This window comes from Citrobacter sp. B72, from assembly GCF_016894305.1.
GTDB lineage: Bacteria > Pseudomonadota > Gammaproteobacteria > Enterobacterales > Enterobacteriaceae > Citrobacter > Citrobacter portucalensis.
Genome location: NZ_CP069801.1, coordinates 4,371,072 through 4,484,858 on the forward strand (window position 1 = coordinate 4,371,072; position 113,787 = coordinate 4,484,858).

The 113,787-nt window shown below is 50.8% G+C and carries 111 protein-coding genes, 4 tRNA genes, 4 pseudogenes and 1 other annotated feature (1 of these 120 cut by a window edge); of the genes and pseudogenes, 48 read left to right on the forward strand and 71 right to left on the reverse strand.

Translation table 11 applies throughout. The features are described 5' to 3' along the window. Positions 1 to 9 precede the first annotated feature (9 nt). Complete coding sequence (locus tag JQN59_RS20890; RefSeq protein WP_048215073.1) at positions 10 to 567, forward strand: YtfJ family protein; 558 nt, start codon at positions 10 to 12, stop codon at positions 565 to 567. Here the strand turns inward: JQN59_RS20890 and cysQ are convergent. Further along, positions 557 to 1,297 (reverse strand): 3'(2'),5'-bisphosphate nucleotidase CysQ, encoded by a 741-nt coding sequence (gene cysQ / locus JQN59_RS20895; RefSeq protein ID WP_008786026.1) that lies wholly within the window; start codon positions 1,295 to 1,297, stop codon positions 557 to 559. The two genes, JQN59_RS20890 and cysQ, sit on opposite strands and share 11 nt — an antisense overlap. Before the next feature lie 188 nt (positions 1,298 to 1,485). On the opposite strand from cysQ, the gene cpdB reads away from it, so the two are divergent. Further along, positions 1,486 to 3,429, forward strand: coding sequence for a 2',3'-cyclic-nucleotide 2'-phosphodiesterase (gene cpdB / locus JQN59_RS20900; RefSeq protein WP_122973767.1), 1,944 nt, complete (start codon positions 1,486 to 1,488; stop codon positions 3,427 to 3,429). Between the two features lie 47 nt (positions 3,430 to 3,476). Here the strand turns inward: cpdB and JQN59_RS20905 are convergent, their stop codons facing one another. Beyond that, positions 3,477 to 3,857, reverse strand: a complete 381-nt coding sequence (locus tag JQN59_RS20905; RefSeq protein ID WP_032934267.1) for a winged helix-turn-helix transcriptional regulator — start codon at positions 3,855 to 3,857, stop codon at positions 3,477 to 3,479. A 90-nt stretch (positions 3,858 to 3,947) separates the two neighbouring features. Between JQN59_RS20905 and JQN59_RS20910 the strand changes: the two genes are divergently transcribed. From JQN59_RS20910 to JQN59_RS20920, 3 genes are all read left to right on the forward strand, one after another. Further along, the gene (locus tag JQN59_RS20910) at positions 3,948 to 4,796 is read left to right on the forward strand and encodes an SDR family oxidoreductase (RefSeq protein ID WP_149607491.1); all 849 of its coding nucleotides are present in this window, start codon (positions 3,948 to 3,950) and stop codon (positions 4,794 to 4,796) included. A gap of 81 nt (positions 4,797 to 4,877) precedes the next feature. Continuing rightward, complete coding sequence (locus JQN59_RS20915) at positions 4,878 to 5,702, forward strand: AraC family transcriptional regulator (protein ID WP_032944272.1); 825 nt, start codon at positions 4,878 to 4,880, stop codon at positions 5,700 to 5,702. 76 nt (positions 5,703 to 5,778) lie between these two features. Then, positions 5,779 to 6,744, forward strand: coding sequence for a DMT family transporter (locus tag JQN59_RS20920; RefSeq protein WP_003830433.1), 966 nt, complete (start codon positions 5,779 to 5,781; stop codon positions 6,742 to 6,744). A 68-nt stretch (positions 6,745 to 6,812) separates the two neighbouring features. Here JQN59_RS20920 and JQN59_RS20925 read toward each other — a convergent pair whose 3' ends face one another. Beyond that, entirely contained in the window at positions 6,813 to 8,384 is a 1,572-nt protein-coding gene (locus JQN59_RS20925) for a methyl-accepting chemotaxis protein (RefSeq protein ID WP_149607490.1), read from the reverse strand. Positions 8,385 to 8,628: 244 nt separating this feature from the next. Between JQN59_RS20925 and ytfE the strand changes: the two genes are divergently transcribed. Beyond that, the gene (ytfE, locus tag JQN59_RS20930) at positions 8,629 to 9,291 is read left to right on the forward strand and encodes an iron-sulfur cluster repair protein YtfE (protein ID WP_103768626.1); all 663 of its coding nucleotides are present in this window, start codon (positions 8,629 to 8,631) and stop codon (positions 9,289 to 9,291) included. A gap of 147 nt (positions 9,292 to 9,438) precedes the next feature. Here ytfE and cycA read toward each other — a convergent pair whose 3' ends face one another. Continuing rightward, positions 9,439 to 10,848 (reverse strand): D-serine/D-alanine/glycine transporter, encoded by a 1,410-nt coding sequence (gene cycA, locus JQN59_RS20935; protein WP_048227199.1) that lies wholly within the window; start codon positions 10,846 to 10,848, stop codon positions 9,439 to 9,441. A 308-nt stretch (positions 10,849 to 11,156) separates the two neighbouring features. Next, complete coding sequence (gene fklB / locus JQN59_RS20940) at positions 11,157 to 11,777, reverse strand: FKBP-type peptidyl-prolyl cis-trans isomerase (protein WP_032934269.1); 621 nt, start codon at positions 11,775 to 11,777, stop codon at positions 11,157 to 11,159. A gap of 219 nt (positions 11,778 to 11,996) precedes the next feature. Here fklB and JQN59_RS20945 point away from each other — a divergent pair, with 219 nt between their 5' ends. After that, a complete protein-coding gene (locus JQN59_RS20945; RefSeq protein WP_008786018.1) occupies positions 11,997 to 12,647 on the forward strand; it encodes a LysM-like peptidoglycan-binding domain-containing protein in 651 nt (216 codons plus the stop codon). Between the two features lie 64 nt (positions 12,648 to 12,711). On the opposite strand, the gene JQN59_RS20950 is transcribed toward JQN59_RS20945, so the two are convergent. The 6 genes from JQN59_RS20950 to JQN59_RS20975 form a co-directional block, all read right to left on the reverse strand. Beyond that, positions 12,712 to 13,635 carry a DMT family transporter gene (locus JQN59_RS20950; protein ID WP_048215078.1) on the reverse strand — a complete coding sequence of 308 codons (924 nt, stop codon included), beginning with the start codon at positions 13,633 to 13,635 and terminating at the stop codon, positions 12,712 to 12,714. A gap of 142 nt (positions 13,636 to 13,777) precedes the next feature. After that, positions 13,778 to 14,227 carry a 50S ribosomal protein L9 gene (gene rplI / locus JQN59_RS20955; RefSeq protein ID WP_003025676.1) on the reverse strand — a complete coding sequence of 150 codons (450 nt, stop codon included), beginning with the start codon at positions 14,225 to 14,227 and terminating at the stop codon, positions 13,778 to 13,780. A gap of 41 nt (positions 14,228 to 14,268) precedes the next feature. Continuing rightward, positions 14,269 to 14,496, reverse strand: a complete 228-nt coding sequence (gene rpsR / locus JQN59_RS20960; protein WP_000135199.1) for a 30S ribosomal protein S18 — start codon at positions 14,494 to 14,496, stop codon at positions 14,269 to 14,271. 4 nt (positions 14,497 to 14,500) lie between these two features. Continuing rightward, a complete protein-coding gene (gene priB / locus JQN59_RS20965; RefSeq protein WP_003025674.1) occupies positions 14,501 to 14,815 on the reverse strand; it encodes a primosomal replication protein N in 315 nt (104 codons plus the stop codon). 6 nt (positions 14,816 to 14,821) lie between these two features. After that, positions 14,822 to 15,217: a 30S ribosomal protein S6 gene (gene rpsF / locus JQN59_RS20970; RefSeq protein ID WP_003025672.1), complete on the reverse strand. Its 396-nt coding sequence runs from the start codon at positions 15,215 to 15,217 to the stop codon at positions 14,822 to 14,824. 158 nt (positions 15,218 to 15,375) lie between these two features. Then, the gene (locus JQN59_RS20975; protein ID WP_003830447.1) at positions 15,376 to 16,140 is read right to left on the reverse strand and encodes a TSUP family transporter; all 765 of its coding nucleotides are present in this window, start codon (positions 16,138 to 16,140) and stop codon (positions 15,376 to 15,378) included. A gap of 299 nt (positions 16,141 to 16,439) precedes the next feature. Here JQN59_RS20975 and yjfY point away from each other — a divergent pair, with 299 nt between their 5' ends. Then, on the forward strand, positions 16,440 to 16,715 hold the full coding sequence (gene yjfY, locus JQN59_RS20980; RefSeq protein WP_003025668.1) for a DUF1471 family protein YjfY: 276 nt from the start codon (positions 16,440 to 16,442) through the stop codon (positions 16,713 to 16,715). Between the two features lie 131 nt (positions 16,716 to 16,846). Here yjfY and JQN59_RS20985 read toward each other — a convergent pair whose 3' ends face one another. The 6 genes from JQN59_RS20985 to ulaA are packed head-to-tail and all read right to left on the reverse strand — an operon-like array spanning position 16,847 to position 21,256. Further along, positions 16,847 to 17,533, reverse strand: a complete 687-nt coding sequence (locus JQN59_RS20985; protein WP_020996261.1) for an L-ribulose-5-phosphate 4-epimerase — start codon at positions 17,531 to 17,533, stop codon at positions 16,847 to 16,849. Further along, positions 17,533 to 18,387 carry an L-ribulose-5-phosphate 3-epimerase gene (locus JQN59_RS20990; protein ID WP_008786014.1) on the reverse strand — a complete coding sequence of 285 codons (855 nt, stop codon included), beginning with the start codon at positions 18,385 to 18,387 and terminating at the stop codon, positions 17,533 to 17,535. The genes JQN59_RS20985 and JQN59_RS20990 overlap by 1 nt, the downstream gene beginning before the upstream one ends. A gap of 9 nt (positions 18,388 to 18,396) precedes the next feature. Then, on the reverse strand, positions 18,397 to 19,047 hold the full coding sequence (gene ulaD / locus JQN59_RS20995) for a 3-keto-L-gulonate-6-phosphate decarboxylase UlaD (protein WP_003025660.1): 651 nt from the start codon (positions 19,045 to 19,047) through the stop codon (positions 18,397 to 18,399). Between the two features lie 12 nt (positions 19,048 to 19,059). Continuing rightward, positions 19,060 to 19,527, reverse strand: coding sequence for a PTS ascorbate transporter subunit IIA (gene ulaC, locus JQN59_RS21000; RefSeq protein ID WP_006686330.1), 468 nt, complete (start codon positions 19,525 to 19,527; stop codon positions 19,060 to 19,062). 10 nt (positions 19,528 to 19,537) lie between these two features. Further along, a complete protein-coding gene (gene ulaB / locus JQN59_RS21005) occupies positions 19,538 to 19,843 on the reverse strand; it encodes a PTS ascorbate transporter subunit IIB (protein ID WP_001577590.1) in 306 nt (101 codons plus the stop codon). A gap of 15 nt (positions 19,844 to 19,858) precedes the next feature. Beyond that, positions 19,859 to 21,256, reverse strand: coding sequence for a PTS ascorbate transporter subunit IIC (ulaA, locus tag JQN59_RS21010; protein ID WP_003830456.1), 1,398 nt, complete (start codon positions 21,254 to 21,256; stop codon positions 19,859 to 19,861). Positions 21,257 to 21,623: 367 nt separating this feature from the next. On the opposite strand from ulaA, the gene ulaG reads away from it, so the two are divergent. Together ulaG and ulaR are read left to right on the forward strand one after the other, a co-directional pair. Beyond that, positions 21,624 to 22,688, forward strand: coding sequence for an L-ascorbate 6-phosphate lactonase (ulaG, locus tag JQN59_RS21015; RefSeq protein WP_003025649.1), 1,065 nt, complete (start codon positions 21,624 to 21,626; stop codon positions 22,686 to 22,688). 106 nt (positions 22,689 to 22,794) lie between these two features. Beyond that, entirely contained in the window at positions 22,795 to 23,550 is a 756-nt protein-coding gene (gene ulaR, locus JQN59_RS21020) for an HTH-type transcriptional regulator UlaR (protein WP_003025646.1), read from the forward strand. Here the strand turns inward: ulaR and yjfP are convergent. Beyond that, positions 23,547 to 24,296, reverse strand: coding sequence for an esterase (yjfP, locus tag JQN59_RS21025; protein WP_048227203.1), 750 nt, complete (start codon positions 24,294 to 24,296; stop codon positions 23,547 to 23,549). The genes ulaR and yjfP overlap by 4 nt on opposite strands. A gap of 181 nt (positions 24,297 to 24,477) precedes the next feature. On the opposite strand from yjfP, the gene bsmA reads away from it, so the two are divergent. Both bsmA and yjfN read left to right on the forward strand, forming a co-directional pair. Next, the gene (bsmA, locus tag JQN59_RS21030; RefSeq protein WP_057066585.1) at positions 24,478 to 24,807 is read left to right on the forward strand and encodes a biofilm peroxide resistance protein BsmA; all 330 of its coding nucleotides are present in this window, start codon (positions 24,478 to 24,480) and stop codon (positions 24,805 to 24,807) included. 147 nt (positions 24,808 to 24,954) lie between these two features. Continuing rightward, positions 24,955 to 25,230, forward strand: a complete 276-nt coding sequence (yjfN, locus tag JQN59_RS21035; RefSeq protein WP_003830465.1) for a DUF1471 family protease activator YjfN — start codon at positions 24,955 to 24,957, stop codon at positions 25,228 to 25,230. Positions 25,231 to 25,316: 86 nt separating this feature from the next. On the opposite strand, the gene JQN59_RS21040 is transcribed toward yjfN, so the two are convergent. The 22 genes from JQN59_RS21040 to nnr form a co-directional block, all read right to left on the reverse strand. After that, positions 25,317 to 26,939 carry an isovaleryl-CoA dehydrogenase gene (locus tag JQN59_RS21040; protein WP_149607489.1) on the reverse strand — a complete coding sequence of 541 codons (1,623 nt, stop codon included), beginning with the start codon at positions 26,937 to 26,939 and terminating at the stop codon, positions 25,317 to 25,319. 84 nt (positions 26,940 to 27,023) lie between these two features. Then, positions 27,024 to 28,190: a glutathionylspermidine synthase family protein gene (locus tag JQN59_RS21045; protein ID WP_149607488.1), complete on the reverse strand. Its 1,167-nt coding sequence runs from the start codon at positions 28,188 to 28,190 to the stop codon at positions 27,024 to 27,026. A gap of 2 nt (positions 28,191 to 28,192) precedes the next feature. Then, complete coding sequence (locus JQN59_RS21050) at positions 28,193 to 28,834, reverse strand: DUF1190 domain-containing protein (RefSeq protein WP_048215084.1); 642 nt, start codon at positions 28,832 to 28,834, stop codon at positions 28,193 to 28,195. 9 nt (positions 28,835 to 28,843) lie between these two features. Then, positions 28,844 to 29,242 carry a DUF350 domain-containing protein gene (locus JQN59_RS21055; RefSeq protein WP_003830474.1) on the reverse strand — a complete coding sequence of 133 codons (399 nt, stop codon included), beginning with the start codon at positions 29,240 to 29,242 and terminating at the stop codon, positions 28,844 to 28,846. 19 nt (positions 29,243 to 29,261) lie between these two features. Beyond that, a complete protein-coding gene (locus JQN59_RS21060) occupies positions 29,262 to 29,945 on the reverse strand; it encodes a DUF2491 family protein (RefSeq protein ID WP_149607487.1) in 684 nt (227 codons plus the stop codon). Further along, positions 29,921 to 30,988, reverse strand: a complete 1,068-nt coding sequence (locus tag JQN59_RS21065) for a potassium channel family protein (RefSeq protein WP_149607486.1) — start codon at positions 30,986 to 30,988, stop codon at positions 29,921 to 29,923. The genes JQN59_RS21060 and JQN59_RS21065 overlap by 25 nt, the downstream gene beginning before the upstream one ends. After that, on the reverse strand, positions 30,988 to 31,686 hold the full coding sequence (locus tag JQN59_RS21070) for a PspA/IM30 family protein (RefSeq protein WP_126957062.1): 699 nt from the start codon (positions 31,684 to 31,686) through the stop codon (positions 30,988 to 30,990). Before JQN59_RS21070 ends, JQN59_RS21065 begins: the two co-directional genes overlap by 1 nt. 15 nt (positions 31,687 to 31,701) lie before the next feature. Further along, on the reverse strand, positions 31,702 to 32,106 hold the full coding sequence (locus tag JQN59_RS21075) for a YjfI family protein (RefSeq protein ID WP_048215087.1): 405 nt from the start codon (positions 32,104 to 32,106) through the stop codon (positions 31,702 to 31,704). Positions 32,107 to 32,230: 124 nt separating this feature from the next. After that, positions 32,231 to 32,962 carry a 23S rRNA (guanosine(2251)-2'-O)-methyltransferase RlmB gene (gene rlmB, locus JQN59_RS21080; protein WP_003830482.1) on the reverse strand — a complete coding sequence of 244 codons (732 nt, stop codon included), beginning with the start codon at positions 32,960 to 32,962 and terminating at the stop codon, positions 32,231 to 32,233. A gap of 72 nt (positions 32,963 to 33,034) precedes the next feature. Then, positions 33,035 to 35,497: a ribonuclease R gene (gene rnr / locus JQN59_RS21085; protein ID WP_048215088.1), complete on the reverse strand. Its 2,463-nt coding sequence runs from the start codon at positions 35,495 to 35,497 to the stop codon at positions 33,035 to 33,037. A 38-nt stretch (positions 35,498 to 35,535) separates the two neighbouring features. Then, positions 35,536 to 35,961, reverse strand: coding sequence for a nitric oxide-sensing transcriptional repressor NsrR (gene nsrR / locus JQN59_RS21090; RefSeq protein ID WP_003830485.1), 426 nt, complete (start codon positions 35,959 to 35,961; stop codon positions 35,536 to 35,538). 216 nt (positions 35,962 to 36,177) lie between these two features. Further along, positions 36,178 to 37,476: an adenylosuccinate synthase gene (gene purA, locus JQN59_RS21095; protein ID WP_003025606.1), complete on the reverse strand. Its 1,299-nt coding sequence runs from the start codon at positions 37,474 to 37,476 to the stop codon at positions 36,178 to 36,180. A 102-nt stretch (positions 37,477 to 37,578) separates the two neighbouring features. Further along, a complete protein-coding gene (locus JQN59_RS21100) occupies positions 37,579 to 37,776 on the reverse strand; it encodes a DUF2065 domain-containing protein (protein WP_003025602.1) in 198 nt (65 codons plus the stop codon). 82 nt (positions 37,777 to 37,858) lie between these two features. Then, positions 37,859 to 38,863: a protease modulator HflC gene (gene hflC, locus JQN59_RS21105; RefSeq protein ID WP_003830491.1), complete on the reverse strand. Its 1,005-nt coding sequence runs from the start codon at positions 38,861 to 38,863 to the stop codon at positions 37,859 to 37,861. Positions 38,864 to 38,865: 2 nt separating this feature from the next. Further along, the gene (gene hflK / locus JQN59_RS21110) at positions 38,866 to 40,119 is read right to left on the reverse strand and encodes an FtsH protease activity modulator HflK (RefSeq protein ID WP_149607485.1); all 1,254 of its coding nucleotides are present in this window, start codon (positions 40,117 to 40,119) and stop codon (positions 38,866 to 38,868) included. 189 nt (positions 40,120 to 40,308) lie between these two features. Beyond that, positions 40,309 to 41,589 (reverse strand): ribosome rescue GTPase HflX, encoded by a 1,281-nt coding sequence (gene hflX, locus JQN59_RS21115; protein WP_003830495.1) that lies wholly within the window; start codon positions 41,587 to 41,589, stop codon positions 40,309 to 40,311. Positions 41,590 to 41,663: 74 nt separating this feature from the next. Continuing rightward, positions 41,664 to 41,972, reverse strand: a complete 309-nt coding sequence (hfq, locus tag JQN59_RS21120) for an RNA chaperone Hfq (RefSeq protein ID WP_003025584.1) — start codon at positions 41,970 to 41,972, stop codon at positions 41,664 to 41,666. An 84-nt stretch (positions 41,973 to 42,056) separates the two neighbouring features. Beyond that, positions 42,057 to 43,007 carry a tRNA (adenosine(37)-N6)-dimethylallyltransferase MiaA gene (gene miaA, locus JQN59_RS21125; protein WP_008786004.1) on the reverse strand — a complete coding sequence of 317 codons (951 nt, stop codon included), beginning with the start codon at positions 43,005 to 43,007 and terminating at the stop codon, positions 42,057 to 42,059. After that, positions 43,000 to 44,874, reverse strand: coding sequence for a DNA mismatch repair endonuclease MutL (mutL, locus tag JQN59_RS21130; protein ID WP_149607484.1), 1,875 nt, complete (start codon positions 44,872 to 44,874; stop codon positions 43,000 to 43,002). Before mutL ends, miaA begins: the two co-directional genes overlap by 8 nt. A 9-nt stretch (positions 44,875 to 44,883) precedes the next feature. After that, positions 44,884 to 46,209 carry an N-acetylmuramoyl-L-alanine amidase AmiB gene (amiB, locus tag JQN59_RS21135; protein ID WP_032942167.1) on the reverse strand — a complete coding sequence of 442 codons (1,326 nt, stop codon included), beginning with the start codon at positions 46,207 to 46,209 and terminating at the stop codon, positions 44,884 to 44,886. A 16-nt stretch (positions 46,210 to 46,225) separates the two neighbouring features. Next, on the reverse strand, positions 46,226 to 46,687 hold the full coding sequence (gene tsaE / locus JQN59_RS21140) for a tRNA (adenosine(37)-N6)-threonylcarbamoyltransferase complex ATPase subunit type 1 TsaE (RefSeq protein ID WP_008786002.1): 462 nt from the start codon (positions 46,685 to 46,687) through the stop codon (positions 46,226 to 46,228). Continuing rightward, positions 46,659 to 48,206, reverse strand: a complete 1,548-nt coding sequence (gene nnr / locus JQN59_RS21145; RefSeq protein ID WP_048215091.1) for a bifunctional ADP-dependent NAD(P)H-hydrate dehydratase/NAD(P)H-hydrate epimerase — start codon at positions 48,204 to 48,206, stop codon at positions 46,659 to 46,661. The genes tsaE and nnr overlap by 29 nt, the downstream gene beginning before the upstream one ends. Here nnr and queG point away from each other — a divergent pair. Then, positions 48,205 to 49,344 (forward strand): tRNA epoxyqueuosine(34) reductase QueG, encoded by a 1,140-nt coding sequence (gene queG, locus JQN59_RS21150; protein ID WP_048215092.1) that lies wholly within the window; start codon positions 48,205 to 48,207, stop codon positions 49,342 to 49,344. The genes nnr and queG overlap by 2 nt on opposite strands. A gap of 269 nt (positions 49,345 to 49,613) precedes the next feature. On the opposite strand, the gene JQN59_RS21155 is transcribed toward queG, so the two are convergent. The 4 genes from JQN59_RS21155 to orn all read right to left on the reverse strand — a co-directional run bounded on the left by JQN59_RS21155 (position 49,614) and on the right by orn (position 50,657). Further along, positions 49,614 to 49,689, reverse strand: a tRNA-Gly gene (locus tag JQN59_RS21155). 37 nt (positions 49,690 to 49,726) lie between these two features. Beyond that, positions 49,727 to 49,802: transfer RNA gene (locus JQN59_RS21160), tRNA-Gly, on the reverse strand. Between the two features lie 37 nt (positions 49,803 to 49,839). Then, a tRNA-Gly gene (locus tag JQN59_RS21165) sits at positions 49,840 to 49,915 on the reverse strand. Between the two features lie 196 nt (positions 49,916 to 50,111). Next, entirely contained in the window at positions 50,112 to 50,657 is a 546-nt protein-coding gene (orn, locus tag JQN59_RS21170) for an oligoribonuclease (RefSeq protein ID WP_020996267.1), read from the reverse strand. 105 nt (positions 50,658 to 50,762) lie between these two features. On the opposite strand from orn, the gene rsgA reads away from it, so the two are divergent. The 3 genes from rsgA (at position 50,763) to mscM (ending at position 56,208) form a co-directional block, all read left to right on the forward strand. After that, positions 50,763 to 51,815: a small ribosomal subunit biogenesis GTPase RsgA gene (rsgA, locus tag JQN59_RS21175; RefSeq protein WP_170974257.1), complete on the forward strand. Its 1,053-nt coding sequence runs from the start codon at positions 50,763 to 50,765 to the stop codon at positions 51,813 to 51,815. A 92-nt stretch (positions 51,816 to 51,907) separates the two neighbouring features. Then, positions 51,908 to 52,876 (forward strand): archaetidylserine decarboxylase, encoded by a 969-nt coding sequence (asd, locus tag JQN59_RS21180; protein WP_008785997.1) that lies wholly within the window; start codon positions 51,908 to 51,910, stop codon positions 52,874 to 52,876. 17 nt (positions 52,877 to 52,893) lie between these two features. Further along, positions 52,894 to 56,208: a miniconductance mechanosensitive channel MscM gene (mscM, locus tag JQN59_RS21185; protein WP_149607483.1), complete on the forward strand. Its 3,315-nt coding sequence runs from the start codon at positions 52,894 to 52,896 to the stop codon at positions 56,206 to 56,208. Positions 56,209 to 56,389: 181 nt separating this feature from the next. On the opposite strand, the gene yjeM is transcribed toward mscM, so the two are convergent. Together yjeM and epmA are read right to left on the reverse strand one after the other, a co-directional pair. After that, positions 56,390 to 57,892 (reverse strand): glutamate/gamma-aminobutyrate family transporter YjeM, encoded by a 1,503-nt coding sequence (yjeM, locus tag JQN59_RS21190; protein WP_008785995.1) that lies wholly within the window; start codon positions 57,890 to 57,892, stop codon positions 56,390 to 56,392. 214 nt (positions 57,893 to 58,106) lie between these two features. After that, positions 58,107 to 59,084: an elongation factor P--(R)-beta-lysine ligase gene (gene epmA / locus JQN59_RS21195; protein WP_048215093.1), complete on the reverse strand. Its 978-nt coding sequence runs from the start codon at positions 59,082 to 59,084 to the stop codon at positions 58,107 to 58,109. Positions 59,085 to 59,408: 324 nt separating this feature from the next. On the opposite strand from epmA, the gene frdA reads away from it, so the two are divergent. From frdA to frdD, 4 genes are read left to right on the forward strand one after another with little or no spacing between them, the layout of a single operon-like run. Next, entirely contained in the window at positions 59,409 to 61,199 is a 1,791-nt protein-coding gene (gene frdA / locus JQN59_RS21200; protein WP_003830519.1) for a fumarate reductase (quinol) flavoprotein subunit, read from the forward strand. Beyond that, on the forward strand, positions 61,192 to 61,926 hold the full coding sequence (frdB, locus tag JQN59_RS21205) for a fumarate reductase iron-sulfur protein (protein WP_042321379.1): 735 nt from the start codon (positions 61,192 to 61,194) through the stop codon (positions 61,924 to 61,926). Before frdA ends, frdB begins: the two co-directional genes overlap by 8 nt. 10 nt (positions 61,927 to 61,936) lie before the next feature. Beyond that, positions 61,937 to 62,332 (forward strand): fumarate reductase subunit FrdC, encoded by a 396-nt coding sequence (frdC, locus tag JQN59_RS21210; protein WP_003025537.1) that lies wholly within the window; start codon positions 61,937 to 61,939, stop codon positions 62,330 to 62,332. 10 nt (positions 62,333 to 62,342) lie between these two features. Beyond that, positions 62,343 to 62,699 carry a fumarate reductase subunit FrdD gene (frdD, locus tag JQN59_RS21215; protein WP_003025535.1) on the forward strand — a complete coding sequence of 119 codons (357 nt, stop codon included), beginning with the start codon at positions 62,343 to 62,345 and terminating at the stop codon, positions 62,697 to 62,699. 41 nt (positions 62,700 to 62,740) lie between these two features. Here the strand turns inward: frdD and ampR are convergent, their stop codons facing one another. Next, on the reverse strand, positions 62,741 to 63,616 hold the full coding sequence (gene ampR / locus JQN59_RS21220; RefSeq protein WP_149607482.1) for a LysR family transcriptional regulator AmpR: 876 nt from the start codon (positions 63,614 to 63,616) through the stop codon (positions 62,741 to 62,743). 131 nt (positions 63,617 to 63,747) lie between these two features. On the opposite strand from ampR, the gene blaCMY reads away from it, so the two are divergent. Together blaCMY and JQN59_RS21230 are read left to right on the forward strand one after the other, a co-directional pair. After that, positions 63,748 to 64,893 carry a CMY-2 family class C beta-lactamase gene (gene blaCMY, locus JQN59_RS21225; protein ID WP_149607481.1) on the forward strand — a complete coding sequence of 382 codons (1,146 nt, stop codon included), beginning with the start codon at positions 63,748 to 63,750 and terminating at the stop codon, positions 64,891 to 64,893. Between the two features lie 93 nt (positions 64,894 to 64,986). Beyond that, positions 64,987 to 65,520, forward strand: a complete 534-nt coding sequence (locus JQN59_RS21230; RefSeq protein ID WP_001221666.1) for a lipocalin family protein — start codon at positions 64,987 to 64,989, stop codon at positions 65,518 to 65,520. Here JQN59_RS21230 and sugE read toward each other — a convergent pair. Further along, positions 65,517 to 65,834: a quaternary ammonium compound efflux SMR transporter SugE gene (gene sugE, locus JQN59_RS21235; RefSeq protein ID WP_000118520.1), complete on the reverse strand. Its 318-nt coding sequence runs from the start codon at positions 65,832 to 65,834 to the stop codon at positions 65,517 to 65,519. The two genes, JQN59_RS21230 and sugE, sit on opposite strands and share 4 nt — an antisense overlap. Before the next feature lie 256 nt (positions 65,835 to 66,090). Between sugE and JQN59_RS21240 the strand changes: the two genes are divergently transcribed. Continuing rightward, positions 66,091 to 66,690 carry a LuxR C-terminal-related transcriptional regulator gene (locus JQN59_RS21240; RefSeq protein WP_048215095.1) on the forward strand — a complete coding sequence of 200 codons (600 nt, stop codon included), beginning with the start codon at positions 66,091 to 66,093 and terminating at the stop codon, positions 66,688 to 66,690. Positions 66,691 to 66,726: 36 nt separating this feature from the next. Here the strand turns inward: JQN59_RS21240 and ecnB are convergent, their stop codons facing one another. The 3 genes from ecnB to efp all read right to left on the reverse strand — a co-directional run bounded on the left by ecnB (position 66,727) and on the right by efp (position 67,739). Continuing rightward, on the reverse strand, positions 66,727 to 66,873 hold the full coding sequence (gene ecnB, locus JQN59_RS21245; protein WP_003025482.1) for a lipoprotein toxin entericidin B: 147 nt from the start codon (positions 66,871 to 66,873) through the stop codon (positions 66,727 to 66,729). A gap of 107 nt (positions 66,874 to 66,980) precedes the next feature. Next, entirely contained in the window at positions 66,981 to 67,115 is a 135-nt protein-coding gene (gene ecnA, locus JQN59_RS21250) for a lipoprotein antitoxin entericidin A (RefSeq protein ID WP_003830568.1), read from the reverse strand. Between the two features lie 57 nt (positions 67,116 to 67,172). Next, a complete protein-coding gene (efp, locus tag JQN59_RS21255; protein ID WP_003025478.1) occupies positions 67,173 to 67,739 on the reverse strand; it encodes an elongation factor P in 567 nt (188 codons plus the stop codon). Between the two features lie 41 nt (positions 67,740 to 67,780). Here efp and epmB point away from each other — a divergent pair, with 41 nt between their 5' ends. Further along, complete coding sequence (epmB, locus tag JQN59_RS21260; RefSeq protein ID WP_149607480.1) at positions 67,781 to 68,809, forward strand: EF-P beta-lysylation protein EpmB; 1,029 nt, start codon at positions 67,781 to 67,783, stop codon at positions 68,807 to 68,809. Between the two features lie 183 nt (positions 68,810 to 68,992). Continuing rightward, on the forward strand, positions 68,993 to 69,856 hold the full coding sequence (gene yjeJ, locus JQN59_RS21265) for a YjeJ family protein (RefSeq protein ID WP_149607479.1): 864 nt from the start codon (positions 68,993 to 68,995) through the stop codon (positions 69,854 to 69,856). Positions 69,857 to 69,944: 88 nt separating this feature from the next. Here the strand turns inward: yjeJ and JQN59_RS21270 are convergent, their stop codons facing one another. The 3 genes from JQN59_RS21270 to JQN59_RS21280 all read right to left on the reverse strand — a co-directional run bounded on the left by JQN59_RS21270 (position 69,945) and on the right by JQN59_RS21280 (position 72,531). Continuing rightward, the gene (locus tag JQN59_RS21270) at positions 69,945 to 70,298 is read right to left on the reverse strand and encodes a DUF4156 domain-containing protein (RefSeq protein ID WP_003025468.1); all 354 of its coding nucleotides are present in this window, start codon (positions 70,296 to 70,298) and stop codon (positions 69,945 to 69,947) included. Between the two features lie 252 nt (positions 70,299 to 70,550). Further along, positions 70,551 to 72,194 (reverse strand): chaperonin GroEL, encoded by a 1,644-nt coding sequence (gene groL / locus JQN59_RS21275; protein WP_003830576.1) that lies wholly within the window; start codon positions 72,192 to 72,194, stop codon positions 70,551 to 70,553. Between the two features lie 43 nt (positions 72,195 to 72,237). Continuing rightward, complete coding sequence (locus tag JQN59_RS21280; RefSeq protein ID WP_000027827.1) at positions 72,238 to 72,531, reverse strand: co-chaperone GroES; 294 nt, start codon at positions 72,529 to 72,531, stop codon at positions 72,238 to 72,240. Between the two features lie 275 nt (positions 72,532 to 72,806). Here JQN59_RS21280 and yjeH point away from each other — a divergent pair, with 275 nt between their 5' ends. Beyond that, positions 72,807 to 74,072 carry an L-methionine/branched-chain amino acid transporter gene (gene yjeH, locus JQN59_RS21285; RefSeq protein WP_008785985.1) on the forward strand — a complete coding sequence of 422 codons (1,266 nt, stop codon included), beginning with the start codon at positions 72,807 to 72,809 and terminating at the stop codon, positions 74,070 to 74,072. Between the two features lie 49 nt (positions 74,073 to 74,121). Here the strand turns inward: yjeH and JQN59_RS21290 are convergent, their stop codons facing one another. Continuing rightward, the gene (locus JQN59_RS21290; RefSeq protein WP_003025457.1) at positions 74,122 to 74,598 is read right to left on the reverse strand and encodes an FxsA family protein; all 477 of its coding nucleotides are present in this window, start codon (positions 74,596 to 74,598) and stop codon (positions 74,122 to 74,124) included. A 338-nt stretch (positions 74,599 to 74,936) separates the two neighbouring features. Between JQN59_RS21290 and aspA the strand changes: the two genes are divergently transcribed. The 7 genes from aspA (at position 74,937) to JQN59_RS21325 (ending at position 82,157) form a co-directional block, all read left to right on the forward strand. Beyond that, on the forward strand, positions 74,937 to 76,373 hold the full coding sequence (gene aspA, locus JQN59_RS21295) for an aspartate ammonia-lyase (RefSeq protein ID WP_048215096.1): 1,437 nt from the start codon (positions 74,937 to 74,939) through the stop codon (positions 76,371 to 76,373). Between the two features lie 115 nt (positions 76,374 to 76,488). Next, positions 76,489 to 77,790 (forward strand): anaerobic C4-dicarboxylate transporter DcuA, encoded by a 1,302-nt coding sequence (gene dcuA / locus JQN59_RS21300; protein ID WP_003830670.1) that lies wholly within the window; start codon positions 76,489 to 76,491, stop codon positions 77,788 to 77,790. 128 nt (positions 77,791 to 77,918) lie between these two features. Beyond that, a complete protein-coding gene (cutA, locus tag JQN59_RS21305; protein WP_003025447.1) occupies positions 77,919 to 78,266 on the forward strand; it encodes a divalent cation tolerance protein CutA in 348 nt (115 codons plus the stop codon). Further along, positions 78,242 to 79,951 (forward strand): protein-disulfide reductase DsbD, encoded by a 1,710-nt coding sequence (locus tag JQN59_RS21310; protein ID WP_149607478.1) that lies wholly within the window; start codon positions 78,242 to 78,244, stop codon positions 79,949 to 79,951. The genes cutA and JQN59_RS21310 overlap by 25 nt, the downstream gene beginning before the upstream one ends. A 36-nt stretch (positions 79,952 to 79,987) precedes the next feature. After that, complete coding sequence (locus tag JQN59_RS21315; protein WP_008785982.1) at positions 79,988 to 80,563, forward strand: transcriptional regulator; 576 nt, start codon at positions 79,988 to 79,990, stop codon at positions 80,561 to 80,563. A 152-nt stretch (positions 80,564 to 80,715) separates the two neighbouring features. Next, a tRNA-Phe gene (locus tag JQN59_RS21320) sits at positions 80,716 to 80,791 on the forward strand. A gap of 175 nt (positions 80,792 to 80,966) precedes the next feature. Next, complete coding sequence (locus JQN59_RS21325) at positions 80,967 to 82,157, forward strand: tyrosine-type recombinase/integrase (RefSeq protein ID WP_016154414.1); 1,191 nt, start codon at positions 80,967 to 80,969, stop codon at positions 82,155 to 82,157. A 43-nt stretch (positions 82,158 to 82,200) separates the two neighbouring features. Here JQN59_RS21325 and JQN59_RS27030 read toward each other — a convergent pair whose 3' ends face one another. Continuing rightward, a complete protein-coding gene (locus tag JQN59_RS27030; protein WP_223822565.1) occupies positions 82,201 to 82,416 on the reverse strand; it encodes a DeoR family transcriptional regulator in 216 nt (71 codons plus the stop codon). 142 nt (positions 82,417 to 82,558) lie between these two features. Here JQN59_RS27030 and JQN59_RS21335 point away from each other — a divergent pair, with 142 nt between their 5' ends. From JQN59_RS21335 to JQN59_RS27040, 5 genes are all read left to right on the forward strand, one after another. Next, on the forward strand, positions 82,559 to 83,581 hold the full coding sequence (locus JQN59_RS21335; protein WP_016154415.1) for an IS110 family transposase: 1,023 nt from the start codon (positions 82,559 to 82,561) through the stop codon (positions 83,579 to 83,581). Positions 83,582 to 84,148: 567 nt separating this feature from the next. Next, on the forward strand, positions 84,149 to 85,372 hold the full coding sequence (locus JQN59_RS21340) for an ABC-three component system protein (protein WP_016154416.1): 1,224 nt from the start codon (positions 84,149 to 84,151) through the stop codon (positions 85,370 to 85,372). Further along, entirely contained in the window at positions 85,369 to 85,857 is a 489-nt protein-coding gene (locus JQN59_RS21345; protein WP_016154417.1) for a three component ABC system middle component, read from the forward strand. The genes JQN59_RS21340 and JQN59_RS21345 overlap by 4 nt, the downstream gene beginning before the upstream one ends. Next, the gene (locus JQN59_RS27035) at positions 85,854 to 86,873 is read left to right on the forward strand and encodes a hypothetical protein (protein WP_239484206.1); all 1,020 of its coding nucleotides are present in this window, start codon (positions 85,854 to 85,856) and stop codon (positions 86,871 to 86,873) included. Before JQN59_RS21345 ends, JQN59_RS27035 begins: the two co-directional genes overlap by 4 nt. An 87-nt stretch (positions 86,874 to 86,960) precedes the next feature. Further along, positions 86,961 to 87,815: a DUF3732 domain-containing protein gene (locus JQN59_RS27040; protein ID WP_227393015.1), complete on the forward strand. Its 855-nt coding sequence runs from the start codon at positions 86,961 to 86,963 to the stop codon at positions 87,813 to 87,815. Positions 87,816 to 87,992: 177 nt separating this feature from the next. Here JQN59_RS27040 and JQN59_RS21355 read toward each other — a convergent pair. Further along, positions 87,993 to 88,220, reverse strand: a pseudogene (locus JQN59_RS21355) (transposase domain-containing protein); the annotation flags it as partial. A 46-nt stretch (positions 88,221 to 88,266) separates the two neighbouring features. After that, positions 88,267 to 89,507, reverse strand: a protein-coding gene (locus tag JQN59_RS21360; protein ID WP_162838707.1) for an IS3 family transposase whose coding sequence is annotated in 2 segments (ribosomal slippage) — positions 88,267 to 89,192 and positions 89,192 to 89,507 — 1,242 coding nt in all. Because the reading frame shifts where the segments join, the coding sequence is not laid out codon by codon here. After that, positions 89,083 to 89,199: a sequence feature (AL1L pseudoknot), on the reverse strand. Its footprint overlaps the gene before it by 117 nt. 50 nt (positions 89,508 to 89,557) lie before the next feature. Between JQN59_RS21360 and JQN59_RS21365 the strand changes: the two are divergent. The 5 genes and pseudogenes from JQN59_RS21365 to JQN59_RS21385 form a co-directional block, all read left to right on the forward strand. Continuing rightward, positions 89,558 to 90,013, forward strand: a pseudogene (locus tag JQN59_RS21365) (IS66 family transposase); the annotation flags it as partial. A gap of 267 nt (positions 90,014 to 90,280) precedes the next feature. Then, positions 90,281 to 91,824 (forward strand): annotated as a pseudogene (gene istA, locus JQN59_RS21370) (IS21 family transposase). Positions 91,825 to 91,837: 13 nt separating this feature from the next. After that, positions 91,838 to 92,578, forward strand: a complete 741-nt coding sequence (istB, locus tag JQN59_RS21375; RefSeq protein ID WP_269150626.1) for an IS21-like element helper ATPase IstB — start codon at positions 91,838 to 91,840, stop codon at positions 92,576 to 92,578. Between the two features lie 426 nt (positions 92,579 to 93,004). Then, on the forward strand, positions 93,005 to 93,217 hold the full coding sequence (locus JQN59_RS21380; protein ID WP_016154425.1) for a DUF1471 domain-containing protein: 213 nt from the start codon (positions 93,005 to 93,007) through the stop codon (positions 93,215 to 93,217). A gap of 307 nt (positions 93,218 to 93,524) precedes the next feature. Then, complete coding sequence (locus tag JQN59_RS21385; protein ID WP_045890344.1) at positions 93,525 to 93,716, forward strand: hypothetical protein; 192 nt, start codon at positions 93,525 to 93,527, stop codon at positions 93,714 to 93,716. A gap of 172 nt (positions 93,717 to 93,888) precedes the next feature. Here JQN59_RS21385 and JQN59_RS21390 read toward each other — a convergent pair whose 3' ends face one another. Next, the gene (locus tag JQN59_RS21390) at positions 93,889 to 94,245 is read right to left on the reverse strand and encodes an IS4/Tn5 family transposase DNA-binding protein (RefSeq protein ID WP_016154428.1); all 357 of its coding nucleotides are present in this window, start codon (positions 94,243 to 94,245) and stop codon (positions 93,889 to 93,891) included. A 381-nt stretch (positions 94,246 to 94,626) separates the two neighbouring features. Here JQN59_RS21390 and JQN59_RS21395 point away from each other — a divergent pair, with 381 nt between their 5' ends. Both JQN59_RS21395 and def read left to right on the forward strand, forming a co-directional pair. Then, positions 94,627 to 95,994 carry an OprD family outer membrane porin gene (locus tag JQN59_RS21395; protein WP_016154429.1) on the forward strand — a complete coding sequence of 456 codons (1,368 nt, stop codon included), beginning with the start codon at positions 94,627 to 94,629 and terminating at the stop codon, positions 95,992 to 95,994. Between the two features lie 176 nt (positions 95,995 to 96,170). Then, on the forward strand, positions 96,171 to 96,623 hold the full coding sequence (def, locus tag JQN59_RS21400) for a peptide deformylase (RefSeq protein WP_016154430.1): 453 nt from the start codon (positions 96,171 to 96,173) through the stop codon (positions 96,621 to 96,623). On the opposite strand, the pseudogene JQN59_RS21405 reads toward def, so the two are convergent. The 8 genes and pseudogenes from JQN59_RS21405 to JQN59_RS21435 all read right to left on the reverse strand — a co-directional run bounded on the left by JQN59_RS21405 (position 96,612) and on the right by JQN59_RS21435 (position 106,418). Next, a pseudogene (locus JQN59_RS21405) lies at positions 96,612 to 97,346 on the reverse strand (IS5 family transposase). The gene def and the pseudogene JQN59_RS21405 sit on opposite strands and share 12 nt — an antisense overlap. 322 nt (positions 97,347 to 97,668) lie before the next feature. After that, on the reverse strand, positions 97,669 to 101,109 hold the full coding sequence (locus JQN59_RS21410; RefSeq protein ID WP_023302365.1) for a molybdopterin-dependent oxidoreductase: 3,441 nt from the start codon (positions 101,107 to 101,109) through the stop codon (positions 97,669 to 97,671). Positions 101,110 to 101,258: 149 nt separating this feature from the next. Beyond that, positions 101,259 to 101,456, reverse strand: coding sequence for a hypothetical protein (locus JQN59_RS27270; RefSeq protein WP_442781398.1), 198 nt, complete (start codon positions 101,454 to 101,456; stop codon positions 101,259 to 101,261). Positions 101,457 to 101,465: 9 nt separating this feature from the next. Further along, entirely contained in the window at positions 101,466 to 101,693 is a 228-nt protein-coding gene (locus JQN59_RS27275; protein WP_442781399.1) for a MerR family transcriptional regulator, read from the reverse strand. A gap of 219 nt (positions 101,694 to 101,912) precedes the next feature. Beyond that, positions 101,913 to 102,860, reverse strand: coding sequence for a UDP-3-O-acyl-N-acetylglucosamine deacetylase (lpxC, locus tag JQN59_RS21420; RefSeq protein WP_023302364.1), 948 nt, complete (start codon positions 102,858 to 102,860; stop codon positions 101,913 to 101,915). Between the two features lie 312 nt (positions 102,861 to 103,172). Next, positions 103,173 to 103,442: a hypothetical protein gene (locus tag JQN59_RS21425; RefSeq protein ID WP_223175622.1), complete on the reverse strand. Its 270-nt coding sequence runs from the start codon at positions 103,440 to 103,442 to the stop codon at positions 103,173 to 103,175. Beyond that, a complete protein-coding gene (locus tag JQN59_RS21430; protein WP_071532327.1) occupies positions 103,426 to 103,830 on the reverse strand; it encodes a helix-turn-helix domain-containing protein in 405 nt (134 codons plus the stop codon). The genes JQN59_RS21425 and JQN59_RS21430 overlap by 17 nt, the downstream gene beginning before the upstream one ends. Positions 103,831 to 103,922: 92 nt before the next feature. Continuing rightward, positions 103,923 to 106,418, reverse strand: coding sequence for a heavy metal translocating P-type ATPase (locus JQN59_RS21435; RefSeq protein ID WP_016154432.1), 2,496 nt, complete (start codon positions 106,416 to 106,418; stop codon positions 103,923 to 103,925). Positions 106,419 to 106,499: 81 nt separating this feature from the next. Between JQN59_RS21435 and JQN59_RS21440 the strand changes: the two genes are divergently transcribed. Continuing rightward, a complete protein-coding gene (locus JQN59_RS21440) occupies positions 106,500 to 106,952 on the forward strand; it encodes a Cd(II)/Pb(II)-responsive transcriptional regulator (RefSeq protein WP_009654812.1) in 453 nt (150 codons plus the stop codon). An 89-nt stretch (positions 106,953 to 107,041) separates the two neighbouring features. Here the strand turns inward: JQN59_RS21440 and cueR are convergent, their stop codons facing one another. Further along, positions 107,042 to 107,506 carry a Cu(I)-responsive transcriptional regulator gene (gene cueR, locus JQN59_RS21445; protein ID WP_016154433.1) on the reverse strand — a complete coding sequence of 155 codons (465 nt, stop codon included), beginning with the start codon at positions 107,504 to 107,506 and terminating at the stop codon, positions 107,042 to 107,044. Between the two features lie 13 nt (positions 107,507 to 107,519). After that, positions 107,520 to 110,015 carry a heavy metal translocating P-type ATPase gene (locus JQN59_RS21450; protein ID WP_009654818.1) on the reverse strand — a complete coding sequence of 832 codons (2,496 nt, stop codon included), beginning with the start codon at positions 110,013 to 110,015 and terminating at the stop codon, positions 107,520 to 107,522. Between the two features lie 185 nt (positions 110,016 to 110,200). On the opposite strand from JQN59_RS21450, the gene JQN59_RS21455 reads away from it, so the two are divergent. Beyond that, positions 110,201 to 111,205 (forward strand): cation diffusion facilitator family transporter, encoded by a 1,005-nt coding sequence (locus tag JQN59_RS21455; RefSeq protein WP_009654826.1) that lies wholly within the window; start codon positions 110,201 to 110,203, stop codon positions 111,203 to 111,205. 207 nt (positions 111,206 to 111,412) lie between these two features. Next, a complete protein-coding gene (locus JQN59_RS21460; protein WP_425267832.1) occupies positions 111,413 to 111,613 on the forward strand; it encodes an ArsR/SmtB family transcription factor in 201 nt (66 codons plus the stop codon). Positions 111,614 to 111,997: 384 nt separating this feature from the next. Here JQN59_RS21460 and JQN59_RS21465 read toward each other — a convergent pair whose 3' ends face one another. After that, the gene (locus JQN59_RS21465; protein ID WP_016154436.1) at positions 111,998 to 112,246 is read right to left on the reverse strand and encodes a hypothetical protein; all 249 of its coding nucleotides are present in this window, start codon (positions 112,244 to 112,246) and stop codon (positions 111,998 to 112,000) included. 280 nt (positions 112,247 to 112,526) lie between these two features. Beyond that, on the reverse strand, positions 112,527 to 113,787 hold the 3' portion of the coding sequence (locus JQN59_RS21470; RefSeq protein WP_009654821.1) for an AAA family ATPase. It continues 878 nt past the right edge of the window; only the last 1,261 of its 2,139 coding nucleotides appear in the window; its start codon lies beyond the right edge, outside the window — the gene reads right to left on this strand; its stop codon occupies positions 112,527 to 112,529.

Genomic DNA, 113,787 nt, shown 5'->3' on the forward strand with positions numbered 1-113,787 from the left:
GGAAAACCTATGACCTTACGAAAACTGCTGGCGCTGTCGTGCCTGCTACTGCCGATGATTGCCTCCGCACATAAGTTTGAGACTGACCAGCGCGTACCGCCGGTGGGGATCGCCGATCGTGGCGAACTGATTCTCGATAACGATAAGTTTAGCTACAAAAGCTGGAATAGCGCGCAGTTGCCAGGCAAAGTGCGAATTGTGCAACACATTGCCGGACGCACCTCCGCCAAAGAGAAAAATGCGACGCTGATCGAGGCAATTAAAGCCGCCAACCTGCCGCACGACAAATACCAGACCACCACTATCGTCAACACGGATGACGCCATTCCCGGTTCCGGTATGTTTGTGCGCAGCAGTCTGGAGAGCAATAAGAAGCTCTACCCGTGGTCGCAATTCATTGTCGACAGCAATGGCATTGCGCGTAAAGCCTGGCAACTGGATGAAGAGAGCTCCGCTATCGCCGTACTCGACAAGGACGGACGCGTGCAGTGGGCAAAAGATGGCGCATTAACGCAGGAAGAGGTGCAGCAGGTAATTGCCCTGCTGCACAAATTACTCAGTAAATAGAGACGCGGAAGCCGGGGTTGAGGAACGATTCACGTGGGGTGTAATCCAGAGGTTTCCCCTGCCAGTCGTGAACGTGCGCTCCGGCTGCGGCTGCAACGGCATGGCCAGCGGCGGTGTCCCACACGTTGGTTGGCCCAAAACGCGGATACAGCTGTGCGTGCCCTTCCGCCACCAGGCAGAACTTCAGCGATGAGCCAATCGACGTGGTCTGGTGCTCACCCAACTGTTGCAGATATTCTTTTAACTCATTGTCGGCATGCGAGCGGCTAATGACCACCAGCGGCGGACGCGCGTCACGAACCTGAATTTGTTTGCGTACGCCGCACTCTTCTTTCCACGCTTTACCTTCTGCTGCGCTGTACATCACTTTCATTACCGGCGCGTAAACCACGCCCAGAACCGGCTTTCCTTTCTCGATCAGCGCAATATTGACGGTAAATTCACCGTTACGCTTAATGAACTCTTTGGTCCCGTCCAGCGGGTCCACCAGCCAGTAGCGCTGCCAATGCTGGCGAACATCCCAGCCAGGAGGCGCCTCTTCAGACAGAACCGGAATATCCGGCGTCAGCGCCAGTAATCCTTCGAGGATCACCGTATGTGCGGCGATATCTGCCGCCGTGACCGGAGAATCATCCTGCTTGCTGGTAATCTCCATCGGTTTGATTCCATCGTAGACCTGCATAATGGCATCGCCCGCGTTCCGTGCAAGCTGGCATACATGTTCTAGCATTCTCCACCTCGTTTCTGTCAGTGGTGTTAACTCGTTGTTTTACTTATACCCGATCGTCAGGGGATCCGCCAACTGTGATAGCGTCTGCGGTTTTAAACGCTATATTCATGTCATGATTCACAGTTCTGTAAGCAAGAAGATTTATATACATTTTCTTTTGTGGCTTAGATCTTAAAAGGATGCCCCTGATGATTAAGTTTAGTGCAACGCTTCTGGCAACGCTGATTGCAGCCAGCGTCAATGCCGCGACCGTCGATCTGCGTATAATGGAAACCACTGATTTGCATAGCAATATGATGGATTTCGATTATTACAAAGATACACCGACTGAAAAATTCGGTCTGGTACGTACGGCAAGTTTGATCAACGCTGCGCGTGGTGAAGTCAAAAACAGCGTGCTGGTTGATAATGGCGATCTGATTCAGGGTAGCCCGCTCGGGGATTACATGGCGGCCAAGGGGCTGAAAGCGGGCGAAACTCACCCGGTATATAAGGCGCTGAATACCCTGGATTACGCGGTGGGTAACCTCGGCAACCATGAATTCAACTACGGTCTGGAGTATCTGCACAACGCGCTAGCCGGAGCGAAGTTCCCTTACGTTAACGCCAATATCATCGACGTGAAGACCAAAAAGCCGCTGTTTACGCCTTACTTGATCAAAGACACTGAAGTGGTCGACAAGGAAGGGAACAAGCAGACGCTGAAGATTGGCTATATCGGCTTTGTTCCACCGCAGATTATGACCTGGGATAAAGCCAACCTCAGCGGCAAAGTCACGGTGAACGACATTACGGAAACGGCACGCAAATACGTTCCGGAAATGAGAGAAAAAGGCGCCGATGTCGTGGTGGTGGTTGCTCACTCCGGGCTTTCTGCCGACCCATATCAAACGATGGCGGAAAACTCCGTTTATTACCTCAGCGAAGTACCGGGCGTGGATGCCATTATGTTTGGTCACGCTCACGCCGTCTTCCCGGGTAAAGACTTTGCCAATATTAAAGGCGCAGATATCACAAAAGGTACGCTGAATGGGGTTCCTGCGGTGATGCCGGGTATGTGGGGCGATCACCTGGGCGTGGTGGATTTAGTGTTGAATAACGACAGCGGTAAATGGCAGGTCACTCAGGCGAAAGCCGAGGCTCGCCCGATCTATGACGCAGCAGCCAAAAAATCACTGGCAGCAGAAGACAAAAAAATCGTTGAGATCCTGAAAGCCGATCACGACGCCACGCGTGAGTTTGTCAGCAAACCGATCGGTAAATCCGCCGACAACATGTACAGCTATCTGGCGCTGGTACAGGATGACCCGACCGTACAGGTGGTGAACAACGCGCAGAAAGCCTATGTGGAACACTTTATTCAGGGCGATCCGGATCTGGCAAAACTGCCGGTACTTTCCGCCGCCGCGCCGTTTAAGGTCGGTGGACGCAAGAACGATCCGGCAAGCTTCGTAGAAGTCGAAAAAGGCCAGTTAACCTTCCGTAACGCCGCTGATTTGTATCTCTATCCCAACACTCTGGTGGTGGTGAAAGCCAGCGGTAAAGAGGTGAAAGAGTGGCTGGAATGTTCCGCCGGGCAGTTCAATCAGATTGATATCCACAGCAGCAAACCACAGTCGTTGATTAACTGGGATGGCTTCCGTACCTATAATTTCGACGTGATTGACGGCGTGAATTATCAGATTGATGTTTCACAACCCGCCCGCTACGACGGTGAATGTCAGACCATTAACCCGAAAGCGGAACGTATTAAAAATCTGACCTTTAACGGCAAACCAATCGATCCGAATGCCACCTTCCTCGTCGCGACCAACAACTACCGCGCCTACGGCGGTAAGTTTGCCGGAACCGGCGACAGCCACATCGCGTTTGCGTCACCAGATGAAAACCGCTCGGTGCTGGCCGCATGGATTGGTGCTGAGACGAAGCGTGGCGGTGAAATTCACCCGGCGGCAGATAACAACTGGCGTCTGGCGCCAATTCATAGCGACACACCACTGGATATTCGCTTTGAAACATCACCGTCTGATAAAGCCGCGGCATTTATTAAAGAGAAAGGCCAGTATCCGCTGAAGAAAGTCGCGACCGATGACATCGGTTTCGCTATTTATCAGCTGGATTTAAGTAAGTAATTTTCGTGCCGGATGCGGCGCAATAGCGTCTTATCCGGCCTACAAAACTACGCAGCCCGTTCGTCCCGCTGCGCTAAAACCTGCGGCAAATTCAGTTCTATCCAGTCCGCCAGCGCGGCGACTTTATCGCTCACCTGCTCACCCAACGGCGTCAGGCTATACTCCACGTGCGGCGGTACCACCGGATACGACACCCGATTGATAAACCCGTCATGTTCTAACGCTTGCAGGGATTGCGCCAGCATCTTTTCACTGACCCCGCCCATCTTACGGCGCAAATCACTGAAACGGTGCGTACCGTCGCGCAGCGCCACCAGAATCAACACGCCCCAGCGGCTGGTGACGTGTTTTAACACCTCACGGGAGGGACACTGTTCGGCAAACAAGTTGCCATCGCGTAACTGCTGGGAGAGCGTCGAAGCTGTCATTTTCATACTAACCTTTTTGTGCGTACTTACTAAAAGTAAGTTTAGGTGTTAGCGTGATTAAACACAAGACCAATACCAAGGAGTCACCCCATGATCGCAATTACCGGCGCCACCGGCCAACTGGGCCAACACGTTATTGAATCTCTGCTGAAAACCGTTCCTGCCAGCCAGATTGTGGCAATTGTGCGTAATCCCGCTAAAGCGACGGCGCTTAGCCAGCAGGGCATTACCGTTCGTCAGGCGGATTACAGCGATGAAGCCGCCTTGACGGCTGCCTTACAGGGTATCGACAAGCTACTGCTGATCTCCTCCAGCGAAGTGGGACAACGCGCCCCGCAGCATCGCAACGTGGTTAACGCAGCGAAAGCCGCGCACGTGAAATTCATCGCCTACACCAGTCTACTGCACGCCGACACCTCCCCGCTGGGGCTGGCTGATGAGCATGTGGCAACCGAGAAGATGCTGGCTGAATCCGGTATCGCCTACGCGCTGCTGCGTAACGGCTGGTACACCGAAAACTATCTCGCCAGCGCACCGGCTGCACTGGAACATGGCGTGTTTATCGGGGCTGCAGGTGAAGGCAAAATTGCCTCAGCGACCCGCGCCGACTATGCCGCTGCCGCCGCGCGCGTCATCAGTGAAGACGGTCATTCCGGTAAAACCTATGAGCTGGCGGGCGACGCAGGCTGGACCCTGAGCCAGTTGGCTGCCGAGCTGGCAAAACAGAGTGGTAAAAAAGTGGTGTATCAGAACCTGAGCGAAGCAGATTTTGCCGCCGCGCTAAAAGGTGTAGGCCTGCCTGCCGGGCTGGCGGACATGCTGGCTGACTCAGACACTGGCGCCTCCAAAGGTGGTCTGTTCGACGACAGCCATACGCTGAGCAAACTGATTGGTCGCCCGACAACCTCGTTGGCTGACAGCGTCAAAGGCATCGTGTAAGTGTTAAAAATTAGTTAATTGTGGTGGCATCCCCGCGCATCCTCTCTGATAATGACAGGATGATGCGTGGGGAGAGAAAACGTGCAAGGTGTACCTGAGCAGTTTATTGATGAGAAAGACAGCGCCCGCTTTCGCCATCTGGCGCAGGTGCCGGGCGTTGAGCTGTATCATGCACACATCTCGCGTTACGCTTTCGAGCCGCACACCCATGAAGCGTTTGGCATTGGCGCGATAGAAGCCGGAGCCGAACGTTTTCGTTATCGCGGCACGCAGTATGTTGCCCCCGCCCATTCCGTCGTCACCATGAATCCCGATGAGCTGCATACCGGCGAAGCCGAAACCGCCGACGGCTGGCGCTATCGGATGATTTACCTTGAACCCGACCTTCTGGAAGAGGTCACCGGGATCCGCCACTGGTGGTTTCATGACGTAACGCGTCACGATCCGCTGCGCTCGCGCCAGATCTGCTCGCTGATCCACGGCCTGTGGAACACGGAGGATCCGCTGGCGCAAAAAGGACTCCTACTCGATCTGATCGACACGTTCCAGCCGCTGGCCCGCCATGCGCCGGTATTGCCGGAGGGGGCGCATCGCTTTGAACGGGTACGCGAGTATCTGCATGATAATTATATGCATCCGGTCACGCTCGACGAGCTGGCGCGGGTTGCATCGCTGAGTCCCTGGCATTTTCAGCGCCAATTTAAGTCTCATTTCCACGTCACGCCGCACCAGATGCTGATGGCGATCCGGCTGTGGCGAGCCAAAGGTTTTCTCACTTACGGTATGCCCGCCGCAGAGGTCGCCGCCGCAACCGGCCTCACCGACCAGTCGCATCTCACCCGCGCGTTTACCCATCGCTACGGCATTACGCCGGTACGTTATCAGAAACAAGTCGTCCGGCGTTGATCAGCAATCTCATACAATACGGCGGCATTTTTCCTGCCTACACTCGACTTATTGTTAAACGATGTGGATGTCCAAAATGATTAGCGGTGTGTTGTATGCCCTGTTGGCCGGGCTGATGTGGGGATTAATTTTTGTTGGACCGCTGATCGTACCGGAATACCCGGCGGTATTGCAGTCGATGGGGCGTTATCTGGCGCTGGGGCTGATCGCATTGCCGATTGCCTGGCTGGGACGTGCGCGCCTGCGTCAACTCGTGCGGAAAGACTGGGTAACTGCGCTGACGCTAACAATGATGGGGAATCTGATTTATTACGTTTGCCTGGCAAGCGCCATCCAGCGCACCGGCGCACCGGTCTCCACAATGATTATTGGTACATTACCGGTGGTGATCCCAGTCTTCGCTAACCTACTCTACAGCCAGCGTGACGGCAAATTATCATGGTGGCGTCTGTCGCCTGCGCTGGTATTGATTGGTATAGGACTGCTGTGCGTGAATATCTCGGAGCTGAATCAGGGGTTACCAGACTTTAGTGGCTGGCGTTATGGTTCCGGCATCGCGCTGGCGCTTGTCTCGGTGGTGTGTTGGGCATGGTATGCGCTGCGTAATGCCCGCTGGCTGCGCGAGAATCCGGATAAGCACCCGATGATGTGGGCGACGGCCCAGGCTTTGGTAACGTTGCCCGTTTCTCTGCTCGGTTATATTGCCGCCTGCCTGTGGCTGAACGGGCAAACGCCGGACTTCGCTCTGCCCTTCGGTCCGCGTCCGGGTGTGTTTATCGGCCTGATGATAGCCATTGCGGTATTGTGTTCGTGGGTTGGCGCACTGTGCTGGAACGTCGCCAGCCAAAAATTACCGACGGTGATCCTCGGCCCGCTGATTGTCTTCGAAACGCTGGCTGGCCTGTTGTACACCTTTATTCTGCGCGAGGAATTTCCACCTCTGCTGACGGTAAGCGGAATAGCACTGCTGATGGTTGGGGTGGTGATAGCCGTCAGAGCCAAGCCGCAGAAACCGAGCGTCGTGGTGGTTTCACAATCATAATATGCCGGATGGCGCTGCTTATCCGGCCTACAAGGACTGTACGATCTCATGTAGGCCGGATCAGGTGTTTACGCCGCCATCCGGCGCGACACTTTAAACACCGCTACCGTCTGGTTCAACCGCGCGGCCTGCTCTTCAAGCGCGGCAGCGGCGGAAGCGGACTCTTCTACCAGCGAGGCGTTTTGCTGCGTGACGCGATCCATTTCGGCAACCGCCAGGCCTACCTGATCGATACCCCGACTTTGTTCATCAGAAGCTGAGGCAATCTCCCCCATGATGTCGGTCACGCGGGTCACGGCGCTAACTATTTCCGCCATCGTTTCTCCCGCTTCATGCACCAGCGCCGTACCGGCATTGACCCGATTCCCTGAGTCATCAATCAGCGCTTTGATCTCCTTCGCCGCCTGAGCGCTACGCTGCGCCAGCGTACGAACCTCGCCGGCGACCACGGCAAACCCGCGCCCCTGCTCGCCCGCACGCGCCGCTTCCACCGCCGCGTTTAGCGCAAGGATATTGGTCTGGAAGGCAATACTGTCGATAACATTGGTAATTTGCGCGATTTTGCTGGAACTGGTGGCGATTTCATCCATCGTACGCACCACGCCATCGACAACGGTTCCGCCTTTTTGCGCCGTCTGTGAAGCATTTTTTGCCAGACTTGTCGCCTGACGCGCGTTATCTGCGTTCTGTCTCACGGTTGCGGTAAGTTGTTCCATGCTGGCTGCGGTCTCTTCCAGAGAGGCAGCCTGCTGCTCGGTACGTGAAGAGAGATCGTTACTGCCTGCGGCGATTTCACCCGCGCCGGTATAGATGGTATCAGCCCCGTCACGCACCACGCTGACCGTATTCGCCAGCGCCTGCTGCATGTCACGGACGTTGCTTGCCAGCAGCGCCATTTCATTACTGCCGTCGGCGCTGATGGGGTGCGTCAAATCGCCTGCGGCAATGTGGCGAATATGTCCCATCACCTCGTGGAGCGGCTTGAGCAGCACTCGCTGCATCGCCAGCCAACTGGCGATAATCACGGTGACGACAATCAGCATCACCGCGGACAGCAGCCAGATTATCTTCTGATAATCACTCTCATTGTCCTGCACTCCGGCAGTGGCCAGCGCCGTTTGCGCGCTACGCCATTGCCGATAAACTTCCTGCATGGCCGTTTGCTTTTGCTCGGCATTCTGCTTAAACATCTCTTCCAGCTTTCCTTCAGCCAGCAGCGCGTTCATTTTTGCCAGCGTCGCAGAATAGATGCCGTACTGCTCTTCCAGTCGATCGGCCAGATGCTCATCCAGCCCCGGCGTTTCCGGCAGAGCGTAGTATTTATCGTAATGCTCTTTCGATTCGGCCAACAGGCGATTTGCCGTGTTCACCAGCTCCTGCAGCTGACCGCCGTTAATATCGCTGGCCATCGTTCCCTGTAAACGCAGCATGCCCCGGTTGAGCGTGACGCGAGCCTGGTTCAGGCTAATCCACGCATCGGTAAACTCGGCCACGTTCTGGCTGGAAAGTTGAGACACGTTAAAGTTCTGTTTATCGTTATTGAGTGCACCAATAAAGACGCCCGCGGAGATGAGCTGCATTGCGCCCAGCGCGAGTAGCACGGTGATAAGTAAGGTTATCACTTTGATTCGTTTGAACATCTGTAGCCTTTTATTATGCAGGTATTGTCTGAGGTCTAACTATCGGCAGCGGCGTGCGCTTATTTAATCCTGTCGTGCGGCTTTTTTCTCCGTACCTCTCCTTTCCAATAAGATTCAGCATCTTAACGAGATAAGAAATTTTCGTGACGTCCATCACAAAATACCCCACCCCGAAAGGGTTATATCCTTCGCAATAAGTTGCATTTAAAATGCACCTTATATTATTGAGAATGAGGTAACGGCAATGTCTTATCGCGATCAACCTTTAGGTGAACTGGCGCTCTCTATTCCTCGCGCTTCGGCCCTGTTTCGTAAATACGATATGGATTACTGCTGCGGTGGTAAGCAAACGCTGGCACGCGCTGCCGCGCGTAAAGAGCTGGATTTAGACGTTATTGAGGCGCAGCTCGCGCAGCTGGCTGAACAGCCACTGGAGAAAGACTGGCGTACCGTGGCTCTGGCTGAAATCATCGACCATATCATCGTGCGTTTTCACGACAGACACCGCGAACAGTTGCCGGAGCTGATCCTGCAGGCCACTAAAGTTGAACGCGTTCACGCAGACAAACCGAACGTACCGCGCGGTCTGGCGAAAAACCTGACCATGCTGCATGAAGAGCTGTCCAGCCACATGATGAAAGAAGAACAGATCCTGTTCCCGATGATCAAACAGGGCATGGGTAGCCAGGCGATGGGGCCAATCAGCGTGATGGAAAGCGAACATGACGATGCGGGTGAACTGGTGGAAGTGATCAAACACATCACCCATAACGTAACGCCGCCACCAGAGGCCTGCACCACCTGGAAAGCCATGTATAACGGCATTAACGAGATGATCGACGACCTGATGGAACACATCAGCTTGGAAAACAATGTGTTGTTCCCGCGTGCCCTCGCAGGTGAATAAAAAAGCCCGGTGGCGCTAGCGCTTACCGGGCCTACAACGACCTCGAACGTAGGCCTGATAAGGCGAAGCCGCATCAGGCAATCCCGCCAGCATATTGCCGGATGCGGCGTAAACGCCTTATCCGGCCTACATCTCACGTCTTAGCGATTAACGCACGCCTGCCATACGTTTCTTACCGATAAACAACCAGCCCAGACCCAGCGCGATGAACCACAACGGCGTGACGATCAGCGCCTGGCGGGTATCTTCTTCCAGCGTCAGCAGTACCAGTACGAAGACGAAAAACGCCATACATACCCAGCACATCAGCTTGCCTAACGGCATCTTGTAGATTGATTTTTCATGCAGGTGAGGACGTTGCTTGCGGTACACCAGGTACGAGCAAAGAATGATGGTCCAGACGAACATGAACAGAATCGCCGATACAGTGGTGATCATGGTGAAGGCGCCAATCACGCTCGGATTCACGTACAGCATCACCACGCCGCCCAGCAGACAGATACAGGAGAAGGTTAAACCCTTCGCCGGAACTGCGCGTTTTGAGAGTTTGGCAAACGCTTTAGGCGCAACGCCTTCCTGCGCCAGACCGAACAGCATACGGCTGGTAGAGAACACGCCGCTGTTTGCAGAAGAGGCAGCTGAAGTCAGTACAACAAAGTTGATCAGGCTCGCCGCAGCAGGCAGACCAACCAGCACAAACAGTTCAACGAATGGGCTCTTGGTTGGCACTACCGAGCTCCACGGCGTAACGGACATAATCACGATCAGCGCGAACACGTAGAACATGATGATACGGATTGGAATCGAGTTAATGGCGCGCGGCAGAGATTTCTCCGGGTCCTTGGTTTCCGCTGCGGTCGTACCCACCAGCTCAATACCCACAAATGCGAACACCGCTATCTGGAAGCCGGCAAAGAAGCCGCTCAGACCTTTCGGGAACCAGCCACCGTCATTCCACAAGTGCGTGAACGATGCCTGAACGCCGGTTGGCGACTGGAAGTGCGTCAGCACCATCACCAGACCGACGACAATCAGGCCGATAATGGCAACGATTTTGATCATCGCGAACCAAAACTCCATCTCACCGAACATTTTTACGGTGGCGAGGTTAAGGCTCAGCAGTAGCACGATCACCGCCAGCGAGGCGACCCAGTCTGAGAGTTCGGGGAACCAGAATTGCGCATACGCGGTAATGGCGACAACGTCTGCCATCCCGGTAACGACCCAGCAAAACCAGTAGGTCCAACCGGTAAAATACCCGGCCCATGGCCCGAGCAGGTCAGAGGCAAAATCACTAAACGATTTGTACTCCAGATTCGAGAGCAGCAATTCACCCATTGCACGCATCACGAAAAACAGCATAAAACCGATGATCATATACACAAAGATGATCGACGGTCCGGCGAGACTGATGGTTTTACCGGAGCCCATAAACAGGCCAGTACCGATAGCGCCACCAATAGCAATAAGTTGAATATGACGGTTTGTGAGATTGCGCCGTAGCGACTGTTCAGACGACGCCTCTTCAGCGGTGTCGACTTTTACCTGATCTACCATGTTTTTTCTTCCTGTACCTGTCTGTGTTGTTCAGGCTCTACGGCCTTTAGTGTGTCTATGATACGACGATCCTGTTATCAGGACTCATCGATATTAGGTAAGAATTGGCGGGATGAATACTAAGATTTAGATATAATGTTAATTTAATGTTTAAAGTGAGTGTCATATCACTCTGATAGCGCGAATCAGCTCACAAAAATACACGCTGATGGGGCATTTGCAAGATAAAATATCGACAACGACGTAACTATAGCTTTTCACGCTATTTTTTTGCTCCCCCCGGCCTCGGGGGGAACAGAAGTCACTGCTTACAGGATCTCAAGCAGCTCAACTTCGAACACCAGCGTGCTGAACGGAGGAATGGACGCGCCAGCGCCACGCTCGCCGTAAGCCAGTTCCTGAGGAATAGTCAGTTCCCATTTGGAACCTACCGGCATCAGGGTCAGCGCTTCAATCCAGCCTGGAATTACGCCGTTAACCGGGAATTCAGCCGGTTCGCCACGTGCGACAGAGCTGTCAAACACGGTACCGTCGATCAGCTTACCGGTGTAGTGCACGCGAACGCGGTCAGTACGTGCCGGAATAGCACCTTCACCCTGGGTCAGAACACGGAACTGCAAACCGGATTCAGTGCTGTTCACACCGTCTTTCTCACGGTTTTCTTCCAGATATTTGACGCCATCAGCCGCCATAGCCTGGAAACGCTCGCGACGAACTGCATCAGCACGTTCGTGGATTTCACGCAGTGCGCGATGCACAACATCAACCGGCACTGCCGGGTGCTTACCTTCCAGCGCGTCAGCGATACCCGCTACCAGCGCTTCAGGCAACAGTCCTTCCAGTCCGGATTCGCTCAGCTGTTGTCCTACCTGCAAACCAATGCCGTAGCTTGCTTGCGCTTCGATAGTGTCAAAAGTCGGGTTAGCCATCATATTTCCTTTCATCGGATGTAAAGTAGCGGGCAGCATATCAGCCATGCCGCATCCGGTAAAACTTTGTCTCGGGAACAGATGACAAATCGCGAGGAAACATAAACAATAGGAATATCCCGCGTTGACGTCACGAAAGCGGGTAATATGACGAACATCATAGCGTTAGCCATCTATACTCTATGATCGAGGAACGAGACGCGGAGCAGGAGGAAAGCCATGCCCGGGCGCTTTGAATTAAAACCAACCCTGGCGAAAATCTGGCATGCACCGGACAATTTTCGCATTATGGACCCGCTACCGCCTATGCACCGCCGCGGCATTATTATTGCTGCTATTGTGTTGGTGATAGGTTTCCTGCTCCCTTCCAGTGACACCAGCGATACCCCTGTGGTGACGCGTACTGCCCAACTGGATTTACAGTCACAGTCGCAGCCACCGACCGAGGCTCAGCTGCAGGCACAGCTTGTCCCGCCGCAAAATGATCCCGGCCAGGTCGCTCCGGTTGCGCCAGAGCCAATCCAGGAAGGCGAACCTGATGCGCAGCCTCAGGTCCAGCAATCTCAGCCGCAGACACAACCTTTCCAACAGGATAGCGGAATTGACCAGCAGTGGCGCTCCTACCGCGTAGACTCAGGTAAAACGCTGGCGCAGGTATTCCGTGACCATAACCTCCCGCCAACCGATGTGTATGCGATGGCACAGGTTGAAGGCGCCGGAAAACCGCTGAGCAATCTGAAAGACGGACAGATGGTGCAGATCAGGCAGAATGCCAATGGCGTAGTGACAGGATTAACCATTGATACCGGAAATGGCCAGCAGGTCCTGTTTACCCGCCAACCTAACGGCAGTTTTATCCGCGCCCGTTAAGCGCTGTGCCCCCGCGATTCCAGGCCTGATAAGCGATAGCGCCATCAGGCATCAAGGTGAAACGTCAGCGTTTCACCTTGTTCACCCACCAGATCCCCGAACACACCAGCACCAGCGCTACCGCATATTTCCATTCGAGAATGTTTTCACCGAGGAATATTGCCGACAGCACTGCACCCGAAACCGGGATCAGGAAGTTAAACGGCGCAATCATCCCCACGCGATTATGTTTGAGCAGAATACTCCACAAGGCGAAAGCGACCGAAGAGAGTAACGTCAGGTAGCCGAGAATCGCCACCGAAGACGCACCGTGTACGGTTAGCGTACCGCCAAAAGCGTAGCCGCCGATAACCAACGCCAGGCCGCCACCGCCCAACTGGTACCCTGTCATTACCGTCGGGTCCACCGTCTGAGAAATACGTTTTCCATATAGCGTGGCAGCAGAGAGAATAAAGGCTGCCATCACTACTGAGCCGTCGCCTAACAGGCTGAAGCTAAAATCCATTCCACTGCTAAAGTTCACCACCATTACGCCGGTAAAGCCCAGAATACAGCCCAGCGCTTTGTTGTAGCTCAGTTTGTCGTTATGGTAGATAAAATGGGCCAGCAGCACGCTGAAGAAGGTCCCGGTCGCATTCATGATGGACCCTTTCACTCCCGTCGTGAACGCCAGGCCAATGTAGAAGAAGATGTATTGCAGCGAGGTTTGCGTTAGCCCCAACAGCGTGAGTTGGCCGTACTGACGCGGGCTTAACCGGCCAATCGGTTTACGCTGCGCTACCGCCAGCAGTAGCAGCAATAATCCCGCAAACAGAAAGCGATATCCGGCAAAGACAATCTTTGAGGGAATGTCATCCGTGGCAATCTGGAAGATCTCATATCCGCTTTTGATCGCCGGATAGGCGCTCCCCCACAGCAGGCAGCAGAACGCCGCGCTCAGGTAGACAATATTTTTACGCGCAAACAGAGGTTGGTGCGTTGGTTCCATTCCATCACCACTTTGAAATAATGTTTTATTTTTGTGATTATCCCGAAAAGGATAAAGAATAGCCAGAGAGAAAAGCGGGGGAACAGAAAAGCAAAACGCCGGCACAGGGCCGGCGCTTTTACGCGGTCATCAGAATAAAAACTTATTCTGCAACTACGTTTACAGTCAGCTTAGCAAACACTTCGCTGTGAACCTGGAAGCTCACTTCGTGCTCGCCAGTGGTACGTAGAACGCCGTTCGGCAGACGAACTTCGCTCTTAGCTACTTCAACGCCAGCTGCAGTTACAGCGTCAGCGATGTCGCGAGTACCGATGGAACCGAACAGTTTACCTTCGTCGCCAGCTTTAGACGCGATGGTTACGGTTTCCAGTGCGTTGATTTTCTCAGCACGAGCTTCAGCAGCGGACAGAACGTCAGCCAGTTTAGCTTCCAGCTCAGCGCGACGCGCTTCGAAAAATTCAACGTTTTTCTTGGTAGCAGGAACAGCTTTACCCTGTGGTACCAGGAAGTTACGAGCATAGCCCGCTTTAACGTTAACCTGATCACCCAGGCTACCCAGGTTTGCTACTTTATCAAGCAGAATAACTTGCATTACCTTATCCTCTCAAAGTCGTATTAATGGACCGTGACCGATTACTGATGACGATCAGTGTACGGCAGCAGGGACAGGTAGCGAGCGCGTTTGATAGCGCGAGCCAGCTGACGCTGGTATTTTGCACGGGTACCGGTGATACGGCTTGGGACAATCTTACCGCTTTCGGTGATGTAGTTTTTCAGCGTAGCGATATCTTTATAGTCGATCTCTTGAACGCCTTCCGCGGTGAAACGGCAGAACTTGCGACGACGGAAATAACGTGCCATATGGCTAGTCTCCAGAATCTATCAATTCAATCTGCTCGGCATGCAGAACCATTTTGCTCAGGCCGTTCTTTGCCTTGTGGCAAGATATGAACCCCTGAACGGTCACTGCGCTACCGACCGTTATACTGTGAGTAATGGCCTGGTTTTCGTGTCCGCTAATAATAACGGGCATTTGGCACCACGCCTGCCGGTGAAACCCGGCTTCCTCCTGCACAGAACGATGCTCAAGCACGAACTGGCAATGAGGAATTCCTGATGGACTGACCTTTCGAAGGGGGGCCCTGCACACAGTGCCGGACAACGCCAGACGGTTGGTCATCAGAAATTACTCTTCAGAATCCCCAGCTTCAGCATCATCTGCGGTTTCGTTAGCGAAATCATCGCGACGTTCACGACGCTCGTCTTTCGCTTTAACCATCGGAGATGCTTCGGTAACAGCGTGTTTAGTACGCATAACCATGCTGCGGATAACGGCATCGTTGAAGCGGAAGGTAGTTTCCAGCTCATCGATCACTTCCTGCGGCGCTTCAACGTTCATCAGAACGTAGTGAGCTTTGTGCAGTTTGTTGATCGGGTAAGCCAGCTGACGGCGGCCCCAGTCTTCCAGACGGTGGATCGTGCCTTCTGCACCAGTGATGGCAGCAGTGTAGCGTTCGATCATACCCGGAACCTGTTCGCTCTGGTCAGGATGGACCATAAAAACGATTTCGTAATGACGCATCGAATTGCTCCTTACGGATTATTCAGCCTCCTGTCTGGGTCAGCCGAGGCCCATGGAGGCAAGGAACGTGTTAAAGGTCGGCTGAAAAATGACGCGTCATAATACTGGGGTCAGCAGGTAAACTCAAGGTGCTTGTACGATTATTTATCATGTTGCCATTAATACATATCCAGCAGCATTTTGATGCTGATACAAATGGAGACAATGACAATCATGGGTCGGATGACTTTCTTACCGCGCGTCAGTACGACTGTCGCACCAAGACGTGCGCCAAGGGATTGCCCTGCAAACATCACCAAACCCAGCGACCAGATCATTTTACCGCCGAAAATGAAGAACAAAATCGAGGCGATGTTCGACGCCAGGTTAATAAAATTCGAGTGGATTTGCGCTTTATCAATACTGTATCCCCACAGCAGAATATAGCTGAGGGTATAAAAGGAACCTGCCCCAGCCCCGAGAAAGCCATCATAAAAACCAATACATCCCCCACCGATCAACGAGAAGAGAAACAGGGATACCTGCTGCTTTCTTTTCGGTTCGCTAAGGTTTGGCGCAAAAATAAAGTAAATGGCGACTGCGATAATCAGGATTGGGAGCAGTTTCTTCAGCAGTTCCGGTTCAATGAACTGGATAAGCGTCGTTCCCAGCGCAGAACCGATAAAGGCAGATAAAAACACATACTTGTGCTCCTGCACGTTGATATGTCCTCGGCGTAAAAAGTAAATTCCGGAGGTCAGCGAGCTACCCAGAGCCTGAATTTTATTGGTTGCCAGCGCATTAGCCGGGGGTAAACCAGAAATTAAGAGTGCGCCAATAGAGAGAAATCCACCACCACCCGACACCACGTTAATAAAGCCAGCCACCAGCGCGACCATAAACATAACCACGAAATAGCTGAAATCCATGAATGAAGTATCCATAAGTTTTTGCCTTATTATCATAAAGTTATATTAATTATCCGGCTCACTATAAACGGCGTACTCAACCGATTAAATTGACTATTTGGTAAGAGCTTATGCGCGAAAGGCAGGTATTTTTTCACCGCAGCGGTATACACCAGCAGACTGTTAATTAAAGAAAAGATGGCTATGCGGTAATTTTTTGAACAACTGCATCAGAAATGGTCGCTATCGACTGCGCTGGTAGCGGTTAAAATTACATCAGAAGTTAATCACTCACAGGAGAGAGGCAACCAGAGACCGCAGTCGAGGAGGTACATATGCGAGCCCGTGTTTTGACCCTTCTGGCTGTGCTTTTGCTCAGTGCAAATGCAACGGCAGCCATCAAAATTGATAACCATCAGGCCAGGAACATGGATGATGTGCAGAGCTTAGGCGTCATTTACATAAATCATAACTTCGCCACTGAAAGTGAAGCCACTCAGGCCCTGAATGAAGAGACCGATGCGCAAGGCGCAACCTACTACCACGTGATCCTCACCAGGGAACCCGGTAGTAACGGAAATATGCACGCCAGTGCAGATATTTATCGTTAACACCAGAAATAACCAACGAGAACATTGCCACAGTTTGACTTGCCCCCTTCACTGGGGGCTTTTTTTGCAAAACAATCCCGAAGCCAGACCGATCTCATCCCCATGAAGAGTTGGCTCCGGAACGTTTTTTCCTACTTCTGCCCGTAATAGGCATTTGGGCCGTGCTTACGCATGAAGTGCTTATTCATCAGATAACTGTCGATAGCGCTGAGTGCCGGATTAATGCCACGCGCAATCCATGCCATTTTTGCCACCTCTTCCATCACCACCGCGTTATGTACCGCGTCATGAGCGTCTTTGCCCCAGGCAAACGGGCCATGTTGGTACACCACTACGCCTGGCGTATGCAAAGGTTCCACCTCCCCCAGCGTTTCAACAATCACCCTGCCGGTATTCAGCTCATACTCATCCTGAACTTCCGCTTCAGTTAACGCCCGGGTGCAGGGGATATCGCCAAAGAAGTAGTCCGCATGCGTCGTGCCTAGCGCAGGAATTGCCAGACCTGCCTGCGCCCATGCCGTCGCGTGGGTTGAGTGGGTATGCACCACGCCGCCAAGAGAGGAATAGCGACGATACAGCGCCAGATGGGTGGCGGTATCGGAAGAAGGACGATAGCGTCCTTCCACCACGTTGCCGTGCAGATCCACAACTACCATGTCGTCCACTGTCATTGTCTGGTAGTCGACGCCGCTGGGCTTAATCACCACCATCCCGCGTTCGCGGTCGATGGCGCTGACATTACCCCAGGTAAACGTCACCAGCCCGTAGCGCGGCAGATCCATATTAGCCTCAAAAACCTGCTGTTTGAGTTTTTGCATTACACCGCCTCCACCAGACCGGCGCTGGCCATACGCGCTTTCACCCAGTCGCGCGCCTTCGCCACTTCACGAGCCGGATCGTCCGACGTTTCACTCCACATCTCAATCAGGTATGGCCCGCAATACCCACTCTGTTTGAGCGTCGCAAAACAACGTTCGAAATCGACAACCCCTTCACCAAACGGCACATTCTTGAATACACCGGGTTTGGTATCTTTCACGTGTACGGCAACGATATGGCCCATTCCCGCCTGCAGCTCCATCTGCACATCGTTGTCCCACGCCGACAAATTGCCGATATCGGGATACAACTGGAACCACGGATTGTTGAGATAGTGAGCGTATCCCAGCGCCTTACTGATCGAATTCATCAGTGGATAATCCATGATTTCCATCGCCAGCGTCACCTGTGCACGGCTCGCCATCTCTACGCTTTCTTTCAGCCCATCGCGAAACCGACGACGCGTTTCGTTATTGGCCTGCTGGTAATAAACGTCGTAACCCGCCAGTTGAATAACGCGAATACCGATATCCTGCGCAAACTGAATCGCTTTACGCATGATCTCCAGCCCCTGTTCGCGCACCGCATCATCTTCACTGCCAAGCGGGAAACGACGATGAGCGCTCAGGCACATGGACGGCACCCGTATCCCTGTCTCGGCGATAGCGGCCACCAGCGCCAGTCGCTGCTCGCGGTTCCAGTCAAGACGCGCCAGGCGAGCGTCGGTTTCATCAACCGACATTTCGACAAAGTCAAAGCCCAGTTCCTTCGCCAGCTGCAAACGCTCCAGCCAGCACTCCCCGCCGGGGAGTGCTTTTTCATAAATACCGAGCGGGACCTGTTTCGACAACATAGTCGCTCCTTATCCCCACAGCTGGGCGATAGAACGTTTGAACTGACGGGCCGCTTCCACCGGAGAGGCGGCATCGCGAATGCTGCGACCGGCAATAAAGACGTGAATCGGAATTCCCTGGAACAGCGGCAGATCTTCCAACGCCAGACCGCCGGTGACGGTGACTTTAAAGCCCATCTCGGACAGGCGTTTGATCGCGCTGATATCCGCCTCTCCCCATGCCACACCCGCTGCCTGCGCATCACGGCTGCGGTGATACACAACTTGCCCAATGCCCGCGTCACGCCACTCTTGCGCCTGCTCCCAGGTCCAGTAACCCGTCAGTTCAATCTGTACATCACCGTTAAATTCTTTCGCCACCTCCAGTGCCCCCTTGGTGGTGTTGATATCCGCACAGCAGATGACGGTGACCCAGTCAGCGTTGGCTTCGAAACACATGCGGGAGAGGATTTTTCCCGCATCGGCAATTTTGGCGTCCGCCAGCACAATTTTATGCGGGTAAAGCGCCTTCAGATCGCGTACGGCGCGCACGCCCTCTGCCACGCAAAGAATAGTGCCCACCTCAATGATATCGACCTCTTCGGCAATCAAACGCGTCGTTTCATACGCGGAAGACATTGATTGGTTATCCAGCGCAACCTGCAACATAGGTAATGACATTTTGGTATCCTTTTAAACAGCCGCCGCAGTGGCGTTATCAATTAAATCCAACACTTCCTGCGCGGTGCGGCAGGCGCGTAAACGGTCAAAATTGGCTTCGTCATCAAAGAGATTCACGATCTGCATGATGCCCACTTCCTGATGCGTGTTGGCGTCAACTGCCGCCATCGTTATCAGAATATCGACCGGGTCGTTATCTTCGTGGTTAAACACCAGCGGCGTTTTCAGCGTCACCAGCGCAAAACCGGTTTTCTTAACCCCTTCCTCCGGACGGCCGTGCGGCATTGCCAGGCCTGGCGCAATCACAAAGTACGGGCCAAACTGCTCAACGCCATCAAGGATGGCCTGGTAGTAGCGTGGTTCAACCACATCAGCCTTAACCAACAGATCCACACCAAGCTTTACCGCTTCCTGCCAGGTACTGGCCTCGGCTTGCAAAAGGATGGAATTATTGTCTGCCAGCGAGTCACGTAATTTCATATGCCGCTCCTTACTTCACGTCCTGCGGGAAATGCGCTTTGATCACTTCCAGCAGTTTTGGTCCAAAATCGGCAGGGGACAGCATGTTGCGTACGCCAACAACATATTTATTGCCAGTTACGGTAATTTCACCGGCAATATGGGTAGAGGCGATGATGATATCCGCGCCGTTCAGTTCACTTTTGTACTCACCCACTGCGCAGCTGTTCACCGTATGGTCAATATTTGACTGGGTTAAAAACTGGTCCACTTTCATTTTCATGATCATGGAACTGCCCTGCCCATTGCCACACACAGCCAGAATACGTACGGTCATAATCGGAACTCCTTATTAAGCAGAGTGTTCTGCCAGTTGTTTTTCTGCGTCTTCCTCAGCGCGCAACGTGCGTCCTGCGAAAAACATATAAGCCAGTGCAATCAGAATAATGACGGCCATAAACACGATGCCGATGGAGGCAAAGCCTTGCATCATCGGCGGTGCCAGAATTGACCAGTCCGCCATGCCCATCCAGGCGCTCATACCGGTGAGCTTAACCGCCCAGACGCAGCCGAAGATTTCGATCATCCCCATCACCAGGCAAATCTTGAGCGCCGCGCGCCAGCCGCCAAAGTGGTTAGCAAATACGCCGATAGTGGCGTTCGAGAAGAACATCGGGATAAAGCCTGGGATAATCAGGATGGAAGAGCCGCAAGCAACCAGAATACCTACCGCAATCAGTTGACCGATGGTGCCCCACATAAAACCCCAGACCACCGCGTTGGGGGCAAAGCTGTAAATCGCTGCGCAGTCGATAGCCAACACCGCCCCGGGGATCAGACGTTGAGAGATACCGTTGAACGCTTCTGAAAGTTCAGCAACGAACATACGTACGCCCTGGGTGATGATGAAGATAGCGACAGCAAACGAAAAACCGGTTTGCAGGATATAGACCGTCCAGTGGGTTTTACCCGCCATCGCCTGAACCACATCTATGCCGAAAGAAAGCAGGATCGCCCCGAAAAAGATGGTCATCACAATCGCGGTGGAAACGATGTTGTCATGGAAGATATTCAGCCAGCCTGGCAGCTTGAGATCTTCTACGCTCTCCTCTTTCTTACCCAGATACGGCGCGACTTTGTAAGCAATCCATGAGGCGAACTGCTGCTGGTGACCGATGGAAAAACCGCAGCCGTCGGTCACTTCCTGCGTCGGTTTGTACATCATATTGGAGGTAATCCCCCAGTAGAGCGACACCAGCACCGCGGTACAGATGATGGTGGTCCACATCGGGTAACCAAAGATGTAGAAAGAGACAGCAATCAGCCCCGCCTGCTGGAACATGATGTGCCCAGTCAGCATGATGGTTCGAATACCGGTAATACGCCTTAGCAGTACGTAACAAATGTTCAGCGCCAGCGCTAACAGTACGGCGTACCCTACCCAACTGTAGGCATCACCCATTCGTTCGATGGTTGCCATCATGGAGGCATAGGTATCGGAGATCGCGCCATTGATACCGTAAACCTCAGACATCTTCGCCACCACCGGTTTAAACGTGCTGGTCAGAATGCCCGACCCTGCCTGCAATAACATAAAACCGATAATCGTTTTGATCGTACCTTTGATAATGACGCTGACACTTTTACGCAACAGGATATAGCCGAGGCAGGTCACAATACCCAACAGCAACGGTGCATTGGTCATGACCTGATTAAAAAAGACGGTAAAGATGTTGTAGAGGATCTCCATAACGATCTCCAGTAGACGAAGTTGCTGAACATTCATTACAGATGCCCAGGATGTTGTGCCCTCACTCTAATTTTCAAAAGTAATCACAACAAGATTGAATTTGATTAAATGTGATGAAGTACGCAAATAATTCTCTTACTTGCAGAGTGGATTTACTTCAAATTCATACACGTCAAAATAAATTCATTTAAAACAATAAAATACAAAAATACATTTCATATAAACCATCTTGTCACGTTGTAATTTGTTCACATTTTCCCATTCAACACCAAAAATCAGCGCATTGCCTTCTTGAGAAAATGATGTCAGTATCAATCAAAACAAATCATAACTTGATTCAACTTGAACAAACATGAAGGTAATTGCGATGAGTAAAGTAAAAAGCATCACGCGTGAATCATGGATTCTGAGCACATTCCCGGAGTGGGGAAGCTGGCTCAATGAAGAGATCGAGCAGGAACAGGTCGCACCTGGCACTTTCGCTATGTGGTGGCTTGGCTGTACCGGAATTTGGCTAAAGTCTGAAGGCGGAACTAACGTCTGCGTCGATTTCTGGTGCGGTACGGGTAAACAGAGTCACGGTAACCCGCTGATGAAAACCGGTCACCAGATGCAACGCATGGCGGGCGTGAAGAAACTGCAGCCAAACCTGCGCACCACACCGTTTGTTCTTGATCCGTTTGCCATTCGTCAGATCGATGCGGTGCTGGCCACGCACGATCATAACGATCACATCGACGTAAATGTTGCGGCAGCCGTCATGCAGAACTGTGCCGACGACGTGCCGTTTATTGGACCGCAGACTTGTGTGGATCTGTGGATCGGTTGGGGTGTACCAAAAGAGCGCTGCATCGTGGTAAAACCTGGCGATGTGGTGAAAGTGAAAGATATTGAAATTCACGCGCTTGATGCGTTTGATCGTACGGCATTGATCACGCTTCCTGCCGATCAAAAAGCGGCAGGTGTGCTGCCGGATGGTATGGATGCCCGTGCCGTAAACTATCTGTTCAAAACGCCGGGCGGTACGCTTTATCACAGCGGTGATTCACACTACTCCAACTACTATGCAAAGCATGGCAATGAGCACCAGATCGACGTCGCGCTCGGATCCTACGGCGAGAACCCACGGGGTATTACGGACAAAATGACCAGTTCCGACATGCTGCGTATGGCGGAGGCCCTGAATACAAAAGTGGTGATCCCTTTCCATCACGATATCTGGTCAAACTTCCAGGCCGATCCTCAGGAGATCCGCGTACTGTGGGAGATGAAAAAGGATCGGCTGAAGTATGGCTTTAAGCCTTTTATCTGGCAGGTGGGTGGCAAGTTTACCTGGCCGCTGGACAAAGATAACTTTGAATATCACTATCCGCGCGGCTTTGACGACTGCTTCACGATTGAACCGGATTTACCGTTTAAATCGTTCTTGTGATCCACACAAAATGCCGGGCCATCCCGGCATTTTTTCCCATTTACTTTAGTATTTCCAGGCTATTTCAAATATCATCTTTTCAAATCAATTTGTATCGGAATAGCTCATGACTGAAGCACAAAGACATCAAATATTGCTGGATATGCTGGCGCAGTTGGGCTTTGTTACCGTTGAGAACGTGATTGAGCGTCTGGGGATTTCACCCGCCACAGCACGCCGGGATATCAACAAACTCGATGAAAGCGGCAAACTCAAGAAAGTCCGCAACGGCGCAGAAGCTATTACCCAGCAGCGACCGCGCTGGACGCCAATGAATCTGCACCAGGCACAGAACCACGATGAAAAAGTTCGCATTGCCAAGGCGGCATCCCAGCTTGTGAATGCGGGTGAAAGCGTGGTGATCAACTGCGGATCGACCGCCTTTCTGCTGGGTCGCGAAATGTGCGGCAAGCCGGTGCAGATCATCACTAATTATCTGCCGCTGGCGAACTATCTGATCGACCAGGAGCATGACAGTGTGATCATCATGGGAGGGCAATATAACAAAAGCCAATCCATCACGCTTAGCCCGCAAGGCAGTGAAAATAGCCTGTATGCCGGGCACTGGATGTTCACCAGTGGCAAAGGGTTGACCGCGGACGGACTGTATAAAACCGATATGCTGACCGCGATGGCCGAGCAGAAGATGCTTAACGTGGTGGGCAAACTGGTGGTACTGGTCGATAGCAGTAAAGTCGGTGAACGTGCGGGGATGCTGTTCAGTCGCGCTGACCAAATCGACATGCTGATTACTGGCAAAAATGCAAACCCTGAGATCCTGCAACAGCTCGAAGCTCAGGGCGTGAGCATTATGCGCGTTTAAAGGTGCTGGCGGAAAAACGTCACCGTCGCAGCCAGCGCTTCTGGCGTGATGCGATGTCGTACGCCCGCTTCCCACAGGCAGGTCAGATTGTTGTCCAAACCTGCCTGAATCAGCGCTTGCTGTAAGCGGAAGGTTTCAACAGCCGGTACAACATCATCATCCTGTCCATGCCACAGCAGCAACGGCCTGTCAGCGAGGCGTGGTAACTGATGCGTAACATCCCATTCGGCAAGCGGGGCGATAACGGCATCAAATTCCGCCTGCTGCTCTGGGGTCTGAACCAGTAAAGGGGGAAACAGCGTCTGCGCAAGCCGGGTAAAATAGCCTGAACCCATCAGGCTGGCTACACATTTAACCTCAGGATGGCGCGCCATTATGCCCAATGCTGTCATTCCCCCCATCGACGCCCCACCGACGGCAAGCCGCTCATCTGAAAGCCAATTTTCCGCCACCAGCGCCGCACGTAACGTCGTAAACTCCTGCATATTTTGCTGCAAAATATGCCAGAAGCGATGCATCCGCACCTGGGCATCGCTTTTGAAGCGAGCGCCATGGTCGGGCGCATCTGGCATGACGACGCGGAACCCGGCCTGAGCCAGCGCAACGGCAAAATAGCTGTAAACCAGGCTTGAAGAGGTAAACCCGTGATAGAAGATAATACAAGGGAGTGAACATTCGCGTTTGCCAGCCGGAACGGCGTGCAGGACAGGGATACCCGCCAACTGTCGTGTTTCAATTTCGATCATTTGTCGCCTCTTTCTTTCTGGTATGCCATGCAGCAATACTTAACGCAAGCGAATGTGTTCGGCAATGATTCATAATGTTGAGAACTGGGTTACGCTTTCGCAACATTTTCATTCGAAAATCGCGTGAGAGATAACAATTCGGGAACATTCCCCTAAAGGGAAATTAATAAGGCACTACACTATGGCTATCAGGAAACGAGATAGAGTTATGCGTCGGTTTGCCTCTTTGTTGTTGGTTATGTTTTTAAGCGCCTGTAGCGTGCTACAGGGAACGCCACAACCCGCACCGCCCGTTGCCGACCACCCGCAGGAGATCCGCCGTGACCAGAGTAATGGGTTACAGCGATTAGGGACGGTTAGCGCGCTGGTAAGAGGCTCTCCGGATGATGCGCTGGCAGAGATCCGTGCCAAAGCCGCCGCGGCTAAAGCTGATTACTACGTGGTTTTATTAGTGGATGAAACTATCGTGACAGGCCAATGGTATTCACAGGCTATTTTGTATCGTAAATAACATTGGGTTGAAATTTAGTCAGCTTTACATTGCTTTGCGCCCCTATGCGTTTACCTGTGCACAATAAACCAACAGCAGGAAGCTTGAGGTTTATTATCGCGATGGAATGCCCTGCCGTGTGTAGGGGTACGAATAATGGAGCTGACGATGAAACAATCACTTGCCTTATCCTCACTGCTGCTTTCTGCCGGACTGGTAGGTACTACGGCGCAGTCTGCCGAATTCGCCAGTGCTGACTGTGTTACTGGCCTGAACGAAATTGGCCAGATATCTGTCAGTAACATTGCAGGAAATCCGCAGGATGTAGAACGTGTTGTCGCGTTAAAAGCGGATGAACAAGGTGCCTCATGGTATCGGATCATTCAAATGTACGAAGATCAGCAGCCCGACAACTGGCGCGTACAGGCCATACTCTATGCTTAACACATTGCCGGATGGCGTAAACTTATCTGAGCTACAGTGAACTGTAGACATGATAAGACGCGAAAGCGTCGCCATCAGGCATATTATTACCGTAATCCCCCCGTTGCCCGCAGAAGCAAATCATTCAGCACCTGCTCAGACAATCGTAGTCCCCCCCGCGTATCAAGCATCATTTGGCACCAGGCCTGCGCCACTGGTGGAGAGGCATAGCGCAACATCTGCGCTCCGCAACCAAGCTGGAAAAGCTGCTGCGTAATCTCCCGCCCCAATGCCTCGCTGGGTTTACGTAAACGCTGCTGGAGCTGACGTACCATTCGATCGTAATGTCGGTCTTGCCCTTTGACTTCCGCAAAGGCTTCACTGAGCATCTCGTATATGCCGGGTTGTTTGGTCAGTACCCGCAATACATCAAGGCACATAATGTTGCCAGAGCCTTCCCAGATACTGTTTACCGGCATTTCACGATACAAACGCGGCAGCTCGCTCTCCTCGCAATAGCCAATCCCACCCAGCACTTCCATCGCCTCTGCCACAAATGGCATACCGCTTTTGCAAACGGAGAATTTCGCCGCTGGCGTGAACAACCTGGCCCACAGCGCTTCTTTAGCATCAGCACGGCGGTCCCAGGCCCGCGCCAGTCGAAACAGTAACGCCGTTTGACCTTCCAGTTGGAGCGCCATCCGACCTAACACTTGACGCATCATCGGCTGTTCAATCAATGGCTTGCCAAAAACCTGTCGCTGGTGAGCATGGTAAATCGCGACGGAAAAAGCACGCCGCATCATACCGTGACTACCGAGCGCACAGTCAAAACGCGTCATCCCCCCCATTTTCAGGATATGGCGTATACCTTCCCCTTCGTCACCCAATAGCCAGCCAATCGCATCGTGGAATTCAACCTCGCAGCTGGCGTTGGAGCGGTTGCCTAACTTATCTTTCAATCTCTCAAGACGGATAGCATTACGCTGCCCGTCAGGTAAAAATCGCGGCACAAAAAAGCAGGATAATCCCCCCTTAGCCTGGGCCAGCACTAAATGGGCATCGCTTTGCGGCACGGAGAAAAACCACTTATGTCCCACCAGCCGATACGAGCCGTCAGCAAGACGTTCTGCCTGAGTGGTATTGCTCAGCACATCTGAACCACCCTGTTTCTCAGTCATGCCCATGCCGATAAGCAGCCCACGCTTTTGCCTACCTGGCAGTAAATGCGAGTCATAACGGTCGCTTAGCAGCGGCGTAAGCCAGTCGTGAAAGGGGGCGGGTAACATCTGAAGTAACAGCGGCGTGGCGGCAAAAGTCATGGTCACCGGACACAACGTGCCAGCTTCCACCTGCGCATGCAGCATGAAACGGGCCGCCCGGGCAACAAATGTTCCCTGCCTCGCATCTTCTTCCCAGGCCAGATTATGTACGCGGTTGGCGCATAATCCCTGCATCAGCAAATGCCAGGCAGGATGAAAACGCACATCATCCAGCCGCTGCCCCTGCGGGTCGTAGCGCAACAGTTCAGGTGGAAAAGCATTGGCCAGACGCCCCAGTTCGAGCGACTCGGCAGTCCCTAGCTGCTGACCAATACTGGCAAGAAGATCGCTGTCCCAACCAGCGCCTTCGCGGATAACCGCTTCGCACAGTGCGCCGTCGGACAAATATAAGTTACTGTTATTGAGCGGTACAGGTTGGTTAAAAACGGTATGCGTTTGCCAGTGCATTGTGTCTCCCTCCGTCAATGGCCGTCGCTTTAAGTATGGTCAGAACCACATTATTCGCGACGGAGGGAGATCACAAAAGTACGGTTAGCCCGCAATATAATGAGGAATAAAACGAGAAGTATCTTTAGTGATCAAAGTATTATCCTCGCGGATCCCCATACCACAGGCTTCATCATCCACGATCCAACTGCCAATCAACGTGTAGCTGTCGCCAAAGCGCGGTAATGGCTGAAATGCCTGATAGATCATCGGTTCTTCCGCGTAATCACCCTCAGCATGCTCCACTATCTGCTGCTGACCATCAAAAATGGTGACGTTACCCCCCTCTCGAGAAAATATCGGTTTGCGTACATAGCTTTCACCAGCCGCAATTTGTGGCGTTTCACCGTCAAACCAGGCAGGCAGCAGGTTGGGATGGTTGGGAAAAAAATGCCACAGCAAAGGCATTAGCCCTTTATTGCTGAGAACACTCTTCCACAACGGCTCAACCCACTGTTCGCGGCGATGGCGCAGCAAGGGGCCATTCTCATCTCGCATCATCCACTCCAGGGGATAGAGCTTAAAGGCGCGACGAATGACGTTATCGTCAAGGTCAGTGAGAACGCCGCCAACGCCAAGACCCAGATCCTCCACGTAAATAAACCGTGATTCTTGCCCGGCCTGCTGCGCGCAATCCTGTAAATACAACACCGTGGTACGATCTTCGTCAGTATCTTCGCAGCAGCAAAAATAGAAGGGCTCTGGGCTATAAAGCTCAGCAAAACGGGAGATTAGCCGCTCCTGAATGGCGTTGTACTGGTCGGCGTCGCGTGTGATCACCCCGCTGCGACGCGCATCTTCCAGCCATAGCCACTGGAAATACGCTGACTCATAAAGCGACGTTGGCGTATCCGCGTTGTACTCCAGCAGCTTGACCGGGGCGTTATTTCCGCACCAGACAAAATCCATGCGGCCGTACAGGGAGGGATCGCGATTGCGCCAGCTTTCGGCAATAACGTCCCAGTACAGCGGCGGGATCGCCAGTTGCTGCATAATCTGTTCGTCGTTAACTGCTCGTTCGACGACATCCAGACACATCTGGTGCAGTTCCGCAGTGGGTTTTTCGATCTGCTCTTCCACTTGCCGGAGCGTAAAGCGGTATGCCCGGCTCTCATCCCAGTATATCTCGTTATCGATAATATGAAAATCAAAGCCGTGATCGTAGGCGATCCGGTCCAAATCCTGGCGAACAGGGACATCATGTCGCAGCATCGTTAACCTCCCCAGTGCCCACGCGCGCTGGACGAACGCCCGTAGCCGCCGCGTGAAACCGTCGAGACTTTCTTCGTCGTATAACTATGGCTGGTTGCAGTATCATGTTTTCCACTACCGGAACGCCAACTGTAATCCCCGGAAGTCGTACGCCAGACCGGGCGCGAAGCATAGGAAGAACCGCCGCTGCTATAAACATATTGTTCGTCGCGATTTTTGCGAATGACGCGGCTGAGTAAAAAACCGGAGAATATCGGCACCCAGCTTTGATCGGTACTATCGAGATAGCAGTCGCCAAACTGCGTCTGACAGCTCTGCTTGTTCATTTGCTTTGGCAGGCTGGAGTAGAACTCTGTTTTCGCATTGTTCCAGCCATCGGCACAAACAGTGGCGCTATTGCCATCGTCAATGCATTCACTCACTGCAGAGTAAAAAGTACCGTCACCATCATTATCGGTATTGCCGTCATCAGCACATCCTTTGAGGACAAAAAATGCCGCTCCGCCCATAATGGCCAGCGTCAGGTATTTTCCACTGTATCGGCTGCGTTTTTTTGCATAGGGGTTCGCCGGGCGCCCAATTCGCGTGATGGCAGAATGCCCTGGCACCCTGTTTTTGTTTCCAGATTTACGTTTTCTTGCCATGATCGTCCATTACCATGTCATGCAGGCGGCGTTAAAAATGCCCCCCGCCAGGGCAGCAGTCCCCATAAATAATCCCGCTGCAGTATTATGGTTAATAATTTTTTCACTCAGTGCCGGCATGTATAAACGCACACCGCCGTAAATGACGAGTTGTATCACCAGCGCGATGCCGCCCCAGGCGAAATAATCCGGAATGCTGACGGCGTTAATTGCCGCGCTGGATAATGGAATAACGTAGCCCAGCAACGTGCCGCTAAAGGCCAGTGACGCTGCCGTATTATTGTTTTTAATCAGTTGCCACTCGTTGTGCGGCGTGATTTTTGAGTATATAAACAGAAAAACGATCACCATGGCCGCGCCAATAAAAAAATAGGCACAAAAAGCCAGTAATGAATCCAGTATGTGCATTGTGTAACCTTCCCTGAAATTAACCAATTACATTAAGTGATGTTAATGGAATATCTACACCCAGCGCCCGTGAGAATACCCACTCTGGCTCTCCCTGCTCATTAAACGACTCTTCACCGTTCAACAGCAGGTATTCCCATGTATCCTCTGTAACCTGTCGCTGATAGCCCATGGTAAAATTATGTACATTCCATATGGCATGCTGATGATTTTCTACTTTTTCCAGCATATAAACCGGCTCAATGTTCCCCGGTTCTTCCTCGTTAAAAAAGCGTTGCCAGCGCTCTTCCTGCCAGCTCAGCACCGGGGTCCCTATTGCAGAAGGGCTAATGGCAGACTGCCAGTGTTTTTTCTGCGAAATCCCGTAACTTTCCGCATAAACAAAGAATTTGATATCGTCGATATCATCAATGTCTGAGCCGCCCGTGGTATTAATTTGCAGAAACTCTTCTCCGGACGTGTAGTAGCGAAAAATCTGGCTTCCGCCGCCTAAATCAATGTGGCTGGCGGCTGCAACGGTGTACTCCTCACCAGGCAATTCGATCAATAGTGACTCTTCAAGCAGACGAAATGCCAGCGTGTTAAGCGTAAAACCAGCATTCAGATGTAACCCTAACGGCCCGCGAGCTGGCGCAACAGCAGCCTCTTTACCAAATAAACGCCGGATAAAACTCGTCATCATTTTCCCTCTATCTCCATCCATGCAATCTCTTTCGCCAGAATGCGGCTGTTACCTATCAAATGCAGCCACATACCGCCCTTTACCTCTGTCGAAATGACCGGATTTAATTCCATACCCCGACCATTTTTGCAGCTGCTAATACCCAAAACTGTGGCATCGTGGCGAAGCTTCATATAACGCATGAGATCGCCATAACGAATTGAAACGACCTCCTCAGGTATTGGCACGGCAAACCCTGTATCACCCAGCATGGGATTCATGATGGATGCGACCGACTGCGAAGACCCCGGATCCTGAATGGATCGAGAAAGCTGCTCAGCGGAGAGATTGCGCACAATTTCAATACGTGGACAATGAACTTCCAGCAATCCTGCGTAACGCTCATCTTCCATATAAGCAACCACATGGCATTGTTCAGGAATCGAATCCGCCAGTGAAAGCGCGATGGTGAACGTGAGTTCATCTGTACGAGCAAATATGATCGCACTCTGGCAATTGCATAACCCCATACGAGCATGCTCTTGCGGGTCATTAAAATTACGTATACGAATGAAATCGACCCAGTTATTTCCCGACAAAGGATGCTGTATGTCATCGGATTCACACAGGAGCACCCGCTCAAAAACACGCCGGGTGTCATACAGCAGCAGCGATATCATTTTTTCCGTCTGGTGGCCTCGCCAGCCGACCACCAGCATATGGTTTCGCAAATGCCGATAATCTCCCATCCCCATCATTCCTTTTGCTAACATCCCTTGCACCAGGCCGATAACCTTTCCCATTAATGCGCCAAATAAACCAACGCTGACAGGAATTTGCCAGATCGCCGTAAAAATCCGGCCTGCCGCAGTTTGCGGACTGATGTCGCCAAAACCCAATGTTGAGCCGACGACTGAGCAGTAATAGATAAAATCGCTCAGACGACCCACCAGCGTTTCTTCACTCAGTAATCTCAGCACCAGGTAACAAAACAGGTACTGCCCAGCGAACAGGCCGAATAATGCAGGCCAGGTCAGTCTTGAAAGATGTCGTTGGCACGTTTTGATGACCCAGGTAAACAGCATTACTCGCCTTGCTGACGCTGCAGTCGTGCCAGTACATCCTGAGCCGAACTTTTATTGCTCGCCCCAATGCCGGCTTCGGCCAGCTTCTCATCCAGGTCACGCCCATCCGCAACCTTTTCCAGCTGCGCAGCGGCATCCAGACGGGCCTGACGCTCTGCCTGTCGCGTTTGCAAACGCTTGAGCGACTCTGCGGCTGTAGACACACTCGAAGACGCGCCTACGGTTGAGGTAGTCACTGCCTGCTGGGCGCGCTGCATCGCTTCCGTCGCCTTTACCACCTCAAGCTGCTGTTCAAACTGTGCAATCCGTTGTGCGGTTGCACTCACCGCTTTTTCAACGCCATCCCGCGACACTTCAAGGTTAGCGAGTACTTGCTCTTCTGCAGCAATGACATTCTCTAAGCGGGCAATTTCTTCAGCAACTTCGTTGATCAGTGACGGGTTAGCGTTTTTACTCAGCGCTTCCAACACTCGTGTTTCCAGACTGGATTTACGCTCACGCAGATCGTTCAACTTGTCATTACTCAGCCTCACGCGCGCCAGCAGGTCTACTCGTGATTTTCCGGCTTTATCCAGCTCACCTTTCGCATCACGGATATGCTGCTCCAGCATGCGGACCCCCTGCGCTTCTTCAATTGACTCTTCCGCCTGAGAAAGCACGGACTTACCGAGGGTAAACAGGCTTTTTAAAATTCCCATAAATAGCGTTCCTTGTTATTCGTGAGTGTATTCTTCAGTGATTTCAGCCAGATCTAGCGCGTTTTCCGCAAGCGTAGTCATCTCCAGCACTACATCATCAAGTGATGAATTAAGCGAAAGTGCTCCAAATGCGACGTAATATTCATCCTGCTGAACGCGAGAAATCCCCACGGAAGACAGAGGAAGAAGTTTCTGATTACGTAATAAGAAAATATTGAATTCATTTTTCTGATTAATACTGCAGACAGGACAAATAACTGTTTCAATAATTATCTGGCGGGATGTGAATAAAATACCGAGTGATAAATCACCATAATCATTCATTTTGATAATTAATGATTGCTCGTTATATTCAATATCTATATTTAATTCAGGAAGAGTTTGTACTGCTTCAGCAAGCAACTGCGGAGTCCATGCCATATATTATCCATATATAATTCAATTAGAAATAAATGAAATGAATATCATTTCCTACCCTTTATCATACTCGTTTAAAATAAAAAAAAGCCACCCGAATCCGGGTGACTTTGTCTGAAAAATAAGTTTAGCCGCGCTGGCGGACGGCTTCAAACAGGCAGATGCCCGTCGCAACTGAAACGTTCAATGACGAAACGCTCCCTGCCATCGGGATGCTGATCAGTTCGTCACAGTGTTCGCGAGTCAGACGGCGCATACCTTCACCCTCTGCGCCCATCACCAGCGCCAGACGACCGGTCATTTTGCTCTGATAGAGAGTATGGTCGGCTTCACCTGCGGTTCCGACGATCCAGATATTCTCTTCCTGCAGCATACGCATGGTGCGCGCCAGGTTGGTCACGCGGATCAGCGGTACGCTTTCTGCCGCACCACAGGCCACTTTTTTCGCCGTCGCATTCAACTGTGCGGAACGATCCTTCGGTACGATTACAGCATGTACGCCAGCAGCATCAGCGCTACGCAGGCATGCACCCAGGTTATGCGGATCGGTGACGCCATCGAGAATCAAAAAGAACGGCTGATCGAGCGTAGCAATCAGATCCGGCAGATCGTTTTCCTGATACTGACGGCCCGGCTTCACGCGAGCAATAATCCCCTGATGTACCGCACCCTCGCTTTTCTCATCCAGAAACTGACGGTTAGCCAGTTGAATGACAACACCCTGTGCTTCCAGTGCGTGGATCAGCGGCAGCAGGCGTTTATCTTCACGACCTTTGAGAATAAAGACGTCCTGGAAGCGCTCAGGCGCACGTTCCAGCAGGGCCTGCACCGCATGGATGCCGTAAATCATTTCACTCATGAATGTACTCGTTAATAGTTTATGCGTAACGCCGGGCAACGCGAAGGTTGCCCGACTTACAGTCTATGGCTGTTATTGTGCGACTTTCTTTTTCGCCGCACGTTTAGCTTTAGTGGCGGCAGCAATTTTAAGCGTTTTTGCCGAGGGCTTTTTCGCTTTTTTATCGCCTTTCTTCTCAGCCGCATTCTTATCCGCCTGAGGTTTGGCTCTGCCTTTCTTCTCGCCGCGGAAAGCGCTGTCCGGCTCGAAATTCACCTTTTTGCCCATCTGACGACGTTTACCGGTATTTTTACCCGCATCGCCTTTTTTGGCTTTTTCGCGGGCGGTTTTACCTTCATTACGCGGCGCACGTTCGCTGGAGATCAAGCTGAAGTCGATCTTACGCTCGTCCATGTTGACTGCTTCCACGCGAACTTCCACGCGATCGCCCAGGCGATACATCTGGCCGCTGGACTCCCCCGTCAGGCGCTGCCCAACCTGGTCGAAACGATAGTAGTCGTTATCCAGAGAGGAGACATGCACCAGACCGTCGATAAACAGTTCATCAAGACGGACAAAGAAACCAAATCCGGTCACGCTGGCAATCACGCCTTTGAAGACATTACCCACCTGGTCCAGCATGAAGTCGCACTTCAGCCAGTCAGAGACATCGCGCGTAGCTTCATCAGCACGGCGCTCGGCCATCGAACAGTGCTGACCCAGTTGCAGCATCTCTTCCATCGAATAATGGTAGCCACCGGTTTCCGTGGTGTTGCCCTTATGGCCCTGCTCCTGCGCCAGCAGATACTTAATCGCCCGGTGCAAGGAGAGATCCGGGTAACGACGGATCGGTGAAGTAAAGTGTGCATAAGATTGCAGCGCCAGGCCAAAGTGACCACGGTTTTCCGGATCGTAAATCGCCTGCTTCATCGAACGCAGCAGCATGGTTTGCAGCATTTCTGCGTCAGGACGGTCAGCAATCGACTCCAGCAGTTCAGCGTAATCACGCGGCTCAGGTTTGTTGCCACCAGGCAGCTCCAGCCCCAGTTCTGCCAGGACGGAACGGAACGAGTTAATCGCTTCGGTCGTCGGCTTATCGTGAATACGGAACAGTGCTGGCTCTTTGGCTTTCTCAACGAATCGCGCCGCTGAGATGTTCGCCATGATCATGCACTCTTCAATCAGCTTGTGTGCGTCGTTACGCTGCGTCTGCTCGATACGCTCAATACGGCGTTCAGCATTGAAGATAAACTTCGCCTCTTCACTTTCAAACGAGATACCGCCACGCTCTTCACGGGCCTTATCCAGCACTTTGTAGAGGTTATGCAGCTCTTCAATGTGTTTAACCAACGGTGCGTACTGCTCACGCAGCTCCTGGTCGCCTTGCAGCATATGCCAGACCTTGGTGTAGGTCAGACGCGCATGGGAGCTCATGACCGCTTCGTAGAATTTAAAGCCAGTTAAGCGGCCTTTCGACGAAATGGTCATTTCACAGACCATACACAACCGGTCCACCTGCGGGTTGAGTGAACACAATCCGTTAGACAGCACTTCCGGCAGCATCGGAACTACCTGCGACGGGAAGTAAACGGATGTGCCACGGCTACGCGCTTCCTGGTCCAGCGGAGTCGGCGGGCGAACGTAATAGCTTACGTCAGCAATCGCCACCCATAAACGCCAACCACCGCCGCGTTTCTTCTCGCAGTAGACCGCATCGTCGAAGTCGCGCGCATCTTCGCCATCGATAGTCACCAGCGGCAGGGAGCGCAGATCGACACGTCCTACTTTCGCCTCTTCCGGCACTTCCTCTTTCAGCCCGGCGACCTGTTTCTCAACCGCCTGCGGCCAGATATATGGAATTTCATGAGTACGCAGGGCCATATCAACGGCCATGCTGGTTCCCATGTTGTCACCCAGCACTTCAACAATTTTACCCACCGCTTTAGTGCGGCGAGTTGGACGCTGGGTCAGTTCAACGACAACCACAAAGCCCATACGAGCGCCCATTACCTCTTCCGGCGGGATCAGAATATCGAAGCTCAGGCGGCTGTCGTCTGGGACGACAAATCCAACACCAGCGTCGGTGAAGTAGCGGCCGACAATCTGGCTGGTTTTCGGCACCAGTACGCGCACAATACGCGCTTCGCGGCGACCTTTACGGTCCGCGCCCAACGGCTGCGCCAGCACCTGATCGCCATGAATGCAGGTTTTCATTTGCTCGCTGGACAGATACAGGTCATCTTTGCGGCCTTCAACGCGCAGAAAGCCGTAGCCATCACGGTGGCCAATAACGGTACCTTTCAGCAGGTCGAGACGCTCCGGCAGCGCATAGCATTGACGACGGGTGAAGACCAGTTGTCCGTCACGCTCCATCGCGCGCAGGCGACGACGCAGCGCTTCTTGCTGCTCTTCACCTTCAATATTGAGTTCAGCGGCCAGCTCATCGCGGTTGGCCGGCTTTTCACGTTTAGTTAAATGTTCGAGGATAAATTCCCGGCTCGGGATAGGATTCGCGTATTTTTCTGCTTCGCGTTCCTGGAAAGGATCTTGTGACATGTCGGTTCCTCCGTCATCATCGCTGCTGGCGGGAGTCGTTACTCCACCAGCAATAATTTATAAAGCGGTTGATTCTTTTCAACCAAATCAGCAAGTGTGTAGTTGTCCAGTTCCGTGAGAAAACTTTGCACTGCTTTAGAAAGCGCCTGTTTGAGTCGACAGGCCGGGGTAATGTGGCAAAACTCGCTGCTACAGTTGACCAACGATAAGGGTTCCAGCTCGCGAACCACATCACCAATACCAATATCCTTAGCGGGTTTACCCAGGCGGATACCGCCATTTTTTCCTCGAATAGCAGTAACAAAGCCCGCCCGGCTAAGTTGATTGATTATTTTGACCATATGATTACGGGACACGCCGTAGACTTCTGTCACCTCAGAAATACTGGTCATACGTCCTTCGGGAAGTGACGCCATGTAGATTAGCGCACGTAATCCGTAATCGGTGAAACTTGTTAACTGCACATCAACCTCAGGAAAAGGGATAAAACGGATATACCTGGTAGTATTAATTACATTGATGATAAACCAGCCACCAGCCAGGTCGCTAATTTATTTCAGTTCGGGAAGGAAAAAAGCGAGGAACTTACGTGATTTTAAGCCGGGTTCTGATGCAAAGCACCTTATCCGGCATAAATTAGTGCAAGCGCAGCGCCGTTTGACGCTACGCTATAACCAGAATTATGCGTCGAACGGGTCGCGCAGGATCATGGTTTCAGTACGGTCTGGGCCAGTTGAGATAATATCAATCGGCACACCGGTCAGTTCTTCAATACGCTTGATGTAGTTCAGCGCTGCCTGCGGCAGACCGCTACGTTCCTTCACGCCGAAGGTGGATTCAGACCAACCCGGCATGGTTTCGTAAATCGGCTCGATACCTTTCCAGTCGTCAGCTGCCAGCGGAGTAGTCGTTACTTCGCGGCCATCCGGCATACGGTAAGCAACACAGATTTTCACCTCTTTCAAACCGTCCAGTACGTCCAGTTTGGTCAGGCAGAAGCCAGACAGGGAGTTAATCTGTACTGCACGGCGTACAGCAACGGAATCCAGCCAACCGGTACGACGACGACGACCGGTGGTCGCGCCATACTCGTTACCTTGTTTGCACAGGAACTCGCCAACGTCATCAAACAGCTCAGTCGGGAACGGACCCGCACCTACACGAGTAGAGTAAGCTTTGATGATACCCAGAACGTAGTCCACATAACGTGGGCCCAGGCCGGAGCCGGTTGCCACGCCACCTGCGGTGGTGTTGGAGGACGTTACGTACGGATAGGTACCGTGGTCGATATCCAGCAGCGTACCCTGCGCACCTTCAAACATGACGAAATCGCCACGCTTACGCGCCTGGTCCAGCAGATCGGAAACATCAACAACCATTGAGGTCAGGATGTCGGCGATAGCCATCACATCATCCAGCACTTTCTGGTAGTCAACTGCTTCAACTTTATAGAAATTCACCAGCTGGAAGTTGTGATATTCCATCACTTCTTTCAGTTTTTCAGCGAAAGTTGCTTTATCAAACAGATCGCCAACACGCAGACCGCGACGAGCTACTTTGTCTTCATAAGCCGGACCGATACCACGACCGGTAGTACCGATCGCTTTCTCGCCACGCGCTTTCTCACGAGCGTTATCCAACGCAACGTGATAATCAAGGATCAGCGGACAAGCTTCAGACAGCAGCAGGCGCTCGCGAACCGGGATACCACGATCTTCCAGTCCTTTCATTTCTTTCATCAGCGCGGACGGAGACAGAACAACACCGTTACCGATGATGCTGATTACGTTTTCGCGAAGAATGCCTGATGGAATAAGATGGAGGACGGTTTTTTCACCGTTGATTACGAGAGTATGGCCTGCGTTGTGACCACCCTGGTAGCGCACAACATATTTAGCCCGTTCAGTCAGAAGATCGACGATCTTCCCTTTACCTTCGTCACCCCATTGGGTGCCCAGTACGACGACGTTGTTACCCATTTTTCAAAATCACCGTTTGCTTAAAAATGGATTCTACCACCGCTTTTTCAGATATACAGCACTTTTTGCATGCGAAAATCCGCAAATTAGTCTACTTATTGATCAGCCAATCGTTTTCCTCAACATGTAGTAGACCACAACGCCCGCAACCACAAGACCTCCACCAAAACGACGCAAAATATTTTCGGGAAGTTGCGCCATTGCAGAGATCATCTTCTTCCATGCGCTGGGATAAAGCATCGGACCCAGCCCTTCCAGCACCAAAACCAGCGCGAGCGCCAGCAAAATTGTTGAATTCATCCATCGCCCTTATATAAAAAGAAAACCACCGCATCCCTGGAGATGCCGGTGGTTTTGCTGCTTTAAAACCGCTGGAACGCGATTAGCGTGTCGCGGTATTTGGTGTCTTCATGTAGCGGAAGAAATCGCTGTCTGGGCTCATGACCATTACGTCCTGATTCCCTTCAAAGCTCTTCTCGTAAGCACGCAGGCTACGGATGAAGGCGTAGAAGTCCGGATCCTGACTGAACGCATCGGCAAACAGCTTAGCGGCTTCTGCATCGCCTTCACCGCGCATAATACGGCCCTGACGCTCAGATTCTGCCAGCGTTTTAGTGACTTCATAGTCAGCCGTTGCACGCAGTTTTTCCGCCTCTTCCTGGCCTTGTGAACGATGGCGACGCGCTACCGCTTCACGCTCAGCGCGCATACGGTTGTAGATAGCCTCGGACACTTCAGCAGGCAGGTTGATTTGCTTAATACGCACGTCAACCACTTCGATGCCCAATGCCGCCATACTGTTCGGGTTGATGACCGGTACTTTACCGTTCGTTTCAGCCTGAACACGTTCAGCCGCTTCGGCAATCGCGCTATCTGCTGCCGGAGTCGCCACTTCGTCTTCCGTGCCAGCAGAACCGGAGTTCAGCGCGTCACGAACTTCCAGGGTCAGACGACCGCGGGAATCGGTAACGATGTCCTTCACGTCCAGACGACCAATTTCAGAACGCAGACGGTCAGAGAACTTACGTTTCAGCAGGACTTCCGCCTGAGAAACATCGCCACCGCCCGTTGCCAGGTAGTAACGGCTAAAGTCACTGATGCGCCACTTGATGTAGGAGTCAACGATCAGGTCTTTCTTCTCTTTGGTAACAAAGCGATCTGCCTGGTTGTCCATGGTCTGAATACGCGCATCCAGCATCTTCACAGATTCAATAAACGGAATCTTGAAGTGCAGGCCTGGTGCAACGACCAGCGGCTTGTTTTCATCGTCACGCAGAACTTTACCAAAGCGCAGAGTAATACCGCGCTCGCCTTCTTTGACCACAAAGACAGACATGAACAGAACTACCAGAACGATGATGATAATCGCAATAACTGACTTACGCATCGTTATTCCCCCTGACGCTGGTAGTCGTTACGCTGCGCATTCGCGCGGCGTTGGTCCATAATATCGCCCTGACTGGTGGACGATGTGTTGCTTGCTCCAGTGCTGGAAGTCGTTGCTGGCGGCAGACGCAGCAGGTTTGAACTGCTGTCAGTCTTTGCTGCTGGCGCACTACCACCTTTCAGCATTTGATCCAGCGGCAGAACCATCAAATTGCTGCCTTTATCGTTAACCAGGACTTTGCGGGTATTGCTCAACACTTTTTCCATGGTTTCGATATACAGACGCTCGCGGGTAATTTGCGGTGCGGCTTTATATTCCGGCAGAATTTTTGCGAAGCGAGCCACTTCACCCTGTGCTTCCAGGATTGTCTGAGTCTTATACGCACGCGCTTCTTCCAGAATACGCTGCGCCTGACCGTTTGCACGCGGCTGAACTTCGTTGGTGTACGCTTCCGCTTCACGGATGTACTGCTGTTCGTTTTCACGTGCTGCGATAGCATCGTCAAACGCGGCTTTTACTTCTTCCGGCGGACGTGCAGCCTGGAAGTTGACGTCCAGCAGGGTGATACCCATGTTGTACGGACGGATCGTTTCTTCCAGTTCACGTTGGGTATCGCTACGAATAACGGTACGACCTTCGGTCAGGATACGGTCCATGGTGTATTTACCGATAACCCCACGCAGGGCACTGTCGGTAGCCTGACGCAGACTGTCATCCGCGCTGGTTACGCTAAACAGGTAACGCTGCGGATCGGTCACGCGGTACTGTACGTTCATTTCGACGCGCACGACGTTTTCGTCAGAGGTCAGCATGACGCCGGATGCGGCAAGTTCACGCACGGCTTCAACGTTGACCGGTGTCACTTCGTCGACAAAGGTCGGTTTCCAGTTCAGACCCGGTTCAACCAAATGGCTGAATTTACCGAAGCGTGTCACCACGCCGCGTTCCGCTTCTTTAATGGTATAGAAACCGCTGGCCGCCCAGATAATGACGATAGCGGCCGCTGCGATAATAAAGACTCGACCGCCCAGTTGCGGACGCGGGCCTTGCGATGAACTACCGCCGCCAGAGCCAGTACCTTTACCGCCACCCAGACCACCGAGCTTTTTACTCAGTTTGCGGAAGATATCGTCCAGATCGGGAGGTCCCTGCTCGCGACCACCTTTGTTTCCATTTCCCTCAGGGTTGCCGCCAGGTTTGCTGCTTCCCCAGGGGTCGCGGTCTTGTCCGTTATTACCGGGCTGATTCCACGCCATTTTTGTGCTCCATATTTGTTATGCGATGCTATACCTGCGTCTTTTGCGCTGCCGTTGCGTTGGCTGCGTCCCTCAACGCCAGTCACATAGTTGACTATGCTCCTGGAGATTTCAGGACTTGCCGCCTTCCTGCCGCACAAAATCCACAAGGTATAGAGGCGAAAAAATCTTCAGGCCATATCCGTCAGATCAGACAACATAGTCTTCCAGTGCCGGTTCTTGTTTACAGAGGCGACGCCAGTCTACGATCGGCATACGAACCTGCAGACCTACGCTGCCGTCCTCCTCCATCCACTCTTTTTCTATTGCCTGAAGTTGATAAAACCGGCTTCTCAAACGCCCTTCCTGCGGCGGCAAACGCAACGTATGCTGCGCCACCTCACCGGAAAGTCGCTCAGTCAAAGCCTGAAAAAGTTGTGGTATACCAATCCCCGTTTGCGCTGATACCCAAACGCGAATGGGTTTATTCTCTTCATCTCTGTCGATACGCGGCTCAAAGTCATCCAACATATCGATTTTATTCATCACCAGCAGGGTCGGGATCTCATGCGCATCGATCTCTTCGAGCACCGTATCGACGGCCTCAATGTTTTCCTGCACACGAAAATCTGCTGCATCAATAACGTGCAGCAGCAATGTCGCCTGACGTGTTTCCTGCAAGGTGGCCTTAAACGCCGCCACCAGGTCGTGCGGCAAATGACGGATAAACCCAACGGTATCCGCCAGCACAGTCTCACCCACGTCCGCAACGTCTATTCTGCGTAGCGTCGGGTCCAGGGTCGCAAACAGCTGATCTGCTGCGTAGACCTGGGCTTCGGTGATCTGGTTGAACAGGGTGGATTTTCCGGCGTTGGTATATCCCACCAGTGATACGGTTGGGACATCCGCTTTCTTGCGCGACTGTCGCCCCTGCTCACGTTGCTTTTCAACTTTTTCCAGGCGCGACTGTATCTGCAAAATGCGATTACGCAGCAAACGACGGTCGGTTTCGAGCTGGGTTTCACCCGGGCCGCGCAAACCAATCCCGCCCTTTTGCCGTTCAAGGTGAGTCCAGCCACGGACCAGACGCGTAGCCATATGGCGCAACTGCGCCAGCTCAACCTGCAACTTACCCTCATGGGTTCGCGCACGCTGGGCAAAAATATCTAAAATGAGACCAGTCCTGTCGATAACAAGACACTGGCACAACTGTTCCAGGTTACGTTCCTGGGCAGGGCTTAGAGCATGATCAAAAATCACCACCGCAGCGCCAGTCGCTTTTACGGCTTCGGCAATTTCGATTGCCTTACCTTCACCAACAAAATACTTCGGGTGCGGTGCTTTACGGCTCCCGGTAATCACCTGCATTGCTTCGACACCGGCGGAAGAAACCAGAGATTCAAACTCCTGGAGGTCTTCCATATCTTTGTCTTGCGAAAAATAGATGTGTACCAGTACCGCCTGCTCACCGGCATCATAACGGTCAAACAAGCGTCAACCCCTTAATATAAATCAACGGGGAACACAGGATCGCTGGCTCCCCGTATGTAAAACAGCTAATAACCTTATTCGGTTTCTTCGCTGTCCTGTTGCGCAGATGAACCTTGCGCGTTGCTACCGTGATGGTAGTTGCTGCCTGTGCCGCCGGTGGCATTATTGCTGTGATGAGAAACCGGACGAGACGGGACAACAGTAGAAATCGCGTGCTTATAAACCATCTGGCTGACCGTGTTTTTCAACAGGATCACGAACTGATCAAAAGACTCGATTTGACCTTGCAGCTTAATACCATTCACCAAATAAATAGAAACTGGAACACGTTCCCGACGCAGTGCGTTCAGGAACGGATCTTGTAAAGATTGCCCCTTAGCCATTCTCTCTTTTCCTTATATGCTTATTTGTACTTTGAACCTTTCGATTCTGAAAAATTGCGCACGATACGTTTCAATTGTACACATTCAGTTCGCGATAGCACCAACAACCTGTAATACTTCGTTTCGCGCCTGGTCAGGCTTTTCACTGTCAAGCCAGTGCACCCCTTCCCAACCACGCAACCAGGTTACCTGTCGCTTCGCCAACTGCCTCGTGGCGCAAACACCTCTATAAACCATTTCATCGTATGAAATTTCACCTTCAATGTATGACCACATCTGGCGATACCCTACACAACGAATGGAAGGCAAATCCGTATGCAAATCTCCACGGGCAAAAAGCGCCCGGACTTCTGCTTCAAAACCTGAAGCTAACATCTGATGAAAACGCTGCTCAATTCGCTGATGGAGCAGTTCACGGCTCGCCGGGGCGATTGCAAACTGATGCACCTGATACGGCAAAGCATCTCCTGACGTTTGCGTCAGCTCCGTTAAAGTTTTACCCGAAATGAAAAAAACTTCCAGTGCCCGGGAAAGTCTTTGCGGATCATTTGGATGAATACGCGCCGCTGCCACGGGATCGATGTCCTGAAGCTGTCGGTGTAACGCGTCCCAACCCTGCTCTGCCGCCTGCTGCTCAATTCTGGCCCTGACTTCCGGGTCCGCCGACGGTAACGGCGACAGTCCTTCAAGCAAGGCTTTGAAATATAACATTGTGCCGCCCACCAGCAACGGGATACGGCCCGCGGCGGTGATGTCGGCCATCTCGGCTAACGCATCGCGACGAAAATCCGCAGCGGAGTACGCCTGCGATGGATCGCGGATATCCAGCAATCGGTGCGGTGCGGCCTGTAATTCAGCTGCATCAGGCTTAGCTGTACCGATATCCATCCCCTTGTAAATAAGGGCGGAATCAACGCTTATCAACTCTATGGGCAAAACTTTACGCAATTCAATTGCTAATGCCGTTTTACCGGAGGCCGTTGGCCCCATCAAAAAAATCGCCTTTGGCAGGCTCGCCTTACGGGTATCACTCATGTTTCAGGGCATTCATTACCGAATGTAAATCAACAGGTTGTAACAGACCACCCGGCGGTGCCTTCACGAGTTGTGGGCAGAGCCGCTCAACATCCGCTAACAGCGTAATCGCCTGTGCCATGCTCCACTGTGGATGCTCGCTCATCAGGTTACGTGCGATCCACTGTGCAATATTGCCCGGCTCGAATACGGATTGCTGCGCCAGGTAGCCTATCAGTTCAGGAATCAAGATTTGTAAATTTTGTTGGCGTAAGGGTAAAGGCACCGCCCGGATGGTCACATGCTGCGCATCCAGCTGAAATTCAATGCCCAACTCAGCCAGTTGGCTCTGTCCTTTTTGCAGTGCCGCTTTTTCATCAGCGGTCACTTTTAGACGTAAAGGGATCAGTAACGGTTGAGCACAAACCGCTCCCTGATCCGGCGTTAACTGCGCCTGACGCAGCCAACGCTCAGCCACCGGTAATGCCAACAACCGAATATGGCCATCGCACTCGAGTAACGCGCAGTCTGCACCAACTATCGTTAGCACCCGGCCAAAGCCCTGACTGCTGCCAGTCAGAGGCGTCGATGGCGTTTCAGAGACCGGCGTTTTACGCGTTGGAGCAGGCGTCTGCATCAGTTGCTGATAAATTTCGCCCTGCTGCTTTTGGTATCCGGGTTGAGCACGAGGCCAACTGGCTCCCGCCTGACGGCCACCGCCACCACTATTGCCACTTCCAGTGCCAGCGGATGCTGAGTACCGCGGTGTCGCAGGTTCACGCGCGGGAGCCGGCTCGGCAAAATGGTTGCGTCCAGCAGCAACGCGGTTTTCCGGAATGTGCCTTGGGGCGGGTTCGTCGTCATCAGCCAACGGCAGCGGCGTTTCAAGCTGCTGTTGCAGGACACTCAACACGCCCTGGTAAATAAAATCGTGCACCAGGCGGGATTGATGGAAACGGACCTCATGTTTAGCTGGGTGTACGTTGACATCCACTTGATGCGGATCGATTTCCAGATACAACACAAAAGCGGGCTGTTGATCGGCTCCCAGCTTATCTTCACAGGCCTGGCGGATAGCATGGTTGATCAGCCGGTCGCGCATCATCCGACCATTCACGTAGCAGTACTGGATTTCTGCCAGTGCTGCCGTTGTGTGGTTAGGATCGGCCACCCAGCCGCGCAATGTTAAATCGCCATGCTGCCATTCGATCGCCAGCGCATGCTCCAGAAACGGCGTGCCGCAAATCGCGCCCAGTCGGCGCTCTTTCTGCCCATCCGCGGCCACTGCCCGGTACTGACGCACCACTTTGCCGTTGTGCGACAAATTTATCGTCACATCAAAACGCGCCAGCGCAATGCGGCGAATAATCTCGTCGATATGATTAAATTCGGTTTTCTCGGTGCGCATAAATTTGCGCCGCGCCGGGGTGTTGTAGAACAGATCCAGCACCTCCAGCGTGGTTCCCACCGGATGCGCAGCGGGTTTAACTGTGACATCCATGTCACGCCCTTCGGCATACGCCTGCCAGGCTTCGGGTTGTTCTTGCGTACGCGACGTCAGGGTTAAACGAGACACGGAGCTGATACTGGCCAGCGCTTCGCCGCGAAATCCGAGGCTTACGATGGCTTCAAGATCGTCAAGCGAGGCTATTTTACTGGTGGCATGACGCGCCAACGCCAACGCCAGCTCGTCTTTTTTAATCCCGCAGCCGTTGTCACGAATACGGATAAGCTTCGCGCCGCCGCGTTCAATATCGATATCAATGCGCGTCGCACCGGCATCGATGCTGTTTTCCACCAGCTCTTTCACCACTGACGCAGGCCGTTCTACCACCTCGCCTGCGGCAATCTGGTTCGCCAGCTGTGGCGGTAGAACCTGAATCGGCATGGCTAATCCTTAATTTGTTAACGTGTTACCCGGCGATATGGCGCTGGCGGTTTGCGCCGGTGCGCCCTGCGGCCCGGTTTGCATCGGGTGCGCCTGGAAATAGTTACGCAATCCTTTGTAAATCGCCTCAGCCAGTTGCTGCTGGTAATCATCGCTCGCCAACAGACGTTCTTCGCTGTTGTTACTGATAAAGCCAGTTTCAACCAGCACTGACGGGATATCAGGCGAACGCAGTACGCCAAGACTGGCGTGTTCTGGACGACGCTTATGCATCGAACCAATACGTTCTAACTGGCCGATCATGCTGGTCGCCACATCATACCCGACGCGCTGCGAATGACCGAACTGCAGATCCAGTACGGCCTGGCTGAGGTAAGGATCGGACTGGCTGTTTGCCAGCACATCGCCCGCGCCGCCCAACAGCTCCGATTGCTTCTCGTGCTGTTCCAGCCAGCCGGCCATCTCACTGTTCGCCCGACGGTTTGACAGCACCCAAACGGAAGCACCTGTGGCATCACGATTTGGCGCGGCATCCGCGTGAATAGAAACCAGGAAATTGGCGTTTTGTTTACGCGCGACGTCTGAACGCCCCATCACCGAGATAAAGTAATCACCATCACGGGTGAGTACACCTTTAAACATCGGGTCATCATTGAGCAAACTGCGCAGCTTGCGCGCCACGGCAATCGTGACGTTTTTCTCACGCGTGCCGCCAGGACCAATAGCGCCAGGATCCTGTCCACCGTGTCCGGCATCAATGGCAATCACCACCTTATCGCCGTTGCTGGTGCTGGCGCGCGCCGCAGGGCGCGTGGAGGTATTGCTGTTAGTCACAGCCGTAGTGCGATCGTTTTCTGCTTTAAACGGATTGCGCGCTGGCTCGACAGGACGTGGGGCAACAATCGGCGCTTCAACACGCTTTGCAACCACGGGAGGTGGAGGCGGCGGCGCATCAGCGTTAATGGTAAACACGACGGTATAATTGCCGCCGTTCTGGCGTTTTACTGCTTCGGCTTTACCGTTCTCGGTTAAATCCACCACCAGGCGCAGAGACTGCGCATCTTTTGGCGTGCCGGAACGGATAGATTTCACCAGATTATTGCCGCTAAACAGCAGCGGTAACCCCTGAATCACACCGGTTTGTTTAATATCCAGCGCGACGGTTCGTTTCCCGTCCTGCGAAACGGCATATTCAGGATCGCCAATAAAGCTCAGCGTAATCCGCGCCTGTTGATCGCCATTGGACACCTGAAGATCGGAGAGGCTGGCGGCCCCTGCCTGCGCGCACAGCAGGACCAGGGTTGCCATCAGCCAGTTTCTGATGCGATAAATCATCCCGCCACCCTTAAGGTTAATCGGCTAAACGCGCCAGCAATAAATCACCTGATGAGGAGACTGCGCTTACACGCGCCTCTCGACCTTGCGCCTGGTATTCAATGTGTATTTCGACGTCCGGGTCTGGCAGTACACCTTTACCTTGTTGCGGCCATTCCACCAGGCAGATGGCATCATTGGCAAAATAATCGCGGATCCCCATAAATTCCAGCTCCTCTGGGTCCGCAAGTCGGTATAAATCGAAGTGATATACCATCAAGTTATCGAGTGAATAGGGTTCAACCAGCGTGTAGGTGGGGCTTTTTACATTACCTTTATGACCTAACGCCTGCAGAAATCCCCGGCTGAAGGTGGTTTTACCCGCCCCCAGGTCGCCGTACAAATATATAACCGTCGCGCCGTCACAGGCTTTGGCTACCCGCAGTCCCAGGTCTAAAGTCGCCTGCTCATCAGGTAGTGGAATTACTCGATTCATCATGATAAACGTCAATCACATCAGGGTTAACAATACGCTGTAGCGTGGTAAAGAGATCTGTCGCCAACATGCCGCGCGTACCAAAACGCGCCGCCAGCACATCCGCCGCCGCTCCGTGCGCAACACATCCCGCACATGCTGCATCATACGGGGTAAGCTTCTGTCCGAGCAATGCGCCAATAATACCGGAAAGCACATCCCCCATTCCGCCACTGGCCATCCCGGCATTGCCGGTATCAATAATACCCAACTCCGCCTGTTCAGCAGCAACAACCGTACCCGCGCCTTTCAGCACCACCACGCCTCCGTACCGTTTTACCAGACGTTGTGCACAAAGTAAGCGATCGTCTTCAATTTCTGCAATGGAACAACCCAGCAGTCGCGCGGCTTCACCTGGATGCGGCGTGATCACGCGATTGTGACGTTTATCGGGGTTGATTGCCAGCAGGTTCAGCGCATCCGCATCCCAGAGCATCGGTTTGCGAAAATTCTCCACTTTTTGCAGCGCTTTTTTGCCCCACTCCTGCTGACCAAGCCCGGGGCCTATCACCACTACATCCGCCCACGCCAGACTCTCTTCCAGCGTCTGCGGCGTCAGCGCATCGACCATCAGTTCCGGTCTGGCTGTCAAAATAGGCGCAATGTTTTCACTGCGCGTCAGCACTTTGACCAGCCCGGCACCTGCTCGCAGCGCGGCTTCCCCGGCCATGCGTATTGCGCCTGCCGTACCGTGGTCACCGCCGATAATCACCAGTCGACCGTGGGACCCCTTGTGCGAGGTGGGTCGACGCGGCGTTAGCCAGTGTGCAAGCTGTTGAGCATCAAAACGTTGTATTGGCGCATTCTGCCCCACCAGCCAGTCGTCCAGCCCAAGTGCGTTAACATGCAGACGCCCGGTGACATCGCGCGCTTTACCGGTGAGCAGGCCCGGCTTGAATGCAATAAAGGTAATGGTATGCGCTGCGTTGATGACCGCGCCCGGCGTCGCTCCCGTCTGCGCTAGCAGGCCGGAGGGAATATCTATCGCCACGGTGGGGGCTGGGTGAGAATTGGCACGTTCAATCAATACCGAGAGAGACTCACGCGGCGCATGTTTTAAGCCAGTGCCTGACAGCGCATCAATAATGACGTCCACGTTATTTGGCCAATTGATATCCGCCGCGTGAATGACGCCACCAGCGTTAAGCCAGGCATCACGCGCCTGCTGCGCCTCCTCGGGGAGCGGTTTGTCACTTTCCTGCGCCAGCAACGTAACTTCAAGACCCAGCGCTTTGGCAAGTCTTGCCACTACGTAACCATCACCGCCGTTGTTGCCATGACCACATAGCACCAGCCAGTGCCGGGCGTTCGGATAAGCCTCATGAGTGACCTGAAACGCCGCCTCTCCCGCCCGTTGCATCAGTTCGTACAGCGTCAGCCCTGAACTGTCTGCCGCCTCTCGCTCCATCCGCCTGATGTCATCGGCGTGCCAGATGGAGTGTGGTATACTTGCGGGGTTTTTCTTCATTGTATGGTCCGTCATGTCAGAGCCCCTCGATCTCAATCAGTTAGCGCAAAATATTAAGCAGTGGGGGCTGGAGCTTGGCTTTCAGCAGGTCGGGATTGCCGATACCGACCTCAGCGAAGCGGAACCCAAACTGCAGGCCTGGCTGGATAAACAATACCACGGCGAGATGGACTGGATGGCCCGTCACGGCATGATGCGCGCCCGACCTCACGAATTATTGCCCGGTACGCTACGTGTCATCAGCGTACGTATGAACTATCTTCCTGCCAATGCGGCCTTCGCCAGCACGTTGAAGAATCCTTCTCTGGGTTACGTCAGCCGTTACGCGCTGGGGCGCGACTACCATAAGCTGCTACGTAACCGCTTAAAAAAGCTGGGAGAGATGATTCAACAGCACTGCGTTTCGCTGAATTTTAGACCTTTTGTCGATTCTGCGCCCATTCTTGAGCGTCCGTTAGCGGAAAAAGCCGGGCTTGGCTGGACAGGTAAGCACTCACTTATCCTCAATCGCGAAGCCGGTTCATTTTTCTTCCTCGGGGAATTACTGATCGACTTACCCCTACCGATCGACCAACCAGTAGAAGAAGGATGTGGGAAATGCGTCGCCTGCATGACCATCTGTCCCACCGGGGCCATTGTTGAACCCTACACGGTGGATGCGCGCCGCTGTATCTCTTATCTCACTATCGAACTGGAAGGCGCGATCCCGGAAGAATTTCGTCCATTGTTGGGGAATCGAATTTACGGCTGCGATGATTGCCAGCTTATTTGCCCGTGGAACCGCTATTCACAGTTGACGGCAGAAGATGACTTCAACCCGCGCAAGCAGCTTCATGCTCCGGAGTTAATAGAGCTGTTTAGCTGGAGCGAAGCGTGGTTTTTAAAAGTCACGGAGGGGTCTGCCATTCGTCGTATTGGCCACCTGCGCTGGCTGCGAAATATCGCCGTTGCGTTGGGTAATGCTCCCTGGAATGAAGCCATTCTTCACGCACTGGAAAGTCGCAGAGGTGAGCACCCACTTCTCGACGAACACATAGAGTGGGCGGTTGCTCAGCAAATCGAGAAGCGAAATGCCTGCGTAGTTGAGGTGCAGCTACCGCAGAAACAACGTTTGGTCAGGGTCATTGAGAAGGGTCTGCCGCGCGACGCTTAAGTCATCCACAGCTTGTGTATAAAAATAAAAACACATTGATATTCAAGAGGGAAAAAATCGTCAAGTGATCGCATTAACAATTTGCAATGATAATTAAATTAATAATTTCAAATAGTTAAAATGATACTATTCACCCGGCGAAGTTTTTTGCATTCCAGGAATAATACCCGAACCTGTGGATAAGTCTGTTTACAAGAGTATGTCAATGACGAAACAAAACGTCCCCAACGCGATTATTCGTTGTGGATATTTTTATTGGGGTAAGAATTTGGAGCGGGAAACGAGACTCGAACTCGCGACCCCGACCTTGGCAAGGTCGTGCTCTACCAACTGAGCTATTCCCGCTTGGGTGTGTCTGTGCTTAATAAGCACTTTCAAATTTTGGAGCGGGAAACGAGACTCGAACTCGCGACCCCGACCTTGGCAAGGTCGTGCTCTACCAACTGAGCTATTCCCGCTTGGGTGTGTCTTTGCTTAATAAGCATTTTCAAATTTTGGAGCGGGAAACGAGACTCGAACTCGCGACCCCGACCTTGGCAAGGTCGTGCTCTACCAACTGAGCTATTCCCGCAAATCTGTACTGCTTTTGTTGCTGTCGTAATTCGCATTTCTGCGTCGTTACGGGAGGCGCATTATACGAGAAATCCGTTTAGCTGCAACCCCCCTGAAAGCGTTTTTTTCGAAAATTCGTTCAAGTGATTAATTTGCAATCAAGCTGAACAATTTAGCGTCAAAAAACCGGTGGCGCAAGCCACCGGAGAACAAAATCAAAGATTAATAAAATGTTCGCGATAGTAAGCAAGCTCAGCAACAGATTCACGAATGTCGTCCATCGCCTGATGTGTTCCCTGCTTGGTGAAGCCCGCAAGGATTTCCGGCTTCCAACGACGCGCCAGTTCTTTGAGCGTACTGACGTCCAGATAGCGATAATGGAAATACGCCTCCAGCTCCGGCATGTATTTAAACAGGAAACGACGATCCTGCCCGATGCTGTTGCCGCAGATAGGTGATTTCCCTTCCGGAACCCACTCTTTCAAAAAAGCCAGCGTGGCCAGTTCAGCTTCACGATCGCCCATGGTGCTCGCCTTCACGCGCTCCACCAGCCCGCTACCGGTATGCGTACGTACGTTCCAGTCATCCATTAATGCCAGCTGTTCGTCGGACTGGTGCACCGCAATTGTCGGTCCTTCAGCCAGAATATTCAGGTTGGCATCCGTCACCAGCGTGGCGATCTCAATAATGCGATCGCGCTCGGGATCCAGACCTGTCATCTCCAGATCGATCCAAATCAGGTTGTTTTCATTGGCACTCATGCTATTTTCCACCCTTCAGCGTCACATTCAGTGTGACTACATTGATCTAAAATTGTGTGTATCATAAATGTTTTGCCCATCATGGGCGACCAGGAGCCAGTCCGATTGAGTAAGAATAAACTCTCCAAAGGCCAACAGCGCCGTGTGAACGCCAATCACCAGCGTCGTCTTAAAACGTCCACGGAGAAGCCCGACTACGACGACAACCTGTTTGGCGAAACCGCTGAAGGCATCGTTATCAGCCGTTTTGGCATGCATGCCGACGTAGAGTCTGCTGACGGTGAAATTCACCGCTGCAACATCCGCCGTACAATTCGCTCGCTGGTTACTGGCGATCGCGTAGTCTGGCGCCCGGGTAAAGCGGCAGCTGAAGGCGTGAATGTCAAAGGTATCGTTGAAGCGGTACACGATCGTACCTCAGTACTGACACGCCCCGACTTTTACGACGGGGTAAAGCCTATTGCCGCCAACATCGACCAGATCGTTATTGTCTCAGCCATCTTACCCGAGCTGTCACTCAATATTATCGACCGGTATCTGGTAGCCTGCGAAACGCTACACGTTGAACCGATTATCGTGCTGAATAAGATCGATCTGCTGGATGATGAAGGCATGGCCTTCGTTAACGAACAGATGGATATCTATCGCAACATTGGCTATCGGGTGTTGATGGTATCAAGCCGCACAAAAGACGGCCTGAAACCGCTTGAAGAAGCATTAACCGATCGCATCAGCATTTTTGCCGGTCAATCGGGCGTAGGTAAATCCAGCCTGCTCAATAACCTCCTCGGCCTGCAGGAAGAGATCCTGACCAATGATGTCTCTGACAACTCCGGCCTTGGACAGCACACCACCACGGCCTCTCGCCTGTATCACTTCCCGCACGGCGGCGACGTTATCGACTCCCCTGGCGTACGTGAGTTTGGACTGTGGCATCTGGAGCCGGAACAAATCACGCATGGCTTTGTCGAATTTCATGACTACCTGGGCCATTGCAAATACCGCGACTGCAAGCATGATACCGATCCAGGCTGCGCTATCCGTGAGGCTGTAGAAAAAGGGGCCATAGCCGAAACCCGGTTTGAAAATTATCACCGCATCCTGGAAAGCATGGCGCAGGTAAAAACGCGTAAAAACTTTTCTGATACAGACAACTGACAACTAAGCTAAGCATCGCTAGAATCGTCCCCCTTTTTTCAGGATCCGGCCCGTATGCCGGATCGGGAACAAATTATGGCCTGGAGGCTACCTTGTTAAACTCATTTAAGCTTTCGCTACAATACATTCTGCCGAAACTATGGCTCACTCGCCTGGCGGGTTGGGGTGCGAGCAAACGAGCGGGATGGCTGACCAAACTGGTTATCGATCTGTTCGTGAAATATTACAAGGTCGATATGAAAGAGGCGCAAAAGCCGGACACCGCCAGCTATCGCACCTTCAACGACTTCTTTGTTCGCCCGCTGCGCGACGATGCTCGTCCGATTAATACCGATCCAAACGTACTGGTCATGCCCGCTGACGGTGTGATTAACCAGTTAGGCAACATCGAGGAAGACAAACTGCTGCAGGCTAAAGGGCACAGCTATACCCTTGAAGCGCTGCTGGCTGGCAACTATCAGATGGCGGACAAATTCCGCAACGGTACGTTTGTAACCACTTACTTGTCTCCACGCGATTACCACCGTGTACACATGCCGTGTAACGGTATCCTGCGTGAAATGATGTACGTGCCGGGCGATCTCTTCTCTGTAAACATCCTGACTGCGCAAAACGTACCGAACCTGTTTGCCCGCAACGAACGTGTAATCTGTCTGTTTGATACCGAATTTGGCCCGATGGTGCAGATTCTGGTCGGCGCGACCATCGTCGGCAGTATTGAAACCGCATGGGCTGGCACCATTACTCCACCGCGTGAAGGCGTCATCAAGCGCTGGACCTGGCCGGAAGGCGAAAGCGAAGGGTCGGTGGCGCTGCTGAAAGGTCAGGAAATGGGCCGCTTTAAGCTCGGTTCCACCGTCATCAACCTGTTCGCACCTGGCAAAGTTAACCTGGTTGAGCAGTTGCAGGATCTGTCCGTGACCAAAATCGGCCAACCAATGGCCATCTCGACCGAGACTTTCGTGACGCCAGAGGCAGAACCGGCCCCGCTGGCGAAAGAAGAGATCGAAGCAGAACACGATGCCAGCCCGCTGGTTGACGACAAAAAAGACGAAAGTTAAACATAGGAATCGCTGCTGTGCGCCTGATTATCACTTTTCTGATGGCCTGGTGCCTCAGCCTGGGGGCGTACGCTGCGACGGCCCCCGATGCCAAACAACTCACCCAGGAACTGGAGCAGGCAAAAGCGGCAAAACCCGCTCAGCCAGAAACCGTTGAGGCGCTCCAGTCCGCGCTGAATGCCCTTGAGGAGCGTAAAGGCTCTCTCGAGCGTGCCCAGCAATATCAGCAGGTTATTGATAACTTCCCCAAGCTGTCCGCAACGTTACGCGCGCAGCTTAGCAACCTGCGTGATGAACCGCGCAATGTGCCAACCGGACTCACTACCGATGCGTTAAACCAGGAGATCCTCCAGGTTAGCAGCCAACTGCTGGAAAAGAGTCGTCAGGCCCAACAGGAGCAGGATCGCGCCCGGGAAATCGCCGACTCGTTAAGCCAGCTTCCTCAACAGCAAACCGATGCCCGCCGCCAGCTCAATGAGCTTGAGCGACGCATTGGTACCGCCAACGGTAATTCCGCACAGAATCAGGCGATGCAGGCTGAATCCGCCAAACTTAAAGCCCAGGTCGATGAACTGGAGCTGGCGCAGCTTTCCGCCAATAACCGTCAGGAACTGGCGCGTATGCGCTCCGAACTGGCGGAAAAACAGAGTCAACAACTCGACGCTTACCTGCAGGCTTTGCGCAACCAGCTTAACAGTCAACGTCAGCGTGAAGCTGAGCGAGCGCTGGAAAGCACTGAACTGCTGGCGGAAAACAGCGCGGGACTGCCGGAGGGTATTGTCGACCAGTTCAAGGTAAACCGCGAGCTGTCTCAGGCCTTGAACCAGCAAGCACAGCGTATGGACCTGGTCGCTTCGCAGCAGCGTCAGGCCGCCAGCCAAACGCTGCAGGTGCGTCAGGCATTGAATACGCTGCGAGAGCAGTCTCAGTGGCTTGGGGTTTCAAATATGCTGGGAGAAGCGCTGCGAGCGCAGGTATCCCGTCTGCCGGAAATGCCTAAACCTCAGCAGTTGGATACCGAAATGGCGCAGCTTCGCGTACACCGCATGCGCTATGAGGATCTCCTCAACAAACAGCCGCAACTGCGTCAGATTCATCAGGCCGATGGACAACCGCTGACCGCTGAACAGAGCAGCATCCTCAACGCCCAGCTACGCACCCAGCGTGAGCTGCTGAACTCATTGTTACAGGGCGGCGATACGCTGATCCTTGAGCTGACCAAGCTCAAAGTTTCCAACAGCCAACTGGAAGATGCGCTAAAAGAGGTCAACGAAGCGACGCACCGCTACCTGTTCTGGACGTCAGACGTTAGCCCTATCTCCCTCTCCTGGCCTGTCGACATCGTTCAGGATCTGCGGCGTCTGATCTCATTAGATACGTTTAATCAGTTGGGCAAAGCCAGCATCATGATGCTGACCAGCAAAGAAACGCTGCTACCGCTGTTCGCGGCGTTGGTGTTAGTTGGCTTTAGCCTCTCTTCGCGCAAGCACTTCACCCGTTTCCTTGAACGCTCGTCCGCGCGGGTCGGGAAAGTCACCCAGGATCACTTCTGGCTGACAATACGCACGGTATTCTGGTCAATACTCGTCGCTTCGCCGTTGCCAGTGCTGTGGGCAACGCTCGGTTACGGATTGCAGGAAGCCTGGCCTTATCCGTTGGCTGTTGCGATCGGCGATGGCGTTACCGCCACGGTGCCCATCCTGTGGGCAGTAATGATCTGCGCCACCTTTGCACGTCCCAACGGTCTGTTCATTGCCCACTTTGGCTGGCCGCGGAACCGCGTCGCGAAAGCCATGCACTATTACCTGATGAGCATCGGGCTGATTGTCCCGTTGATCATGGCGGTGATTATGTTTGATAACCTCAATGACCGGGAATTCTCCGCCTCACTGGGGCGTCTGTGCTTTATTCTGATTTGCGGTGCGCTGGCTGTCGTAACCCTGAGCCTGAAACGCGCCGGGATACCGCTGTACCTCGATAAAGAGGGCAACAGCGATAACATGGTCAACAGCATGCTGTGGAATATGCTGATGGGTGCGCCGCTGATTGCCATTCTCGCCGCGGCAGTAGGCTACCTCGCCACATCACAAGCCCTGCTGGCACGTCTGGAAACGTCTGTAGCGATTTGGTTCTTATTACTGGTGGTGTATCACGTTATCCGCCGTTGGATGCTGATTCAGCGTCGCCGCCTGGCGTTTGACCGCGCCAAGCATCGACGCGCTGAAATGCTGGCGCAGCGCGCGCGGGGCGAAGAAGAACCGCCGCATTCCACCAGCCTTGAAGGCGCGATCGACGTTGATGAAAGCGAAGTGGATTTGGATGCTATCAGCGCGCAATCGCTGCGTCTGGTGCGTTCTATCCTGATGCTTATCGCCCTGCTCTCGGTCATTGTACTGTGGTCAGAAATTCACTCCGCTTTCGGCTTCCTGGAAAACATCTCATTGTGGGATGTCACCTCCACGGTTCAGGGCGTGGAAAGCTTAGAACCGATAACGCTGGGCGCGGTGCTTATCGCGATTCTGGTATTCATCATCACCACCCAGTTAGTGCGCAACCTACCCGCACTGCTGGAGCTGGCACTACTGCAACATCTGGATTTAACCCCCGGCACCGGTTATGCCATCACCACCATTACCAAGTATTTGCTGATGCTGATTGGCGGTCTGGTTGGTTTCTCGATGATCGGTATTGAATGGTCCAAACTGCAATGGCTGGTGGCGGCTCTCGGTGTCGGTCTGGGCTTTGGTTTGCAGGAGATCTTCGCCAACTTTATTTCCGGCCTGATTATCCTGTTTGAAAAACCAATCCGCATTGGCGACACGGTGACGATTCGCGATCTTACCGGTAGCGTGACGAAAATTAATACCCGCGCCACCACTATCAGCGACTGGGACCGCAAAGAGATCATCGTGCCCAACAAAGCCTTTATCACTGAACAGTTTATCAACTGGTCGTTATCCGATTCCGTTACCCGTGTGGTGTTAACCATCCCGGCACCGTCTGAGGCGAATAGCGAGGAGGTTACGCAGATCCTGCTGACTGCCGCGCAGCGCTGTTCGCTGGTTATCGATAATCCGGCACCTGAAGTCTTCCTGGTTGACCTGCAGCAGGGGATTCAAATCTTCGAACTGCGTATTTATGCCGCAGAGATGGGACATCGCATGCCGCTGCGCCATGAAATCCATCAACTGATTCTGGCAGGCTTCCGCGAGCACGGTATTGATATGCCGTTCCCTCCGTTCCAGATGCGTCTGGAGAGCCTCGGCGGTAAGCAAACAGGGAGAACATTAAGTTCTGCAGGAAGAGGCAGTCGCCCGGCAGGGAGTTTGTAACGCATAATGCAGGCAAGAAATGCCGGATGGCGACCCGTTGGGTCTAATCCGGCCTACGGGTCTGCAATTAACCTGTAGGCCCGATAAGCTTGCGCCATCGGGCATTTCATCGCCGACCACAGACATTTTCGGGCTTAATATGCGTCCGGATCGGCAACAGGCAATAAACACCAGATGGCCTTTATTCCACCGCCCACTCAGGCTCGTTGGTCGTGCGACGGCTGTAGTTCTGATAAATCGCCATCGCCAGCAGTGAGAAGAAGATCGGACCGCCGGTCATCCACAGTGCGCTGTTCCAGTCCCCGGCTTCAATTACCGGCTGGATGATGGTGAACACGTTGGCAAACGTCACCACCAGCACGACCACTCCCGTTGCCAGCAGCGTCGCCGCTCGGGTTTTAAAGACAACAAACGGCCTTTCCAGACCCGGACGGGATTTAAAGAACGGAAACGCCAGCGCCAGGAACAGATACGGCAGCGTCATTGAGACGTTCGCCATCAGCGTCAGTTTGTTATAGAACGCTGAAGCCGTATCGCCACCAAATGAAACCAACAGGATAAACAGGCTCACCAGCAGGCACTGTAACCACATTGCCGTCGTCGGCATCCCTACGGCATTCAGTTTGGTCATCGGCGCGGGCCACAACGCCTTCGGCGTGCCCTGAATAATCGCTTTCAGCGGTGAGTAGCTGAGGGTGAAAAAAGCGCCGGTGTAGGCAAGGAACATGGAAAGCCCGGTAATACGTGCAAACCATACGCCCATCACCATTGCGGCATCAGGGGAAAGATGTAGCGCGTTACCCAACGTCATTCCGAGGCTTTTCATCAGGATATAGGTAATATTCCCGAGGTTAACTGAGCTATTACTTAATACCTGCTGCCAGTTGGTGCTAACGCCCCATAAAAAGATGGCCAGTGAATAACCAACAGAAATGACAATAGCGGCAAAGACAATGCCTTTTGCAAAGTTCTTTTCTGGTTTTTCTGTTTTATCAACCAGTCCCCCCACAGCTTCAATTCCGCCGTAAGCAAAAATGGCAAACACAACAAATGACAACATTGCCAGTCCAGACTGATATCCTGGATTAGGCGAAGAGATGAAATTAATATCCTGTGCAAAGTGGCCACCAGTTAATAACAAAATAGCGACACTCACTAACAACAGAACTAAATTAAGACACATTACGGCAATTCCACCTACAGCCGTAATACGCGCAATCTTATTAATACCCCGGGATGCCACGCAGGTCACTAGGATCATCCAACCGACTGCGAGCAGTCCGACAACCTGCGTAGGCTCAAGCCCTGCAATACGCCAGTGCTGCGTCATGTCTGCGCCAAACAAGAAGGTTGAAAAAGGTACCCAGACTTTCGCCGCAGTACTAACCATCCATATCACATAAGAAGAAAACCACATAAACGTGCCGATAAACGCATAGCGTGGTCCAACGCTATTATTCATCCACGAATAGATTCCCCCCTCTTCTTTCCGATAGGCAGAACCCATTTCCGCCATCATTAAAGCAAATGGAATAAAGAATAATAATGCAGAAAATATATACCACGGTATTGCACTATACCCCATTAAATAGAACGCGGAGGGGCTATTAGCAAAACCGAAAACTGACGTAAATATCATGAGAATGAGACCTATCAGGCTCATCTTTTTTATTGTTTGGGTCATTAAACCATCCCTTACTCTGGCAAGCGTTTAACAAACGCCGCTCACCGGTTGGCACTGCTCTCTTTGCAGAGTTCAGCGATAAAAAAATCAACACAGAATTGATACCTAAACGATATCAAATATCCAGGTGTAAATTGTGGCTATTAGAGGGGAAATGAAAAAATATGCTACAAAGTGGCGATTAAGCCACCACTTTGTATTGCAGAAGAGTAAGTTATGCGCGATCGACGGTAAATGCGATTACCTCGGCTAGGCTCTCTGCGCCCAGCGCCAGCATCACCAGACGATCAACGCCCAGCGCAACGCCTGAGCAATCCGGCATGCCGACTTTCAGCGCTTCCAGCAGGTTGGTATCGATAGGTTGCTGTGGTAAGCCTCGTGCGGCACGTTTGCGGTTATCCTGCTCAAACCGCTGCTGCTGTTCGCGCGCGTCGGTTAATTCATGGAAACCATTCGCCAGCTCAATACCTTTGAAATAAACCTCGAAACGTTCAGCCACGCGGTGATCTTCGGTACTGATTTGCGCCAGTGATGCCTGGCTGGCCGGGAAATGATACACAAACGTCGGCTTGTCTTTACCAATATGCGGTTCAACACCCATCGTAAACAGCAGTTGCAGTAAGGTATCCCGGTCTTCTTCGGTATCAGCGATATTGCTGAGATCCAATTTCGCCGCCACTTCCCGCAGTTGGGTTTTATCCGCAGACAGCGGGTCAATCTCCAGATGGCGCTGGAAGGCCTGCTGGTAAGAAAGGCTTTCCGCAGGTGAGCAGTCCAGCACCTGCTGGAGCAAATCATCCACTTCATTCATCAGGCGATACATATCGTAGTGCGGACGATACCACTCAAGCATGGTGAATTCAGGGTTATGATGGCGCCCCATCTCTTCATTACGGAAGCTGCGGCACAGTTGATACACCGGGCCGCATCCTGCCACCAGCAGGCGCTTCATATGGTATTCAGGGCTGGTCATTAGATAGAGATTCATTCCCTGGGAGTGTCCAGGGCCAACGAAACGCGTTTCGAACGGGAACAGGTGGATGTCCGTTACCGTTGCCTGACTCATACAAGGGGTCTCAACCTCAAGCACGCCACGATCGGCAAAAAAGCGGCGAATCTCCGCTATAATTGCTGCACGTTTTAACAGATTGGGGATGGACGCGCTCGGCTGCCAGGTTGCCGTTTCGCTCATGGTTGTTTCTCCGATTTATGACAAGGGCACGAAGTCTACTCGTATCGCGCTAACGAGACAAATTTCAGGCAGCACTAATCATCACTGGCAATTGGATAAAAAAAGCGACTTAGGGTGGTTTAGTAATTAAATTAATCAAATTCAATGATAATTCCCCCCTATGACACGCTAAAAAAATCGAACACGTCAAATTTCCCGCACATCCCTAAGACTATACTATTGTACCTATAAAGGAGCAGTGGAAACGCGTTCATAACCTGTTTGAAGCCGATGAAGCATCTGATTTCAGGCAGGGATGAAATAACAACAATCTGGAGGAATGTCGTGCAAACCTTTCAAGCCGATCTTGCCATTATAGGCGCCGGTGGCGCGGGATTACGTGCTGCAATTGCTGCCGCACAAGCAAATCCCAACGCTAAAATCGCACTGATCTCAAAAGTGTACCCAATGCGCAGCCATACCGTTGCTGCCGAAGGCGGCTCTGCTGCTGTCGCGCAGGATCATGACAGCTTTGACTACCATTTTCACGATACGGTAGCAGGCGGAGACTGGCTGTGTGAGCAGGATGTCGTGGATTACTTTGTCCACCACTGCCCAACTGAAATGACGCAACTGGAACAATGGGGCTGCCCATGGAGCCGTCGTGAAGACGGTAGCGTCAACGTACGTCGCTTCGGCGGCATGAAAATCGAGCGTACCTGGTTTGCCGCGGATAAGACCGGCTTCCACATGCTGCATACGCTGTTCCAAACATCTTTGCAGTTCCCGCAGATTCAGCGCTTTGACGAACACTTCGTTCTGGATATCCTGGTTGACGACGGTCATGCTCGCGGCCTGGTTGCCATGAACATGATGGAAGGCACGCTGGTGCAAATCCGTGCTAACGCTGTTGTTATGGCAACGGGCGGCGCAGGTCGTGTTTACCGTTACAACACCAACGGCGGCATCGTAACCGGCGACGGTATGGGCATGGCGCTGAGCCACGGCGTTCCGCTGCGTGATATGGAATTCGTTCAATATCACCCAACAGGTCTGCCAGGCTCCGGTATCCTGATGACTGAAGGCTGCCGTGGTGAAGGCGGTATTCTGGTCAACAAAAACGGCTACCGTTATCTGCAAGACTACGGCATGGGTCCGGAAACCCCGCTGGGCGAGCCAAAAAACAAATACATGGAACTCGGTCCGCGCGACAAAGTTTCTCAGGCGTTCTGGCACGAATGGCGCAAAGGCAACACCATTTCCACTCCGCGTGGCGATGTGGTTCACCTCGACCTGCGTCACCTCGGCGAGAAAAAACTGCTCGAACGTTTACCGTTCATCTGCGAACTGGCGAAAGCTTACGTGGGTGTCGATCCGGTTAAAGAACCGATCCCGGTACGTCCGACCGCGCACTACACCATGGGCGGTATCGAAACCGATCAGCACTGTGAAACCCGCATTAAAGGTCTGTTCGCTGTCGGCGAATGTTCCTCTGTTGGTCTGCATGGCGCTAACCGTCTGGGCTCTAACTCCCTGGCAGAACTGGTGGTCTTCGGTCGTATGGCCGGTGAGCAGGCAGCAGAACGCGCTGCAACGGCTGGCGCTGCAAACAGTGCCGCTCTTGATGCACAGGTTGCTGGCGTTGAAAAACGTCTGAAAGATCTGGTTAACCAGGAAGGTAACGAAAACTGGTCTAAGATCCGTGACGAAATGGGCCTGTCCATGGAAGAAGGTTGCGGTATCTACCGTACGCCGGAACTCATGCAGAAAACCGTTGATAAGCTGGCGGAACTGCAGGAACGCTTCAAGCGCGTACGTATCACTGATACCTCCAGCGTCTTCAACACCGACCTGCTGTATACCATCGAACTGGGTCACGGTCTGAACGTTGCTGAATGTATGGCGCACTCTGCTCTGGCGCGTAAAGAATCCCGCGGCGCGCACCAGCGTCTGGATGAAGGCTGCACCGAGCGTGACGATGTGAACTTCCTCAAACACACCCTCGCCTTCCGCGATGCTGACGGCACGACTCGCCTGGAATACAGCGACGTGAAAATCACCACTCTGCCACCGGCTAAACGTGTTTACGGTGGCGAAGCGGAAGCAGCCGATAAGAAGGAGAAGGCGAATGGCTGAGATGAAAAACCTGAAAGTTGAGGTGGTGCGCTATAACCCGGAAACCGATACCGCGCCGCACAGTGCTTTCTACGAAGTTCCTTATGATGAAACCACGTCACTGCTGGATGCGCTGGGCTACATCAAGGATAACCTGGCACCGGACCTGAGCTACCGCTGGTCCTGCCGTATGGCGATCTGCGGCTCCTGCGGCATGATGGTCAACAATGTACCGAAACTGGCATGCAAAACCTTCCTGCGTGATTACACCAACGGCATCAAGGTTGAAGCGCTGGGCAACTTCCCGATTGAGCGCGATCTGGTCGTCGACATGACGCACTTTATCGAAAGCCTGGAAGCGATCAAACCGTACATTATCGGTAACCCGCGTACACCGGATCAGGGTCCAAACACCCAGACTCCGGCGCAGATGGCGAAGTATCATCAGTTCTCCGGTTGCATCAACTGTGGTCTGTGCTATGCCGCGTGTCCGCAGTTCGGCCTGAACCCTGAGTTCATTGGACCGGCTGCGATTACGCTGGCGCATCGTTACAACGAAGATAGCCGCGACCACGGTAAGAAGGAGCGTATGGCTCAGTTGAACAGCCCGAACGGCGTCTGGACCTGTACTTTCGTGGGCTACTGCTCCGAAGTCTGCCCGAAACACGTCGATCCGGCTGCGGCCATTCAGCAGGGTAAAGTTGAAAGTTCAAAAGACTTTCTTATCGCTACCCTGAAACCACGCTAAGGAGTGCACGATGACGACTAAACGTAAAGCCTATGTGCGGCCAATGACGTCCACCTGGTGGAAAAAGCTGCCATTTTATCGTTTTTACATGCTGCGTGAAGGCACGGCAGTTCCGGCAGTCTGGTTCAGCATTGAACTGATTATCGGCCTGTTTGCACTCAAGCATGGTGCAGAGTCCTGGATGGGCTTTGTCGCCTTTTTGCAAAACCCGGTGGTGGTAATCCTTAACATTATCGCCCTGGCAGCAGCGCTGCTGCATACCAAAACCTGGTTTGAGCTGGCGCCAAAAGCAGCCAACATCATCGTTAAAGACGAAAAAATGGGGCCAGAGCCGATCATCAAAGGTCTCTGGGCAGTTACTGTGGTTGCGACAGTAGTCATACTGTTTGTTGCCCTGTTCTGGTAAGGAGTCCGGAATGATTAATCCAAATCCAAAACGCTCTGACGAACCCGTATTCTGGGGCCTGTTTGGTGCAGGCGGTATGTGGAGCGCAATCATTGCGCCAGTAATGATCCTGCTGGTAGGCATTATGCTGCCGCTGGGCTTTGTTCCTGATGCTTTCAGCTATGAACGCGTACTGGCATTCGCTCAGAGCTTCATCGGACGTGCGTTTCTGTTCCTGATGATCGTTCTGCCGCTGTGGTGTGGTTTACACCGTATGCACCACGCGATGCATGACCTGAAAATCCACGTGCCTGCTGGCAAATGGGTCTTCTACGGACTGGCAGCAATCCTGACCGTTGTAACGGCTATTGGTATTCTGACCATCTAAGTACATGCGTTAATTATCAGGCCCGCCATTGGCGGGCCTTTTTATTTGTGCAGTATTCCTGTCAACCAACGGGAAAATTCACGCATCGCGGGTGTCTCCGGACGCGATTGCAAACGCGTTATCCAGTAACTTCCCAAATCAATCTGCGTTAAAAACGGTTGAACGATTCGTTCCCTACTGAGTAAATGCGTGAACATTCTGACTGGTGCAATTGCCACACCGATCCCCGCCTGCGCGGCTTCCAGCATGGTGACGGACGAATCAAACACCACCACGTTGTGCGTCGGTGACGGGGGCGCCTCTCCGGCGGCCTGCATCCAAAGCGTCCATTCATCCCGCCGATACGATCGTAATAACGGAAATTTCAGGATGTCCGCAGGCGTTTGAATCTGCAAAGCCAATGTTGGCGAACACAGTGGAGACATCAACGCGCTACATAAATATTGCGCGTCGGTATCGTGCCAGGCTCCCCCTCCGTAGCGAATGGTATAATCCAGCCCTTCGGCAGCGGGATCCACGCGGTTATTATGGGTAGAAATATGCAAATCAATATGCGGGTAACTGCGCTTAAAATCGCCCAGTAGAGGAAACAGACACCCAACCGCAAAGGTCCCCACCACGCCAATTTTAAGTTTTTCCTGGGTCTGTTTGGTGGCAAAACGATCCAGCATCCCCGCCATACGATCGAAAGAGTCATTAAGTACAGGTAACAGACTTTCCCCTTCAGTGGTCAACATTAATCCACGAGAACCGCGCACAAAAAGCTGACAATTTAGCTGCTGCTCCAGCGCTTTTACATGCTGACTAATGGCAGAATGCGTCACGTTGAGCTCAATCGCGGCGCGGGTAAAACTGAGATGTCTGGCCGCGGCTTCAAAAGCCCGCAGCGAGTTAAGAGGGATATAGCTACGCGTCATCATCCGGCCTGTTAGAAAAACTTATATCTGCTGCTAAATTTAACCGTTTGTCAACACGGTGCAAATCAAACACACTGATTGCGTCTGACGGGCCCGGACACCCTTTTGCTTTTAATTACGGAACTGATTTCATGATGAAAAAATCGTTATGCTGCGCTCTGCTGCTGACAGCCCCTTTCTCCACGTTTGCCGCAGCCAAAACAGAACAACAGATTGCCGATATCGTTAATCGCACCATCACCCCGTTGATGCAGGAGCAGGCTATTCCGGGTATGGCCGTTGCCGTTATCTACCAGGGAAAACCCTATTATTTCACCTGGGGTAAAGCCGATATCGCCAATAACCACTCAGTCACGCAGCAAACTCTGTTTGAGCTAGGGTCGGTCAGTAAGACGTTTAACGGCGTATTGGGCGGCGATGCTATCGCCCGCGGCGAAATTAAGCTCAGCGAGCCGGTCACGAAATACTGGCCAGAACTGACAGGCAAACAGTGGCAGGGTATCAGCCTGCTGCACTTAGCCACCTACACGGCAGGCGGCCTGCCGCTGCAGATCCCCGATGACGTTACGGATAAAGCCGCATTACTGCGTTTTTATCAAAACTGGCAGCCGCAATGGGCCCCGGGCGCTAAGCGTCTTTACGCTAACTCCAGCATTGGTCTGTTTGGCGCGCTGGCGGTGAAACCCTCAGGAATGAGTTACGAAGAGGCAATGACCAGACGCGTCCTGCAACCATTAAAACTGGCGCATACCTGGATTACAGTTCCGCAGAACGAACAAAAAGATTATGCCTGGGGCTATCGCGAAGGGAAGGCTGTACACGTTTCTCCGGGACAACTTGACGCCGAAGCCTATGGCGTGAAATCCAGCGTTATTGATATGGCCCGCTGGGTTCAGGTCAACATGGACGCCAGCCGCGTTCAGGAGAAAACGCTCCAGCAGGGCATTGCGCTTGCGCAGTCTCGCTACTGGCGTATTGGCGATATGTACCAGGGATTAGGCTGGGAGATGCTGAACTGGCCGCTGAAAGCTGATTCAATCATCAACGGTAGCGACAGCAAAGTGGCATTGGCAGCGCTTCCCGCCGTTGAGGTAAACCCGCCTGCCCCGGCAGTGAAAGCCTCATGGGTGCATAAAACGGGATCCACTGGAGGATTTGGCAGCTACGTAGCCTTCGTTCCAGAAAAAAACCTTGGCATCGTGATGCTGGCAAACAAAAACTATCCTAACCCTGTCCGTGTCGAGGCGGCCTGGCGCATTCTTGAAAAGCTGCAATAACTAACGATGAGGCCCAGGATATTGGGCCTCCTTTCTTTCTCTTTTTTTCCTGTTGTCATCTACACTTAACAAAAATACAGCAAGGAAAATCCCATGCGCATTTTGCCCGTCGTTGCTGCAGTTACGGCTGCATTCCTGGTTGTCGCGTGTAGCTCCCCGACACCGCCGAAAGGCGTTACCGTGGTAAATAACTTTGATGCCAAACGCTATCTGGGAACCTGGTATGAAATTGCGCGCTTCGACCATCGTTTCGAGCGCGGATTGGATAAAGTGACCGCAACATACAGCTTGCGCGACGACGGCGGCATCAACGTTATTAACAAGGGCTATAACCCTGACAGGGAGATGTGGCAGAAAACGGAAGGGAAAGCCTATTTCACCGGCGACCCAAGCAGAGCCGCGCTTAAGGTTTCTTTTTTCGGCCCCTTCTATGGCGGGTATAACGTAATTGCACTCGACCGGGAATATCGTCACGCGCTGGTTTGTGGTCCGGATCGCGACTACCTGTGGATCCTTTCACGGACCCCTACTATTTCAGATGAAATGAAACAGCAAATGTTAGCCATCGCGACCCGGGAAGGGTTTGAAGTGAATAAACTGATTTGGGTGAAACAGCCTGGCGCTTAGTGAGTGCTCAGCTTCAGACCAATAATACCAGCAACGATCAGCCCAAGGCTCAGCAAACGTGCCGGGCTGGCAGACTCACCCAGCAGCAAAATCCCTGTAATGGCCGCCCCAACAGCGCCAATACCGGTCCAGACCGCATAAGCTGTTCCAACAGGCAACGTGCGCATTGCCCAGGAGAGCATGGCGATGCTGACGATCATCGCCGCAATAGTGATAATGCTTGGCGTAAGACGCGTAAAACCGTGGGTGTATTTCAGGCCAATCGCCCATACGACTTCGAGCAAACCTGCAATTAATAAAACGATCCAGGACATATCAGGCTCCAGAACTATGGGGCCGTCCCCGGTGAATGAAGCGTTTGCAGGTCGTCCTGCAAAGCTGATGTGTGAAATGGCATTTTTGCCCGGAAGAAAATGAATTTCAACCTTTTTATTCACTGCCTGCTAAAAGCAAGAATTAAGCATAATTAGCGGCGTAGTTCCCGCATTTGGCACTCATCGGAGTTCTCTATGATGAAGGGCTTTCTGAAACCAGAAAGTCGATTGCCCCTCTTCTGAATGCGAAACGTTTATGCTTAAAATTTTAGTGATTGACCGGTGCCACTTTACCCGCACAGGGATAGAGGCCTTGCTTAATCATTCTGGCAGGTTCAGCTCCTCATTTCTGGTATCAGGAATCAATAATCTCCTGTTAGCAAAAGAGCATATTTTGCAATGGAAACCGCATCTGGTGATCGCGGATTTATACAGTTTTATTAGCGAGACGCACTCCAGTCCGCCAATTAAACCTTTTTTTATGAGTTGTGGCGTCATCCCACTGATTTTACTGCAATCAGCAGACAGACAGCATGCCCCCATCGTGCCCTCTCAATCCGTAGCCCATTCGGTCTTGACCAAGCACACCACGCTGAACACACTCTCCCACACAATTCAGGAAGCGCTTCAGGTTCGCCCCGCATTAGAAATAGCCAAAAACGCCACGCCTTTGCTTACGCCGCAAGAGGAGAAAGTATTATCAATGTGGATGGATGGTGTGAGTAACAATGCCATTGCCGCCGCGCTCAGCATTCATGGCAAAACGGTCTACACCTATAAGCGGAATATCCGTATGAAACTGCACCTGGGGAACCGCTTCTCGCCGTTCCTGTCACTCCCAAAGAAGGGTGATTAACGGTACGACACGACGTCGTACCGTTCTTCATTATTGCTATTGCTGAGCTTTTGTCGCTGCACCAGAGATTGCGCTACCGCCTTCAGAGATATCCTGTCCTACGCCTCGTGTGGTATTACACGCGGTTAAAACGGAAGAAAGTACCAACACAGAAAAGATCGCAGCAATTGTTTTCTTAACCATAACGTCTTCCTTTTCTAGCCAATATTGTTTGTGTATAGCTACTTAATAATAGACAAGATCCGGGAGTGTGATGGATAAACAACCGTTTTTAAGACTATATGAAAGGATTAGCTGGCGGCGTGTGAAATTGAGTTGCCAAGATGTTTGATGTCTTCACCGAAGCCGCGCGCGGTGTTGCATCCTGTCAGAAGGGTGCTGGTGAAAAGGAGTAGCATTACAAGACCGAGAAGACGTTTCATCATTCCTGCCCTGGAAAAAGTATGGCGCAGCAACCTGCGCCATAAGATCAAATGGAAGACTTATTTTACGCGAGAAACGTATTCGCCGGAGCGGGTATCCACTTTGATCACTTCGCCGATCTGTACGAACAGCGGAACTTTAACGACTGCGCCGGTAGACAGGGTAGCCGGTTTGCCGCCAGTACCAGCGGTATCGCCTTTCAGACCTGGGTCGGTTTCAACAACTTCCAGCTCAACGAAGTTCGGCGGAGTTACGGAGATCGGCTGACCGTTCCACAGGGTCACGATGCATTCAGCCTGGTCCAGCAGCCATTTAGCGTTATCGCCTACCGCTTTCTCGTCTGCAGCCAGCTGTTCGAAAGTGGTGTTATTCATAAAGTGCCAGAACTCACCGTCGCTATACAGGAAGGTCAGGTTCATGTCGGCTACGTCTGCGCCTTCAGCGGAGTCAGTAGACTTGAAGGTTTTCTCTACGCGAGTACCGGTCAGCAGGCGACGCAGCTTAACGCGCGCAAACGCCTGGCCTTTACCTGGTTTAACGAATTCGCTGGCTTCAACCGCATAAGGTTCGCCGTCCAACATGATTTTAAGACCAGCACGAAAATCGTTGCTATAGTACGTTGCCATAAGGCCCTCTGAAAATTGTTAACTGGTAGCTAAGCCACAAAATGGCGCATATTGTAACCCTAAATACCCCATCCAGAGAAGATTGGTTATCGCAACTTGCCGATGTTGTGACCGATCCCGATGAACTTCTGCATCTTTTGAACATAGATGCAGATGAAAAACTGTTGGCCGGACGCGACGCGAGACGGCTTTTCGCCCTGCGCGTGCCGCGTGCGTTTATTGCCCGCATGGAGAAAGGCAACCCGGACGATCCGCTTTTACGTCAGGTACTGACTGCCCAGGAAGAGTTTGTGGCCGCGCCAGGCTACTCAACCGACCCACTGGAAGAACAGCACAGCGTGGTTCCCGGTCTACTGCATAAATATCGCAATCGGGCACTGCTGCTGGTTAAAGGCGGTTGCGCGGTAAATTGTCGCTATTGCTTCCGCCGGCATTTCCCATACGCCGAAAATCAGGGCAATAAGCGCAACTGGCAGGTCGCCATCGACTACATTAACGCGCACCCTGAGCTGGATGAAATCATCTTCTCTGGTGGCGATCCGTTAATGGCCAAGGACCACGAACTGGACTGGTTGCTCACGCAACTGGAAGCTATCCCGCACATTAAGCGTCTGCGTATTCACAGCCGTTTGCCGATAGTGATCCCGGCGCGCATTACAGAAGGACTGGTCGAGCGTTTTGCGCACTCCTCCTTGCAGATTCTGCTGGTCAATCACATTAACCATGCCAATGAAATTGATCAGACGTTTCGCCAGGCGATGAGCAGTCTGCGCGCCGCGGGCGTTACGTTACTCAACCAGAGCGTATTGCTGCGTGGCGTGAACGATAACGCACAAACCCTGGCTAACCTTAGCAACGCACTGTTTGATGCCGGTGTAATGCCCTATTACCTGCACGTGCTGGATAAAGTGCAGGGTGCCGCACACTTTATGGTAAGCGACGATGAAGCGCGTCGCATTATGCGTGAGCTTCTGACGCTAGTTTCCGGCTATATGGTCCCCAAACTGGCGCGTGAAATTGGTGGAGAGCCAAGTAAAACACCGCTGGATCTGCAGTTACGTCAACAATAGCCATTACTGAGTGTCCGATTCCGGACACTCACCACGATTACTTATTATTTAAATCCCCACAAGTGGAGCCTCGCTTTTAATCTGTGCTATTTTAATTAGCGCAGTTCAATTATTCATTCGTAAATTTTATCAATAGTTTCAAATGCAGAATATTAATAAATATATGGTTAGGGAGAACCTTTTATGGCTATAAGTATTAAGGGCGTTAATACTGGCATTATTCGCCAAAAGAATGAATTTGTTGCCATGGCATTAAAAATAAAAGAACCAAGAAACAAGGAATCACTCTTTTTTCTCTCTCCACTTGGACTTAGAGACCTGCTTATTGCGCTGGAGAGCCGGCTGTACGCTATTTCTCAGCTAAACAAAGACGAGCGTATACAATATGAAAAGGCATGTGATAAAGCCAGCAAAAAAATGCACGAGAATATCCCGTCAATTCAGGAAGATGAACTAAAAAATGCGGATATTAACCGCCGCATAAATTCGCTGATGTTAGTGGATGACAAAGGCGAGAATTTAACATTTTCTCTGACGTTGCATGACGGACAAATATGCGAATTACTGGTTAATGAATTACAGATTCAGGTGCTGGCGCATGCAATTATTCACGCAATAAATAATGCTGACATGAGAGAACTCGCGCTACGAATAACATCGCTGCTGGATTTCCTGCCGCTGTACGATGTTGATTGTCAGCAAAACGACAATCTGGAATACGACTCTTATACACAACCCGAATGGAAACATAACCTGTTTAATCATTATCTGGCGATTATTTACCGCTATACAGATGATAAAGGAAAAGCCCAGTTCTGTGGTTCGGTCGTGAAAACTCGCGCCCTTTCCGGTAGCAAAGAAGCCGAAGCCATTACTCGCCGCCTTCTCGACTTCAGCCCGCGGCTGAAAAAACTTGCCGGTGTACCGTGCCAGGTGTTTGTCAGAACGTTGACGGGTGATAAGACGCAAAAGCTCAATCAGGATCAGTGCCTGCGCGCATTGCATCATTTACGCGTTCAGTCTGCGCATAAGACTCAGAATGCCTGATGGCGCTGCGCTTATCAGGCCTACGATCATTCGTACCGTAGGCCGGATAAGACGCTTTAGCGTCGCCATCCGGCATCAGCAGCAGTTCTCAATTAGGGCACTTATAAACCTGTCCAATCATCTCACTGGCGGTAGGAACAAAGCTGGACAGCATTCCCTGCGATGGGCTGCTGACGCCATAAATCACGTTACCGCCCATTGCCGCAGCCTGGTTACGCAGATCGTTTGCTGCGCCACGCATTGAGCCGCCCTCTTCGCCGTGCTGGCCTGAAAGCCAGTTGCTTTGCTTACCGGTTGCAGTGCCTATCAGTTGGCACTCTGCGCCAGGCTTGTCTTCAACAAAACGTACGCTTTGCCCGGCAGAACTCAGTTCGTTGCTGGAGCTACAACCCGCCATCAGTAGCGCGGCACCAACGATCCCTGCTAAATATTTCACGTGCATGTCATTCCCCATAATCAATTAGTTGGACGTTATGTCCGTAGCTGAATCATATACTAAAAAGATGACCAAAAGAAAAACCCCCAGACATTTCTGCCCGAGGGTTTCTCAATTCTGGGAGATGAGCACCCAAATCATTCTGGTTGCAGGAAGGCGGCCAGTTTGTTAATCCCCAGTAGCTTACTCAAGTAAGTGACTGGGGTTAGCAAACGCAGCCAACGCATCTGCAGCCTGAAGGATGCAGGGTGTGGGCAATTACATCATGCCGCCCATTCCACCCATGCCACCCATACCGGCAGCACCTAAGTCAGGCGCATCGCCTTTCGGCAGGTCGGTAACCATGCACTCGGTGGTGATCATCAGACCCGCAACAGAAGCCGCGTACTGCAGAGCAGAACGAGTTACTTTGGTTGGATCCAGGATACCCATGTCGATCATGTTGCCGTATTCTTCAGTTGCAGCGTTGTAACCGTAGTTACCGTCACCCGCTTTTACGGTGTTAGCCACTACAGACGGCTCTTCGCCACAGTTCAGTACGATTTGACGCAGTGGGGATTCCATTGCGCGCAGCGCAACTTTGATACCTACGTTTTGGTCTTCGTTCTGACCTTTCAGGCCGGCAATTTTAGACGCTACGCGAATCAGCGCAACACCACCACCAGCAACCACGCCTTCTTCTACCGCAGCACGGGTAGCGTGCAGGGCATCTTCAACGCGGGCTTTCTTCTCTTTCATTTCAACTTCAGTCGCAGCACCAACTTTGATAACCGCAACGCCGCCTGCCAGTTTCGCTACGCGCTCCTGCAGTTTTTCACGGTCATAGTCAGAAGTTGCTTCTTCGATCTGCTGACGAATCTGAGTCACGCGACCCTGGATTGCAGCTTCGTCGCCCACGCCATCGATGATGGTGGTGGTATCTTTGTTGATAACAACGCGTTTCGCCTGACCCAGATCTTCCAGAGTTGCTTTTTCCAACTCCATACCGATCTCTTCAGAGATAACGGTACCACCGGTCAGGGTAGCGATATCCTGCAGCATTGCTTTACGACGATCGCCGAAGCCAGGTGCTTTAACCGCAGCGACTTTCACGATACCGCGCATGGTGTTAACAACCAGAGTTGCCAGCGCTTCGCCTTCAACATCTTCAGCGATGATCAGCAGCGGTTTGCCTGCTTTCGCTACAGCTTCCAGAACCGGCAGCATTTCGCGGATGTTGGAGATTTTCTTGTCAGCCAGCAGGATGAACGGGCTTTCCAGTTCTACTGCGCCAGTTTCCGGCTTGTTGATGAAGTAAGGAGACAGGTAGCCACGGTCGAACTGCATACCTTCAACCACGTCCAGTTCGTCCTGCAGACCGGTACCGTCTTCAACGGTGATCACGCCTTCTTTACCGACTTTGTCCATCGCTTCAGCGATCAGTTTACCTACGGTTTCGTCGGAGTTAGCGGAGATGGTACCAACCTGAGCAATAGCTTTAGAGTCGGAGCACGGTACTGACAGTGCTTTCAGTTCTTCAACAGCAGCAGCGACAGCTTTGTCGATACCACGTTTCAGATCCATCGGGTTCATGCCCGCAGCAACGGCTTTCAGACCTTCAGTGATGATGGACTGAGCCAGTACGGTTGCGGTGGTGGTACCGTCACCTGCAGCGTCGTTCGCTTTAGAGGCAACTTCTTTCACCATCTGCGCACCCATGTTTTCGAACTTGTCTTCCAGTTCGATTTCACGTGCTACGGAAACACCATCTTTAGTGATGGTCGGTGCACCGAAAGATTTATCCAGAACTACGTTACGGCCTTTTGGACCGAGGGTAACTTTCACTGCATCTGCCAGTACGTTTACGCCGCGCAGCATTTTCACACGAGCGTCGTTACCGAATTTTACGTCTTTAGCTGCCATTTTCTCTTTCCCTTAAATTCGTATGTTCAGTGTCGTTCGCGGATTAGGCTTCAACAATCGCCAGGATGTCGCTTTCAGACATGATCAACACTTCTTCATTGTCGATCTTCTCAGATTTAACACCGTAGCCATCGTTGAAAATAACGATATCGCCGACTTTCACGTCCAGCGGCTGTACGGTACCGTTGTCCAGGATGCGACCCTTACCGACAGCGATGATTTCGCCACGAGTTGATTTACCTGCTGCAGAACCAGTCAGTACGATGCCGCCAGCAGATTTGGATTCAACTTCTTTACGTTTGACGATCACACGATCATGTAACGGACGAATACTCATTGATAGCTCTCCTTTGAGAAAGTCTTTATCAGTTATGGGTGACGCCGGCCCGTAAACGGTTTCCCGGCTAGTGACCAGAGAGATGGGGATGGGGTTTTGTGCCTTCAAGGGGGCAAGCGAAAAAAAATTTTTATCAGCAGAAAATCCCGTCAAAACGCCGACGCACCTCACATTTCATAACGATTTCAGTCACGTCGTCATAAGCAAATCTGATTGTGATACCATCAAAAATCTGCGCTGTAGCCCGGTCAATGGGCATAACCGGATAACAACTTATGAGCGGACTGAAACAAGAGCTGGGACTGGCTCAGGGCGTTGGCCTGTTGTCGACATCATTGTTAGGTACAGGCGTTTTTGCCGTCCCCGCGCTGGCCGCACTGGTTGCGGGCAACAACAGCCTGTGGGCATGGCCGGTGCTGATTGTTTTGGTCTTTCCTGTGGCAATTGTCTTCGCCGTACTGGGTCGTCATTTTCCCAGCGCAGGCGGTGTGGCGCATTTTGTCGGCATGGCCTTTGGTTCACGCCTGGAGCGCGTCACCGGATGGCTATTTTTGTCGGTCATTCCTGTCGGTTTGCCTGCGGCATTGCATATCGCCGCCGGATTCGGTCAGGCGATGTTTGGCTGGCATGACGAGCAGCTTTTGCTGGCTGAGCTCGGTACGCTGGCATTGGTTTGGTACATCGGCTCCCGCGGCGCAAGCTCCAGCGCGAATCTACAAACGGTCATTGCAGGACTGATTGTTGCCCTGATTGTTGCTATCTGGTGGGCGGGCGATCTGACACCTGGCGAAATCCCCTTCCCTGCGATTACCGATATTGAGCTTCCCGGCCTGTTCGCCGCGTTGTCGGTCATGTTCTGGTGCTTTGTCGGCCTTGAAGCGTTTGCTCACCTGGCGTCTGAATTCAAAAATCCGGAGCGAGACTTCCCACGCGCACTGATGATCGGCCTGCTGCTGGCAGGGTCTGTTTATTGGGCATGCACCGTTGTCGTTCTCCATTTTGGTGCCTACGGCGAGCAAATGGCGGCCGCAGCGTCGCTGCCAGAGATCGTCGTGCAACTGTTTGGCGTACAAGCTCTGTGGGTCGCCTGCATCATTGGTTATCTGGCCTGTTTTGCCAGCCTCAACATTTATATACAAAGCTTCGCCCGGCTGGTCTGGTCGCAAGCGCAGTATAAGCCGGAGAGTTATCTGGCTCGTCTGTCCCCCCGACACCTTCCGCGCAATGCGCTAAACGCCGTATTGGGCTGTTGCGTAATCAGCACTCTGTGCATCTATATGCTGCAAATCAATCTCGATGCGTTAATCGTCTACGCCAACGGCATCTTTATTATGATTTATCTGCTGTGCATGCTGGCAGGTTGTCGATTACTGAAAGGGCATTATCGCGTACTGGCAGTCATTGGCGGTCTGCTGTGCCTACTGCTACTGGCGATGGTCGGCTGGAAGAGTCTATACGCGTTGATTATGCTGGCAGGACTGTGGCTGTTTTTACCCCGCAGGCCGGATAAGGCAACGTTGACGCCATCATCCGGCCTATAAACACTTTTGCCGGATGACGCTAATGCTTATCCGGCCTACATACTGATGCTTAATCCCGACGATCGTCTTTATGTTCGATGCTGTCGCGCTTGTCATCCTTGCGCTGAAATTCACCATCAAAAGTCTCACCGCCACCCGTTCCGGCGCTAAAACCACCGCCAGGCATACGCGAAAAACGCAAATGTGGCAGCAGTTTCATCGTCAGATGTTTTTGCACCGGGGGTAATAAAAGAAGAAGACCGAGGAAATCGGTGAAAAATCCGGGCAGCACCAACAGCAGACCGGCAATAATCAGCGATACGCTTTTGATCATTTCTGCAGCCGGACTTTCACCTGCCGCCATTTTCTGTTGCATCAGTAAAAAGTTCTTAAATCCCTGATTACGAACCAGAGACATACCGATAACCGATGTAAAAATAACCAAAATCAGCGTCATCAGGACGCCCATCACATGGGCAACCTGAATAAAAATAGATATCTCTATGTAAACATAGAGAAAAATGGCAAGTAATGGTATCCAGCGCAAAGGGATCTCCTGTTAATAACAGCCGTTTTGTTCAACTTCTGTTCGAAAAATTATGTTAATCGCATCGATTTGATATTGTGGTGGTTAGCAAAATTTCAAGTGGCTTGTACACTAATATTTGGGGTTAATCACAAAGGGGTGATCCATTTCACAGAATAATAAATAAGGGGTAAATTCCACGCTTTAAGTGATCCAGATTACGGTAGAAATCCTGAACCAGCATATGATCTCGGGTATCAGACCGATGCAGGGGATAATCGTCGGTCGAGAAACAATCGAAATCACATATATCCTGTGTGTTTAGTCAAATCATTGGCAGCTTGAAAAAGAAGGTTCACATGTTAAACAACATTCGTATCGAAGAAGACTTGTTGGGTACCAGGGAAGTTCCAGCGGACGCCTACTACGGTGTCCACACTCTGAGAGCGATTGAAAACTTCTACATTAGCAACAACAAAATCAGCGATATTCCTGAATTTGTTCGCGGTATGGTAATGGTTAAAAAGGCAGCGGCTATGGCCAACAAAGAGCTGCAAACCATTCCTAAGAGTGTGGCAAATGCCATCATCGCGGCGTGTGATGAAGTCCTGAATAACGGAAAATGCATGGATCAGTTCCCGGTAGACGTTTACCAGGGTGGTGCGGGTACCTCCGTCAACATGAACACCAACGAAGTTCTGGCCAATATCGGTCTGGAACTGATGGGTCACCAGAAAGGTGAATATCAGTACCTGAACCCGAACGACCACGTTAACAAATGTCAGTCTACCAACGACGCATACCCAACTGGCTTCCGTATCGCTGTATACGCATCCATCATCAAACTGATTGATGCACTGAACCAGCTGCGCGAAGGCTTCGAGAAAAAAGCTGTTGAATTCCAGGACATCCTGAAAATGGGTCGTACCCAGCTGCAGGATGCTGTACCGATGACCCTCGGTCAGGAATTCCATGCTTTTAGCGTACTGTTGAAAGAAGAAGTGAAAAACATTAGCCGTACCGCTGAGCTGCTGCTGGAAGTTAACCTCGGCGCGACAGCAATCGGTACTGGTCTGAACACGCCGAAAGAGTACTCTCCGCTGGCAGTACAGAAACTGGCTGAAGTCACCGGCTTCGCCTGTGTTCCTGCAGAAGACCTGATTGAAGCAACTTCTGACTGTGGCGCATACGTTATGGTGCACGGCGCACTGAAACGTCTGGCTGTGAAGATGTCCAAAATCTGTAACGACCTGCGTTTGCTCTCCTCTGGTCCGCGTGCGGGTCTGAACGAGATCAACCTGCCGGAACTGCAAGCTGGTTCTTCTATCATGCCAGCTAAAGTGAACCCGGTTGTTCCGGAAGTCGTAAACCAGGTGTGCTTCAAAGTCATCGGTAACGACATCACTGTAACCATGGCATCTGAAGCTGGTCAGCTGCAGCTGAACGTAATGGAGCCGGTCATTGGTCAGGCAATGTTTGAATCCATTCACATTCTGAGCAATGCTTGCTACAACCTGCTGGAAAAATGCGTTAGTGGTATCACTGCTAACAAAGAAGTCTGTGAAGCGTTTGTATTCAACTCCATCGGCATCGTTACTTACCTCAACCCGTTCATTGGTCACCACAACGGCGACATCGTCGGTAAAATTTGTGCCGAAACCGGTAAGAGCGTACGTGAAGTTGTCCTGGAGCGCGGTCTGTTGACCGAGTCTGAACTGGACGATATCTTCTCTGCACAGAACCTGATGCACCCTGCTTATAAAGCAAAACGTTATACTGATGAAAGCGAACAGTAATCGTGTAGGGTAGTACCGGAGAAGGCACGTCATGATGACGTGCCTTTTTTCTTACTCGAAGTTACTTAAAAACAACAATTTAATATCAACTTGTTAAACAACAAGGAAGGCTAATATGATAGTTTTAGAACTTATCATCGTTTTGCTGGCAATCTTTTTAGGTGCCAGACTTGGGGGTATCGGTATTGGATTTGCAGGTGGGCTGGGTGTTCTGGTTCTCGCCGCTATCGGCGTAAAACCCGGTAATATCCCGTTCGATGTTATTTCCATCATCATGGCGGTTATCGCTGCCATTTCAGCTATGCAGATTGCAGGTGGTCTGGACTATCTGGTTCATCAAACTGAAAAACTGCTGCGTAAAAACCCGAAATACATCACGATCCTTGCACCTATCGTGACCTATTTCCTGACTATCTTCGCAGGTACCGGCAACATCTCTCTGGCAACGCTGCCAGTTATCGCTGAAGTTGCGAAAGAACAAGGGATCAAACCTTGCCGTCCGCTCTCTACTGCAGTGGTTTCTGCACAGATTGCGATTACGGCTTCTCCAATCTCCGCAGCCGTGGTTTACATGTCTTCCGTAATGGAAGGTCATGGCATCAGCTACATTCACCTGCTGTCCGTGGTCATTCCGTCCACCCTGCTGGCTGTACTGGTCATGTCCTTCCTGGTAACTGCGCTGTTCAACTCCAAACTGTCTGACGATCCGATTTATCGTAAGCGTCTGGAAGAAGGCCTGGTTGAACTGCGTGGTGAAAGACAAGTTGAAATCAAAGCGGGCGCAAAAACTTCTGTTTGGTTGTTCCTGCTGGGCGTGGTTTGTGTCGTCGTATATGCGATCGTCAACAGCCCAAGCCTCGGTCTGGTCGCTAAGCCGCTGATGAACACCACCAACGCAATCCTGATCATCATGCTGAGCATCGCGACGCTGACCACGATCATCTGCCGCGTTGAAACTGACTCCATCCTGAACTCCAGCACTTTCAAAGCCGGTATGAGCGCCTGTATTTGTATCCTGGGTGTTGCATGGCTGGGTGATACCTTCGTATCTCACAACATTGACTGGATCAAAGATACTGCAGGTAGCGTAATTCAGGGTCATCCGTGGCTGCTGGCTGTCATCTTCTTCTTTGCTTCTGCACTGCTGTACTCTCAGGCTGCAACCGCTAAAGCACTGATGCCGATGGCTCTGGCTCTGAACGTTTCCCCACTGACTGCTGTTGCGTCTTTCGCCGCGGTTTCTGGCCTATTCATTCTGCCAACCTACCCAACTCTGGTTGCGGCAGTTCAGATGGATGACACCGGTACAACTCGCATTGGTAAATTCGTCTTTAACCATCCGTTCTTCATCCCGGGTACTCTGGGTGTGGTTCTGGCTGTCTGCTTCGGCTTCTTGCTGGGCAGCTTCATGCTGTAAGTTTTTCCTGCAGGGTGCCTGGGCGCCCTGCAGTTCCTCCTCCCCACCCCGCTTTAACTAACATCCTTCCCTCGTCCGTTGTATAGTGACCATTCTTTTGCTGGTTACTCTGTTCTTTCGAGGTGTTTATGCTTGATGTAAAGAGTCAGGATATTTCCATCCCCGATACCGTTGTGGTGCTCTGTACCGCCCCGGATGAAGCAACCGCCCAGGATCTCGCCGCCAAAGTGCTGGCGGAAAAGCTGGCTGCTTGCGTGACCCTGCTACCCGGTGCGACCTCCCTCTACTATTGGGAAGGCAAACTGGAACAGGAATATGAAGTCCAGATGATTTTAAAAACCACCGTCACACACCAGCAAGCCCTTCTCGATTGCCTGAAGTCACATCATCCATATCAAACACCTGAACTTCTGGTTTTACCCGTCACTCACGGAGACTTTGATTACCGCTCATGGCTCAACGCATCCTTACGCTGATCCTGCTGCTGTGCAGCACATCTACCTTTGCCGGATTATTTGACGCGCCTGGCCGCTCGCAGTTTGTTCCTGCCGATCGGGCGTTTGTTTTTGATTTTCAGCAAAACCAACACGATCTGAACCTCACATGGCAGGTTAAAGATGGCTACTATCTGTATCGCAAACAGATAAGCATTACGCCATCTCAGGCCAATATTGCTGAGGTAAAACTGCCGCCAGGCGTCTGGCATGAAGATGAGTTTTACGGCAAAAGTGAGATTTACCGTAAACAGCTGACTGTCCCGATCACGGTCAATCAGGCTAAGTCTGGCGCAACATTAACGATCACATACCAGGGCTGCGCCGACGCTGGATTTTGCTATCCACCAGAAACAAAAACGGTGCCATTAAGTGAAGTGTCTTCTGGTTCCGCGGCGGCCCCTGCACCAGCCCCAGCCACTGCAGATCCGCAAGAAAAACCGCAGCCCACGGCCCAACTCCCCTTCTCCGCGCTGTGGGCATTGCTGATCGGAATTGGTATCGCGTTTACGCCTTGCGTATTGCCGATGTATCCGTTGATTTCCGGTATCGTACTGGGTGGCAAGCAACGCTTATCAACCGGACGGGCACTGCTGCTGACGTTTATCTACGTTCAAGGTATGGCGCTCACCTATACCGCGCTGGGTTTGGTTGTTGCAGCCGCCGGTTTGCAGTTTCAGGCTGCGCTTCAGCATCCCTACGTCCTGATTGGCCTTGCCGTCATCTTTACGCTGCTGGCTCTGTCGATGTTTGGCTTGTTCACGCTGCAATTGCCTTCATCACTGCAAACGCGTCTCACGCTAATGAGTAACCGCCAGCAAGGCGGATCTCCCGGCAGCGTCTTTGCGATGGGGGCGATTGCTGGCCTCATCTGTTCTCCTTGCACAACGGCCCCGCTAAGCGCGATTTTGCTGTATATCGCTCAGAGCGGGAACATGTGGCTGGGAGGCGGCACACTGTATCTGTATGCGTTGGGGATGGGATTACCCCTGATGCTGATTACCGTATTTGGCAACCGCCTGCTGCCTAAAAGTGGCCCATGGATGGAACATGTCAAAACCGCTTTTGGCTTTGTCATTCTGGCGCTTCCCGTCTTCTTACTCGAACGTATCGTTGGCGACGAGTGGGGCGTTCGCTTATGGTCACTGCTAGGCGTCGCGTTCTTTGGCTGGGCGTTCATCACCAGCCTGCAGGCAAAGCACGCCTGGATGCGCATCGTGCAGATTGTCCTGTTAGCCGCAGCGCTTGTCAGTGTACGTCCATTGCAAGACTGGGCGTTCGGCGCGCCACATGCTCAAACCCAGGCACATCTTAACTTCACACCGGTGGCATCGGTAGATGCGTTAAATCAAGCACTGGCGCAAGCTAAAGGCAGGCCAGTCATGCTGGATCTGTATGCCGACTGGTGTGTAGCCTGTAAGGAATTTGAAAAGTACACGTTCAGTAATCCGCAGGTTCAGCAAGCGCTAGGCAACACGGTGCTATTGCAGGCGGATGTGACAGCAAACAATGCCCAGGATGTCGCTCTCCTGAAACATCTACAGGTTTTAGGTTTGCCGACTATCTTGTTCTTTGATGCCGAGGGGAAAGAGCACCCGGAAGCTCGGGTTACGGGCTTTATGGATGCCGCGACCTTCAGCGCACATTTGCGCGATCGCCAACCGTGAGCGACACTTGCAACAGGAAATACGGAGGAGAATACCGTGCAACGTGAAGATGTCCTGGGAGAAGCCCTGAAATTACTTGAGGTGCAAGGGATAGCCAATACCACGCTGGAAATGGTGGCCGAACGCATCGATTATCCTCTGGATGAACTGCAGCGCTTTTGGCCCGATAAAGAGGCCATTCTGTACGATGCGCTACGCTACCTCAGCCAGCGGGTGGATATCTGGCGGCGTCAGCTTTTGCTGGATGACACGCTGAGCGCTGAGCAGAAATTACTGGCGCGCTACACTGCGCTGTCCGAATGCGTGAGCAATAATCGCTATCCCGGCTGTCTGTTCATCGCCGCTTGTACGTTTTACCCCGATCCCGGGCATCCGATCCATCAGTTAGCCGATCAGCAAAAAAAGGCGGCACATGACTTCACCCATGAGCTGCTGACGACGCTGGAAGTTGACGACCCGGCAATGGTCGCCAAACAGATGGAACTGGTGCTGGAAGGCTGCCTAAGCCGCATGCTGGTTAATCGTAGTCATGCTGATGTCGAAACGGCACACCGCCTGGCTGAAGATATCCTGCGCTTTGCCCAGTGCCGAATGGGCGGTGCGCTGACCTAAGCGAGCATTATCTGTTTTCGTCGCCTCTGCCGGATAGTTTTGTGCAAACTTCAGGCATAACCATGCAGATTGCCGCAATATTAAGCGGTTGAACAATGTTTCCAGAAATTTGATTGACTGACAGACGTGAATACGGTTTAATGCGCCCCGTTGCCCGGATAGCTCAGTCGGTAGAGCAGGGGATTGAAAATCCCCGTGTCCTTGGTTCGATTCCGAGTCCGGGCACCACTTTCACTTCAATGTACGTCTCCCAAACATCACAAAACTCAAGTATAATCACTGCTATACGCCACTTTCCAACATTACGAACTCCACTGACCTCAACTCGATTCTCTCTAAATCAAGTTGCATCCGGGGGCTTTTCAGGGGGCTCTTTGTGTTCAATGAAAATTGAGGCCCCCATATGGCACTGACAGCCCGGCAGGTCGAGACCGCCAAGCCTAAAGAGAAGGACTATAAACTCTCTGACGAACGTGGCCTTTTTCTCCTGGTAACCACCACCGGAAAACGCTACTGGCGTATGAAATACCGTATCGCCGGTAAAGAGAAAAAGTTATCTATCGGTGTTTATCCTGAAATCTCTCTGGCTGACGCGCGTGTAAAACGCGATGAAGCCAGAAAAGTGATTGCTGATGGCGGCGATCCGAGTGAGAAAAAGCAGCTCGAAAAACTCGCCAAAAAAATATCCGTCGTAAATACCTTCAGGGCACTCGCCATGGAGTGGCATAAGCATAAGTGTATCTCATGGTCGGAAAGCTACGCAGAAAGCGTTCAGGAGGCGCTGGAGAAGGATATTTTCCCGTATGTGGGCAAACGCCCTGTCGCTGAGATCCTGCCTCTGGAGATGCTGGAAGTTTTACGGCTGATTGAAAAACGCGGTTCGCTGGAAAAATTACGTAAGGTCCGGCAGTACTGCAATCAGATCTTCCGTTACGCCATAGCAACAGGGCGTGCGACGATTAATCCAGCTGCGGAACTGACCGGTACTCTGACCGCACCAAAGACCGAGCACTTCCCTCACCTACAGGCATCCGAGTTACCCGCGTTCCTTGCCAGTCTGGCTAATTACCATGGCAGTTGCATTACGCGTATGGCAACCAGTCTGCTGCTACTGACGGGGGTTCGTACGATTGAACTTCGCGCTGCAGAATGGCAAGAGTTTGATCTGGAGAATGCATTGTGGACAATCCCCGAAAGCCGGATGAAAAAGCGCCGCAAACATCTGGTGCCTTTGTCAGACCAGGTTCTGTCGATCCTGCTGGAACTCCGCACTTATACCGGTCAGTATCAACTCGTGTTTCCAGGGCGCTGCAACATCAACAAACCGATGAGTGAAGCCAGTATCAACATGGTTATCAAACGTATCGGCTACGATGGTAAAGCTACCGGACACGGCTTTCGCCACACTATGAGCACCATTTTGCATGAGCAGGGGTTTAATACAGTCTGGATCGAGATGCAGCTCGCTCACGTGGATAAAAACAGCATTCGCGGCACATATAACCATGCACAGTATCTGGATGGAAGACGAGAAATGATGCAGTGGTACGCTGATTATATTGACAATCTTCTCAGTTCATCGACAAAAAGTTAGTGGTTGTTCACCCGCACCTGAAGGTGCGGGGAACGTAATTCTTTTATTTTTTGTTTGTTCTATAACCTTCTGGCATATTTACCGCGCTGTATGGACTTAAACGTGAAGCGATCCAGTACTGCTTTCCCTGTCGGAGCAAGTTCAGGTAAGCAAGACGTTCGGTCAGATCACGCCGTATTGTTTTTTCGCAAATGCTAAATTCGTCAGCAAGGCTCCTGACGGTCAGTGACTCGCCATTGTTGAGGCGGGTTGACCTGATCCCCGTTGATTAATACACCGCGATGTTTGTAATGTCTTCATCAGCAACGTAAGCGATGAGATGGTCTACCCCCTCCTTCACGGCGACTCTCAATACCGTCATGATGGTGGTAATTCAATCAGCGTTGAAAGGGTGAGAAACCATGTCAAGGCTGAACATTATTGGAATTGATCTTGCGAAAACAAATTTTTATCTTTTCAGCCTTTCACCGGAAGGGAAGCCTGGTGGAAGGATTAAGCTCTCTCGTGAAAAGTTGATTGGCTGGTTTACGACACAGTCCAGGATGATTGTCGCCATGGAGGCATGTGGTGCTTCTCATCACTGGGCCAGAGAAATTCAAAAGACGGGGCATGATGTTGTGATGCTACCCGCTCAGCACGTCAGGGCTTATCAGCGTCGCCAGAAAAACGACTATAACGATGCTCAGGCCATTGCCGAAGCCTGCTGGCACGGAACAATTCGCCCAGTTCCGGTAAAAACGCTATCTCAGCAGGATGAACAAACCTTTTTAAAAATGCGACGACTTGTTTCTGAAGAAAGAACGCAGTTAATCAACCATATCAGAGGGTTAATGGCAGAGTATGGTATTGTTTTGCGTAAAGGCGCAACTGAGCTTCGACGTAAATTACCCGAGTTGCTTGAAGATGCAGAGAATGGATTTACGCCCCAGATGCGTGAACTGTTACAACGGCAATATCAGCGGCTGGCGGCTCTGGATGATGAACTCATATGGTATGACAACCGACAGCGAAAAAATGCCGCCGGGGATTCAGTATGCCAGCGCCTACTTTCTATTCCGGGTTTTGGTCCACTGGTTAGTCTGGCAGTGAAAAGCTGGATGGGTGATGGAAAACAGTTTAAAAGAGGTCGGGATGCTTCAGCGGCTCTTGGGTTGGTTCCACGACAATTCAGCACAGGGGGGCAACAGGTTCTTCTGGGGATCACCAAATGTGGAAACAGCTACGTCAGATCAATGCTGATACATGGTGCCCGAGCTGTTTTGTTCAGATCCGCAGGCAAAACGGATCAACTTAGCTCATGGGTTAACCTGGTCCGGGAGAAACGAGGATTTAACAGGGCAGTCGTCGCCCTGGCAAATAAGTTAATTCGTATTGTCTGGGTTATTATCACTCGTAATGAAGTTTACCGGGTTTCGGTAGCATGAAATAAGAAGTTGAAACAGGGTAATTTATACCGTTAACTCCAGCATTGCGTAGAAAGCAGAAACGATGAAAAACAGGTCAAACCTGCATATCGAAAACCTGGGATCGGGGCTTGGCCAGAATTAATCAAGGCCGTGTAAGCGTTAAGGACGATATGCGCGAATGTTTCATCAAGGCCAGAAGCAGTAGCTTCATCAACAGGCCGAATATACGAAAGCAAACCTGTTACTTTCATTGTCACTGCGTTCTTGCAATACGGGGGAAGACCATATAGGTCCCCCTATTAAGAAGCGTTTTTACAACAAAAACCTTCACATGACCGAACGCCGTTTTCCATTCAGGTTACAAAGTGCCTCATCAGCACGATAAACCTCGGCACGGAAGGCTATTCACTTCACATTTAGCATTCTCAAGTACTTACTTTTTCTATTCACGCAGGAAACACAGTGGTATTGTTTTAAGCTAATATCGATGATGTGATACGTACCACCAAACATTGGATGGTAACTTGTTGCTTTCATGAGCCATTTTCCGTACAGCTGAAAGCGCAATCGACGCAGGGACTTAAAATGACCGGAGTATCTAGCGATCAATACGCTGCTGGTGAACAGGGCTTAGGGTATATCTATCAGCCTCGTTTTGCGCTACTTAAGCTTCTTCAGTGGCCAGAAGATACATCTGTTTTGATCGAAAAAGATGATGACCTAGACTTCGTTAGTTTTGATGGTGTCAAAACACTGGCATCGCTCAAACACAAAGGGGATGGGGATACTCTAACCGACCTGTCTACCGATTTTTGGAAGTCAGTCCGCATCTGGCTTGACCGCTATAATCGTGATGGTAAAACCGAAGCAAATCTTCGTTTCTTTTTGTTTACGACCGGATCTATCTCAAACTCCTCGTTCCTGCAACACTTCTTAGTCGAACCGCCAACAAAAGACGATAATTCAGTATCAATAACTCAACTCACCAACACAGCTCTGGCTAGAAGCAAGTCAAAACTGATCACGGCAATAGCCGATGAGTTCAATAAACTGACTGATGAGCAAAAAGATGACTTCTTATCACGGATAATCATATTTGATGGCGGGCCTCGCATTGAAGACCTCCCAACAATTATCAAAAATCAACACATGCGTATCATTAGACGCGATAACCGAGACGCTATTTTTGAACGACTTGAAGGGTGGTGGAATAACACGATAGTCGATCTGCTAACAGGGAAACGTAAAGAGGCGATTTTTGGTTATGAGATTTCCGACAAACTTGCAGCATTTTCTGAAGAGTACAAATCGGACAATCTGCCGATTACGTTCAGAGGAAAAATTCCCGTTGGAGAAATCGATGCGATGAATGATCCCAGGCTCTTTGTTGTGCAACTCCGTGAAATAGGGGTTTCCTCTAATCGTATCCGAAACGCTATTCTCGACTACTACCGAGCATTTGAGCAGCGTTCTTCATGGGCGCGTGAAAACCTTTTGGTAACAGGAGAGATGGAAGATTATGAAGACCGCCTTGTTGATGAATGGAGTCGCTATAAAGACGTAGTTTTTGAAGAATTAGATGAAAATTCAGCTGACGAAGTACTTATTACTGCGGGAAAAGCATTGTATCAATGGGCCGATCTTGAAAGTGGTAATATTCACTCATTGCGAATCCGAGAACGAGTGACTGAGCCTTATGTAGTTCGAGGAGGATTTCACATCCTTGCGAACAGTAGACCACTACCCAAAATTTTCTGGCATCCCCACTTCCTAAATAGAATTGGGCAATTGTTGGGAGCCCAAGCATGAAGCAATGGGATCAGCGTCCATTCGAGATAAGGAATCTTTTCAATCCTGCATTTTGTGGTGTTGTACTATTCAGAGCAATGCAGAGCTACGAAGAGGAAAACTCACAGGGCATGCCATTTTCTCTCGCTCTTTTAGTTTTACCATTATGTCTGCAAAAAGATTCTCGCCAAGTGTTTGCTGAAAATCCTCGCCGCTACCTTTTGAAAACTATAGAAAACAATCCCAAATTACTCATTAATTTTGCTAACCGCGTCAATAATATGCTGCCATTTACGCTTGAAGCTTTTGGAGTGCTCATGGAACGAGGATGTTTTGTCGTAACGCAAGACGGCCGATTGAAAACAATACCTAATAAAGTTCGCAAATCGGTCATAGGGACTGAAGAATCAATCTCATGCCAGCGTGTCGCGCGCTATATAGGAAAAGAATTTGCCCGTATTGCAGATCGCGTTACGGTGTACACGACCTTTGGAATACGCCCATGAAAATTAAGTCGATTCATGTCTACAGCCATGATGGCCAACGTCGGGACCTGCAATTTAAGGTTAATGGTTTAAATGTCATTACTGGCCGTTCCTCAACCGGTAAATCAGCTCTTTCTGAGATCATTGAATACTGTATGGGTCGATCTACTTTTAACGTACCAGAAGGTATTATTCGCGATAAAGTGTCATGGTTCGCAGTCATTTATCAATTTTCACAGGAACAAGTACTAATCGCGAAACCAACACCAAATGCAGGAGCCACAAGCTGTGGCACCGTTATGCTGCGACGAGGAAATGAACTGACCGCACCAAATTTCAAAGACCTCTCGGTTAACACCGATGATGATTCTGTAGTCGCACTGTTGTCACGATTACTTGACATCCGCGAGAACCGTACAGACGTGGCAATTGGGCACAGCAGAGAAAGCTTTGAAGCAAACATCAAGCATACTTTTTATTACCTTTTCCAAAAGCAGGGCCTTGTAGCAAATAAAGATCAACTTTTTTATCGACAAAATGAGGCATTTCAGCCACAAGCTATTCGCGACACATTACCGATTCTTTTAGGTATTTCATCAAATGATCGCTATGAACTTGAGGCCAAACTCCGAACAGCACAACGAGATCTGAAAATCAACGCCAAACGTCTTGAACAAGCTCGCGATACAATCGATACATCACTGCTAAAAGGTTCTGGGCTTTTATCTGAAGCCAGAGCCGTGGGTATCATCACACAAGACAAAGAGAGAATCGGAACTGACGAAGTAATTGATGTTTTGCGTTCTGCAATGCAATGGATTCCGTCCCCCCTACCTGAAGACGATGGACATAGAATATCCATTCTTGAAAATGAAATTGCTGGTTTACGACAAGACAGACGTCAGACCCAGTCCCGAATTGATTCTGCTCGGATGTATGCCAAGCAATCAGGTAATTTTGAAAACGAAGTTTTAGAGCAGCAAGACCGATTATCTTCTATCAAGGCTCTACCGAAAAATCCGGAAACTGGTGAATGACAATGGCCATTCTGTGAAGCAAATTTAGCACTGGAATCTCCAATTGCTAAAGCACTCCTGAGCGAACTAACAACTCTCGACGCTGAAATGAGCATTGTGGCTGGCCAACGCCCTAAAATGGATGTTTATCTTACTGAACTAGAAGATGAGGTTCAGACCATTGTAAGTTCGATAAGAGCCAAAGAAGTGGAGCTTGCTGCGGCAATCGCGGCAAACGAAGTTATTGAGCAATTAGGCACACGCAATAATGCTGCGGCAAGAGTAATTGGTCGTATAAGTTTGTTCCTTGAAGACCTTGTACCTAACTCAGAACTGGCCACATATGAAGCAGAAAATCGTCGTCTAAAGCTCAAAGTCGAAGACCTACAAAGGAAATTTGGAGCTGATAGCAGCCATGAAAGACTCATATCTATTCTGAATAACATTTCGTCACAGATTACACGCTACATCCAGGCTTTTGATGCAGAATTTCAGGGGCTCCCTGCACGGTTTGATCTAAGCCAAATGACTATTATCTTTGATCGTACAGATCGTCCGGTACCAATGAGTCGAACTGGCGGTGGCGAAAATCATCTCGCTTATCACCTGTCTGCCTTGTTAGCCCTTCATCTCTTTGCTTCAAAGAACAATTGCCCCATTCCTCAGTTTCTTTTAATTGATCAGCCTACCCAAGTTTATTTCCCTTCTGAAAAAATTTACCAGGAAGCTGATGGTACTGTTCAGAAAACGGAAGCTGATGCTGACTTAGCAGCAGTACGTAGACTGTTTGCGTTACTGCTGAAGTTTACACAAGAAGAAGTCCCAGGCTTCCAGCTTATCGTGACAGAGCACGCAAATCTTCGCGACCAGTGGTTCCAGGATGCTTTAACCGAGCTTCCCTGGACCAAGCCCCCTGCCCTGGTACCAGAAGACTGGCCTTTACCGTCAGAATTACCAAATTAAGCACGAGTTTTGAAAATCCCCGCATCTTTGGTTCGATTGCGAGTCTTGCACCAAATTCATATCAACGGACCTCCATGGTGGTCCGTTTTTGCATTCTAAGCCCGCCGAAATCAACACTTCTACAATACCTTAACTCCGCCTGACCGTAAGCGCACCGTGAAGGACGTGGGGTAAAAATTAGTTTACAGAGAGGGTGACGTTCCAGGGCAGCAGTTCTTTCACGCGGTTGGCGGGCCAGGTGTTGATGACGCTGATCACATGGCGCAGCCAGGCTTCCGGCTCGATGCCGTTAAGTTTGCAGCTACCGATCAGGCTGTACATCACTGCCGCACTGTCACCACCACCATCAGAGCCGAAGAACATGTAGTTACGGCGCCCCAGCGCAACCACCCGGAGGGCGTTTTCATACTGAACCGCCCCGGTTTTCCTGGAGAGAGTTAAGTTCGGAAGTTCAGGCTGCCAGAACCTTGTTCCCGATGGAAGCGTAATACGCTTTTTCTGCCTCTATCGGAGGGATGTGACCAAGTCGTTCCAGCAACCGACGATTGTTGTACCAGTCCCCCCATGCCAGCGTAGCCAGTTCCACTTCTGAGCGCTTCTTCCAGGCCTGACGGTGGATGACCTCCGCTTTGTACAGACCGTTGATACTCTCCGCCATCGCGTTATCATACGAGTCACCGGTACTCCCCGTGGAAGCCAGCAGCTCTGCATCCTGCAACCGCTGCGTGTAGGCCAGCGAGACATACTGAGAGCCTTTGTCGCTGTGATGGATGGTGCCCGAAGGTCGCCGTGACCACAGTGCCTGTTCCAGCGCATCCAGGACGAACGACGTTTCCATCGATGATGAGACCCGCCAGCCCACGATGACGCCAGCGAACACGTCGATAATGAACGCCACATAGGCGAAGCCCTGCCAGGTGATGACGTAGGTAAAATCTGCACACCAAAGCTGGTTGGGACATTCCGCTACGAACTGGCGGTTTACCCTGTCCTGTGCTGCGGTATCTCTGCGACTGGTTGTGGTGCGGACTTTTTTGCCCTGGAGCACGCCTGCGAGCCCCATCAGTTTCATCAACCGTACCACTGTACATCTGGCCACGCCGATGCCCTCCCGCTGTAACTGACGCCAGACCTTGCGGGCTCCATAGACGCCATAGTTATCGTCGTACACCCGCTGTATCTGCACCTTCAGAAGCGCATCACGCTGCGAGCGCAGGCTGTGTTTTTCCGGCGATTGCTGACGTTGCTGATGCCAGTAATATGTCGACGGGGCAATATCCAGCTCGCGGCATACCGGCCCGACCCCGTGGGCACCACTCAGACGTTCGAGCAGTGGCATTATTTTTTCCAGTGGCGGTCGAGCTCCGCCTGAGCAAAATAGGCTGATGCCTGACGCAGAATATCATTGCTGCGACGCAACTCCCGGTTTTCCCTCTCCAGCTCTTTTAAACGTTGACGTTCGTTACTGGTCAGCTCGCCATCACCAGTCCTGACGGGGCTGATACCACCGCGTAAGTCATTTCTGTGCTGGCGTAGCCAGCCTTTCAGGGTATCGTAATGACAACCAATTTTTGACGATATGGCACGGATAGCATCCGGTTCAGAGTCATATTCATCAAGATGCTCAATGAGCATTCTGACAGCGCGCTCACGTAATTCCGGCGGGTAACGATTAGCTGATTTTGATTTCATCAGGGATCTCCTTTTACTGAGAGTTTAGTCTCCAGGATTCCCGGGGCGGTTCAATCGAAGAAGCAATACGGGGCCTCCCTGCAACTGAGCGGCTGGCAGCCAGGCAGTCCCGAAGTAAGCCGCTGCTGATATCCCTGCATGACTGGTTAGTGGAGAAAAGCGCCACTCTGTCGAAAAAATCCCGTCTGGGCGAAGCGTTCGCTTATGCCCTGAACCAGTGGGATGCGCTGTGCTACTACTGTGATGATGGCCTGGCAGAGCCTGATAACAACACAGCCGAACGAGCCCTTCGTGCCGTCTGTCTTGGGAAAAAGAATTTTATCTTCTTCGGCAGCGACCACGGCGGTGAGCGCGGAGCCCTGCTGTATGGTCTTATCGGAACATGCAGGCTCAATGGTATCGATCCGGAGGCCTACCTTCGCCATATCCTGAGCGTACTGCCGGAATGGCCCAGCAACAAAGTGGCGGAACTGCTGCCATGGAACGTGGTTCTTACCGATAAATAACCGTCAATACGGCGCTCGTTTAACGCTTACACATTCCGGCGGTGATCGCGTTGCGTATTCTGGCGGAACGTGAACGCTATTTCTGGTTTTGCGTGAACGCGTATTCCGGCGGAAAATACCCCGATTTTGCACCATGACCAGAATCACTGTTCATTTTGCCAGAATCGGTGTTCACCCGACCGGAATTGCCGTTCACGTTGCCAGAATCATTCTTAACGCATTGATTTTTGATGCTATATCTATCCCTTTTATTCCAGGGTGTGATATATGCCAAACAAGAGAATCGCAATGCATAAAATCCATGAAATTTTAAGGCTGCGTTTTGAAGTCGGCCTGTCCTTCCGCCAGATAAGCCAGTGCGCAGATGTCAGCACGGGTGCCATCCAGAAAATGCTCAAACGACTTGAAGCCGCTGGGATCTCCTGGCCACTTCCGGAAGGAATGTCAGAGCCCCTACTTGCCAGTCTGCTTTATCCTGAGTCTGACAGTCGTCCTGGCGCGCTGGAGGATCCCGACTGGGCTGAAATCCATATGGAGCTGCGTAAAAAGGCGTCACCCGCCACCTGCTGTGGGAGGAATACTGCCAGAGGATGCCGGTTCGGGCGTACAGCTACTCGCAGTTCTGCTGCCGCTACCAGACCTGGTGCCAGTCACAGAAACGCTCCATGCGCCAGCAGCATCTTGCCGGTGAAAAATGCTTTATCGACTATTGTGGACCCACAGTGTCGGTTATCTCACCTGAGACGGGTGAATGCCGGCAGGCCCAGATCTTCGTGGCGGTGCTGGGCGCATCAAACTACACCTTCGCGGAGGCTACCTATACGCAGTCGCTGTCAGACTGGCTTCTCAGCCACGTCAGGATGCTGGAGTTCTTCGGTGGAGTCCCCGAAATCCTGGTTCCGGATAACCTGAAAAGCGGGGTTAGCAAAGCCAGTCGTTACGATCCCGAACTGAATCCCTCCTATCAGCAGCTGGCTGAGCATTATCAGGTTGCGGTGATACCTGCCCGCCCCAGAAAACCCAGAGACAAGCCGAAGGCGGAAGTTGGCGTTCAGATCGTCGAACGCTGGATCCTGGCCCGGCTCCGTCACCAGGTCTTCTTCTCGCTTGCTGAGCTGAACCACTGTATCCGTACGCTGGTAACCGGGCTCAACGAACGTCCCTTCAAAAAACTGCCGGGCAATCGCCGTGAGGCCTTCGAAAGGCTGGACAAAACTGTGCTCAGGCCATTACCGGTGCAGCAGTGGCGCTACCGGCACATCAAAAAAGCGAAGGTGAATATCGATTATCACGTGGAATATGAACAGCATCACTACTCAGTCCCCCATCAGCACGTCGGTAAAACGGTGGAGCTTCATGCCTTCGACAACCTGCTTGAAGTCTGGTCTGACGGGCAGATGATCGCCAGTCACCCGCGGCGTCTTCATCCGGGCAACAGTACGGCAGCAGAACATATGCCGGAGCGCCATCGTCATCATCAGCAGTGGACGCCAGAGCGGCTGAAAAGCTGGGCGGCCGGTGTGGGCTCCGACACCTTCACGTGGGTCAGCGAGCGTCTGGCTGAAAAAGCGCATCCGGAACAGGCCTATCGCCTGTGTCTGGGGCTGCTGAGCCTGACGCGTGAATATCCTTCTGAGCGCGTCAATAACAGCTGTCGGCTGGCCAATGCAGAGGGGTTAACCCGGCTGAAGCAGATAAAGTCGATCCTGAAGAATAACCGCGACCTGGTTCCGGCGGACAAAGATCTGCACCCGTCCCGGGAGCTTCCTCAGGAACATGAAAACATCCGTGGCCCACGCCACTTCCACTGAAACAAGGGATCCGATAATGCCACATACGCTGATGAAACAGCTGACAGAAATGAAACTGACGGGAATGGCGGCCGCGCTGTCCTCACAGATGGAGCAACCCGGCACTTACGAAGAGCTCTCCTTCAGGGAAAGACTGGCGTTGCTGGTCACGCGCGAATCACTCGAAAGGGATCAGCGTAAACAGAAACGTCTGCTACAAAAAGCCCGCCTGAGGCTTGAAGCCTCGGTCCAGGACATCGACTACCAGCCAGCGAGAAACCTGGAACGTTCTCGGATCGCTCAGCTAAGCCAGAACGAATGGGTGGTCAGGGGGCAGAACCTGCTGATAACCGGCCCCTGCGGTTGCGGCAAAACCTATGTGGGCTGCGCCCTTGGCAACAACGCCTGCCAGCAGGGTTACAGCGTACAGTACTGGAGACTGAACCGGTTGCTGGTTGAACTGACGCACAGCCGCGCAGACGGTAGTTACCGAAAGCAGCTGGCTCAGCTGTCAAAAACGCAGCTGCTTATCCTGGATGACTGGGGCCTTGAGCCGTTGCTGCCAGCGCAGCGTAACGATCTGCTGGAACTGATGGATGACAGATACGGAAAGAACGCCACGGTGATGATAAGCCAGCTGCCAACGGATGAGTGGTATGGCTGCGTTGGCGATAACACGCTGGCAGACGCGATCCTTGATCGTCTGATGCATAACTCCCACCGGCTGGAAATGAAGGGTGAGTCGATGAGAAAACGACTGGCACAGGTTGACTGAAAGTGAACGGTCGGTGTAATAAAAAGAAGTTAGGGCGCGTTAGGGAATAACGCGTTCACGTTCCTCCGGAATAACCGTTCAACTTCGCCAGAATACGCACGCGTACTTAATCAGTAGCCGTAACATCATAAACCCTCACTAATCCTGTAAGTTAACTTGCCCTGCACCGACCTATCTCCCCAGCGCAATCCCGGTTTCGCGGTGTCTGTTACGGCCGTATTTTCTCATTTCTCGTCAGCCACAGTGAGGCTCTTTCAAGAGCTGGGTTGTATGAAAACGACAAAAACACAGCCGACAATAATTTACAAAATAACTTGTTGACCCTGTATTTACTACAGGGTTTTTAATACACATCAACAGGTGAGACGGCGATGACGCCGGTATCACCAGATGACCAGATGACCAGATAACCCAAGGAATATGACCATGAAAAACATCAAACTGCTTGCTGCTGCCGGTATGCTCTCCGTAGTTTCTTTCTCCGGCTTCGCCCAGTCCGTCAGCGTTACTGCTGACACCCTGAACAACGCGGAAGCGAAAATTGCCGCTATCGCCCAGGAATCCGGTGCTTCGTCCTACCGCATCACCAGTGCAGACCAGAAAAACGTTGCCCGCGTGACTGCAGTACTTGATAAGTAATCCGGGACGGTATTACCCTGAACCTGAGCAGTAAACGCGTGAGATGGTCGCAGAGGGAACTGCCGGACTGACTGCCACTATAGTGGGGGTCACCTCCGGTTCCGCCGGCGACCTCACATGCGGACACACCCTCCAGGACAACCCTATCCCTGTTGTCCGTTTTCCTTGATGACTGTTTTAGTCAGGTTACCCCCAGGTAGCCTTTTTTTTTGTCCTTATCCCACCAGAAAAAACAGCGTAAGGGTGTTGACCCTGTATGAACCACAGGGTTTTTAATACACATTAACAGGTGAAACGGCGATATCTGATGAAGAGGAATATACAGATGAAAAAATTTAGCGTGACTGCAGTACTGATTCTGACTGGCATGCTCTCATCCGGAGCTATGGCAACCTCGTTCCTGCCGGAAACTTGCTCGGATATGGACATCTCTGTCCGGACAGACTATGTCAACCATGAAGACGTGAGCCACGTCTTTGACTGTCAGCCAGTGATCTGATGTAAAAAAACGGTCGGATTAATTTTCCTTTTAAGTGCGTTAGTGCCTTTGAATTTTTTTCGGGTCCAGAACTTCACCGCGGTCAGACCCAGCGGGAGCCCTGATGTCGTCACTGCCAGGCTCGAATGCATCAGGATCCCACAATTGACACCTGCATCATTCCCCATCTTGATTAGGTGTGATTGCCTGCAAATCCTACTGCATCAGGGTTATCCCGGTGGTAGCCAAATGTTGTGGTGTCCTGAAGCAGTAGAATCTTCTCACCTTGCAGCGCATATATCCTTTGACTGGTAGCCTCGGAATGTCCCTGCAGCAGGTGCTGCTCATCAATCCTGTCACTGGAAAGGAACCGGTAAGCGGCTTTTGTTGCTGCATTATCCTGGCAGGCAAAAGGGAGGCTGTTGCCCATCCCCCGCCAGAGTTTTTGCATGAGACTTTTAAAACGACTGGCACGGCGGCGATCGCTAAAGACAGAAGAATTAATTTCCTCATCGAGCCATGAAAGCGAAGTCTGTTCCTGATTAATCATTCAACCATCCCTGAAAGTAATTTAGCTGATTATCATAATGATTACCTTAATATAATTGTGGGTAGTTGCAAGTCTCGCTGGACGCTTACAATTAACCCAATTCGCTTGATACATCAGATTGATTCCCTCCCTGAAAACAGTGCCGGTCTAAACGGAAGTCTCCTGTCTTACAACCAGCAGAAACACGGTGCATAGGGCCAATCCATGGTATAAGCAGTCAGTCTGAAAAAAAAGTCTTGACCCTGTAGCCACTTCATGGTTTTTGATATGAACTGGATTCGTACTTAGTGCAGCGGTAAACAAATACCTCATTATTTTCTGCCATTTTCCCTTCGTGTTACCGCGTATATTGATATCAGGCAAGCTAAAGGAATTACCTGAATGAGAATAGTTACACTCGTAATATCTGCTGTAGCTTTGATGCCGGGAGTTACAGTCCCTAATGCGATAGCCGGTTTTATTGAAGACAGTAAGGCCAATCTCACACTCCGCAATTTCTATATTAATACAGATAATCGCAGTGGGGACGGGTTCAGTAAACAGGAAGAATGGGGACAGGGGTTCATCCTCAATTACGATTCAGGTTATACTGAAGGGCCAGTGGGATTCGGACTGAGCACTCTGGGGCTACTGGGCATCAGACTTGACGGAGGAGGTAAAGCAGGCTCACCGGCGTCAGGTCGGCAACCCGGTACAGTATTTCCGCTAGACAATGATGGCAGAGCGGTTCATCAGTTCGGTAGCCTGGGGGTTACCGGCAGGGCAAAAATATCTGATACGGAACTCCGTTATGGAACGCTTCAGCCCAAAAATCCCGTCGTTATATACAACGATGCCCGCCTTTTGCCCATGACATATCAGGGAGGACAAATATCATCAACAGATATCGACGATCTGAGTCTGACCGGCGGCGTTCTCACACATACAAAAGGACGTAACTCCACAGATATGCGCGGAATGTCCATTGCCGGAGCCAATGGAAGTGGTCCCACTTCACGGAGCAGTAATCGTTTTTATTTCGCCGGTGGTGACTATACTCTTATGAAAGACATGACTCTCTCATACTATTACGGTGAGCTGGATAATTTTTACAGACAAAACTATATCGGACTGGCACATAACCTGAAAATCGTTTCCGGGAACCTGAAATCAGATATTCGTATATTCATCAGCGATGCAGACGGAAAGAACGGAAGTGCTGCAGGACGGAGTGCCGGATATGTAAGTACTGGTTATTACGGAAATAATCGCACAAAGGGAGAAGTGGACAACAATGTTTATAGCGGTCAGTTGACATGGTCTTCTGGAGGTCACAGTGTGAGCAGTGGTTATCAGTGGCTGACGGGGAAAAGTGACTTTCCATATCTGAATCGTGGTGATGGAGAAGGAACAAGCACCTGGTTAATTACTGATGCACAATTGCTAAAATTCAGCAGGGCGGGGGAGCGAACCTGGCTGGCACGGTACGCCTATAATTTTGCTGATGCAGGGCTCAAAGGGCTGAATCTAAGTATCCTCTATCTGAACGCCGATAATATTGATACCGGGAATGGGCGAAAGGGGGAATGGGAACGGGATATTGCCCTGAGTTATACTATCCCCGAGGGAATACTTAACGGACTTGGCATCTCCGTAAAAAATGCCACAATGCGCAGCGCTCTGCCTGACACAAGTAGAAAAGGCTCTGCTGGACAGCGTGACCAGGATGAAACCCGGGTTACAGTCAGTTATACCCTTCCTCTTCTCTGATATAGTGTTTCCGGTCTGTTGTGCTGTTGAGCAGGACAGACCGGAATGACGTTCGCAGGCAGCAGAAGATTTATATCTGGCTGTCAGTCCGGTAGTTATTTCTGTCCCGGTTCTCCACTCAGGTCCGACTTAAAACATATCGTTTTTACTGCCATTTAAATAAAGAGTAGCCTTGCATGTCATTATTATCAGTTTTAAAGTATCCGGATCCCAAATTGAAGATCATTGCAATGCCCGTCGAACATATTTCACCGATAACCCGGCAATTTATTAAGGATATGATTACCACTATGTACGGTACATCCAGTGTAGGTTTAACAGCAACCCAGGTTGGTGTTCACCAAAGGATTGCTGTAATTGATGTCCCTGAATCGCTGGTGCAACCAATAGTATTAATTAATCCGGTAATTGCTGAGAGTAAGGAAGAAAAAAATATCACTGAGGAAAAATGTCTTTCTATACCAGGAACCAGTCGTTTTGTATACCGTGCAGAGAAAATAAATGTCACCGCTCTTGATGCTTTTGGGAATACAATAAATTTTAGTGCAAGTGGTACTCTCTCGATCTGTATACAGCATATGATAGACCATATGAACGGGATTCTATTAACTAAGAGCCTATCTCAATAGGACTTTATTCCAGACGATAAGACCACAGGCAAAATGCAACATAGCCTCGTAATTTTCGGCCTTCTTTTTCCATCGGGTCAGAACCCGGCGAAAGCGATTCATCCAGCTATGAGTCCTCTCAACGCCCCAGAGAGGGGCTTTGAAGTCCCTGTTTTTACTGGCGTCAGACTCCTCTTTACGGGACTGAATATGTGGCTCGTAACGGCGACTCTGCAGATACGTTTTCAGCCATCCAGCTTCGTAACCTTTGTCCAGACAGAGCCTGAGTTTCCCCCCGGATGCCCCGCCTGAAGGGCATCGAGCGTATCCGCAACCAATTTGATGTCGTGCGTGTTCGCTGCTGCGACGACCAGCGACAGAGGAAGCCCCCTGGCGTCCGTCAGCAGGCTGCGCTTTACACCTTGTTTCCCTTTGTCCTTAGGATTGCGACCTGTTTTTTGTTCCTGACAGCGGCGATTTGGTCATACAACCGTCCATCGACAACCAGGACCAGTCAATGCTGTCCAGATGCTCGCAGGCAAGCAAACCGTTCTGCCAGAAGCGCTCAAAAATGCCTGAATCGTGCCACTCCTTAAAGCGCCGGTGTGCAGAACTCGATGAACATATCCCGGTGGCGTTCAGACAACCAGTCCTGAGGAAGAAGAATATGGCATCCATGGCAGCGCGGTTATCAACGCGTTTCCTGTATGTATCGAGTGGATGGCTGGTTTTGTGCTCAGGGATACCCGGTCATTTTTTTAGGCTCGATGCAGAAAAACAATGAAGTTTCAATTTTATCATTGCAAGCCTTTCATTCACTAAAACTCCTCGGCCAATCCGAAACTGGTGACTGTAGTAATTTCTTACAGGCTAAGACTTGCAGTAACTTGAAGGTAAGGGGGAGGATGATAAAAATTCATGAAGATCGCACTGAAATAATTCATTAAATCGGTTATTGAGTTGGATTGGCGCAAAATAATTAAAAATGTCTTTAAAACATAGCGTTATCCATTGAATAACATCAGACCACTAAAATGGCCTGATGTAAAGGATGCTAATACCTATCTCAGGCATCAATAGTGATATCACCGGCAGGAATGCACTGGCATGTCAAACATGCACCCTCATCAGAGGGTTCCACACCATTCAGATGCTGCACGTTCCCGGCAATCACCTTAGTTGAACAGCTTTCACATTGTCCAACACGACAACCACTAGGCATTTTAATCCCAAGTTTTTCTCCAAAATTCAGCAGAGTACCTTTATCCGTGGTCCAGATCTCTTCTCTTCCTGATTTTGCAAAAATTACTTTATGACGTAATGAGGGATCATTATTTATTTTTGTCGGAGAACGAAATATCTCGTAGAAAATAGCAAATGCAGGTACACCTCTCTCCTGAAGCCCTCGGGATATCGCATCCATCATAGGCTGCGGACCACACATGTAATAACGAGCATTATTCTCAATAAGATATGCCTCGACATCTCCCGCACCAACATAACCAGCTCTATCATAATCCAATCCTGGAATATCACAGTCGAGGGGCTGGTTGTAGATATTAATTACTTTAAGCCTGTCAATAGACGCATTTAGCTCCGCAATTCTTTTCTTAAACGCATGTAGCCTACTATTTTGATTAGCATAGAAAAGCCAGATTTCCGGACCTTCCGCTTGGGGGTTAATAGACTCCAGATAGGAAATGAATGGAGTAATTCCAATACCGCCAGCAAATATTACGACAGGCTGGACGGCATTGAGCGGGACAATGAAATTCCCCCCAGGAGGCGTAAGTTCAACATCCTTGCCTATCTGCAAATGCGTGTTTATGTAGGATGACATTATTCCTTCTACATATTCACCTTTCTCATCAGTCGCTTTCTGATGACGGACAGAAATGGAATAGGTTTTACGGTCATGAACAAACGCAGGGCCTGTCAGCGAATACGCCCGGGTAACGATCTCTTCAGAATCGCTCATCGGACAACAGCTAACAGTGATATGCTGGCCCGGTTCATAATCAGGTAAGTAGCCTTCACTATTCGATTGGAAGGTAACTGTCGTAACATTATCTGCTTCTTTTTTCAGTTCAATGACTTTGAATGTTTTACGACCTTCCCAGGGGCGTCTTATCAGCTCAAAATCATTCAAGCGGCGAATGCGGCAGCGGAATGAACGCAAAGGTAAAGCACCGCTGACTGGATCATAGCTATCACCGCTGATTAAGCTATTGTAATTGCTACTGTACTCACCTTTAACCGGGTATGAAGGTTTGCCAAAATCAGGACAAGCCTGCCACCACCCAAACTCAGCAATTACAGTTTCATGAGAGAGTTTGGCTTCCACTTTTGCTCTAAATCGAGCAAGACCTGCTCTCGTTTCAATTTCTACCCAATCCCCCGTCTTGATACCTTCTTCGTCAGCCAGAGCTGCCGAAATGTCTACCGTTGGATAAGGTGCTTTTTTTCGTAGGCTAGTCAGGCTTCGATGTTGGCTATGACAGAAGAATCCGCTTTTAACGGATGTCAGCATTAGTGGATAATCAGGATCGTTGCGCTGGTATTCTTGCGGCTGTACATACTCAGGTAAAGGATTGTAACCATAGCGATGAAGGATCTCAGAGTAAAACTCTGCACGTTTTGTTTCTGTATTGAAACCTGCCAGATATCCACTATTTGGGTCTCTGAAAGCATATTTTCTGACTTTATGCTCAAGCGGGATATCGTAACCTTCTGGCTTATTTCTGAGCATCTCAACAGTCAAACCTAATGGTTCTAGTTGATAATTCCAGGCTGCCTCAATATTGCCGTCGAAGAACGCTTCATTCATTCCTAACCGGCATGCAAGATCGAAAACAATCTCAAGGTCGGAACGGCTTTCACCGCGCGGAGAGACCATTTTTTTTCTCAACTGAATGTGGTCCTGAGCAGCAGCACTACTTTCAAACCCGGTTCTTAGGCCTTCGCGCTCCCAGGCAGTGTTTACTGGCAGAAGGATATCAGCATACTTTGATGTAGGCGTTTCAAACAAATCTACATGGGCATAAAACTCAAGTGCCTCAAGCGCCTGTTGTCCGAGAGAAGTATCACTTTGTGAAAGTAATATGTTGGCACCAAAGCCAATTAACCCGCGAATTTTATAGGGTGTACCTTCTAATACTGAATGCCAGATATCCTGAGAATGAACCCAACCTTGTGAAGGCGGCCCGATAGGCCTTTCTTCAAGACCTAATGCTTTATCCCATTGTGATTTTGGCATCAGTGTCGGTGAATTAACCACATTCACCGGGTGGCTGGCATAGATTCGATTACATCCTTCCTGATCGAAACAACCGGTTAAAGCATACAGTGTCGCAATCGCACGTTCTGTTTGGGTGGCATTAGTGTGTTGTGCCACTCCAGACCAACTGTGGTAGGCGATTTTCTTGGCCCCGGCAATCAAACTCGCAGCGGCTTCAATTGATGCAACAGATACCCCGGTGATACGGCTTACGTTTTCTGGGTCATAATTAGCCAACATATCTTTAAAAGATGAAAACGCCGTTTGGCAGGAAATTTTTGCACCATCAGCTATTGCAACTTCAACATTACCCTCAAGTGCAGCTGTAGGCGTCAGCGTTTCTTCAGTTCGAGTCTCGGAATCGATAAATGTGACTTGCTGGTTGTGTTCGTCCCAAACTGTATAGCGATTACTGATGGCAAGTGGGTTAATATCTTTTTCCCGAAGAAAATAACCATTATCATTTCGAACCAACAAAGGACCATTAGTCCAGTTTCGAACAAACTCATGATTAAACAGGTTTCTTTCTACCAGGAGATGGCTTAACCCCAAAGCTAATGCACCGTCAGTTCCAGGATTGACATCAAGCCAGGCATTTGCTTCTTTCGCTAAAGGTGTCGGGCGAGGATCCACGACGATCAGTTTTGCACCGTTATTTCGACCAGTACCAATCGCACTAGCCTGGGCAAGCCAAGTATTCGCGGGGTTATGCCCCCAAAGAAGGATAAGATCGGCATGGGAATAGTCAGCAACAGGGATGCCGCAGCCAAAGGTCCATCGATGTGCAACGTCTTTATGCCAGTTACATATTTCAGTTCCATAGCTGGTGTTTGGGCTGCCATAGATACGAACAAATCGCTCTAACCATTCAATTGCATCGCTGAGGGGGGTACCGCTTGGGCTCGTAAAACCGAAAGCGACAGATTCAGCTCCGTTCTCTCGTTTAAATTTTTCCAGTTGTCCGGCTATCGTTGACATAGCCTCTTCCCAACTTATACGTTTCCAGCCCGGGTTCTCGGCACCTTTAGGATGGGTTCTCTTCATCGGGTACAGAATTCTATTTGCGCTGTCCACCAGCTCAGGTGCCGCTTTGCCCTTCATACACATGGCCTTACCATTAGGATGTTCAGGGTTGGCCCGTACCTTGATCAGGTGGTCATTTGCTACTTCATTCAACGTCCCGCAACGCGAACGGCAAAGTGTGCAATATCCGGGAATAATATCTGACATTGTAAACCTCACTACTAAAAACAGTTAATATATTTTAAAAACCACATTGCTTTCTTTTCACCCAAGAATTACTAACCCAATTAATGTTAATATCATCTTGTTTTGTGGGCGTAATTTCAGTTGAAATTACTGTCATATATGGGTAGCGGCTAAGTAATTTCAGGGCCAGAATCTGATTCCTGCAAACCGTTAACATCTGCAAGATACAGTGCACGCAAAATAGGGCATTCAGGCTTATCATCCCCTGCACAGCAATCAGAAAGCGTTGTAAGTATTGATGCCATACGCTGAAATTCTTGAATTTTTACAGTCAACTCGCGGATGTGTGACTCGACTAATTTTTTCACATCAGCGCTTTAGCGCGAATGGTTACCCCAAAGACAGAGAAGTTCTCCTGTTTGCGCCAGAGAGAAACCTAACTCCCGACATCGACGTATAAAATGCAATTTGTACACATCAATATCGCTGTACATCCGATACCCGGCTGCAGTTCTTGCAACTTCCGGTATTAATCCCGCCTCTTCGTAATAGCGGATCATTTTGGCGGAAACTCCGGATAACCGGGCAGCATCACCAATGTTCATCCTTACCTCCCAAAATGTATTCTGTTAATATCAGATCCAGTTTCAAATGACGTCGTTTCTGACACTCTTACCTTGCATACGTAGTGATACGGTTACCGTTTGGCTCATCAAGACTTAGTCGATATCCAGCCTAGACCTTCCCGTGGTGGTAAGGTCAAGAAAAAAATCATCAAGATAAGCTGTGTAAAAAACCAGATGTGACGAACATACTCATATCCCTTATGACCACATACTTAATGACTCAAAACACTCTTCTTTGGGTTTAGAAAGGATGGTTTCTCTAGTGGCATCATTTTTATATTCACCAACACTCACTAATTCCCATGATTCGACATCATTCAACAGTGCAAGCATCAACTTATTATTTAATGCATGCCCTGACTTATAAGCATGGTAGGCGCCAATAATATTATGGCCTGATACAAAGAGGTCTCCAATCGCATCCAGTGTTTTATGTCGCACAAGTTCGTTATTAAATCGCAGACCTTCCGGATTCAGAACGCTATATTCATCAAGCCCTATCGCATTGTTCAAACTTGCCCCTAACCCAAGACCTTTTTGTTGTAGAAGTTCTACATCACGAACAAATCCGAAAGTTCTGGCATCAGCAATCTCGCTAATATAGTTTTCTTTCGACACTTCAATATTTAATCTATTAGTCTCAGCAGAAATCAAGGGATGCTTAAAATCAATCATAAAATCGATCGAGAACTTTGAGTCTGGATGCAAAAGAGCCCATTTGTCGCCATCTTTTACGGAAACCGTTTTTTTTATCAGAAGATATTTTTTTAGCGCACACTGCTCTATCAAACCAGCGTGCATTATTGAGTCTATGAATCCTCTGGCACTCCCATCGAGAATGGGAAGTTCTGGAGCATCGAGCTCCACCAAGAGGTTATCAAGCCCCATGCTAGACACCGCAGAAAGGAAATGCTCGATTGTTGAAACTCGAACTCCCTGAGGGTTGATAATGCTTGTTGCCAGCATAGTGTCATGAATCTGATCGGCACGGAGCTGAATATCAACAACAGGAGTTACATCTGTTCTACGGAACCGTATGCCACTATCGGCACCAGCAGGCATGATTTTCATGTTAACGGTTTTACCGCTATGCAAGCCAATACCGTTTAATTCAACAATATTCTTGATAGTTTTTTGCTTGATCATGGAGACCTCTGTTTGCTCTAGCGACTAGGCAGAACGTCCGCAACAAGGTTCCATTGATGATTCCCCCTATTGCTCTGTTCATCGTCCTCGCTACTCTCGACTTGGTTCCATTAAAAACCATGAAGTTGATATAGGGTCAAGATTTTATACGATATACACATCAAGCATCTTGCATGAGTCGCACTGACTGACCCGGGTTAGTTACCATCATATTCTTTATGGTTGAGACCATACGGAAATCAGTGAATTAAAAATATTTATTCATCCAAAACACAAATGGTTTTAAGAAAGCCTAATGCCCTTCTTGTAAAATTATTCAAGATAGTCAAGTATGTTTTTTATATTGTCAATTAAGGCGACATGCAGGTCAGGGTCATCACATTCATCTGAATGGCAATAGGAAATATGTTGAAGTATAATTCTTTTTTTGAATTCACTAACTGTACACTCCAACTCATACACCGACCGTACGATATCAATACAAGGTTCATCATCGATTAAAAAATCCTGCATTTTATTATACTTATCAGTCAGATCTTCTATCATAGAAATTAATACGGGGTCATTAACTAACATTGGCATATCTCTCCTCATAATCTGAAAGTAAAGATGGACACAGCGCTGATAAATTCCAATTCCCTTGCTTGCGGTACCGACCGGGAGGAAGATGAAACTTGTTTTTAAAAGCTCTCGTGAAAGTTTGTTGCGAATTAAAACCATACTGAAGTGCAATGTCTAGGACTGTTCTGGAAGTCAATTTCAGATCAATCGCAGCACATGATAATCGACGAGCACGAACATATTCACCCAGCGCAACACCGGTCGTCTGTTTAAACAAACGTTGAAAATGCCATCGTGAATACCCAGACTTCTCAGCAATAAATTCTACTGGCAAGGTTGTATTCAATGAACTTTCAACCCACTGCAAAATATCTTTGACAACACTTTCAGAATATTTCCTGGTGTCCATTCTCTCCCCCCAAACCATATTCTATGAATATATTCAAACCAGAATACGGTCTCTGAGTCTGTCATCCATGAAGAACTCAGGGACCCAACTCTTTATTTTCGTAATAACCTCAGGCCATTTGCCACAACCAGAAGACTGGCACCAACATCAGCAAATACAGCCATCCACATAGTTCCCATTCCCATGAGCGTGAGTACAAGGAATACGGCTTTAATACCTAGAGCGAGGCTGATATTTTGCACGAGTAAGCTGTACGTTTGTCGGGATAATTTTACAAAGGCTGGGATTTTACGCAGGTCATCATCCATTAAGGCTACATCTGCAGTTTCAATCGCCGTATCAGTACCCATTGCGCCCATAGCAAAACCGATATCAGCTGCAGCCAGAGCCGGTGCATCATTGATACCATCACCAACCATCCCAGTGATTCCAATCCGTGAATGCTCTTCAACTGCACGATGTTTATCTTCTGGCAATTGATTCCCTCGAGCCTCATCGATTCCAACCTGAGATGCGATTGCTTTAGCTGTATGTGGGTTATCACCAGTCAGCATAATAGTTTTAACGCCAAGTTCATGAAGTTGTTCAATCGCTTCACGGCTGCTGTTTTTAACAGTATCAGCAACAGCGAACAACCCAAGCACTTGCTTACCATCATTGAGTAAAATAACTGTTTTACCCTGGCTTTCCAGCCTTTGTACTGTTGCTTTAATCTCTGATGGACAATTAAAGTGTTCTTCAGTCAAACGCAGGTTACCAAGGTAAAAATCCTTACCTGTAATCGCGCCATGCACACCTCGCCCAACAATCGCTTCAAAGCTGTCAACATCCTGCTTTTTCAAATCAGCAGAAGCATTCACAATTGCCAGTGAAACAGGGTGATCAGAGTAACTAGCGAGACTAGCTGCAGTAGTACGAACTTCACGCTCGCTCCACCCATTGAATACCATTACGTCGGTTTGTACTGGTTTCCCATAGGTAATAGTTCCTGTTTTATCCAGCGCAAGGGCTTTTAGCTTACGTCCCTGCTCAAGATAAACACCGCCTTTAATGAGAATCCCTTTGCGAGCAGCTGCAGTAAGTCCACTAACAATCGTTACTGGCGTAGAAATAACCAGGGCACATGGACACGCAATGACAAGCATAACTAAAGCTTTATAGATCCACTCCTGCCATGTTCCTGCCCCAAACAATGGTGGCAATACAGCAACCGCAACAGCAATACCCATAACGACGGGGGTATAAATCTGGGAAAAGCGGTCAACAAAACGTTGTGTAGCTGCTTTGGCGCCTTGCGCCTGCTCAACGGCATGAATGATGCGAGCAAGGGTTGTATTATTTGCAGCTGCAGTGACTTTATATTCAAAAGAGCCTGACTGATTTATTGTTCCAGCAAATACAGCATCGCCCGCAATTTTATCGACAGGCATACTTTCACCTGTAATTGGAGCTTGGTTAATGGTGGTTTGGCCTTTGACGATTTCTCCGTCGAGACCAATTCGTTCACCTGGTTTTACCCTGACAATACTGCCCGGTTGTACGCTACTGGCGTCAACTTCCTGCCATGTTCCATCAGCTTGTTGGACCATTGCAGTTTCAGGAGTCAGGTTCATCAGGGAACCTATTGCATTTCTGGCTCTATCAAGTGATTTGGCTTCTATCAGCTCGGCAATGGTGAATAACACCATAACCATCGCCGCTTCTGGCCACTGCCCAAGGACCAAAGCCCCAGTAACGGCAATACTCATTAGTGCATTGATATTCAAGTTGCCATTGCGAATCGAAATCCAACCTTTTTTGTAGGTTGTCAGACCACAAGAAAGCACTGCTATCAAAGCCAACCCAGCTTCTAGCCAGTCAGGCATATCAGCCCAGTGCATCACTTCGGCTGCAAGAGCAGCTACGCCAGCAAGAGCTAATGGCCACCAGGGCTTTTTTTTCTCCTGGGTATTTTTCTTGCCGCTAGTATTATCAGAGACTTCTGGCGCGAATCCCAACGAGCGAATTGCAGCCATGATAGCTTCAAGCGAATCCGGTGTATGGGTTACAGTCAAAACACGCTGCATCAGGTTGAAATCAAGCTCTTTAACAGCGCTCATTCCACCCAGTTTCTTTTTGATAAGATTTTCTTCAACAGGACAATCCATCTGCATAATGCGAATTTCTGTCCGTAATCCACCAGCCACAACCTGCGAGCCCCCTAGGCTACTCAATTGTTCTGGAGCAGCGGAGCAACAATCCCCCTCATGGCCGTGATCGTGGCCTTCATGAGAATGCTCTTGCGCGGCATGAGCATGGTTACATCCCTTATGATTATGCTCATCATGCGAATGCCCTTCGCCGCCATGGCTATGGGCATCATGATTATGGCCTTCATGGTTATGGCCTTCATGGTTATGACCTTCATGGGAATGATCATCACTGCATTTCTTGTGATTATGAGCCTGCTGATCATGTGCATGATCATTTGCTTTATGTGATTCACCAGTATTCTTAACCCGGAGTCCTGTCCCTAAATTGAACGTTTCACAGCAACTAGCCGCTTCGTCTCCTGCAGGGTTTTTGCTATTTTTTACACCACCACTCATTTTCATTGCCTCATCTGTTAACTATACTGACGATTAAAGACCCTAATCTAACTAGAGGGTCAAGCGCATAAGGGGGGAGGCATGAAAATTGGTGAATTGGCCCGTAAGGCGGATTGTCCGGTGGAAACTATTCGGTACTATGAGAAAGAAGGATTACTTCAGGCTCCATTAAGAGATATTGAAAATAACTATCGCCGTTACAACAATACTCATCTGGAAAAGTTATTATTTATCCGACGCTGCCGCTCTCTTGATATGACCCATGAGGAAATACGTGCATTGCTACTGGCAATGAATAATCACGGTAAAGACTGTGGCCCCATTGATGCAATAATCAGTGCCCATCTCACTCATGTTCAGCATCGTATTAAAGAATTAATAGCCCTGGAAATACAACTCAAAGAACTTAATAACTATTGCAGCTCAGACCGGAGCGTGGACGAATGCGGGATAGTACAGAAATTGACTGCTGATGAAGAGAATGGTGATCTTCCTTTAACCGTACCAACTGACCACTTGGGGGGTGTGCATTAGTGGTGTGCGCTTATAAGTTGATTAGACTGATGGCGTAACACAAGCCCATACAGCTTTGTGCTACGCCATCATGCCCTTAAAATAAGGGGTCAGGCTTTTTCCATTTCGTTACCACGAGAACGACGTTGCACTGCCCCTTCTCTCTTACCGGGATGGCTTTTAGCATCAGCGGTCATTAATGTCTGGAGTATTGGGCATTCAACTCGCTCATCCCCAGCACAGCTTTTGATCAGAGCTCTGAGTGTATCTGCCATTCGTCGCATATTTTCCATACGTCGCTCTAAATCATCCATATGCTCTTGTGCCAGACGTTTAACATCGGCGCTCTGGCGAGATTTGTCATTCCATAACTTGAGCAAATCGGCTATCTCTTCAAGAGAAAAACCAAGATCGCGCGCACTGCGGATAAAAATCAGACGATGGACATCATTGGGTGCATAATCACGGTAGCCCGCTTCGGTACGGCCAGTAGCAGGAATCAGACCAATTTGCTCGTAATAGCGAATCATCTTTGCGGAGATTCCTGATTCGTTCGATGCTTTACCAATGTTCATAGCTCCCCTTTTCTTAGTGCTCAGAGTCTTCTGCCAGCGGAGGCTGGAACCGACGCAAACGAAGTGCGTTGCCCAGGACAAATACACTGGATAGCGCCATCGCGCCTGCAGCAAAGATTGGTGAAAGCAGCAATCCATAGGCAGGGTACAGCAGGCCTGCTGCTACAGGGATCAATGCGGCATTATAACCAAACGCCCAAAAAAGATTTTGCCTGATGTTACCTATGGTTGCCTTAGACAATCCAATAGCATTAGGCACACCCTGTAGGTTGCCGGACATTAAGACAACATCAGCAGATTCCACCGCTATATCGGTACCTGTACCAATTGCAAGCCCAATATCTGCCACGGCTAAAGCTGGGGCATCATTAATGCCATCACCAACATAAGCGACCTTACCGTAAGACTCCTTCAACCGACGAACTGCTTCAACTTTCCCTTCTGGCAACACTTCGGCAACCACTTCATCAATACCAAGCTGTCTCGCAATCGCATTTGCTGTATTGGCATTGTCACCGGTAATCATTGCGACTTTGAGCCCCAGTTGGTGCAATGCATTTATGGCAATCGGCGTACTTGATTTAATAGGGTCAGCGACTGCGATAATGGCAGCCAGACGTCCATCAATAGCAACATAGAGTGGCGATTTTCCTTCGTTTCCAAGGCGTATCGCAGTCTTTGAAAAATACTCGATATCCAAGCCTAACTCACGCATAAATCGATCGGCCCCGACCTCTACGCGCTCTCCGTCTACGGTAGCCCTGACGCCCATCCCAGTAATTGAATCAAACTCAGTCAACGCTGGCAGCGATATCTCTTTTCCTAGAGCAGCTTCAACGATAGCGCGGGCAATAGGATGTTCCGAACGTGATTCAACAGCGGCAACTTTTGCTAATACTAAGTCAAGCTCAAACCCTTCGGCCAACTCCAGGTCTGTCATTACTGGGCGCCCTTCAGTCAAAGTACCTGTTTTGTCTACAGCGACAACCCTGGCATCTTTAAGCAACTGCAGAGCTTCTCCCTTACGGAACAAGATCCCCATTTCTGCACCACGCCCAGTACCTACCATGATAGAGGTTGGGGTAGCCAATCCCATTGCACATGGGCAGGCAATGATCAATACAGCCACGGCATTAACCAGTGCGAAAGACAGGGCCGGTGATGGCCCAAATGTTAACCAGGCAAGGAAAGTTAACAACGCTGCCAGCATCACCACAGGAACAAACCATAATGTCACCTTATCGACCACGGCTTGTATAGGTAGTTTAGAGCCCTGGGCTTGCTCTACCATTCTGATTATTTGTGACAACATCGTCTGGCCACCAACGGCTGTTGCACGCAACCTCAATGCTCCTTTCTGGTTAACAGTCCCGCCAACCATTAAGCTTCCGGGAACTTTCTCGACGGGGATAGGCTCCCCCGTTATCATCGATTCATCGACAAAACTTGTTCCTTCACTCACCTCACCATCAACAGGTATCCGCTCACCTGGTCGAACTTCGATAATGTCATCAAGGGCTACATCACTAATGGGAATATCGATGACAATGCCGTTACGCAGCACATGCGCCTCTTTGGCCTGCAATCCAACCAAACGCTTGATAGCCTCAGACGTTCGACCTTTAGCTCGCGCCTCCATAAATCGTCCTAAAAGAATAAGAGCGACGATTACCGCAGCAGCTTCGTAATACACATTGACGGTACCTTGAGGCAAAAGACCTGGAGCAAAGGTCGCAATCATTGAATAACCGAATGCAGCGAGAGTCCCGACGGAGACGAGAGAGTTCATGTCTGGGCCAAGTCTTAATAACGCGGGAATACCTTTCAGGTAAAAGCGCCGCCCCGGAATAGCCAACACCAGCAATGTTAATACAAACTGGAGATACCAGCTTTCCTGGAGCCCAATGGTATCCATTATCCATTGATGCATTCCCGGTATCACATGCGACCCCATTTCCAGAATAAATACTGGTAACGCAAGTACGGTCGCCAGAACTAAATCTTTCTTCAACGCAACCTTTTCAGCATCTTTTTTTTCTGCGGCACTATCATTATTCTGGCTTTGGTTATCAACCAGGCTGGCTTCATAACCGATTTTTTCGATAGCAGTTATGAGGTCATCAACTCCTGCGGTTCCACGTACAGTAGCTCTTTCAGTCGCTAAATTAACAGTGGCTTCTTTTACACCTTTAACCGCTCGGAGCGATTTTTCGACACGCCCTACGCATGATGCACATGTCATGCCCTGAACTGATAACTCTACAGAAGCTTGAGGAACCTCATAACCAACCTTTTCAACTGCTTCAACCAACGCCATACGATTAACGAATGCATTTAGGCGGATATCTGCACGCTCTGTTGCAAGGTTAACGCTTACGTTTTGTACGCCTTCAACCTTAGCCAGAGCGGCTTCAACTCGTCCAACGCAGCTTGCACAAGTCATTCCCTCAATGGGCAAGCTGACTTGAGTTTCACCATCATTAGAATGCTGTTTTTTTTGAATGCTCATGATGTATTTCTCATCGTTATGGTCAGATAAAGAACAACCTTAAGGCTTACCATCGTGGGAAGGTCAAGCGCATTATTTTGAACATGCCGATGCCGTGGAAGGAATGGATATAAAAACCCTTTACATGAACACATATTCATATGTTATATTGAAGGCATCATGTATAACCAACCGCTTGAGGCCCTATGTCACAATCACATGATCACGAGCATGACCATACTCCAGCAGTAACCAGTGCAAACGAGCGTAAAGTCCTTATCTCCTTCCTCATGATATTCACATTTATGGTGGTCGAAGCTGTTGGAGGGATACTTTCTGGCTCATTAGCATTGCTGGCAGATGCAGGCCACATGCTTACAGATGCAGTAGCTTTGGCGCTGGCTTATGCGGCATTCCGTTTTGGCCGTCGAGCTGCTGATAGCAAACGAACCTTTGGATATTTGCGATTTGAAGTCATCGCGGGATTCTTTAATGCCCTGACACTCTTCGCTATTGTGGCGTGGATTGCATATGAGGCATGGGAAAGGTTACAAGCTCCACCAATTATACTGGCAGGCCCAATGCTGATCGTTGCCATTGCAGGATTGTTGGTCAACATATTGGTATTATGGATCATGACCCGTGGTGAGACCGATCATGTTAATGTCAAAGGTGCTATTTTACATGTGATGGGTGATCTATTGGGTTCTGTTGGCGCTATTGTCGCCGCTATTGTCATTTACTACACGGGCTGGACACCGATTGACCCAATACTTTCCGTTCTTGTCGCAGCACTGGTTTTACGTAGTGCCTGGAAATTATTAGCAAAATCGCTGCACATCCTGTTAGAAGGAGCGCCTGAAGATGCCTCCCCAGACAAGGTGGAACAGAGACTAATCAGTTCTGTTAAGGGCTTAGCAGCCGTAAGTCATATTCATGTCTGGCAAATAACCTCAGGTCGGACGATGGCAACACTGGAAGTAAGAGCCAAGGAAGATGTGGACGTAAAAGACGTTGTGAAGCTTGTAAAACAAGAACTTTATGAGCAGTTCAAAATAGAACATGCAACTGTGGGAATCGACTGGAATTACGATCAAAACGATAATACATGCAGCCTTTCACCGACAAAACTGCGTAACGAACACGAACACGAACACGAACACGAACACGGAAAAAAGCATAACCATTCTAGTCCAGGCCACAAACATTAATCAGGCCTCTGGTGATGCACTATCAATTTAGGAGGGAGAATCATAATGTCCAGCACATCAGATTGCGGCAACATACAAGACTGTTCCGCGACAGATCATGTCGCGGAGCCAGATCTATCAATGCTCTCGCAAAACGACATTGGGCAACTTTCCGAGATTTTCCATCTACTGGGGGACCAGTCAAGACTACGAATCCTGCTTTACTGTATGCGTGGTTCGGTCTCTGTAGGCGACATTGCTGAGTCGCTCCAGTTATCACAATCTCTGGTCAGTCATCATCTGAGGTTGTTACGAAGTGCAAGGCTTGTTCGCGGAGAGAGAAAGGGTAAGTACATATTTTATAGCATAATGGATCACCATGTAAGTCATGTTCTTCAGGACATGGTATTTCACATAGCTGAAGAATAACCCGAATGAATTTTGATAAGTAGAGCTTGTGTAATTCCAACTCACCTTAGTTTTTCATTACTTTGGTGAGTTGTTTCATCATTAATTTATTAAAACCTTAATAATTAACCTTTTAATAATGAAACCTGCCCCCTTCCCTTGTATGTAATAAATACCTGATGGTTCACTATCACCAGATAAAGCGAAGTGAGCAGGCCACCTCATGAAGGAGAAACCTTGCTTTGCAAGCTTATTGAATAGCCACGGATAATCTAGTTTGTCTGCTTCGTGCCAAAAGCGGACATTGCTACATCACAATGCGTTATGGTCAACATCAGAATGCAGCCCTTGTGTTGTGACGTGTAGTCTGGCCTAAACGCAGTTGCACTACATTACCTCGTGGGGTCAGCGACGGCCCCGTTTCAGTTCACGTACACAGGGATCATACTCATCTGCATAGCCACCAAAGTCATGGCTGGGCATGAAGTACCACTTTTCACCTTTCCAACCAGCGATCCGGGTGGTCGGTTTGGTTTTATTCAGAACAACAATACAGACGCCGACGGGAGACACTGGAGGAAGAAGTCGTTGCACCACACACTCACGATTGCCCACATCAATCCAGTCTTTGACGTGAATTTCAGGATGGTTCATTGTTTATCTTCATGTGATGGAATTGCTTACCGTAATGCATCCGATTACCGTGCAAGATCATGTATCCTGTCGCCTTCCTGCTCCCTTGAGGTGGCGCTGCCTTGGTACAGTCAGCACTCTGAATGTCAGGCCCAGCCGCGAGGCCGGAAGCTCATCAGGTCGCTGCGGTAGGGGAAAACGGTCCGGGTAACAGACCGTAATCGCCTGCTGGTGGTTATTGGCCCTGACTGGAGCCGCACTGAAAACTGAAGCGCATTAATATACTCGCGCCTCCGACAGGTCAGGCAATTTCTTCCAGCGCATCGTCATTTGCCGGTGGAGGAGGAAGTATAAGCGCGTCGCACTCCCTGATGACATATTCAGGAATGAGATCAAACCGGGCAGGATCCAGCTGACAGATAAATTCATTTTCAATGTGGTAGGTCTCATTCATGAATTTACGTATTACTGCGTTCTCGAGTCCGGTCTGAAGCAACCTGAACACCTGCAGTTTCTCGTAGCCATTACGGCAGAGCAGATAAAGCGCACGTATACGATCCGGGTCGGTGAGCTGAACGAAAGTGGCCTGGTAGTCAAAGCCGGGAATGCGATCGGCGATTGCCTGGCAGCCGAAGGCAACTTTTTCTGCGGACATTTCAGGATGTCCCACTCCCTGCACAACGGGTTCACGGGTGTCGATGGGCGTTTCACGGTGATGAAAAAGGTTTGACAGCACCTGATAGGCATCACCGAGGTCGTCCATAATTTCATAATGTCGGCGAAGATAGATCAACTTGATGATGTCTTCACTATCAGAGTCAGTGACAGACTGGCAGATCTGAGCAAAAGTGCGGATATCACTTTCACCGATGAGCTGCTCGGTGATGCAGCCTGCGCTGTAGTGCAAGTGTGAGGCCGTAACCAGATTACTGAACAGCTTCCTGACGGACTTCAGTGTATCAATAATAGGCTCAACATCGTGAGTCAGCATCAGTACCGTTTCATTTTTCAGGCACTCACCGGTATTGCGGCGAAACAGCATCTCCAGGATGGCAAATTTCTTGTTCTTATCAAACGATGAAATCGGGTCGTCAAGAATGATCAGGCCTGGCTTCTTGGCTAAGCATTCATACATAAACAGAACAATGGCAAAGGCGTTGCGTTCACCGTAGCTGAGATGCTGGCTGCCGCCGCTGACGTAGCCTTCAAAGTCTTCGTGGCGCAGTTTCAGCCGACATTTATCGCCTTCCCCAGTGATATCCACCTGATAACGATAGCCTGCGTAAGCCAGAAAGGTATTGATATCGGTTTTATGCTTGAGGATCAGCTTCTGCATGCCCTGACGCTGCTTATTTATTTGACCCTGCAGGCGTCCGGCCTGCGTCGTCAGGTCGTCTAAAGAGGTATTGAGACTGGCTACGGTGCGGGCCGTTTTATCCGACTGCAGCTCCGGGAAAAACTTCACGTCTAGGCGACAGGCTTCCAGTGCAGCCTTGACGTTGGTTGAAGCGCTGAACGTAAAGCCGTTAAGAGTCTTAAGGGTATTCAGCATATTTATCAGG

What these genes read in the sequence shown, in the direction of transcription:
- JQN59_RS20890 (WP_048215073.1), top strand. Translation starts at nt 10, where the DNA reads ATGACCTTACGAAAACTGCTGGCGCTGTCGTGCCTGCTACTGCCGATG.
- cysQ (WP_008786026.1), bottom strand. Translation starts at nt 1,297, where the DNA reads ATGCTAGAACATGTATGCCAGCTTGCACGGAACGCGGGCGATGCCATT.
- cpdB (WP_122973767.1), top strand. Translation starts at nt 1,486, where the DNA reads ATGATTAAGTTTAGTGCAACGCTTCTGGCAACGCTGATTGCAGCCAGC.
- JQN59_RS20905 (WP_032934267.1), bottom strand. Translation starts at nt 3,857, where the DNA reads ATGACAGCTTCGACGCTCTCCCAGCAGTTACGCGATGGCAACTTGTTT.
- JQN59_RS20910 (WP_149607491.1), top strand. Translation starts at nt 3,948, where the DNA reads ATGATCGCAATTACCGGCGCCACCGGCCAACTGGGCCAACACGTTATT.
- JQN59_RS20920 (WP_003830433.1), top strand. Translation starts at nt 5,779, where the DNA reads ATGATTAGCGGTGTGTTGTATGCCCTGTTGGCCGGGCTGATGTGGGGA.
- JQN59_RS20925 (WP_149607490.1), bottom strand. Translation starts at nt 8,384, where the DNA reads ATGTTCAAACGAATCAAAGTGATAACCTTACTTATCACCGTGCTACTC.
- ytfE (WP_103768626.1), top strand. Translation starts at nt 8,629, where the DNA reads ATGTCTTATCGCGATCAACCTTTAGGTGAACTGGCGCTCTCTATTCCT.
- cycA (WP_048227199.1), bottom strand. Translation starts at nt 10,848, where the DNA reads ATGGTAGATCAGGTAAAAGTCGACACCGCTGAAGAGGCGTCGTCTGAA.
- fklB (WP_032934269.1), bottom strand. Translation starts at nt 11,777, where the DNA reads ATGGCTAACCCGACTTTTGACACTATCGAAGCGCAAGCAAGCTACGGC.
- JQN59_RS20945 (WP_008786018.1), top strand. Translation starts at nt 11,997, where the DNA reads ATGCCCGGGCGCTTTGAATTAAAACCAACCCTGGCGAAAATCTGGCAT.
- JQN59_RS20950 (WP_048215078.1), bottom strand. Translation starts at nt 13,635, where the DNA reads ATGGAACCAACGCACCAACCTCTGTTTGCGCGTAAAAATATTGTCTAC.
- rplI (WP_003025676.1), bottom strand. Translation starts at nt 14,227, where the DNA reads ATGCAAGTTATTCTGCTTGATAAAGTAGCAAACCTGGGTAGCCTGGGT.
- rpsR (WP_000135199.1), bottom strand. Translation starts at nt 14,496, where the DNA reads ATGGCACGTTATTTCCGTCGTCGCAAGTTCTGCCGTTTCACCGCGGAA.
- priB (WP_003025674.1), bottom strand. Translation starts at nt 14,815, where the DNA reads ATGACCAACCGTCTGGCGTTGTCCGGCACTGTGTGCAGGGCCCCCCTT.
- rpsF (WP_003025672.1), bottom strand. Translation starts at nt 15,217, where the DNA reads ATGCGTCATTACGAAATCGTTTTTATGGTCCATCCTGACCAGAGCGAA.
- JQN59_RS20975 (WP_003830447.1), bottom strand. Translation starts at nt 16,140, where the DNA reads ATGGATACTTCATTCATGGATTTCAGCTATTTCGTGGTTATGTTTATG.
- yjfY (WP_003025668.1), top strand. Translation starts at nt 16,440, where the DNA reads ATGCGAGCCCGTGTTTTGACCCTTCTGGCTGTGCTTTTGCTCAGTGCA.
- JQN59_RS20985 (WP_020996261.1), bottom strand. Translation starts at nt 17,533, where the DNA reads ATGCAAAAACTCAAACAGCAGGTTTTTGAGGCTAATATGGATCTGCCG.
- JQN59_RS20990 (WP_008786014.1), bottom strand. Translation starts at nt 18,387, where the DNA reads ATGTTGTCGAAACAGGTCCCGCTCGGTATTTATGAAAAAGCACTCCCC.
- ulaD (WP_003025660.1), bottom strand. Translation starts at nt 19,047, where the DNA reads ATGTCATTACCTATGTTGCAGGTTGCGCTGGATAACCAATCAATGTCT.
- ulaC (WP_006686330.1), bottom strand. Translation starts at nt 19,527, where the DNA reads ATGAAATTACGTGACTCGCTGGCAGACAATAATTCCATCCTTTTGCAA.
- ulaB (WP_001577590.1), bottom strand. Translation starts at nt 19,843, where the DNA reads ATGACCGTACGTATTCTGGCTGTGTGTGGCAATGGGCAGGGCAGTTCC.
- ulaA (WP_003830456.1), bottom strand. Translation starts at nt 21,256, where the DNA reads ATGGAGATCCTCTACAACATCTTTACCGTCTTTTTTAATCAGGTCATG.
- ulaG (WP_003025649.1), top strand. Translation starts at nt 21,624, where the DNA reads ATGAGTAAAGTAAAAAGCATCACGCGTGAATCATGGATTCTGAGCACA.
- ulaR (WP_003025646.1), top strand. Translation starts at nt 22,795, where the DNA reads ATGACTGAAGCACAAAGACATCAAATATTGCTGGATATGCTGGCGCAG.
- yjfP (WP_048227203.1), bottom strand. Translation starts at nt 24,296, where the DNA reads ATGATCGAAATTGAAACACGACAGTTGGCGGGTATCCCTGTCCTGCAC.
- bsmA (WP_057066585.1), top strand. Translation starts at nt 24,478, where the DNA reads ATGGCTATCAGGAAACGAGATAGAGTTATGCGTCGGTTTGCCTCTTTG.
- yjfN (WP_003830465.1), top strand. Translation starts at nt 24,955, where the DNA reads ATGAAACAATCACTTGCCTTATCCTCACTGCTGCTTTCTGCCGGACTG.
- JQN59_RS21040 (WP_149607489.1), bottom strand. Translation starts at nt 26,939, where the DNA reads ATGCACTGGCAAACGCATACCGTTTTTAACCAACCTGTACCGCTCAAT.
- JQN59_RS21045 (WP_149607488.1), bottom strand. Translation starts at nt 28,190, where the DNA reads ATGCTGCGACATGATGTCCCTGTTCGCCAGGATTTGGACCGGATCGCC.
- JQN59_RS21050 (WP_048215084.1), bottom strand. Translation starts at nt 28,834, where the DNA reads ATGGCAAGAAAACGTAAATCTGGAAACAAAAACAGGGTGCCAGGGCAT.
- JQN59_RS21055 (WP_003830474.1), bottom strand. Translation starts at nt 29,242, where the DNA reads ATGCACATACTGGATTCATTACTGGCTTTTTGTGCCTATTTTTTTATT.
- JQN59_RS21060 (WP_149607487.1), bottom strand. Translation starts at nt 29,945, where the DNA reads ATGGATGGAGATAGAGGGAAAATGATGACGAGTTTTATCCGGCGTTTA.
- JQN59_RS21065 (WP_149607486.1), bottom strand. Translation starts at nt 30,988, where the DNA reads ATGCTGTTTACCTGGGTCATCAAAACGTGCCAACGACATCTTTCAAGA.
- JQN59_RS21070 (WP_126957062.1), bottom strand. Translation starts at nt 31,686, where the DNA reads ATGGGAATTTTAAAAAGCCTGTTTACCCTCGGTAAGTCCGTGCTTTCT.
- JQN59_RS21075 (WP_048215087.1), bottom strand. Translation starts at nt 32,106, where the DNA reads ATGGCATGGACTCCGCAGTTGCTTGCTGAAGCAGTACAAACTCTTCCT.
- rlmB (WP_003830482.1), bottom strand. Translation starts at nt 32,962, where the DNA reads ATGAGTGAAATGATTTACGGCATCCATGCGGTGCAGGCCCTGCTGGAA.
- rnr (WP_048215088.1), bottom strand. Translation starts at nt 35,497, where the DNA reads ATGTCACAAGATCCTTTCCAGGAACGCGAAGCAGAAAAATACGCGAAT.
- purA (WP_003025606.1), bottom strand. Translation starts at nt 37,476, where the DNA reads ATGGGTAACAACGTCGTCGTACTGGGCACCCAATGGGGTGACGAAGGT.
- JQN59_RS21100 (WP_003025602.1), bottom strand. Translation starts at nt 37,776, where the DNA reads ATGAATTCAACAATTTTGCTGGCGCTCGCGCTGGTTTTGGTGCTGGAA.
- hflC (WP_003830491.1), bottom strand. Translation starts at nt 38,863, where the DNA reads ATGCGTAAGTCAGTTATTGCGATTATCATCATCGTTCTGGTAGTTCTG.
- hflK (WP_149607485.1), bottom strand. Translation starts at nt 40,119, where the DNA reads ATGGCGTGGAATCAGCCCGGTAATAACGGACAAGACCGCGACCCCTGG.
- hfq (WP_003025584.1), bottom strand. Translation starts at nt 41,972, where the DNA reads ATGGCTAAGGGGCAATCTTTACAAGATCCGTTCCTGAACGCACTGCGT.
- miaA (WP_008786004.1), bottom strand. Translation starts at nt 43,007, where the DNA reads ATGAGTGATACCCGTAAGGCGAGCCTGCCAAAGGCGATTTTTTTGATG.
- mutL (WP_149607484.1), bottom strand. Translation starts at nt 44,874, where the DNA reads ATGCCGATTCAGGTTCTACCGCCACAGCTGGCGAACCAGATTGCCGCA.
- amiB (WP_032942167.1), bottom strand. Translation starts at nt 46,209, where the DNA reads ATGATTTATCGCATCAGAAACTGGCTGATGGCAACCCTGGTCCTGCTG.
- tsaE (WP_008786002.1), bottom strand. Translation starts at nt 46,687, where the DNA reads ATGATGAATCGAGTAATTCCACTACCTGATGAGCAGGCGACTTTAGAC.
- queG (WP_048215092.1), top strand. Translation starts at nt 48,205, where the DNA reads ATGTCAGAGCCCCTCGATCTCAATCAGTTAGCGCAAAATATTAAGCAG.
- nnr (WP_048215091.1), bottom strand. Translation starts at nt 48,206, where the DNA reads ATGACGGACCATACAATGAAGAAAAACCCCGCAAGTATACCACACTCC.
- orn (WP_020996267.1), bottom strand. Translation starts at nt 50,657, where the DNA reads ATGAGTGCCAATGAAAACAACCTGATTTGGATCGATCTGGAGATGACA.
- yjeM (WP_008785995.1), bottom strand. Translation starts at nt 57,892, where the DNA reads ATGACCCAAACAATAAAAAAGATGAGCCTGATAGGTCTCATTCTCATG.
- epmA (WP_048215093.1), bottom strand. Translation starts at nt 59,084, where the DNA reads ATGAGCGAAACGGCAACCTGGCAGCCGAGCGCGTCCATCCCCAATCTG.
- frdB (WP_042321379.1), top strand. Translation starts at nt 61,192, where the DNA reads ATGGCTGAGATGAAAAACCTGAAAGTTGAGGTGGTGCGCTATAACCCG.
- frdC (WP_003025537.1), top strand. Translation starts at nt 61,937, where the DNA reads ATGACGACTAAACGTAAAGCCTATGTGCGGCCAATGACGTCCACCTGG.
- frdD (WP_003025535.1), top strand. Translation starts at nt 62,343, where the DNA reads ATGATTAATCCAAATCCAAAACGCTCTGACGAACCCGTATTCTGGGGC.
- ampR (WP_149607482.1), bottom strand. Translation starts at nt 63,616, where the DNA reads ATGACGCGTAGCTATATCCCTCTTAACTCGCTGCGGGCTTTTGAAGCC.
- blaCMY (WP_149607481.1), top strand. Translation starts at nt 63,748, where the DNA reads ATGATGAAAAAATCGTTATGCTGCGCTCTGCTGCTGACAGCCCCTTTC.
- JQN59_RS21230 (WP_001221666.1), top strand. Translation starts at nt 64,987, where the DNA reads ATGCGCATTTTGCCCGTCGTTGCTGCAGTTACGGCTGCATTCCTGGTT.
- sugE (WP_000118520.1), bottom strand. Translation starts at nt 65,834, where the DNA reads ATGTCCTGGATCGTTTTATTAATTGCAGGTTTGCTCGAAGTCGTATGG.
- JQN59_RS21240 (WP_048215095.1), top strand. Translation starts at nt 66,091, where the DNA reads ATGCTTAAAATTTTAGTGATTGACCGGTGCCACTTTACCCGCACAGGG.
- ecnB (WP_003025482.1), bottom strand. Translation starts at nt 66,873, where the DNA reads ATGGTTAAGAAAACAATTGCTGCGATCTTTTCTGTGTTGGTACTTTCT.
- ecnA (WP_003830568.1), bottom strand. Translation starts at nt 67,115, where the DNA reads ATGATGAAACGTCTTCTCGGTCTTGTAATGCTACTCCTTTTCACCAGC.
- efp (WP_003025478.1), bottom strand. Translation starts at nt 67,739, where the DNA reads ATGGCAACGTACTATAGCAACGATTTTCGTGCTGGTCTTAAAATCATG.
- epmB (WP_149607480.1), top strand. Translation starts at nt 67,781, where the DNA reads ATGGCGCATATTGTAACCCTAAATACCCCATCCAGAGAAGATTGGTTA.
- yjeJ (WP_149607479.1), top strand. Translation starts at nt 68,993, where the DNA reads ATGGCTATAAGTATTAAGGGCGTTAATACTGGCATTATTCGCCAAAAG.
- JQN59_RS21270 (WP_003025468.1), bottom strand. Translation starts at nt 70,298, where the DNA reads ATGCACGTGAAATATTTAGCAGGGATCGTTGGTGCCGCGCTACTGATG.
- groL (WP_003830576.1), bottom strand. Translation starts at nt 72,194, where the DNA reads ATGGCAGCTAAAGACGTAAAATTCGGTAACGACGCTCGTGTGAAAATG.
- JQN59_RS21280 (WP_000027827.1), bottom strand. Translation starts at nt 72,531, where the DNA reads ATGAGTATTCGTCCGTTACATGATCGTGTGATCGTCAAACGTAAAGAA.
- yjeH (WP_008785985.1), top strand. Translation starts at nt 72,807, where the DNA reads ATGAGCGGACTGAAACAAGAGCTGGGACTGGCTCAGGGCGTTGGCCTG.
- aspA (WP_048215096.1), top strand. Translation starts at nt 74,937, where the DNA reads ATGTTAAACAACATTCGTATCGAAGAAGACTTGTTGGGTACCAGGGAA.
- dcuA (WP_003830670.1), top strand. Translation starts at nt 76,489, where the DNA reads ATGATAGTTTTAGAACTTATCATCGTTTTGCTGGCAATCTTTTTAGGT.
- cutA (WP_003025447.1), top strand. Translation starts at nt 77,919, where the DNA reads ATGCTTGATGTAAAGAGTCAGGATATTTCCATCCCCGATACCGTTGTG.
- JQN59_RS21310 (WP_149607478.1), top strand. Translation starts at nt 78,242, where the DNA reads ATGGCTCAACGCATCCTTACGCTGATCCTGCTGCTGTGCAGCACATCT.
- JQN59_RS21325 (WP_016154414.1), top strand. Translation starts at nt 80,967, where the DNA reads ATGGCACTGACAGCCCGGCAGGTCGAGACCGCCAAGCCTAAAGAGAAG.
- JQN59_RS21335 (WP_016154415.1), top strand. Translation starts at nt 82,559, where the DNA reads ATGTCAAGGCTGAACATTATTGGAATTGATCTTGCGAAAACAAATTTT.
- JQN59_RS21340 (WP_016154416.1), top strand. Translation starts at nt 84,149, where the DNA reads ATGACCGGAGTATCTAGCGATCAATACGCTGCTGGTGAACAGGGCTTA.
- JQN59_RS21345 (WP_016154417.1), top strand. Translation starts at nt 85,369, where the DNA reads ATGAAGCAATGGGATCAGCGTCCATTCGAGATAAGGAATCTTTTCAAT.
- JQN59_RS27035 (WP_239484206.1), top strand. Translation starts at nt 85,854, where the DNA reads ATGAAAATTAAGTCGATTCATGTCTACAGCCATGATGGCCAACGTCGG.
- JQN59_RS27040 (WP_227393015.1), top strand. Translation starts at nt 86,961, where the DNA reads ATGAGCATTGTGGCTGGCCAACGCCCTAAAATGGATGTTTATCTTACT.
- JQN59_RS21380 (WP_016154425.1), top strand. Translation starts at nt 93,005, where the DNA reads ATGAAAAACATCAAACTGCTTGCTGCTGCCGGTATGCTCTCCGTAGTT.
- JQN59_RS21385 (WP_045890344.1), top strand. Translation starts at nt 93,525, where the DNA reads ATGAAGAGGAATATACAGATGAAAAAATTTAGCGTGACTGCAGTACTG.
- JQN59_RS21390 (WP_016154428.1), bottom strand. Translation starts at nt 94,245, where the DNA reads ATGATTAATCAGGAACAGACTTCGCTTTCATGGCTCGATGAGGAAATT.
- JQN59_RS21395 (WP_016154429.1), top strand. Translation starts at nt 94,627, where the DNA reads ATGAGAATAGTTACACTCGTAATATCTGCTGTAGCTTTGATGCCGGGA.
- def (WP_016154430.1), top strand. Translation starts at nt 96,171, where the DNA reads ATGTCATTATTATCAGTTTTAAAGTATCCGGATCCCAAATTGAAGATC.
- JQN59_RS21410 (WP_023302365.1), bottom strand. Translation starts at nt 101,109, where the DNA reads ATGTCAGATATTATTCCCGGATATTGCACACTTTGCCGTTCGCGTTGC.
- JQN59_RS27275 (WP_442781399.1), bottom strand. Translation starts at nt 101,693, where the DNA reads ATGAACATTGGTGATGCTGCCCGGTTATCCGGAGTTTCCGCCAAAATG.
- lpxC (WP_023302364.1), bottom strand. Translation starts at nt 102,860, where the DNA reads ATGATCAAGCAAAAAACTATCAAGAATATTGTTGAATTAAACGGTATT.
- JQN59_RS21425 (WP_223175622.1), bottom strand. Translation starts at nt 103,442, where the DNA reads ATGCCAATGTTAGTTAATGACCCCGTATTAATTTCTATGATAGAAGAT.
- JQN59_RS21430 (WP_071532327.1), bottom strand. Translation starts at nt 103,830, where the DNA reads ATGGACACCAGGAAATATTCTGAAAGTGTTGTCAAAGATATTTTGCAG.
- JQN59_RS21435 (WP_016154432.1), bottom strand. Translation starts at nt 106,418, where the DNA reads ATGAGTGGTGGTGTAAAAAATAGCAAAAACCCTGCAGGAGACGAAGCG.
- JQN59_RS21440 (WP_009654812.1), top strand. Translation starts at nt 106,500, where the DNA reads ATGAAAATTGGTGAATTGGCCCGTAAGGCGGATTGTCCGGTGGAAACT.
- cueR (WP_016154433.1), bottom strand. Translation starts at nt 107,506, where the DNA reads ATGAACATTGGTAAAGCATCGAACGAATCAGGAATCTCCGCAAAGATG.
- JQN59_RS21450 (WP_009654818.1), bottom strand. Translation starts at nt 110,015, where the DNA reads ATGAGCATTCAAAAAAAACAGCATTCTAATGATGGTGAAACTCAAGTC.
- JQN59_RS21455 (WP_009654826.1), top strand. Translation starts at nt 110,201, where the DNA reads ATGTCACAATCACATGATCACGAGCATGACCATACTCCAGCAGTAACC.
- JQN59_RS21460 (WP_425267832.1), top strand. Translation starts at nt 111,413, where the DNA reads ATGCGTGGTTCGGTCTCTGTAGGCGACATTGCTGAGTCGCTCCAGTTA.
- JQN59_RS21465 (WP_016154436.1), bottom strand. Translation starts at nt 112,246, where the DNA reads ATGAACCATCCTGAAATTCACGTCAAAGACTGGATTGATGTGGGCAAT.